Source organism: Chryseobacterium manosquense (genome assembly GCF_014623485.1).
In the GTDB taxonomy this organism is placed as follows: domain Bacteria; phylum Bacteroidota; class Bacteroidia; order Flavobacteriales; family Weeksellaceae; genus Kaistella; species Kaistella haifensis.
The window spans coordinates 787,144-902,486 of the sequence record NZ_CP060203.1; the positions used below are offsets into that span (position 1 = coordinate 787,144).

Sequence of the window (115,343 nt, forward strand, 5' to 3'; positions counted from 1 at the left end):
GACTTCGTAGCGCAACGGGCAACCTCAATCATTTAGGAATAAAAACTGCACCTTCCAAATCTTCCATCAGTTACCAAAATGGGAAAAGAGATGCAGACTTGTTCAAAGATTTGTATTTCATATTATTAGAACATTTAGGACAGCACACCAAACAAAAACGAGTAAAGCTGAAAATAAAAGTTCCCGTTTATCTATTAGATTCCACTCTTATTTCCCTGTGTCTTTCTTTATTTGATTGGGCAACGTATCGCACTAAGAAAGGAGCTGTAAAGATGCATACCTTGCTTGAATACGATGGGAAACTTCCGGTTTATGTGAATATTACCAAAGGAAGCGTTGCGGATAATAAAGGGGCTGAAAACATTCCCTTAGAGAAAGGTGCGGTGATTGTAGCCGACCGTTTTTACAACGATTTTCCGATGCTTTCTATTTGGGACAGCAAAGGTGTTTTTTTTGTAATCAGGCATAAGGAAAACCTAAAATTTGAAACTTTACAGGAACGAGAACTTCCACCAAAAGGAGCGCAAAACATTTTGAAAGACGAAGACATAATCCTTTCAAACCCTATTTCAAAAGAAAAATACCCTAAAAAATTAAGAAGAGTGGCGGTTTGGGACGATGAAAACAAGCAAACTATCGAAATTATCACCAATAATTTCACTTGGGCAGCTTCCACCATTGCAGAACTGTACAAACAAAGGTGGCAGATTGAGATTTTTTTCAGAGACATCAAGCAATTGCTTCATATCAAAACATTTATCGGAACATCTGAAAATGCAGTTAAAATACAAATTTGGACGGCTCTAATTACCATTCTTATCCTAAAATACCTAAAATCAATCGCAAAATATCCTTGGCAATTATCAAATCTAGTAGCATTTATCCGACTGAATATTTTTGTGAAAATTAATCTCCAGTATTGGCTCGACAAACCTTTTGACCAACCACCTGAATCTCAAAAAACATATTATCAAGGGGTTCTTTTTGAAAATCTATAGAAAATTCCGCTTAAAGCCTATCTATATGTGCATAAAATATATCTGTTTTTTTATTTAGGACAGTATTGATCTTATTTATGGTGATTAAATGGAAAGAATTAGGAAGCCAAATTCATTATTTTATTATCGCGATGTTGTTCGTTTTTCTCTCCGAGTCTTTGTCTTTACTCGGAACTATTTTGTACGGTGATAGCTTCAAAGGAAATAAAATCAACGTTGTAGGGATTATTATTTTATTTTTTCTGGCGGTATTTGTTTATTTTTATAAAACTTTGGAAAACAAACGGTTAAAAACAATACAGCTTGGGATTATTGTTGCACATATTTTAAATATTATTATTTCTCTCATCTTTATCGAAGATTTTTTCATTTATCTGCCGTATCCGACTTATTTTGTAACAATTGTTTTATTATTAGCGAGCGTTGCTTTGTTTTTCTTTGAGACCTTCAACTCCGAGAAAGTGCTTAATATCATGGATTACTATCCATTTTGGATTGCAATTAGCCTCATAGTTTTATATGTTGGTATGCTTCCGTTGATGATTATTAGCAAAAATGCCATGGAATTATCAATTTCACGAAATATTTTCTTAATTTTACTTTATACTGTTAACTTTACTGGTTACACGATCATGCTTGGCGGGATTTTTTTTAGTAAAAAAACAAACCTAAATGAAGATAATCATTGAAAACAAATGAAATTGATATTTTAATTATTTTTTCTACCATTATCATTTTGTTCGTAGTATTGATGATGGTGGCGATTTACGGCATTTTCGTGAAAAAAAAATCTCAACTCCTGCTTAGCCAACAACGCAAAGAAGCGATTTTTGAACACGAATTGGCCAAATCTCAAGTTGAAATCCAGGAACAAACGCTAAATTATATCGGTCAAGAGCTGCATGATGATCTAGGGCAAAAACTATCAGTCGCACGGTTGATGACCAATAAAATTTCATTTTCAGATGATAAGGTCCGAGTTGAAATCGCGGAAGAAATAAATTTGCTTTTGGGAGAATGTATTCAGGATATCAGGAATCTTTCGAAAGTTTTCATCACCAAACAGGTCAAACAATTTGGCTTGATCGAGTCGCTCGAGCGGGAAATTTTTAGGATCAAAAGGCTAGATTTATTGAATGTCGATTATCAAAACAATAATCAGGAATTGAAAATAAACTCCAATCATGCGCTCATTTTGTTTAGAATCGTTCAGGAATGTATCAATAACGTAATTAAACACTCCCAATCAAAAGATTTGCAATTGTTGGTAATAGATTCTCCGGAAAATCTTAACATTGAAATCAATGATAATGGAGTAGGATTTAATTCTGATTTAGAAAATGACGGAAGCGGAATTAAAAATATGGGAAGCCGGGCAAAACTCATCAATGCTGAATTGTTGATCAATTCTTTAGAAAATATCGGTACAAAAGTATGTGTTTCTTATAAAAAATAATTCTTATGGATAAAATATAAATTGCCATTGTGGATGATCATAAGTTAGTTTCCAAAGCTTTGGAAAATATGATTTCCTTCAATCCAAATTTTCAGGTCATTATGAATTGTTTCAACGGGCAAGAGTTTTTGGAAGAATTGAGAAACAATAAAAGACATCCCGAAGTGGTGCTAATGGACATCAATATGCCCGTAAAAAACGGAATCGAAACTACGATGCAACTTACCAAGGAATTTCCAAATCTAAAAGTAATTGCCCTCACGATGGAAGACAATGAAACTACGATAATCAGAATGCTAAAAGCCGGAGCCAAAGGTTATTTGCTGAAAGATATGTCTCCTGAAATCCTATTTAATGCCATCAATATCGTACATGAAAAAGGAATTTTCTATACCGATTTGCTTACCCAAAGCCTATTAAAAATTAAAACTGAAGAAAAATTCCTTCATGAAATGGATGAAAGATTAAAAGACAGGGAACTAGAATTTATTCGAATGGCCTGCTCTGAACCTACTTACAAAGAAATTAGTGAACAAATGTGTGTAAGTCACAGGACAATAGATGGTTATAGGGATTCTGTTTTCCTAAAGTTAAATGTAAAAACCAGAGTAGGAATCGTATTGTTTGCGATAAAACACAACTTAATGTAAAAAAGGGTGTTTTCACCCTTACTTTGTAAACTTTGTTGTTGTAATTTTGTCTCACTGAATTACAGAAAAACACACAAACACAGATGTTAAAAAGAAGACCGGTTTCTAAAACCGGTTTTTTTAAGCAAAAAAAGGGTGTTTTCACTAATTTCCGATCGAAAATTTTAGTTTAATTTTGAAGCTACAAAAGAAGCAATTCTTTTTTTATATTTATTTTTTTTTAAAGCAATTGGAGAGGCTGTCCTTTGGGGCAGTCTCTTTTTTTATTTATTAATGCTGTATTTTGTGCGATTTCGAGATAATCATCCATAAATTTGCAATATTAAACCCAAATTCCGCAATAGAAAAAAAAGAGTATTTTAGTATTCTAATATCCAACTGCGTAGCAGTAGAAAAAAATAAGCGATGAAATTCGAGCTATCCTTTACCAATAAAGAGATTACGCCTTGGGGAGGCATGGTGTTTTTAAAGCAAATGTTGGACAAAATCGGCTTTAGAGAGCAAATTGAAAAATGCGAATCTTTACCTGTGTCACTTTCCAATAATTCTTATAAAAAAGAAGTTTTGCTTGAATCTTTTATTACGAGTATTTGGTGTGGCGCCAATCGTTTTTTGCACACAGAAATTACCCGTGCAGATAAGGCTCTTGGGGAAATATTTGACTGGCGAAAGACCCCTGCTCAGGACGCATATAAACGCTATTTTGGCAAGTTTACACAACACATCAACCAGCAAGTTGGGCATCATTTTTTCAGTTGGTTTTTTCAGAATTTGAACCTCAATTATTTTACGTTAGACATTGATTCATCTGTAATTACTCGATACGGAGAGCAAGAGGGAGCAAAAAAAGGCTACAATCCTAAGAAAAAAGGAAGAAACAGCCATCATCCTATCATTGCATTTGTGAACGATGTAAAGATGGTTGCTAATTTTTGGCTCAGGAGCGGTGATGCTTCTTCGGCAAATAATTTTGTAGGATTTTTAGAAGAAACACTCTTAAATTTTGGGGATAAAAAAGTAGGATTAGTTCGTTTGGATAGTGGTTTTTTCCAGAAAGACATTATGGATTATCTTGAATTAAAAACACTCCAATACATCATCGCTGCAAAATTTACTCACCCCATTCAACACTTGATAGACCAGCAAGATTTTTGGATAAAAGTTGATGAGGGCATCGAAATTTGCGACAAATATTATCAAGCAAAAAACTGGGAAAAGCCAAGAAGGATAGTCATTGTAAGGCAAAAAATAGCACAACGGCCGAATGCGGCAGGCCGAATATTAAGCCTGTTTCCGGAAGATGAAATCCATAGAAATTATCGCTATTCAGCCTATATTACCAACCAAGAACAATCGGCAACAGATGTTTGGAGAACGTACCGAAACAGAGGCGATGCAGAGAATCGAATCAAGGAATTAAAGGCAGATTTTGGAGCCGAAAGTTTTAACCTTAAAGGCTTTTTCCCTACAGAAGCTGCACTTATATTTTCGATGATTGCTTATAATCTGATGTCAATTTTCAGACTGTTTGTTCTTCAGGAAAAAACGCAGAAAACATTATCTACACTACGATATAGAACCTTTGCTATTGGAGCTTATTTTGAAAAAGTAGGTGACACACTCAAACTGAAGATTGCACTCACCAAAAAACGCAGAAAATGGTTCGTCGGAATTTGGGATTACCCCATAGACTTATCTCAAAAAATTTCAACTGCGTGATTTGGGTTAAAAATCGAAAATGCAGTCACAAGAAAACTTTATTCTAAGAAAAGCAACCCCAGCTGATCAAGCAGTGATTTGGGAAATAGTACAACAAGCAATTTTAAGAAGAAAAAACGATGGCAGTTCGCAGTGGCAAGATGGATATCCCAATCCCGATACTATTCGTGAAGATATAGAAAACGGTTTTGGTTATATTTTTGAAATCGATGGTGAAACTGCAGCTTATTCAGCATTAATTTTTAATAATGAACCTGCTTATGAAAACATTGACGGAAAATGGCTGAGTGACAATGATTTTTTGGTGATACATCGAGTAGCCGTTTCAGATGGGTTTCTAGGAAAAGGAATTGCCTCAAAATTATTCTTGGAAATTGAAAATTTTGCCAAACAGCAACAAGTCTTCAGCATAAAATTAGATACCAATTTCGATAATCTTGCGATGCTTAAAATTCTAGAGAAACTGAATTACACCTATTGCGGAGAAGTTTATTTCAGGGGTTCTGCAAGAAAAGCATTCGAAAAATTGCTTCGCTGATTAAGTCAAAAAAAATGTCAATTAAAAGAATTATTGGTCAAAATTTACTAAATTTGTACTCATTAAAAATAAAAAGAAATGTCAAAAAAAGCCCTTTTAGCGATACTTGACGGATGGGGAATTGGGCTCGATCCGGAAGTTTCTGCCATTGCGCAGGCAAACACGCCATTTATAGATTCTTGTTATCAAAAATTTCCGAATACCACGTTGGAAGCGAGTGGAACTGCAGTAGGATTGCCTTTCGGGCAGATGGGGAATTCAGAAGTTGGGCACATGAATCTCGGTGCAGGTAGAGTGGTTTATCAAAATTTGGTAAAACTCAATATGGCTGTGGAAAATGCAACTTTAGGCAAAGAAAATACTATAACACAAGCATTTGAGTACGCCGCGAAAAACAATAAAAAAGTTCATTTCATAGGATTGGTTTCGGATGGAGGAGTGCATTCCCATATCAACCATTTGAAAGGTTTGCTTACTGCAGCACACGAGTATGGCTTAAATGATAATGTTTATGTACACGCTTTTACAGATGGTCGCGATTGTGATCCGCATTCCGGGAAAGAATTTATCGCAGATTTACTCCAGCACATGCAACAAACGACTGGGAAATTAGCAAGTGTAATAGGTCGTTACTATGCGATGGACCGCGATAAAAGATGGGAAAGAGTGAAGTTGGCCTACGATGTAATGGTAAACGGCATAGGAATCGAAACCACTGATGTTATTTCATTAATAGAAAAGTTTTATGCAGAAGGTATTTCCGATGAATTTTTAAAGCCTATTGTATGTCTTAAAGATGGGCATCTTCCGGTAGCAACAATTGATGAGGAAGACGTAGTATTCTGTTTTAATTTCCGTACAGATCGTGGAAGAGAAATTACGGAAGTGCTTTCACAGCAGGATTTCCCGGATTTTGGCATGCATCACCTCAATCTTTATTATGTGACGATGACCAATTATGATAAAGATTTCAAAAATGTGAAAGTGGTTTTCGATGAAAACGTTTTGGAAGGAACATTGGGAGAGATTCTTGAAAGAAATGGAAAAACTCAAATCAGAGTTGCCGAAACTGAAAAATATCCTCACGTAACCTTTTTCTTTTCAGGTGGTCGCGAAGCTGAATTTTTGGGAGAAAGAAGATTGCTTTGCCCAAGTCCGAAAGATGTACCAACCTACGATTTCAAACCAGAAATGTCAGCCTACGACATCACAGAAAAAATACTACCGGAAATTGAAAACGAAACGGCAGATTTTATTTGTTTAAATTTTGCTAATACCGATATGGTAGGACATACCGGAGTTTTCGAGGCGGCAGTAAAAGCTGCGGAAACCGTAGATAAATGTATCGAAAAAGTAGCAACTGCGGCTTATGAACACGGTTATGCCGTATTTATTCTTGCGGATCACGGTAATTCCGATGTGATGAAAAATCCGGATGGAAGCCCTAATACGCAGCATACTACCAATTTGGTTCCATTGATCGTGATGGATAAAGATAAAAATTGGAACTTAAAACCTGGAAAATTGGGAGATATTGCTCCTTCAATCTTGAATGTAATGGGAATAGAAATCCCGGAAATCATGACCGGAGATGTTTTGGTGAGCTAAAAACAGATTCTATATAAATTAATGATAAAATGCCGCCTCAAATGCTGAGACGGCTTTTTTGTAAAAACTTGTTATTAGAACTATGTTAACATTGAAATTCCTTCATTAGAATGATGATGTTTGCTAGTAGGTATTCTTGGAATTTCGGATTTGGCATGAAGACCAATCAATTTCCTAATAAATTCCCTGGATTTTGTTTCGCTTTTAGACATGTTTTCGAATGAAAAAACTTTGATTGCACCCGCATTTTTTAAGATAGCAGTTGCGTTTTCTATTTTTGTGATATTATTAGTAGAAATCCCTGCAACAAGGTTTTCAGAGTAGTTTTCAATTAACATTTTTCGTTCAAAACCGATAATATTTATGAGGGAATCTCAATACTGTCCTAAATAAAAAAACAGATATATTTTATGCACATATAGATAGGCTTTAAGCGGAATTTTCTATAGATTTTCAAAAAGAACCCCTTGATAATATGTTTTTTGAGATTCAGGTGGTTGGTCAAAAGGTTTGTCGAGCCAATACTGGAGATTAATTTTCACAAAAATATTCAGTCGGATAAATGCTACTAGATTTGATAATTGCCAAGGATATTTTGCGATTGATTTTAGGTATTTTAGGATAAGAATGGTAATTAGAGCCGTCCAAATTTGTATTTTAACTGCATTTTCAGATGTTCCGATAAATGTTTTGATATGAAGCAATTGCTTGATGTCTCTGAAAAAAATCTCAATCTGCCACCTTTGTTTGTACAGTTCTGCAATGGTGGAAGCTGCCCAAGTGAAATTATTGGTGATAATTTCGATAGTTTGTTTTTTTTCATCGTCCCAAACCGCCACTCTTCTTAATTTTTTAGGGTATTTTTCTTTTGAAATAGGGTTTGAAAGGATTATGTCTTCGTCTTTCAAAATGTTTTGCGCTCCTTTTGGTGGAAGTTCTCGTTCCTGTAAAGTTTCAAATTTTAGGTTTTCCTTATGCCTGATTACAAAAAAAACACCTTTGCTGTCCCAAATAGAAAGCATCGGAAAATCGTTGTAAAAACGGTCGGCTACAATCACCGCACCTTTCTCTAAGGGAATGTTTTCAGCCCCTTTATTATCCGCAACGCTTCCTTTGGTAATATTCACATAAACCGGAAGTTTCCCATCGTATTCAAGCAAGGTATGCATCTTTACAGCTCCTTTCTTAGTGCGATACGTTGCCCAATCAAATAAAGAAAGACACAGGGAAATAAGAGTGGAATCTAATAGATAAACGGGAACTTTTATTTTCAGCTTTACTCGTTTTTGTTTGGTGTGCTGTCCTAAATGTTCTAATAATATGAAATACAAATCTTTGAACAAGTCTGCATCTCTTTTCCCATTTTGGTAACTGATGGAAGATTTGGAAGGTGCAGTTTTTATTCCTAAATGATTGAGGTTGCCCGTTGCGCTACGAAGTCCATTGGAAATATCCCGTACCGAGGTGCTTTTCGCAAAATGACAGAAAAGCATAGAAACTAAATGGGTCCAACTATCGAATCCTTTATTTCGGTAATCGGTCTTTTTTTCTTTGACTATTTTTTTGAAAATTACTCGGTCTATTTTTGAAATAATCTGAGAAAATAATGTTAATTTTGAGTCCATAAGAAGGTTTTTTTGTTGTGCAACCTCAAAGGTACTTTGAGTTACTCTAATTCCTTCTTATTTTTTTTATTTAGGACGCTATTGAGGGAATCTAAATATCTTTGAAAATGGTTTTTTCTTTTTGCGGAAAAGTCTTTACAGCTTAGTTTAATAATTTTAAATCCAGTATTCTTCAAAATATTTGCTGCGCTCAGAGCTTGTTCACAATTCGAAAATAAACCTACAATTGTTGTTTTCATTGTAATTTATTTTTATTGTTAAAAATTTTTCCTCTGGCAAATGTAGGAAAATACAAAGTTTTGAGGTAGGGTGAAATAACCCTTTTTTATGTTAGATTTTGATTAATAGCAAACGCAATTAGTACTGTTAAAATTAATAAAAAAACGCGAAACCTTTAATAATAAAAATTTCGCGTTGTTTTTTATAAAGTATATTGGAATTTAATTAAATTCTTTCGTTTTTAATTTCATCCACCACTTCGGGATTTAAAAGGGTAGAAGTATCCCCAAAATTCGCAAAATCACCTTCCGCAATTTTCCTTAGGATTCTTCGCATGATTTTTCCGGAACGCGTTTTGGGTAGTCCCGAAACAAATTGAATTTTATCGAGTTTTGCGATTGGACCCACCGTATCACTTATTAATTGATTAATCTCTTTTCTCAAGTTTTCGCGATCTCTGCTTTCCCCTGAATCTTTTAGAATGACATAGCCGTAAAGTGCACTTCCTTTGATATCATGCGGATAACCGACAATCGCAGATTCTGCAACCGCCGGATGTTGGTTGATGCTGTCTTCAATTGGTGCTGTTCCCAGATTATGCCCGGAAACGATAATCACGTCATCGACTCTACCCGTGATTCTGTAGTAGCCTGTTTCGTCGCGTAAAGCTCCATCTCCGGTAAAATATTTTCCTGGAAATGCAGTAAAGTAAGTTTCTTTATACCGTTGATGATCGCCCCAAATGGTGCGTGCAATTCCCGGCCAAGGGAAACGGATGCAAAGATTTCCATCCACCTGATTTCCAGTAATCTCGTTGCGCTTATCATCCATCAAAACGGGCTGAATTCCCGGCAACGGTAAAGTAGCGTAAGTAGGTTTAGTAGGCGTAACGAAAGGAATTGGCGAAATCATAATGCCACCCGTTTCGGTTTGCCACCACGTATCTACTATCGGACATTTTTTCTTTCCAACGTGATCATTATACCAATGCCAAGCTTCATCGTTGATGGGTTCACCAACAGATCCTATGACTCTTAAACTTGATAAATCATGTTTTTCAACCCATTCGGATGATTCTTTCGCCAAAGATCGAATTGCGGTAGGAGCGGTATAGAATTGCGTAACTTTGTGTTTTTCAATAACTTGCCAAAAACGGTCTGGCTCCGGATAAGTAGGAACCCCTTCAAAGATAACGGTGGTCGCTCCATTGGCAAGCGGGCCATACAAAATATAGGAATGTCCGGTAATCCAACCGATATCTGCAGTACACCAATAAATATCGTTTTCTTTATAATTGAATACATTTTTGAAGGTATAAGCGGTGTAAACCATGTATCCAGCGCAAGTGTGCAACATCCCTTTTGGTTTTCCGGTTGAACCAGAAGTGTAAAGAATGAACAATGGATCTTCGGCATCCATAATTACTGAAATAAAATCTGTGGGGGCTTTTTCGTATAAAGGTTCGAGCCAGAAATCTCTGTCTTCTTTCATTTTTACTTCGCTGCCGGTTCTTTTTACCACCAAAACTTTCTCTACTGATGGGCATTTTTCTATCGCTTCATCGATGATTCCCTTAAGATCGATGGCTTTATTGGCACGATAGCTTCCATCCGAACAAATCACCATTTTTGCACCGCAATCATTAACTCTTGATGCAACTGCAGATGCGGAAAATCCTGCAAAAATGACGGAATGTACGGCACCCAATCTTGCACAAGCCAACATGGTTACGGCCAGTTCCGGAATCATCGGAAGGTAGATGCACACGCGGTCGCCTTTTTCTATTCCCATGTCACGTAATACATTTGCCATTTTGCAAACCCTATCGCGTAATTCATTATAGGAAATATGTTGTGCTTCTTCATTTGGATTATTCGGCTCCCAAATTATCGCGGTTTTTTCTCCACGAATGTTTAAGTGTCGGTCGATACAGTTTTTGGTGATGTTGAGTTTTGCGTTTTTAAACCATTTTATTTTGGCTTCCTGCATGTCATAATCTACCACTTTGCTCCATCTTTGGTACCAAACGAAATTTTCGTCGGCGATTTTGTCCCAGAATTTTTTCGGGTTTTTGATGGATTTTTTATATTGTTTAAAATAATCGGGTAGGTCATCAATGAAATAATTCTTCATGTCTATTATTTTTTTTAATTTGAAGTTGATCGTATTTTTCAGTTTAATTTTTCGTTCTAGAAAATAGTCAGACTTCGGTTGAAAATTGAGTTTAAATTTAAAATAAATTGCTTGGTTTTAAAAATATTTAGGCCTATTTTTTTTCATTTTTGTACGCATCAATCCTTTGTTGTAATTCTTTTACAATGCTTTCATCATCAATGGTTGATGGGATTTGATAATCTTTTCCGTCGAGCATTGTTCGAATTAGTTTTCTAAGGATTTTTCCGGAACGTGTTTTCGGTAGTCTGTTCACCACCATGGCGTTTCTTAAACAAGCAACCGCCCCAATTTTTTCTCTCACCAGTGCGACGATTTCTTTCTCTAAATCTTCCTCATTGGTTTTGGAGCCCGATTTCAAAACAGCTATTGCAAAAGGAACTTGCCCACGAAGATCATCATCAATTCCTACAACGCAACATTCTGCAACTTCTTTGTGAGCAGAAACAACCTCTTCCATTTCGGCAGTAGAAAGGCGGTGTCCTGCGACATTGATGACATCATCAACTCTTCCGGTGACGAAGATGTAGCCATCTTCATCCTGTATCGCTCCGTCTCCAGAGAAATAATATCCTGGAAATCTCGATAAATAACCAAATTTAAAACGTTCAGGGTCGTTCCAAATTCCTGATAATGCGCCCGGTCCCAGCGGAAGTTTAATCACCAAATACCCTTCTTTATGTGCATCGAGTTCGTAACCTTCTTCGCTAAATATTTTGATATCGTAACCTGGAATTGGTTTTCCTGCTGAAGCTCGTTTTATTTTTACTTCTTCTACACCCGGCATTAATCCCAGCATTGGCCAACCGGATTCCGTTTGCCACCAATGGTCGATTGCGGGAACTCCCACGTGTTCATCGTACCAATCGAGTGTCGCAACATCGCATCTTTCGCCTGCCAAAAACTGTGTTCTTAGGGAAGACAAGTCGTATTTTTTTACAAATTCTCCATCTGGATCTTCTTTTTTAATAGCTCTAATTGCTGTAGGCGCGGTAAACATTACTGCAACTTTATGATCACTAATTACTCGCCAATAGGTACCTGCATCCGGTGTTCCGATTGGTTTTCCTTCGAAAATTACGGTCGCATTTCTGTTAATCAATGCACCATAAACTGATAAACTATGACCAACTGCCCAACCAATATCGGATGCAGCCCAGAAAGTTTCATCTTGTTTTGCACCATAAATATTGCTCATCGCAAATTTCAGCGCAACTGCGTGACCACCGTTATCGCGAACCACACCTTTTGGTTTTCCGGTCGTTCCAGAAGTGTATAAAATGTATAATGGATGGGTAGATTCTACCGAAACACAATCTGCAGGATCGGATTCTGCGATAAGTTTTTCGAAATCGATAAGGTTTTTTTCGTTTTCGAAATCGATGGTATTTCCCAAAAGTTTTCTGTCGAAAGCAACGATATGTTCCGGTTGATGATCGGCAATTTCGATGGCTTCTCGCACGAAAGGCAGATATGGAATTCTGCGCGCAACTTCCATTCCGGAGCTCGCGGTGATGATGGCTTTTGGGTTGCAATCATCAATTCTTATGGCGAGTTCTGTAGGTGCAAAACCTCCAAAAACTACCGAATGCGTCACTCCTAATCTCGCGCAAGCGAGCATGGCAAATAAGGATTCCGGAATCATGGGCATATAAATAATCGCAGTATCGCCTTTTTGTAAACCTAATTTCTGTAATCCTCCTGCTAATTTTGCGACCTTTTCACGCGCTTCACTGAAGGTGAATTTTTGAATTCGATTGGTTACCGGGGAATCATAAATGATGGCTGTATCATCCCCAAAACCGTCATTAATATGTTTATCAAGCGCCAAATAGCAAGTGTTTAATTCACCATCAGAAAACCAAGTAGGGTAATTTTCCCCATCATCGGTGAGGATGGTTTTTGGTTTTTTGAACCATTCGATTTTTTCGGCTTGTGATGCCCAAAATTCTTCCTTGTTTTCCACGCTTTCGCGGAACATTTCATTCGCATTCATTTTATTAGTTATTTAATGTTTTAGTAAAAATTAAAAACAAATTTATTTTAAAAGTTCTTCAACTTTTTCGGTGAGTTTTTTAATGGAATAGGGCTTTGTCATGTATGCATCCGCACCTAAATCCAAACCTTTTTTGATGTCGTTTTCTCCGGTTTTGGCTGAAAGAAATATGATTTTAATGTTATTTAAATTTTCGTTTTTTTTAATTTCAGAAAGGGTGGTGTATCCATCCAAATTGGGCATCATCACATCAAGCAAAATGGCATCCGGAATTTGTTCTTTTAAGATTTCCAAAACTTCAGATCCGTCTCTTGCGATGAAAACTTCGTAGCCAGCTTTCCGGAAGGCGTATTCCAAAGTCATCACAATCTTATGTTCATCATCAGCAATTAATATTTTCTTCATGTTCTATCAGTTTGATTGGGCAAGAATATTTCAAATGTTACTCCTATTTCTTTGTTTTTTGCGGCAATAGTTCCGCCGTGTGCGGTGATTATTTTTTTGCAAATCGCTAATCCTAGTCCACTTCCGAGAGGTTTTCGAATGTTTTGGTTTTTGCTTTGATAAAATTTTTCAAAAATGAATTCCAGATCTTCTTCCGGGATTTTTTTTCCGGTAATGAACATTGAAATTTTTAACATTCCTTCCTTTTCCTGGAATTTTGTTTGCACCATTCCTTGTTCGTTGGCAAATTTCAGAGAGTTTTCGAGGATATTCTGAAATAATTGTATCATCTTCATTTCATCAAAATAAAAAAATTCATTTTTCAAAAGATTAACTTCCGAATGATGAAGATTTTTCTGATCAAATAATTGATGCAACGGTTTTAGCGCTTTATTATACGCTTCTGTAATATTTTTATGTTCAATGTTTAAGGGCGTAGTTCCAGCTTCTAATTTGTCGAGATACAGAATATCGTTGATGATTTCAGCGAGGCCGTCGCTTTCGGAAATAATGTTTCCTAGAAAATCTTTTTTTATTTCTAAAGGCATTTCTTCATCGTCCAAAAGCAGTTCGCTTTTTCATCCAGTGGAAAAAGATTCAAATTATATTCTCTGGAGTATGCAGATTGCCGACTGTCGAAGTTTTATTCGGTTCTTACCCAACCTTATAAAGAAACGTCCCAATCTTTTGTTTTGTTTTTTTCGGCTTCCAATGCTTCAATTCTTTTTAGAAGATCTTCTGTGTAAGGATTCTCTTGCGCTAAGAAAGATGTTTGGAAGATTATCGATGAAATAATTCCTAATAAAACTGTTGATTTCTTCATTGATTAATAATTTTTAGTTTGTTTTTTTGTGATAACTAAAGTGAAACTAAAAAATCGCTTGAAGAAATTTAATATATATATATGCTAATAGTATAGGTTAATGAATTTTTGAAAGTAAAACTAACAGATTCTGCACTATTTTTTAAATCTTTCCCACCTGATCATCATGTATTTATCTCCAAACTCTGTGATGATGAGGCCGGAGCCTTTTATGTTTTCTTCGTTTTGAACAAAGGTAATGAGCTCGCTTTGCTTAAAAACTTTATAGCTTGTGTGGAATTCAGAATGTGGTGGTCTTTTGATGTTATATTTTTTGATCCATGAACTTATGGTAACGTGAGAAACACCGATAATTCTTTCAATTTCGCGAAAAGATAAACCTTCGAGATATAGTTGGAGTGCTTTTGTAACGTAATAATCATCAATTTGTTTACCTAATTTTTTAACCGTGAAATAATAGTTGCAATCTCTGCATAGAAAGCGTTGTCGCTCTTTTACGATTCCACTTTTTACAATATTACTTTGTTGGCATTTCGGGCAAGAATTGGACATAACTATACTTTTTTAGCAAATATATATTAATTTAGCATTAAAATGAACAAAAATTTATGGGTAGGTAAATTTAAAAGGTGAAAAAATAGTTTATAGCGATTGATCTCCGGATAAAAATTACTTTTGTAAATAATACGTTGCAAAAAATCATCTTTGTTGTTCAAAATAAATTTCTATCTTTGCACCTAATGAAAAGATTATTTCCATTAGAAGATTTACAGACAGGCAATTTTGCCGATATCAACAATATTTGTTTTTTATAACGAAGCTTTTTTGGCTTCGTTTTTTTTTGACCTAAACCGAAAAAATTATGCTTACAACCGCCGATTTAACTGTAGAAAAAATTAATTCATTATTAATTGCAGCTGACGAATTTTCAAAAGGAAAAGTTTTGAAACCCACAAAAGAAATTTTTGTTTCCAACCTCTTTTTTGAAGACAGCACGCGTACCAAAACCAGTTTTGATATCGCTGAACGAAAGTTGGGACTCCAAGTTGTACCGTTTGATGTGACGTCGAGCTCAGTGAATAAAGGCGAATCACTTTATGATACCGTGAAGACCCTGCAAAGTTTGGGGGTAAATCTGTTGGTAATTCGTCATAAGCAAGATCAGTTTTATAAAGAATTAAAAGAAATCGACCTTCCGATTATCAATGGGGGCGACGGAACAGGAAATCATCCATCGCAAACATTATTGGATTTGATGACTATTCATCAAGAATTTGGGAAATTTAAAGGTTTAAAAATCGGAATCGTGGGCGATGTAAAACACAGTAGGGTAGCAAATTCCAATGCAGTTGCACTTAGAAAACTGGGAGCGAAAGTTTATTTTTCCGGCCCAGAAAAATGGTTTGATGAGGGTGCGATTATCAATGGAACTTATCTCTCCATCGATGATTTGATAAAAGAAGTTGATGTGCTGATGTTGCTTAGAATTCAGCATGAAAGACATGATGAGAAAATGAAAATCTCACTCAATAATTATCATAAAAAATTTGGGTTGACACTGGAAAGAGAAAAAACAATGAAAGAAAATGCAATCATTATGCATCCAGCACCGATTAACAGAGGAGTGGAGATCCATGATGATTTGGTAGAATCTCCGCGTTCCAGAATCTTTCAACAAATGAAAAATGGAGTTTTCGCGAGAATGGCGATCCTGAAGGATGCGCTGGAAAGCAAAGGTTTTGAGTTTTTGTAAAAGAAATAAAATGCTAATAAAAGGTGCGAAATAAATAAAATGAAAAAGAAATTAATATTAGAATCCGGTGAAGTTTTTCACGGAGAAGGTTTTGGTGCACAGCTCGAAACTGAGGGCGAAGTGGTTTTCAATACCGGAATGACGGGCTATCAGGAACTGATTTCCGATCCGTCCTATTGTGGCCAAATGGTTTGTATGACTTATCCGTTGATCGGAAACTACGGCATCAACCGTGACGATTACGAATCCATAGAACCTGCTATTAAAGGTTTGATCGTGAAGGAACTTTGCGATTTTCCTTCCAATTTTCGTCATCAAATTTCTTTAGACGAACTTTTTAAAAAGAAAAAATTATCTGGAATTTCGGGAATTGATACCCGAAAATTAACCCGAGTTTTACGAAGCAAAGGCGTTGTAAAAGGCAGAATTGTAGATGAAAATGCCGATGAAAATGAAGCAATACAATCCCTGAAATCTACTGAATTTCCGACCAATCAAGTAGAAATGGTTTCTACAAAAACGCCTTATGCGAATCCAGGTAGAGGTTTGAACGTGGTTTTAGTGGATTTCGGTTCGAAATTGGGAATTCTGCGCGAACTTACCCAAAGAGACTGCGATGTGAAAGTGGTTTCCCAAAATGTCACCGCCGAAGAAATCTTGTTGATGAATCCCGATGGAATTATGCTTTCCAACGGTCCCGGCGATCCGGAAGATGTGAAAGGAGCTTCCGAACTAATCAATGGATTGCTCGGGAAAGTGCCTATTTTCGGAATTTGTTTGGGACATCAATTGATTGCATTGGCTTGTGGAGCCAAAACTTTTAAGTTAAAATTTGGTCACCGAGGTGGAAATCATCCGGTTTTGGATCTAGCCAAAAATAAAGTGGCGATTACTTCCCAAAATCATGGGTATGCAGTAGATCAAGAAAGTTTGAAAAATACCGATTTAGAAGAAACACACATCGCTTTGAACGACCGTACCAACGAAGGTTTAAGGCACAAAATCCATCCATGTTTCAGCGTACAATATCACCCTGAAGCAAGTCCGGGTCCGGAAGATGCAAATTATCTTTTTGATGAGTTTATTGAATTAATGGAGGATTTTAAGAAGTAATTTTGATTTCAGATATTAGACATCAGATAACAGACTTTACTATGCATAATTTTGAGAAATTAATTTTTTGGCAGAAATCAATTGAGCTTTCGAAAGAGGTTTATATTGTTTGTGCAGATTTACCAAAAGATGAAAAATTTGGCTTAATTTCTCAAATTAAAAGATCGGTCATTTCGATTCCATCTAATATTTCAGAAGGAGCTGGAAGAAACAATAATAATGAATTTTTTCATTTTCTTGGAATTGCAAATGCTTCTTCTTTTGAATTGCAGACACAATTAATTCTGACAAGAGAATTAAATTTATTAGATGCAGAAAAAGCCAACAGTTTAATATCAAAACTGAATGAAATTCAAAGAATGATCTATACATTCAAATCTAATTTAAAAAAGTAAAATAATATAACAAAAGTATAGAATCTGACATCTGATATCTAATATCTTTTGTCTAATAAAATAAAAATGAAAAGAAACGACATAAAAACAATTTTAGTAATCGGTTCCGGACCAATCATAATCGGTCAAGCTGCGGAATTTGATTACGCTGGAACTCAGGCTTGCTTGGCTTTGAGAGAAGAAGGTTACAAAGTAATTTTGATCAACTCAAATCCGGCAACCATCATGACCGATGTGGAAATCGCCGATAAAGTTTATATCGAACCGATTTCTCTGCAATTTGTGTCCCACATTATCCGCAAGGAAAGACCGGATGCACTTTTGCCGACTTTGGGTGGACAAACCGGGCTGAATATGGCGGTAGAACTGGAGAAATCCGGCATTCTGGAAGAATGTAAAGTGGAAGTTTTAGGAACCAAACTTTCCGCGATTAATCAGGCGGAAGACAGAGATTTGTTCAGAGAATTAATGAAGGAACTCAACGAACCTGTACCCGAATCCGACATCGTAAACACCGTTCAAGGTGCCCTGGAATTTGCACAAAATATTGGCTATCCGGTAATTGTTCGTCCTGCCTTCACAATGGGAGGCACCGGTGGAGGAATTGCGCATAACGAAGATGAATTAAAGGAAATTACAAGCTTTGGACTGAAATATTCACCCGTAACTCAATGTTTGATCGAGAAATCCATCGCCGGCTTCAAAGAAATCGAATACGAAGTAATGCGCGACAAAAACGACAATGCTATTGTTGTTTGTAATATGGAAAATATCGATCCAGTTGGCATTCATACCGGAGATTCTATCGTGGTGGCTCCTTCGCAAACGCTTTCCGATCGTGAGTATCAAATGCTTCGAAATTCTTCATTGAAAATTATTCGTGCATTAGGGATTGAAGGTGGATGTAACGTGCAGTTGGCTTTGGATCCGAATTCTTTCGATTATTATATTATTGAAGTAAACCCACGGGTTTCGCGTTCATCAGCATTGGCGAGTAAAGCGACCGGTTATCCGATTGCAAAAATTGCTGCAAAAATTGCTGTGGGATTGACTTTAGATGAAATCATGAATCCGGTTACAGGAACCTCTTACGCTTGTTTCGAACCAGCTTTGGATTATGTGGTAACCAAGTTTCCAAGATTTCCTTTCGATAAATTTGAAACCGCTGACCGCCGACTTTCAACCCAAATGAAAGCGACGGGAGAAGTGATGGCAATCGGTAGAAATTTCGAGGAATCTTTGCAAAAAGCAATCCGTTCTTTGGAGACCGGTTTAAGACATATCGGACTTAAAACAAAACAAGCAGAAGCTTTAACCGACGCAGAAATCGAAAGAAGAATCCGCGTTTGTGATGATGAGCGATTGTTCATTATTGGCGATGCTTTACGAAGAGGCTACGATTGGGAAAAAATCGTGGAATGGAGTAAAATCGATAAATTTTTCATCTGGAAAATCAAAAAGTTAATCGATTTTGAAAAAATAATTTCAGAAAATAAATTCGATAAAGAAACATTACTTCAAGCAAAAAAACTTGGATTTTCGGATCTTCATATCGCTCATTTATGGAATTCTAACCAAAAAGAAATTTTTGAATTCAGAAGAAACAATGGCGTAATGCCGGTTTACAAAATGGTAGATACTTGCGCCGCCGAATTCGAAAGTGAAACTCCTTATTTCTATGGAACTTACGAAGAAGAAAACGAAAGCATTCCTTCAAATAAAGAAAAAATCATCGTTCTCGGTTCCGGACCGATCAGAATCGGGCAAGGTGTAGAGTTTGATTACGCCACAGTTCACTCGGTTTGGGCGATTAAAGAATTAGGGTATGAAGCGATTATCATTAATAATAATCCGGAAACCGTTTCCACCGATTTCTCTATTTCCGATAAATTGTATTTCGAACCTTTGACGGAAGAAGATGTCATGAACATCATCGAACTCGAAAAGCCAAAAGGCGTCGTAGTACAGTTTGGCGGACAGACCGCGATTAATTTAGCCGATAAATTAGCAGCGCACGGAGTTCAAATTTTGGGAACTTCGCTGGAAGATTTAGACCGTGCCGAAAACAGAAATAAATTTGAAGCAGCTTTGCAAGAACTTGGAATTCCGCAACCTTTGGGAAAAACTTGTTTTACTAAAGAAGAAGCCTTGGTCATTGCCAATGAAATCGGTTTCCCGGTTTTGGTTCGTCCGAGTTATGTTTTGGGTGGAAGAGCCATGGAAATCGTGTACGACGAGAATGATTTGAACCACTACATGACCAATGCGGTGAAAGAAAACTCTGAACATCCAATTTTGATCGACCGTTATTTAACCGGAAAAGAAGTCGAAGTTGATGCAATTTCTGATGGAGAAACTGTTGTGATACCGGGAATTATGGAGCATATCGAAAGAGCGGGAGTTCACTCCGGAGATTCCATCGCGGTATATCCGCCACAGAATATTTCGCAAAAACAAATCGATACTTTGGTAGATTATACCAAACGTTTGGCGAAAGGACTCAATGTGGTTGGGTTAATGAACATTCAATACGTTTTATATGAAAATGAAGTATTTGTGATAGAAGTTAATCCTCGTTCATCGAGAACGGTACCGTTTTTAAGTAAAATCACCGAAATTCCGATGGCAAATTTGGCAACCAAAGTAATTCTTGGTCAAAAATTAAAAGATTTAGGATTCGAAGACGGTTTAGTTCCGAACAAAGAGGGAATTTTCGTGAAAGTTCCGGTGTTCTCTTTCTCCAAATTAACCAAAGTTGATATTTCTCTCGGCCCTGAAATGAAATCCACCGGAGAAGTGATGGGCAAAGATACCACCCTAGAAAAAGCGCTTTACAAAGGACTCATCGGCGCGGGACGAAAAGTTCCGCTTCATGGAGCTATTTTATTCACCGTTGCCGATAAACATAAGGAAGAAGCTTGCGAAATCGCCCGACGTTTTCAAGAAATAGGTTTCAGAATTTGGGCAACAGAAGGTACAGCAAAATTCTTCGAAGAGAAAGGAGTAATGACCAAAATTGGTTACAAAATCGAAGAAAATCCGGAAATCAATTTGATAGATCTCATTCAAAAGGGAAAAGTTCAGTACATTGTAAATACCATGACTAAAGGAAAACAATCCGAACGTGATGGGTTCCAAATTCGCAGAACGTCCGTTGAAAACGGAGTTCCTTGCCTCACTTCAATGGATACCGTAGAAGCCATCTTGAAAGTCATTGAAAGCATGAGTTTTAAAATGGAGAAAATGTGATTTTGTAAGATGTAAAAATGATAAAAAAGCCGTCTCACAATTGGTGAAAACGGCTTTTTTTTGTTTTATCCCGACCTCTGGATGGAGAGAGATTTTTCGTTTAGACCATACTCAGCTTACCTCATTTGGTTTTGGGAAAATTTTTTTAATCTATTTTTCGAATTGTTTAGGCGCTGGTACCATATTTTTTACAGGTTTTATCGACTTCAAATAAGCAAAAATGCCCCGCACATCTTCATCTTTCATTTCGGAATAATTGAACCACGGCATGGGCGGTAGCAGCGGCCTGCCGTTCTCCATTCCTTTGTATTTTCCTTGGGTAATCGCAGTTTTGAACTGTTCAAAAGTCCAGCTTCCAATTCCGGTTTCATCGGGTGTGAGGTTCGCGGCAAAGGAAATTCCCCATGGTCCGGCAGCGGCGGTCATATCAGGACTCATTTGTGCAAAACCCCTTTTCGCGATTTCCAAATCAAATTCGGGGACGGCATTTTTGCCCTGATAGCCGGAGAGCAGCAGTTCGGTGATTAATTCCGGGCCTTTCGGTCCCATTCTTTTCGGTGTATGGCAATCGTTGCAGCCGGTGATGGTGACGAGGTATTTGCCTTTTTCAACCAGTGAGGCAGAATCCTGTTTTGCAAATGGTTTTTGATCAATATCCGGCTTTTCGGTTTTTTGGCAGGAAGTGGCTGAAAATAAGCCTGCTAGAAGTATATATAGGTGTGGCTTTTTCATAATAATAGGTTTTTAATCAAACAAATCCCGGCTACAATTCCGGGATTTGTTCCTGAAAAATTATAATTGTATGAACTATGATAAATTAAAAATTAAATTGTTTGCTCCAGTTTGCTCCATCTGTTGCAAGATTTATAGTCTCATTTACCTCTTCTTTTCCGTTTTTTTCAATCTTGTAAGATCCCGTGATAGCACCACCGTAGTTGATGATCTGTCCTCCTGCTGCTAAAGCAATTACTTTAAAATTAGTTTCCAGAACGTAGGTTTTGGTACTTCCTGTAAAATTGGTTTCGTTTAGGCCTACACCAATCTGCCCATTTTGTGTTACGCCGTTGATCTTCCAGACCGAGGTACTGGCTGCAGCATCAGACGCTGCTGCGGCTAAACTGACAAAATCATTAGCATCAACACCGTTGAGCGTTATGGTAATTTTATACATATTTCCATCATTGCCGGAACCGTCACCATCATCATCTCTGCTGCACGACGAAATTCCAAACACAAGGCCTAAAGCAATTAGAAGCATCATGCTTCTCAGTACGATTTTTTTGTACATTGTTTTCATAAAATTTTTTATTTAATTGTTATTTTTTTTCTATACGATTTCACATTAAAGAACATTTTTCTGTGCTTCTAAATAGAATTCACCGTTTGTGATACTAACCGTCTGCCCGGTTTCGTAATTTTTTCCAACGAATTCAAAAGTTCCTCTCACTCTATGATCCTTAAATTCGGTTATAACCATGACGAGAAGCAGAAATTAAGACCAATTACCAAGAATAGAATTACATATCTCATAGCTTCAAGGTTACAAGGTCATCTTCCATTTCAGAAATATTTTGGCTGGTGTATACACCTTTAGCTTTTGCATTTATTTTACGCATTAGGTTTTGGGTATCGCCTTTGTGCATAACTGTAATCGTAGATTTCCCACTGCTGTATTTCATTTTAGTTGATGTTACCCCGTCTGTATTTTCTAAAAGGTCATGCAGTTTCTGAAATTTTTCCATCTCCATGCCGGTTATTGTTATAACCGTTTTGTTCTCTCCATTTGCATCAATGATAGAAGCTGTTGAGTTTTCTTTTTTCTTTCCAAGCATTCCTGCTAGTTTTCCTCCTGTTTTTCCTGCTCTGTCTGCTGCGTTTGCAGCTCTGTCCACCTTGTAGGTGGCATTTTCTACCTTTCCGGCAAGCCTGTCTATTTTATCGAAGATACTTTGTGCCTGTGCAGTAAGGGTAAACGTTACTGCTAAAATTGCTGATAATACAAGTTTCTTTTTCATAATAATTGTTGTTTGAATATTGTTAAAATTAGTTTACCATAGTATGATTAGGCAGATATACCTCGCCATTTTCTATCGTCAACACCTGCCCGGGCTGGTTTCAATTTTTTAAAATTTTACATGTTCAATTTTTTATTTTTTCTGTCATTCAAAGTTTCTGCATTTCGAGACACGCTTCAATCAGGAAAAATCTGTATTTTTTTCTACTTGTTTTTAGGTATTTTTTTATAAGTTTTCAATTAATATTTTTGATTAATTTTATTGGAAAATGACAATGATGAGTTTCAGACTGTTTTTATTCTTTTTCTTCCTGATGTCTTTTGCAGCATCGCAGGAGCGGGACAGTCTGGAAACGCTGATCAGAAAAGAAAAAAATGCTGAGAAGCGGGCAGACCTTATGCTTGAACTCGCCGATTATCTGTCGGATGTGGATACTGTGGAAGCAATAGTATACATTAAAAAGGCACAAAAAATAATACCTAAAAACAATAAGGTCCTGCAAGGAAAAGTTTATTTTACTTTCGGTCAACAGTTTTTTGGTGTTGAGCTTAAAAAAGCGCAGAAATTCTATAAAAGAGCAATTAATCTCTTGGAAAATCAGCAGACGAAAGATTCCTATATTTTAATGGCAAGAGCATGGCACAATTATGCAGCCCAGGAGCAGTATCAAGACAATTCGGACATTTTTATTTCCATTATTTTAAACAAATCAATTCCACTTGCCGCAAAAGGAGGAAGGAAAGATTTAGAAGCACAATATCTGAATGCTATAGGTTCCGAAATGTACAACCGCAAACTTTATGAAAAATCCATTTCTTATTTTGATCAGTCGCTTAAAACTATAGAAAAAGAACCGGAAAATTATAATGTTTTAGAGCGTAAAATTGAATTTAATGTGAACGCTGCACAGTCTTATCTCTACCTGAACAACAGTGCAAAAGCAAAAAAATACCTACAAAGTGCAGAAGCGATTATTAGACGCTATCCCCAAAATCCTCTTGCAGTTTCCTTTTATCTTGTAAATGCCAAGTATTTTCAGTTGAACGGGGATTTTGAGAACTCTCTGCGGAACCTCAACAAAGGTTTGGCCGCACCAGCAATTGCACCACAAGATTATTTTGGACTTATTTACCAAAAAGCTTTCAGCCTAAGAAATCTGAACAGGCCCAAAGAAGCACTTGCCGTTTTGCAGACGATGATCAACAGGAAAGACCTTATCTCTACGAAACATGATGCCAGAATCCTGCATAACGAAATGTCCAAAATATATGCAGAATTAAACGATTATAAAAATGCCTATGAGTATCAACTGCAAACCAAATCTTTAAGCGACAGTTTATTGGCTGAGGAAAGAGACTCAAAAGCCTTAATGATGGAAACCAAGTTCCGCACCGCTGAAAAAGAAAAACAGTTGGCGGTGCAGGAGCTTGAAATCAACAAAAAAAACCAATATATGTGGACGTTTATCATCACCACGCTGGTCTTTTTGGGCAGCGGCCTGTATACTTTTTTTTATTACCGCAACAGAAAAAAACTTTCGGAGCAGCGCGAAATCAACCTTCAGCAAAAACTTAAAGAAAAAGAACAGACCGAAGAACTGAAAGTTACAAAAGCCATTCTCGACGGTGAGGAACGCGAGCGCGAGCGCGTAGCCAAAGACCTTCACGACGGGCTTGGCGGGATGCTCGCCGGTGTGAAGATCAACCTCTCAACCTGGAGCAACAACCATCTGGAAGAAAACCAGTACGAAAGCTTCCATAAGATTCTGAACCAGTTGGATTCTTCGGTTTCCGAATTGCGGCGCGTCTCCAGAAACTTGATGCCGGAAAGTTTGCTGAATTTCGGTTTGGAAATCGCACTGAAAGACCTGTGCGAATTTTATATAAAAGACGGACTTTATATTGATTTTCAGCCGATTAATATTCAAAAGGATTTACCGCTGAATCTGCAGGTCAATATTTACAGGATCGTTCAGGAACTTTTAGCCAACGCCGTAAAACACTCCAGCGCTAATAATATTCTGGTGCAGTGTTCGCAAAACGGGAACGAATTTTACATCACCGTCGAAGACAACGGCAAAGGCTTCACTGAAGAGGAAATGAAGAAAGTGAAAAGCCTCGGCCTGAAAAACCTGCAGAACCGGGTAAATTTCCTGAAAGGAAAAATCGAAATACAAACCGCACAAAACCAGGGGACATCAGTTAATATAGAAATCAGTACAAATGTCGCATAACATCAATATCGTTATTGTAGACGATCATCCCATCGTGATTCAAGGTCTGAAAATGATGCTCGAAAATCAAAAATTTTTCCATATTTCCGCTACTTTTAATGATGGTGCCGGAATTCGGAATTTTATTGCGACAAACGAAGCAGATATTGTTTTGCTGGATATTACTTTGCCCGACACCAACGGAATTGAACTCTGCGCAGAAATTAAACGTGCAGCTCCCAAAACATCTGTCATTATGCTGAGCAACCGCTCCGAAAGAAGTATTATCATGCAGTGCATTCAGAACGGAGCAAGCGGTTACCTGCTGAAAAATGCTACCATTGAGGAACTTCATGGCTGCATACGTGGCGCGCTTTCGGGCAACATAGTTTTCTGCAACGAAGTGAAAGAAATCATCAGCAAACCGTGTCAACGTGAGCTTTCGGGTATTCCCCGCCTTACCAAACGGGAAAAGGAGATCCTGAAACTTTTAACCGAAGGAAAAACCAGTATTGCAATAGCTGAAGAACTATTTTTAAGCCCGCTCACCGTTGATACCCACCGCAAAAACATCATCCACAAATTTCAGGTGAAAAATGTCGCCGAGCTCATCAGTGTGGCGAAACAGAATAATATGGTTTGAATTTTTTGGGTTTTTCAAATGCGAATTTTGAATTATCTTTAGCAAAAATAATTTTATGAAAAAACTCCTTATTACAGCCTTGCTCGCCATTTCAGTTTCCGCTTATTCCCAATTTACACTTCCGGCGGCTAGTCCGAGACAGAAAGTTGAGCAACAATTCTCAATGTCGAAAATCACTGTAGATTACGGAAGACCAGGTGTAAAAGGTAGAAAAATCTTTGGAGACCTCGTTCCTTTCGGGAAGGTTTGGCGCGCAGGAGCGAATTCATCAACAAAAATTACCTTTGAACAATCGGTGAATTTTGGTGGAAAAACCGTTTCAGCAGGAACTTACGGATTGTTTGTCATTCCAACTGAAAAAGAATGGAAAGTGATTCTCAATAAAGATTCTCAGCAATGGGGCGCTTACACATTTGACGAAAAACTTAATGTGGTTGATGTAACTGTTCCGGTTCAAAAACTTGCAGAAAAACAAGAGTGGTTCGTTATCGAGCTCAATCCTGTTGATGAAAATGCAGTGAATTTAGTAATGAAATGGGATTTCACCAAAGTGGAACTTCCATTGAAAACGGGGAAGCCAGAAACCGTTTCGAAAATTGTTGAAAAACTAAAAGAAATAAAGCAAATCGAACGCGATGCAGCGAAAAACTAAATTGGAGCGAACTACGGTTCGCTTTTTTTAGGATATTTTTCAGGGTTTTGCGAAGTGTGGAAAAGTCGAGAAATTACAATGGTATTTTTCTCTGCATCAATAAAATAAAAAATGATAAAAGGAAATTTTTTTAAGGGAAATCCACGAAAATCATCAAACCAGATTCGAAAATACGGGTTTTTGGCGATAGAATTTTTAGTGGTTTCAAAGGATTTGAAAAATTGGTAAGCGACTTTTTTATTCGCAAATTCTCTGTAATAAAGATAATGTTCTTCTAAATCATGTTGAGCCTCAGTTGAAATTACAATCTTAAATTCCATATTTGGATTTCATTTCACTTACAAAATTTTCCACGTCGGTGTGCTCTTCTAAAGGACGGTTTTTTATTTTGTGAAGACTATTTTTTTGTTCTTCTGTCAACTCAAAATCCGTTTTTTTTGAATTTTTGTCTTCTAAAATATCTTCCAAATACGCCAAAACACGATCCAAGATTTCCTGCGGCTCGTTTTCTAGCTTTTTATTAATGATATTTAAAGTTGATGAATTCATCGCTGATATTTTTATCAAAATTAATTAAAATTTTCTTAGAAAAATTAATCATCAAAAATACTTGTCAATTTTTCGGTTGCAAAGTTTTCTTTCCGAACCTAAATTTGCTTTAAATTTACAAAATGGAACTTTCTCCCGAAATCATGTACCAAGCTTCACTCAACAAAAACCCCGATTTCGAAGGCGTTTTTTGGATGGGTGTAAAAACCACCGGAATTTTTTGCCGTCCGATTTGTCGCGCCAGAAAACCAAAACCGGAAAATGTAGAGTTTTTTTCCTCTACAAAAGCGGCTATTTTAAAAGGTTACAGACCTTGCAAAGTATGTAAACCGCTCGAAAATCCGGATGAAACTCCGCAATATATTCAGGAGGTTTTAGAAGAATTAAGAGAAAATCCGGCGCAGAAATTTAAAGATTACGATTTGGTAAAACGTGGAATTGAACCGGCAACAATGCGAAGATGGTTTCAGAAAAATCATGGAATGACTTTTCAAGCTTTTCAACGGATGTTTCGATTGAATACAGCTTTTAAAAAATTGCAACAAGGTGAAAATATTATGGAAACAGCTTATGACAGTGGTTTTGAAAGTTTAAGCGGTTTCAGTGAAAGTTTTAAAAATATCTTTGGAGTTTCACCAAAAAATTCAAAAGAACAGAGAATTATCGACCTGAAAAGAATCGAAACGCCGATTGGAACGATGTACGCTGCTGCGGTGGAAGAGGGAATTTGTATGTTGGAATTCACCGACAGAAAATTGCTCGAAACGGAATTCAAAGATCTAGCAAAATCGCTGAATGCGACCATTGTTTTAGGCGAAAATCCACATTTCAAACTTTTAGAGAAAGAATTGAAATTGTATTTTGAAGGCAAGCTCAAAGAGTTTTCTGTTCCGCTAAGTCCTGTTGGAACGGAATTTCAGAAAAGTGTTTGGAAAATTCTGCAACAAATTCCATATGGTGAAACTTGGAATTACCGGAAACAATCCCAAGCGCTGGGCGACGCGAAAAAAGTTCGTGCAGTAGCAAACGCAAATGGGATGAACAAAATTTCCATTCTAATTCCATGTCATCGGGTAATCGGTACTGACGGAACTTTGACTGGTTACGGTGGCGGAATTTGGCGAAAACAAAAGTTGCTGGAACTGGAGAAGGCGATTCTTTTTTAATGAAGTTTAAAGATTTTTATTTAATATTTAATTTTAATTTTGAAAAAAAAATGTCCATGAATTTCTCGATCCAACTGATTTTAGAAAACGAAAATTTCAAATTAATTCCATTAAAAGAAAACGATTTTGAAAGATTATTTGAAGTAGCTTCCGACCCGAAAGTTTGGGAGCAACATCCGAATAAAGACCGCTACAAAAGGGAAGTTTTCGAAAATTTCTTTAAAGGTGCCCTCGAAAGTAAAGGCGCTTTTCTGATTATTGATAAGCAATCGAATGAAGTTTTGGGTTCGACGAGATTTTATGATTTTAATGAAGAAAAAAACTCGATTTTAATTGGTTATACTTTTTACGGAACCAAATCTTGGGGAAAAAACATCAATCCGCAGGTGAAAAAACTGATGTTGGATTATATTTTTCAATTTGTAGAATCGGCGATTTTCCATGTCGGAAAAAACAATATTCGTTCGCAAAAAGCAATGGAGAAACTGGGTGCCAAAAAAATTAGCGAAGAAGAAATTGCCTATTACGGCGAATTACCGAAAATTAATGTGATTTACGAAATCCGAAAATCCGATTGGTAAATTATTTACCGGAGCAATCCTGAAACATTTCAGCACCGAAATAAAAAACGAAAAGCCACGCAATTCCTTTTACCGTAAAGAAGATCAAACCACCAATTCCCACTCGCTTGAACCAAGTTTTAAACTTAGAATTATTGTTGTTTTCAGGTTGCTGATTTTCCATTTTTCTGTTCTTGTTTCAAAAATACTTAAATATTCTTAATCTACAATTGGTTTAAGAAGAATCATTGTGTTCATAATAGGTACAAAATCTTTTATGAAATCGTTGTTTTTTAGATTTTAATGCAAATGATTGGCGGAAATTTTCAGATATGAGCAAAATTCTTATCTTTAAACACAACTCAAATTTAAATTTATGTCCCAAAATAACGATAATTTCGGAATTGAAAAAACACTTAAAAATTTAGGAATATCAACAGAAAATAATGGAGTCTCCACCGGCGGAAATTACTTTTCTAACGGAGATTTTATAGAAAGTCATTCACCAACCGACGGTCAATTGATCGCAAAAGTGAAAACTGCCAACGCTCAGGATTATCAAAAAGTAGTGGAAACTGCAAAAGCGGCTTTTAAGGAATTTCGCATGATTCCAGCGCCGAAAAGGGGAGAATTAGTTCGCCAATTTGGATTGAAACTTCGGGAATATAAAGATGATTTAGGGAAATTGGTTTCTTATGAAATGGGGAAATCTTTGCAGGAAGGCTTGGGTGAAGTTCAGGAAATGATTGATATCTGCGATTTTGCCGTAGGTTTATCGCGACAGCTTCACGGTTTCACGATGCATTCCGAAAGACCTGGACATCGCATGTACGAGCAATATCATCCGCTAGGAATTGTGGGAATTATTTCCGCGTTCAATTTTCCGGTTGCGGTTTGGTCGTGGAACACTGCATTGTCATGGATTTGCGGCAATGTTACCATCTGGAAACCTTCAGAAAAAACACCACTTTGCGGAATCGCTTGTCAGAATATCATCAGCGAAGTTTTAAAAGAAAACAACCTTCCGGTAGGAATTTCTTCAATGATAGTAGGCGATCACGAAATCGGAGATCACTTGGTAAAAGATAAAAATGTAGCATTGGTTTCTTTCACCGGTTCGACAAAAGTTGGAAGAATCGTTGGGAAAAATGTAGCCGAAAGATTCGGGAAATCAATTCTTGAACTGGGCGGTAACAACGCCATCATCATTACCGAAAATGCAGATTTAGACATGTCGGTGATCGGCGCGGTTTTCGGTGCAGTGGGAACTGCCGGACAAAGGTGTACTTCCACGAGACGTTTGATTATCCATGAATCTGTTTATGATGAAGTGAAGAATCGTTTGGTAAAAGCTTACGGACAATTAAAAATCGGAAATCCTTTAGATGAAAACAATCACGTTGGTCCCCTCATCGATCAAGATGCAGTAAATCAATATTTGAATTCCATTGAAAAATGCAAAGCCGAAGGTGGAAAATTTGTTGTTGAAGGCGGAGTTTTAGAAGGAAAAAATTACAAATCAGGATGTTACGTGAGACCGTGCATCGCCGAAGTTGAGAATTCTTATGAAATTGTACAGCACGAAACTTTTGCACCAATTCTTTATTTAATGAAATACAACAATTTGGACGACGCTATCGCAATGCAGAACGACGTTCCACAAGGTTTGAGTTCCGCAATTATGACGCAGAATCTTCGCGAAGCTGAACTTTTCCTTTCTCAATCAGGCTCAGATTGTGGAATTGCTAATGTCAATATCGGAACATCTGGCGCGGAAATCGGTGGTGCCTTCGGTGGTGAAAAAGAAACCGGTGGCGGAAGGGAATCTGGTTCGGATGTATGGAAATATTACATGAGGAGACAAACCAATACGATTAATTATACCACCAATCTTCCTTTAGCACAAGGAATTAAATTTGATTTGTAAGATATTATAAATCACCAATTTAAATAAAATATTAACAGCTTTTTTTCTTTACAATTAAGATAAAGCATTAAATAAAGAAATAAAAATGAACGATACAATTTCTTCTCAACCGCAAACGACCAATAAAGTCAAAGAAATTCTCGGGAAACACCTTTTAGCTGATGGATTCGATTTCGTGATGGACATCGAGAAATCCCACGGAAGCTGGATTCACGATCGAAATACCGGGAAAGAATTCCTAGATATGTTTTCCATGTTCGGCTCGGCTTCGATTGGTTACAACCATCCATATTTAGTAGAAAAATCAGCGTGGCTAGGTAAAATGGCAGTCAACAAACCAACATTGGCCGATGTTTATTCTCAGGAATTTGCAGATTTCATGGAGGTTTTCTCTAGAGTTGTGATTCCGGAAGAATTGCAATATACTTTCTTCATCGAAGGTGGAACAATGGGCGTGGAAAATGCCATGAAAGCTTGCTTCGACTGGAAAACCCGTAAAAATTTCGAAAAAGACATTGATCATGAAGCCGGAATTTGCATCCATTTCAAACAGGCTTTTCATGGAAGAAGTGGTTATACATTGAGTTTAACGAATACTTCTGATCCACGAAAATATCAATATTTTCCTAAATTCGATTGGCCAAGAATTATCAATCCACACTTGAGTTTCCCTATTACAGAGGAAAACTTACAGGAAACCATTAAAAATGAACAACTGGCTTTGCTCAATATTCAGGAAGCGATTTTGGCAAATCCGAATCAGGTAGCATGCATCATCATCGAACCGATTCAGGCAGAAGGTGGCGACCACCATTTCCGCGATGAATTCTTTGTTGGGTTAAGAAATATTTGTGATGAAAATGAAGTACTTTTAATCTTTGACGAAGTACAAACAGGAATCGGAATTACTGGTAAAATGTGGGCTTTCCAACATTTTACAGCGAAACCTGATATTATTTCTTTTGGTAAAAAAACACAAGTTTGTGGCGTTTTGGCAAATAAAGAAAAGTTTGATGAAATTCCGCAAAATGTGTTCAGAGAAAGCTCCAGAATCAATTCAACTTTCGGGGGCAATTTTATTGATATGTTGCGTTTTCAGTTGGTTTTAGAAGTAATTGAACAGGAAAATTTGGTAGAAAATGCCAGACTTGTCGGCGATTATCTTTTGGAAGAACTTCAAAAATTGCAACAACAATTTCCGGATAAAGTTTCGAACGCAAGAGGAAGAGGTTTGATGTGTGCAATTGATTTGACCAACGGTGCTGCTCGCGACAAAATTAGAGAATTATTGTACGAAGATGGTTTAATCATCCTTGCTTGCGGCGATCAGTCGATTCGTTTCCGTCCACATTTGAATGTTTCGAGAGAAGAAATTCAAATTGCAGTCGATAAAATTGCAGCGGCAGTTCAGAAGATTTAGAGCGCTTTTTTCATAAGAATAATCACTTTTTTTTAAATTTAAGAAAAGTTAACATTTAGTTTATTAAATATTTTGTATTTTTAAAATTCAAAATTGAAATGAATAATGATTATGGAAAGAGAAACGAGAGTAAGTGTATTTGAAAGCGAAAATCCTACGGAAATCCAGTTGATAAAATCAAAACTAACTGTGGGAAATGTTACAAGTTTTTTGAACGATAAATATATGTCATTTACTACTACTCCTACAGCGAAAACCATCAGATTAATGGTGAATTTGCAAGATGAGCAAAAAGCATTTGAAATCATTGATGCTTATTTGAAAGAAACGGATTTAGACCTTAATATTAATTTTAAAAACTAAGTTCATATTTTAAATTTTACGTTTTACAGAAATCGGAGTCAAGTTTTTTTGGCTCCGATTTTTTTTATCATTTTCCAACTTTTAATTCTTTTTTGCTTTAGAAATTTGTTCAAATAGAGGCACTTTTTTGAATTGAAGATCGGCCCGGTAAGCAAAATAGAGCGGGTTTTGGTGAATTTTATTTTCCATTGCAAGCAAGAATTACCGTTTTTTTTGAAATGTTGTACTGCAAATTCTGGCTCATTAATCGGTTCATTAGCGCATGGATAAAGATTTCTTAAGGTTGGTCATCAACTAATCTGGAAGGTTCTCTCAAATTTATTTATATTTGTGAAAATTCAGATATTTATGGAGGCCACTTATATAGAAACGCAACAGATTTCTTTTCAGGATTTTAAGAAAAATGTTTTAGAAGATTATAAACTCGGAAGAATTTCTCGCGAAATGTCTTATCTCGGAAGAAGAGAAGTTTTAACTGGAAAAGCAAAATTTGGGATTTTCGGAGACGGAAAAGAGTTGCCACAATTGGCGATGGCAAAAGTTTTCAAAAACGGAGATTTTCGTTCGGGATATTACCGGGATCAGACTTTTTCTTTGGTAATTGGCGCAGTTACGGTAGAAAGCTTTTTCGCACAATTATACGCAGATACGAGTGTTGAACGCGAACCTGCTTCAGCGGGGCGACAAATGAATGGTCATTATGCAACACGAAGTTTAAATGAAGATGGAACATGGAAGAATTTAATGCAACAAAAAAATATTTCATCGGATATTTCGCCTACAGCAGGACAAATGCCAAGATTATTGGGACTTGCACAAGCTTCGAATATATACAAATCGGTGAAATTTGAAGGCTCTGAAAAGTTCTCAGACAACGGAAACGAAATTGCTTTTGGAACCATCGGTGATGCATCCACTGCGGAAGGTCATTTCTGGGAAACTTTGAATGCTGCCTGTGCGCTTCAAGTTCCGATGATTGTTTCTATTTGGGATGATGGTTACGGGATTTCCGTTCCGACTCAAAATCAAAGAGCAAAAGCGGATATTTCCGAAATGCTTTCAGGTTTTCAAAGAAAAGAAGGCGAAAACCAAGGTTGCGAAATTATTCAGGTAAAAGCATGGGATTATGCAGCGCTTCTGGATGCGTATGCAAAGGCGGAACATTTTGCCAGAACTGAAAGTGTTCCTGTAGTTGTACACGTTGTGGAAGTTACTCAGCCTCAAGGACATTCCACTTCCGGATCGCACGAAAGATATAAAAATAAAGAACGTTTGAAATGGGAATCCGAATTCGATGGGCTGGTTCAGTTTAAAGAATGGATTTTAAATTATTCTATCGAAATTGAAGGAAACGAGCAGCCGTTGGCTACAGCAGAAGATTTGGAAATGATAGATTCGGAAGCAAAAAAATTCGTAAAAGACGGTCAGAAGAAAGCGTGGGAAAATTATCAGACCACCATTCAGAACTTGAAGAATGCTGTTTTTCCATTAATTGAAAATTTAAAAACTCAAAATACTGAAATCGAAAATGAGATTGAGAAATTCAAGAAAATCATTTCGGCTTCAAAGAAAGATATTTTTCATTTGGTAAGAAAAACTTTATTGCTAACCAGAGGAAATAATAGCGTTGAAAGAGCAAATCTCCAGGCGAAATACAATGAAATTTATGCCGTAGAAAAAGATAATTATTCGTCTCATCTTTATTCGCAATCTCAGTGGAAAGCAACCAATGTTAAGGAAGTTGCGCCGATTTATTCGGAAAATTCTGAAACCGTAGATGGTAGAGTAGTGGTGAGAAATAATTTCGATAAAATTTTTAGCAAATATCCTGAATCTTTGGTTTTTGGTGAAGATGCCGGAAATATTGGTGACGTGAACCAAGGTTTGGAAGGACTTCAGGAAAAATACGGTGAGGTAAGAATTGCAGATACCGGAATTCGCGAAGCAACCATTTTGGGACAAGGAATCGGGATGGCGATGCGCGGTCTGAGACCGATTGCAGAAATTCAGTATCTTGATTATATTTTGTATTGTTTACAAGGAATGAGCGATGATTTAGCAACGGTTCAGTACCGAACAAAAGGTGGCCAAAAAGCGCCGGTAATCATTAGAACTCGTGGTCACCGTTTGGAAGGAATTTGGCATTCCGGATCGCCAATGGCAGGAATTATCAACCTATCGAAAGGGATTTTGGTTTTGGTTCCAAGAAATTTAACCAAAGCTGCAGGTTTTTATAACACAATGCTTCAAAGCGACGATCCAGCCGTAATTGTGGAGTGTTTAAATGGCTATCGTTTAAAAGAAAAACAACCGGATAATTTAGGAGAATTTACTGTTCCTGTCGGAAAAATTGAAGTAACTAAAGAAGGAAAAGATGTTACCTTGGTGACTTACGGATCTACTTGGAGATTGGTGATGGAAGCAGCAGAAGAGTTGGAGAAAATTGGGATTTCAGCCGAAGTGATTGATGTTCAATCTTTAATTCCTTTCGATTTGGAACATGAAATTGCTGAAAGCGTGAAGAAAACCAACCGATTGGTAGTGATCGATGAAGATGTGGAAGGCGGAACATCAGCATTTATTCTTCAGCAAGTCCTTGAAAAGCAAAAAGCATTCAAGTATTTGGATTCCGAACCCGTAACCATTTCTGCGGAAAACCACCGTCCGCCTTATGCAAGTGATGGCGATTATTTCAGCAAACCAAGTGTGGATGATATGGTAGAAAAAGTATATGGAATGTTCCATGAGAGCAACCCTGCAAAATTTCCTAAAATCTAATTTTACTATTTTCAAATAAACTAAAGCGGGCTTTTGGGCTCGCTTTTTTTGTTTTAATTCCAAAAAAACTTAACGATTTTCTTTTCAATACTTTTTTTTCTGGCTTTTAAGAATGATAATTTCAATGAAACTCTTGCATTCTTAAAAAAGGAAGATAACTCCATCGAAAAATTTCCGTAAATTCGCATAAAATTTTTAAACAATGAACTACGATATTATTGTCATCGGAAGTGGACCCGGTGGTTACGTTACCGCAATCAGAGCGGCACAATTGGGTTTTAAAACTGCCATTATCGAAAAAGAAAACTTGGGTGGGATTTGCTTGAATTGGGGATGTATTCCCACGAAAGCATTGTTGAAATCTGCACACGTTTTCAATTATTTGAAACATGCCGAACAATATGGTTTAAACGCTGTTGAAAGTCCAGGTTTCGATTTTTCTAAAGTCATCGAAAGAAGTAGAGGAGTTGCTAATAAAATGAGTGGTGGAATTTCTTTTTTGATGAAGAAAAACAAGATCGATGTGATCATGGGAACTGCTAAAGTTCAAAAAGGAAAAAAAGTAAGTGTGACCGATAACGACGGGAAAGCAACTGAATATTCTGCGGAACATATTATCATCGCAACCGGAGCAAGATCCAGAGAATTGCCAAATATTCCACAAGATGGGGTAAAAGTAATCGGATACAGACAAGCGCTTTCGCTTCCGCAGCAACCGAAATCAATGATTGTAGTAGGTTCAGGAGCTATCGGAGTAGAATTTGCTGATTTCTATAACACGATGGGAACCAAAGTAACCGTTGTCGAATTTATGCCAAATATTGTTCCTGTTGAGGACGAAGAAGTTTCAAAACATGTTGAAAAATCTTTGAAAAAATCAGGAATTGAAATTATGACCAACGCTTCCGTAGAATCTATCGATACCAGTGGAAACGGAGTGAAAGCAATTGTGAAAACTGCTAGTGGAAATGTTACCCTGGAAGCTGATATGTTATTATCTGCAGTAGGAATTTCTGCAAATATTGAAGGACAAGGATTTGAAGAAGTAGGAATCCAAACCGATAAAGGAAGAGTTTTGGTAAACGAATGGTACGAAACTTCAGTTCCGGGATATTACGCGATTGGAGACATTCTTCCAACTCAAGCTTTGGCACACGTTGCATCTGCGGAAGGAATTACTTGTGTAGAAAAAATCAAAGGTCTTCATGTAGAAAAGATCGATTATGGCAATATTCCTGGTTGTACTTACTGTCATCCGGAAATCGCTTCTGTAGGCTTAACTGAAAAACAAGCGAAAGAAAAAGGTTACGAAATCAAAGTAGGAAAATTCCCTTTCTCAGCATCCGGAAAAGCAACAGCAAACGGCGATACTGATGGTTTCATCAAAGTAATTTTTGATGCGAAATATGGCGAATGGCTAGGTTGTCACATGGTAGGCGATGGCGTTACTGATATGATTGCTGAAGCAGTAGTGGCGCGTAAATTGGAAACTACCGGACACGAAATTTTAAAATCTATTCACCCGCATCCAACAATTTCTGAAGCGGTAATGGAAGCCGTTGCAGCAGCGTATGGCGAAGTGATTCATATCTAATAATTAGCAGAATTTTAATAAAAACCACGTCTTTTGGATGTGGTTTTATTATTTTTAAATTAAAATTTTTATCGTGAAAGAACATCAACTAGGATTGGTACTTTCCGGAGGCGGAACCAAAGGAATTGCTCATGCTGGAGTTTTAAAATTTTTAATAGAGAAAAACATCCAGCCAGATATTTTAGCTTGTTGCAGCGCGGGTTCTATCGTTGGAAGTCTTCATGCAATTGGGAAATCTCCCGAAGAAATACTGGATTTTTTCAAGTCGGTTTATTTCTTTCATTGGAAACATTTTACATTTAATAAACCGGGGTTGGTATCATCGACAATCTTTTCTACTTATCTGAATCCTATTTTTAAACAAATGACCATAGGAGATCTAGAAATTGAACTTAAAATTATCGCAACAGAACTGGTATCCGGTGATCAGAAAATATTCAACAGTACAGACAAAATAGTGGATGCAGTAATTGCTTCTTGCTCTATTCCCGGGATTACAACTCCTTATATTGTTGGAAACGAAATGTTCAGCGATGGAGGTGTTTTGAATAATTTCCCTGCGGATATTATCCAAAATGACTGTAAAAAATTAATCGGTGTTTATGTTTCTTTACCTCAGGATGTGGAAGTTGCGAATCTGAATTCTATAAAAGCTGTTACTACACGGGCTTACGAATTGCTGTCACATCGGACGGAAATTCATAAATTTTCATATTGTGATTGGATCATTAGTTCTAAAAAACTTTCACAGTATGGAACTTTCGAGAAAAAAACGCATCGTTTGGAAGAGATTTTTCAAATTGGTTATGATGCGGCTAAAGATTCTTTCGAGAATGTACATTTCTAGAAAAAATACTTCCAATAAATCAAAATTCCCACAAATACCGAAGCGATTGCCATTAATAAAACAGTTCCTGCAGCGCTATCTTTGATGATTTTTATTCTATCATCAAATCCTGGTTGAATGATGTCGCAAACTTTTTCGATGCATGTATTGATGATTTCTAAACTTAAAACCGCAAAACAAACTATTAAAATAAGCGCCGTATCGATGGCTGACAAGCGAAGATAAACAATCAGGAAAAGGTTGACCAACAGCGCGAAAATTTCAATTTGGAAATTTCTTTCTGATTTCAGCATCCAAATCACGCCTTTTACCGAGTTCCACAAACTTTTATGAAATGCAGGTTTTCTCATTACCAATTTTTATCGATCATGTAAATTAATTGTCCCATTACTACTGCTCCCAAATGCAGTTCACGATGATTTACCTTGTCAAAAGTGTCTTCTTCGGAATGGTGAATTTCAAAATATCGCTGGGAATCCGTAACCAGTTCAGGGGATCCGCTCAATCGATGACCAATATTTTTTGTTAAATCTCTCAGATTTTCGTAGGCAAGTCCATTGGTTAAAATTTCGTCGGAAATATTTTTGAATTGAATAGAATCCGCTTGGTGCTGAGAAAATAAAATTCCGCCCAAAAAGAGCGGAAGTATGGTGATTAATTTGGCTGTCATAGATTGCTAATTTGAAACCAAATTTAAACAAATTTATTGAGAAAAAAATTACTGTTTCATGTCGTACATTAGCAAAGCAGTAACGAGTTTTGGTTCAATATAAGTGCATTTTGGAGGCATTTTGATGTTTTTGTCCGAAACTTTCAGCAAATCGTTGAAGCTTACCGGATAAATTCCAAATCCGACCTTATATTTTCCGGAGTCTACTTTTTCTTTAATTAAATTAATTCCTTCAATGCTCGAATTTCCTTTGCTGTAAGTGATTTTATCGGTGGTTTTCGGGTTTTCAATTCCCAAAATATCTTTTAGGATATATTCTTCCAAAAGGAAATGATCCAAATCATTGAAATCGCTTTGTTGCTTTCTCAACTCATGTTTTACGTGAAGAGAATAAAATTTACCACCCAAATACATTGAAATATGGAATTTCTGCGAAGGATAGTACGGAGTTGCCCCTTTTTCATGAATAAGGAAGTTTTCTTCAATTTTCTTTAAAAATTCGGTTTCCGATAAGCCATTCAAATCTTCTAAAAGTCTGTTGTAATCATGAATTTTAATGGATTGATTGGAAACTAAAAAACTGAAAACATAGTTGTAATGCTCGGTTCCGTTGTGTTTTTTGTTTTTCTTCTGTTGGTTCTGAGCATTCAAAGCAGTAGATCCAATTCGGTGATGTCCATCGGCTATATAAAAAGAATCGATTTGTTCCAAAACTTCCTTGTACTGCATCATTTTCAATCGGTTATCGATTCGCCAAACTTTATGGCGAGTTCCGTTATCCGAGACATAATTGATAATTGGAACATTTTTTTCCTCATGGTTCATGAGCAATTCAATTTTCGGATTAGCCAAATAGGTCAAAAGAACCGGCTCTGCCTGTAGATTAACTTTTTCTAAATAATAGGCGAGTTTTTCTTTTCTTTGGGTGATGGTGGATTCATGTTTTTTGATTTTACCATTTCGGAAATCTTCTACACTTACCAAACCCATAAGTCCACGAAATATCGATTTATTGGGCAAAACCTGCTCATAAAGATAATAGGAAGAATTGTCTTGAACAAGTTTCTTATCATCGAGCAATTCCTCGAAATTCGTTCGTATTTTCCGCAAATTTCGGTCGATATCTTTGGATTTACTTACGACATAAGGCTTAATCATTTGTATATAGGAGGAATCTTCCTGCGCCTTTTTGTTAATTTCCTCTTGCGTGAAACTATCTAAAGGGTGAGTAGGGAATTTGTCAACATAATCTTCGCTTGGTCTTATTCCCCGAAATGGCTTGAATATAGGCATTTTTATCTATAATTTCGTTTTAATATCTATGATTTGCATGGCAAGTTCAGCACCGATTTTTTCCTGGGCATCCAGTGTATTTCCACCTAAATGTGGGGAAAGTGAAAGGTTAGGATTCATCAGCAACTGCAATTCCGGTGTTGGTTCGTTTTCGAAAACATCCAGTGCGGCACCTGCAACTTTTCCGGATTCTATATAATCGAGTAGGGCAACCTCATTGATTACGCCACCTCTTGCAGTATTTACAATAAATACGCCATCTTTCATTTTCTCGAATTGAGGCGTGTCGATGATGTATTCGTTGGTTTTTGGAGTGTTGATGCTGATAAAATCGGTGTCTTTTAAAAATTCATCAAAATTATTGGTAGATGTAATTTCAAAGTTCAGTTTTTGACCATCAAAAAATTCTAAAGAAATGGTTTCGGTTTTAGGTTTTCTGGTGAGAACTTTCACTTTCATTCCTAAAGAAATCCCCATTTTCACTACTTCTTTACCAATTCCACCAAAACCGATGACACCTAAAGTTTTCCCTTCTAATTCAATCGCTTTGGAGAACGATTTTTTCATCGCATTAAAGTGCGTATCTCCTTCTAATGGCATCAATCTGTTGGATTCGTGGAGAAATCTTGCTAATGAAAAGAAATGCGCAAATACAATTTCGGCAACGGATCTTGAAGAAGCGTTTGGGGTGTTGATGACGAATAAACCTTTTTCAATCGCATATTCCACATCGATATTATCCATTCCTACACCGCCTCTTCCGATGATTTTTAGGGAAGGACAATCATCGATTAATTCCTGTGGAACTTGGGTAGCGCTTCTTACTAAAAGAACATCTATTTGGTTTTCGTTGATGAAATTAGCGAGGTGTTCTTGGGAAACTTTGGCTTCCACAAACTCAATACCGGCGCTAGTTAAAGCGTTAATTCCGGATTCTGACAGACCATCGTTGGCTAATACTTTCATAAAAGTTTTATAAGTAAATTAATGATGATAATTGGTAATTGATTAAAAGTTTTTCATGACATCCACCAAAACCTGAACGCTTTCGAGAGGCAATGCATTGTATAAACTTGCGCGGTATCCACCGATGCTTCTGTGTCCGTTCAAACCACTGATTCCTGCAGCTTTCCAAGCATTATCGAAGGCTTCTTTTTTGGATTCATCCAACAATCTGAAAGAAACATTCATCAAAGAACGATCTTCTTTTTTGCAGAAAGTTTCGAAAAGCGGATTGCGGTCGATTTCTTCATACAGGAGTTTTGCTTTGGCTTGGTTTCTAGCTTCTGCTGCTGCAATTCCGCCATTGTTTTCTAAATGTTGCAAGGTGAGAAGTGAGGCATAAACCGGGAATACAGGAGGTGTATTGTACATGGATTCCTTAGCGATATGCTGAGAATAATCGAGGATTGAAGGGATATCGCGACCTGATTTGCCTAAAATTTCTTTCTTCACTACTACTAAAGTAACTCCCGCGGGACCCATATTTTTCTGAGCTCCGGCATAGATTAAATCAAATTGAGAAAAATCCAATTCGCGGGAAAAAATATCAGAACTCATATCACAAACCATCAAAGTATCAACTTTAGGAAAAGATTTCATCTGGGTTCCGTAAATGGTATTATTGGATGTGCAGTGGAAATAATCGTATTCGCTTCCAACCGTGTAATCTTTCGGAACATAGCTGTAATTATCTTCTTTTGATGAACCCACAACATCTACTGAACCGAATTTTTTCGCCTCCTTAATAGCTCCTGCAGCCCAAACTCCGGTATCGAGATAAGCGGCTTTTCCGTTTTCGGACTTCATCAAATTGAAAGGAACCATCACAAATTGCAAACTCGCTCCTCCACCCAAATATAGCACTTCATAATCATCATTCAAATTCATTAACCGCTTTACGATGGCTCTGGCTTCATCCATTACTGCTACAAAATCTTTACTTCTGTGGGAAATTTCGAGAAGAGAAAGGCCGATTCCGTTGAAATCCAAAATGGCTTGAGCAGATTTTTCGAAAACGTCTTGCGGAAGAATACATGGACCTGCGCTGAAATTGTGTTTTTTATTCATTTTTACTTTTTATTTTAAGAGATTTGAAAAGATTGCAGCAAACTGCAGAGATGATTTTTGAGAGAAATATCTAAAAAAAAAGCCCACAAAAAGTGAGCGGAAACGTTTTATTCCCCATGCAGGAATGCTTTTTTCTGAAGTAAGCTTTCTTCGGATTCTACATGTTCATCATCGGGAACACAGCAGTCTACAGGACAAACTGCAGCACATTGTGGCTCTTCGTGGAAGCCTTTACATTCAGTACATTTATCTGGAACGATGTAGTACACATCATCGCTTAAGGGTTCTTGAGGAGCGTCTGCATCGATGATTAAACCAGATTTCAAAACAACTCTTCCTTTGAGGGAGGTTCCGTCGGAAGCTTTCCAATCTACAGCGCCTTCGTAGATCGCATTATTAGGACATTCCGGTTCACAAGCTCCACAATTGATACATTCATCTGTTATTTTGATAGCCATTGCTATTTTATATTTTAAATTTCCACAAAGATAAAAAATTTTCTCTGTATTGTCCCGATTTTGGTTCAATAAGTGATGGCAGGGAACTAATTTTTTTTCTTACTTAAACTAAAGTCTTTAAACAAAATGTGATGAAGAGTTTTTTGATTTATTTTAGCTACGAGTCGCTGGAAAATAGCGCAATCATTGCAGTTCTTTTGGAAAAAATTAATTCTCCGATCAATCATTTTAGTTTTTCGTTTTCTAATATTCGCATTACAGCTTTTTCCTCTGATATTAATCCCGAAATTCCATCATTGATCTCTATTTGGTCTAGTTCTTCTAAATATTTTTTGATGGAATTGTTTTCGTACACATTTACGATCAGCGGGTGAACATAATATTTTCTGCAAACAGTTGCTGTATTTCCCAAGTGGGAAGCAACATTTTCTAATGCTGTTTTTACTTTTGATTTTACTTCTTTCTCATTTTCAGCCAGACCTATTTCTTTAAAAGCGATAAAAGCATTAACCGTACCGCTCCACGTTCGGAAGTCTTTTGCGGTAAAATCTTCGCCACTTATTTCCTTTATGTATTCATTTACCATTCCACTGTCAATGGTATATCGTTGTTTGTTCTCATCATAATACTGGAAAAGTTCTTTGCCGGGAATGTCTCTGCATGCTAAAACTGTGTTGGCAAGTTTCTTAATCCGCAAACTGATGTCATGATACACTCCTTTTTTCCCTTTAAATGAAAAACTGATTTTTTCGCCTTTGATATCGACATGTTTATCTTTTAGGGTTGTCAATCCAAAAGAGCCATATAATTTTTCGTAAACATTATTTCCGATTCGGATATTTGTCCTTTCCATTAAACTTACGATTAGTGCTAAAACTTTTCTCTTTTCTAAAGTTCGCAATGCTAAATCTTTTTCTAACTGCAGCCTAATTTTTGGTAAGGCGTTACCAAACTGCAACATCCTATAAAACTTTGTGTGATTGCGCAATGCATTCCAAAGCGGATGATATCGATATTGCTTCCGTTTCTTTCCATCTACACCGGTAGCTTGTAGATGACCATTTTCCAATGCGCAAATCCAAACATTTTCCCAGGCAGATTTTCCATAAGGCATACCTACTCCAAATCTTTCGTTTCGTTCAAATACAAAAATCTTTTTGAGTTGAACTTTATTTTCATAAATATGTTTCAGCATAAAAAGTGCTGCAGGTCCGCCACCAATCAATGATATGGTTGAACTTTGGATAGAATTATTTTCCAATGAGTAATTTTAAAATTATTATTGAAAGATATATATAGACAAATAAATAAAAAACATATCCTCAAATTATAATTTTACCAAAAGAGGTTTCAATTTATATTTAAGGATATGGTTAAAATGATAACATTACCAGTAAGTTAAAAATTTAATATTTATTATTTTACCTTCGGTTCTCGATCCCAATTTCTGTGTTGTTTTAAAGTATTTATAAATTTTTTAACATCACTAGTCAGGATAAATGCTTTATCGTCTTTGCCTGCCTTTGCAAAAAGTGGCGCCTTAGAATAAAACATTTCAGAACCATTACAGCCGCCAATCACTTTGCAATGTTTGATGGCATCATTTGCAAATTCCACCGCATTGGAAATTTCTGATACCGCCTTGAAATTTTGCTCACCGCCCACAATATATACTGCGTCAAAAAGGACAGAAGCTGTATTAAAGTAAGTGTCCTTTACCTCAAATTCCTTTCCTTCGCTATCTTTCACTTTTCCTAATTTTGGAGCAATAGGGCAAGCTTCAGCTCCTTCCTTCTCTAATTCATTATTAAGTTCGGCAAAAGAACCAGCATCAAAACCATCCGTAACAAAAACCGCTATTTTTCTAGATTTTATACTATCTTTTTTAGTATTCGCCATACTTAAAGCGTCCGATTTTTTGGTAGCTGGCTCTTTGATTACTGATGACACATCTGCCGGACTTTGGTCTGCATTGTGTACATGGTTATCTACTGGTACTGCTTCTTTCGGTGCCTCTAAGCCTAATTTCTCTGCCACATACGATGAAAGATCTAAACTGATATTGCTAAGTTGCTGAACGACTCTTTCGCGAATTGCCGGGGATTTTACTTTTGAAAGTTCAAATGAAAATGCGTCTTTTATATGATTTTTTTCGTACGTGGATTGTGAGTTAAAGAACATTTTTGCTTGACTGTAATGGTCCCGGAAACTGTCGCTTCTACCTCGTATGATATGTGCATCAATTTTTTCACCATGAGAAATGAAACCGCCTTCTGTTGCTTTGGCTAAGAAAGGACAGCCACCTGCAACAGAGTTTGGAGTGTAATGCGATTTTTCTTTATAGATTCTATGCTGTGCAAAACCATCCCGAAGGGTATTATGAGCATCGTTTAATGGTCTGTTGATTGGAAGTTGAGTGAAATTAGCTCCGCCTAATCGATGCATTTGTGTATCGTGATAAGAAAAGATTCTTCCCTGCAATAAGGGATCATTACTGAAATCAATCCCAGGAACAATATTTCCCGGAGAGAAAGCGGACTGCTCGTTTTCCGCGAAGAAATTGTCAGGATTTCTATTTAAAGTCATCTTCCCAATAATTTCTACAGGAACTAATTCTTCAGGAATCAATTTGGTGGGGTCTAGAATATCAAAATCAAATTTAAACTCATCTTCTTCAGGAATAATCTGTACGCCAAATTCCCATTCTGGGAAATTGCCTTTTTCAATGTTTTCCCATAAATCTTCACGATGGAAATCTGAATTTTTTCCGGAAATCTTTTGCGCTTCATCCCAACAAACGGAATGTACACCCAAAACCGGCTTCCAGTGGAATTTTACAAAATGCGCTTTCCCTTTTTTATTTACTAATTTGAAAGTATGCACTCCAAAACCTTCCATCATTCTTAAGCTTCTCGGGATCGCTCTGTCGCTCATCGTCCACATGATCATGTGCGAGGCTTCCGGAGATAGAGAAACAAAATCCCAGAAGGTATCGTGAGCGGATGCGGCTTGTGGCATTTCGTTATCAGGTTCCGGTTTTACAGCATGCACAACATCCGGAAATTTCATTGCATCCTGAATGAAAAATACCGGTATATTATTTCCAACGAGGTCGAAATTACCCTGGTTGGTATAAAATTTTACTGCAAATCCTCTTACATCTCGCGCCAAATCTGTCGAACCTTTAAATCCGGCTACAGTGGAAAGCCTCACAAACACTGGGGTTTCTTTTCCAACGCCATTGAGAAAATCGGCGGAAGTGTATTCGCTCATATCTTTTTGAAGGATGAAAACCCCATGCGCCGCCGCAGCTCTCGCGTGCACAACTCTTTCCGGGATTCTTTCCCTGTCGAAATGTGCTAGTTTTTCTCTCAAAAGAAAATCTTCTAAAAGCGAAGGTCCTCTTTCTCCTGCTTTCAAAGAATTGTGAGAATCATGTACAGGAATGCCGTGTTCTGATACGAAAGTTTTTCCGTCGTTCGAGATGAAGTTTTTAGAAAGGTCATCAATTTTTGCGCTGTGATTTGGTTTTTCTTTTTTCATAATATAATATTTATTTGCTTTGATTTTTTTTATCTTTTTCGAGTACCTCACTACAATTGCATGTACTACGCCGTTGCTTTAAAGTAAATAACCAGCAATCCTTTTAATGTTAAAGGAAAATTTAATTTAAAATCCATCTCATACGGGCTATGTTAATCAATTTTAATCAAAACTAATGCTGTGCTCTGAAAAGTCCTATGTAGCCTACTAAAATTCACTCATAATAGAATGGATCATTTCTACATTTTGCTAACAATCCTCAATGTAATCTCCAAAAGATTTTACCGCATAGAATCATATTTTGATTAACCATGAAAGGTGTATCGTTTAACTTTTTAACGGTGGCAAATCATAAGCCATATTTAAATTTTATTGAATTATTTATTTGTAAAATTTTCGTGCGAATAATAAATAGTACAACAGATTGATCATTCTCATCTATTTTAAAACTCATTTGAACTTAATAGTTCATCAATGCGATTGATTTCATTAAGTTTTTTTCCATTGTTTAAGATCGAAATTCAATATACAACAATTTCCAATCCTTCATTTTTACAAGGAAACAAGATTAGTTTGATAGTCAAGTTGGTATAAAAAAGAAAAGCATTTTTTTTGTCTCTAAAAATTAATTTTAAAATCATAATTTAAAACTTTTAAATTTTATTTAAAGTTAATAATAAAGTTGTATGAAAATTAATTTATTTGACAGAAAGTTTACATATTATTAAATATGATTATTGCATGCATTTTCCTAGCATAGAAAATTGTGCTATAGAGTGTTCGCTTTATGGAACAGTAGAGTAGAAGACGAAATTTTTTGTAGCTATTGCGAAAATTGCTAAATCCATTACCTCAAACCTTCTAAGGATAAGGGTATTTTATAACGTATATGCGTAAACAAAATGCTTCCAACAATTACCGTTGCACCAATTTGCACTCCGTTCGACAATTAAGTATCTTTGCCAACGAAAATGATGCACGATCATTCAAGTTTTCATGCGCTGTTGAAATGCCGTATCTAAATGAGAAAGCTACAGATACTTCTTTTTCAGATGATTTTAAATGATTTATCGGACCTGCGCAAAATGATCAACAATCAGCCAATATTTCCATACCATGAATAAAGAAAAACAAATTTCAGGGCTTTGCCAACTTAGTGCATTTCTGTTGAATTTTTTAGATAGAACCCCTGAAAATTATAATGAAAATGATGAAGAATTGTTGTTATTGTTAAGAAAATCAGAAATTGAAAATTCATGGTTTACCTTGGAAAATCAAAAATTTGCTTTAAGACAATGGGCGAATTTATTAACTGAAGAAAAATTAAATCAATGGCTTTCCAATTATAAAACGCCGGTCCATTCTAAAAAGGTAGGATTAATTCTTGCCGGAAATCTCCCTATGGTCGGATTTCATGATGTGATTTCGGTAGTTTTGAGCAATCATATTCCAATGATCAAATTATCTTCCAAAGACCGACAATTACTGCCTTTTCTACTGCGAAAATGGAATGAATTCTCTGAAGGAACGGTTCCATTTCAGTTGGTTGAAAAACTTGAGGATTTCGATGCGGTAATTGCTACCGGAAGCAACAATACAGCGAGATATCTTGAATATTATTTTAAAAATCACTTGAGCATTATCCGCAAAAACAGAACTTCGATTGCGGTTCTGAAAGGCGACGAAACCGAAGCGGAATTGCAGCTTTTAGCTGAAGATATCTTCAGGTATTATGGTTTGGGATGCAGAAATGTGACTCGACTTTTTATCCCTGAAGAGATGAAAGTTGATATTCTTTTTGAGAATTTTTTAAATTTCAAAGAGGTTATCAACCACCATAAATACGCTAATAACTACGAATACAACCGGGCGGTTTACCTGCTTAATCAAGTAAAATTCTGGGATAATAATTTCGTGATGCTGAAGGAAGACAGCGATTTGTTTTCCCCGCTATCGGTGATTAATTTTTCAAGATATTCCTCGATCGAAGAAGTAGAGCAATTTATTCGTGAAAATGAGGAAAATATTCAAGCGGTCGTTGCAAAACCGGAATTAGGATTGGATTCAATTGCTCTAGGAGAAGCGCAAAATCCTGGATTGGAAGTGTATGCGGACAATGTCGATACCATGAGGTTTTTAGAGGTTATTTAAAGTAAAATTCAATGGAAAACATCATTATTAAGAATGAATTTCTGAAAGCAGAAATCAGCCCAAAAGGAGCGGAATTGGTCTCGGTTTATAAAGGTCAAGAAAATTTTCTCTGGGAAATCAATCGTGATTTTTGGGACAAAACTTCTCCGGTTTTGTTTCCGATTATTGGTGGTTTGAAAGATAATTCTTATGAATTTGACGGCCAAAAATATTCATTGCCACGACATGGTTTTGCCCGAGAATGTGAATTTGAAATCACAGAAAAAACGGAGGATTCTGCAATTTTTACCTTGAAATATTCTAAGGAAACTCTCGAGGTTTATCCATTCGAATTCACTTTAAGTATAAAATATTATATCCTTGAAAGTAAATTATTTATTCAATATATCGTAACCAATACTTCAAGCATCAATATGTATTATTCAATTGGTGCGCATCCAGCTTTTTCGATTGTTGGAAGTTTCGTGGATTATAGTTTGGAATTTGATCGAGCAGATAATTTAACTACTTATAAATTATCGAACAATTTATTTTCCGGCGACACGAATGAAATTGTTTTGGAGGACAATGTTCTTCCGTTGAATTATTCGTTATTCGAGCAAGATGCAATCGTTTTAAAAAACGCTACCACTTCTCATTTAACTCTGCTTAAAAATAAGGTTCCAAAATTTAAAGTGAGTTTTCCTGATTTTCCATTTCTAGGAATTTGGACCAAGAAAAAAGCCCCTTTTATCTGCATCGAACCATGGCTTGGACTCGCAGATATTCATCACACATCTGGTAAACTCGAAGAAAAGGAAGGGATTCTTTCTTTGGCTCCAGGATCCACTCAATCGCATCAGTGGAATGTAGAATTTTATTAATTGAAATTTATTTCTGTTTTGGATTCAGCAAGGTGGCAAACACCATTACTTCGTCTCCGAACTGGTCTTCGATTCTTTCGGTGATATTTTTCAGCTCAATATCAATGAATTCTTGGCGTTTCTCCGTGTTATCAAACATTAGTAAAAGATTGGTGTTTTTACCCTCGTTAATCATGTCGCTTTCTACATCGGAAAGGATGTAATTTTCCACATCCATCAGGTTTTCGATCATTTCGAAGAGCGTGTTTTCCGTGTAGCGATCCCATGATGAACTGATGTTGCTGGTAGAATGAAATGTAAGACTTAAAACGCTCATTTTTTTTAACTTTTTTTAAGATTTATTGTCGATAATTCTAGCACAAAAATCGGTAAAATTTTCGTAAATTAGCCCGTTCTTAAATGTAGAAAATAAGAATAATTAGGCATTTTTATAAATGTTTGATTTTCAATTCATTAAAATAGATTATGCAAAAAGAAGGAGAAAGGTTAATACCTATCAACATTGTTGATGAAATGAAATCCTCTTATATCGATTATTCGATGTCGGTAATTGTTTCCAGAGCATTACCCGATGTAAGAGATGGCTTAAAGCCCGTTCACAGAAGAGTTTTATATGGTATGTACGGATTGGGGGTATTTTCGAATAGGAAATATTTGAAATCGGCAAGAATCGTGGGGGATGTTTTAGGTAAGTACCATCCACATGGGGATTCCTCGGTATATGATGCAATGGTACGTATGGCACAACCGTGGAGTTTGCGTTATCCACAAGTTGATGGACAGGGGAACTTTGGTTCCATGGATGGGGATCCGCCTGCAGCAATGCGTTACACGGAAGCAAGATTGAAAAAGATTTCCGACGAAATTCTAGCGGATTTGGATAAAGAAACCGTTGATTTCCAAAATAACTTCGACGACTCGCTTACAGAGCCAACCGTAATGCCTACAAAAATCCCAAATCTTTTGGTGAATGGTACTTCGGGTATCGCGGTAGGTATGGCGACCAATATGGCACCTCATAATCTTTCAGAATGTATCGATGCGATTGTTGCCTATATCGATAATAACGAAATCACCATCGACGAGCTGATGAAACACATCATCGCTCCGGATTTCCCAACTGGTGGTATTATTTACGGTTACGATGGGGTTCGCGATGCTTTTCATACCGGAAGAGGGCGTATTATTCTTCGTGCTAAAGTAAACTTCGAAGAGGTTGGCAACAGAAATGCCATTATCATTACGGAAATCCCTTATCAGGTGAATAAAGCCGAAATGATTGCCAGAACAGCAGAACTGGTGAAAGACGATAAAATTCCGGGAATTTATGAAATCCGGGATGAGTCTGACCGAAGTGGTTTAAGAATCGTGTACGAACTGAAGAACGATGCAATCCCGAATGTTGTTCTCAATATGCTATACAAATACACTTCATTGCAAACTTCTTTCAGTGTGAATAATATCGCATTGGTAAAAGGAAGACCTGAGCAGTTGAATTTGAAAGACATCATTCATCATTTCGTTGATCACCGCCACGAAATCATCGTCCGAAGAACCGAATACGAACTTAGAAAAGCCAAAGAAAGAGCGCATATCCTCGAAGGCTTCATGAAGGTCATCGGAACTCAGGATGATTTGGATAAAGCTATTGCCATCATTCGTCACAGTTCGAATCCAGCTGAAGCGAAAGATGGATTAATGAAGGAATTTGATCTTTCCGAAATTCAGGCGCAAGCGGTATTGGATTTAAGATTGGCGAGGTTGACCGGAATGGAGCTCGACAAAATCCGTGCGGAATATGAAGAAATTATGAATTTAATTAGAGATTATGAAGATATCTTATCCAACGAACCTCGACGTTACCAAATTATTAAAACCGAATTATTAGAGGTTAAAGAAAAATACGGCGACGAGAGACGTTCCGAAATCGATTATTCAGGAGGCGAAATGTCGATTGAAGATCTTATTCCGGATGAAAAAGTAGTTCTTACAATTTCTCACGCTGGTTATATCAAAAGAACGTCTCTTTCCGAATATAAAATTCAAAGTAGAGGCGGCGTAGGAAACCGTGCTGCAACAACCAGAGACGAAGATTTCTTAGAATACATCGTGGCGGCGACCAATCACCAATACATGTTGTTCTTTACGGAAAAAGGAAAATGTTTCTGGCTAAGAGTATTTGAAATTCCTGAAGGTTCCAAAACAGCAAAAGGAAGAGCGGTACAAAATTTAATCAACATTGAACCGGATGATAAAATTAAAGCGTATATCCGAACCAATGATTTGAAAGATGTCGATTACATCAACCAAATGAATGTAGTGATGATTACAAAGAATGGTACCATCAAGAAAACTTCTTTGGAAGCGTATTCCAGACCAAGAACCAACGGTGTAAATGCCATTGAAATCCGGGATAATGACCAATTATTAGGAGCAAGATTAACCAATGGAAATTCCGAAATCATGATTGCTACCAAAAACGGAAAATGTATCCGTTTTCCAGAAGAAAAGGCAAGAGCGGTCGGTAGAGGATCGATCGGAGTTCGCGGAATTTCTTTGGAAGACAATGATGAAGTTATTGGAATGATTGTTGTGAACGATGTGCAGAATGAAACCGTTTTGGTAGTTTCCGAAAAAGGTTATGGTAAACGTACCGCAGTGGAAGATTACCGCGTTACCAACCGTGGCGGAAAAGGGGTAATTACCTTAAATATTACTGAAAAAACAGGTAATTTGATTGCAATACAAAACGTAACTGATGAAGATGGATTAATGATCATCAATAAATCCGGTGTTGCCATAAGAATGGGAATGAACGAAATCCGCGTGATGGGTAGAAATACACAAGGTGTAAAGATGATTAACCTTAAAAACAATGATTCCATCGCGGCAATTGCCAAAGTGGAAATGGATAAAGATGTAGAAGAAGTCGAAGAAACAGAAAATCCGGAAGCTGAACTTCCAGGTGCTGTAGATTCGGTCCTTCCTGAATTTAAAGATGCTCCTCAAACCGGTGATAACGCGATAAGCAATATGGGCGACGCCGAATATCTGAAGAAAATCGAAGAACAGGAAGCAGAAGAAAATAAAAAAATAGAAAATGAAAATGATTCCGAGGAATCAGAATAGGACCAAACGTTTTTTTTAATTTAAATATCATGAAAAAAATATTTTTAAGCATTGCTCTAGTTTCAGCAACCATAGCATTTGCACAAAAGAAAGAAATCGCAGCAGCTGTGAAAGCAATTGATGCGGGAGATGTTGCTACTGCCAATGCGCAGATCTCAGCAGCTGAATCGGTAATGGCAGGCAAAACCCACTTGTTGGAGCCTTCTGTTCAGGAGCAATATTATTATGCAAAAGGGTTAGCGCTGTTGAAATCTGGCAAAAACGCCGATGGTGCAACTTACCTTGCGAAAATGAGCGACTTGGGTAAAGAAAAAATTTACAGCGGAAAAGATGCTTCTAAAAACAAGGTGTATTTCGTTGGAAAAGCTGCAGCTGACCAATCCGGAATCCAAGGTTTGAAAGAAGAATCCTATACCACTACTTTAACAGGAAAAATTGGGAATACCATCAATCCACTGATCGATGCTGCCAACAAATCAGCAATGGACGCGTATAATGCTAAAAACTACGCTGCCGCTGCACCTAAATTTAAAGAAGTGTACGACTTGTTGAAAGCTGGTGGACAAGATAATAAACAATACCTTTATTATTCAGGATTAAATTATGCTTTGGCTGAAAAAAAACCTGAAGCAATCGCTGTTTACAATGATTTGATCAATTCTGGATACACTGGAGAAAATACTTCTTATGTTGCCAAAAACAAAAAATCAGGTGCGGTAGAATCTTTGGATAAAACGTCTTGGGATTTGTACAAAAAAATGGGTGCAACTTCCGATTATACCGATTTCAAGACCGAAACTACTCCAAGCATCGAGAAAGAATTGTACGAAACCAATGCAGCTTTGTTGATCGAAGCGGGTAGAACGGATGAAGCTTTAGCATTAATCGAAAAAGGATTGAAAAAATTCCCTTCAAGTGCGAAACTTTCTGAACTTCAAGGAACAGCTTACTATAAATCGGGGAAAATGGATGCTTTCGTGGCAAACTTAAAAGCTCAAACCGAGAAAAATCCTACTGATGCTAACAACTGGTACAACCTTGGAGTGCTTCAAAGCAAAGATCCTGCAACAGTGAATGATGCCATCGCTTCTTATAAAAAAGCAGTGGAGTTGAAACCAAATTTCGCACAAGCTTGGCAAAATCTTACTTATGTAACAATGGGCGACGATGCTAAGGCGATTGATGAATACAACGCAGCAAAAAAAGCCGGTAAAACTGAAACAGCCAACAAAATCATCGAAGCTAGAAGAGCTAGATTGGCTACTGCTTTACCATACGCTGAAAAATGGTACGAAAACGATCCGGAAAATATCGATGCGGTGACTTTGTTGAAAGGTCTTTATTTATCCAATAAAAAGGAAGCTAAATTCCAGGAATTTAAAGCAAAAGAAGCTTCAATGAAAGCTGCCGGAAAATAATCCGTAACAGTTTTTTATAACTTTATTATCAAGTGTACTGAACTCAGTTTCAGTGCACTTTTTTTTGTTTTAATAGCTAATGATTTTATGATGGATGCTTTATTTTAGGAAAAATTTAAGTCTTAAAACCATCTTGAATTCTCATTTTCTTCGTAAATTCACGCAAAATTTAACGATTATGAATTCCGTAGAGAAAATATCGGCATTGCGCCAAAAAATGACAGAAAACCACATCGATGCCTTCATCGTATATTCCGCAGATCCGCACATGAGCGAATATTTGCCCAAAGAATGGCAAGAGCGCAGCTGGATTTCCGGATTTACGGGTTCGGCGGGTTTTGTAGTTTTCACCAAGGATAAAGCAGGTTTGTGGACGGATGGTAGATATTTTGTTCAAGCTGCTGCAGAACTTAAAGATTCCGGAATCGAACTGATGAAAATGGGTGAAGAAAACACTCCGGATTATATCGATTGGATGATTTCGCAACTTCCAAATGGCGGAAAAGTCGCTGTAAATGCAGTAGCAACATCACATGCCAACTGGGAAGATCTTCACCAAAAACTATCTCGAAAAAATATAGAACTGCTCGATTTACCTTTGTTAAAAGACGTTTGGACCAACCGTAATACGGACGCTCAGAAAAATCCGGTGTTCGTTCATCCGGTGGAAAGAGCCGGAAAATCTGTTGCCCAAAAACTCTTGGATATCCGTCAGAAAATGGAAGATCTTGATGCTTCTGTTCATGTGATTTCAAGTTTAGATGATGTGGCGTGGACTTTAAACTTAAGAGGAAGCGATGTGCAATCAAATCCTGTATTTTTAGGATATGTTCTGCTCACCAAAAACGAAGCAAAACTCTTTGTAGATTTAGAAAAATTGGATACTGATGCCAGAAAACAAATGGAGGATTCGCAGGTGAAAATGTTGCCTTATGAAGATTTTTATACAGAACTTCAAGCCATCCAAAATGAAAAAATATTGGTTTCTCCGAACAGCAACCAATCGATTTTCGAAGCTTTAAAAGAGAAAAATACTTTGATCATAGCACCTGTTCCTGGAAATTTAATGAAAGCCATTAAAAACGAAACTGAATTACAAGGATTCCGCACAGTGATGCAGCGTGATGGAGTAGCGATGGTAAAATTCCTCTACTGGCTCACTCACCAAGCCGGAAAAGAACCGATGACCGAATATTCAATTGGTGAAAAATTGTATGGTTTCAGAAAAGAAGGTAAGAATTTCGTGGGCGAAAGTTTCGGAAGCATCATTGGATATAAAGAAAATGGAGCGATTATGCACTATTCTGCACCCAAAGAAGGCAGTAAATCTGTGACCAATGATTCCTCAATTTTAGTAGATTCCGGAGGTCAGTATTTGGAAGGAACTACCGACATTACCAGAACTTTGGCTTTAGGAGCGGTTTCAGATGAGTTCAAACGCAATTCAACTTTAGCTTTGAAAGGATTAATTCAACTATCTATGGTGAAATTTCCTAAAGGAACTCGAGGCGTTCAGTTGGATGCTTTCGCGAGACTTGCGCTTTGGAAAGAAGGAAAAGACTATAACCACGGCACCGGACACGGTGTTGGAAGTTTCATGAATGTTCATGAAGGTCCCCAAAATATCCGCAAAGACATGAATTTCCAAGAACTGATTCCGGGAATGGTCGTTTCCAATGAGCCTGGTTTCTACCTCGAAAATCACTACGGAATCCGTCACGAAAACCTAATTGCCGTAAAAGAAGTGGAACAAACCGAATTCGGAACTTTTTATGAATTCGAAACCCTCACCATTTGTCCATTTGACCGCAATGTGATCGATGTTTCTTTACTTACAGAACCGGAAATCAACTGGCTCAATGCTTACCACGATTGGTGTAAAGAGAAATTAGCCGACGATTTGGAAGGTGAAGTGAAAGAATGGTTTTTAGAACTGGTAAAACCTCTTTAAATAGAATTTAAAACCCTTTGAAAGTGCAGCATTTGTTGCACTTTTTTTATTTTTAATGATCATTATTAAAGATAAATTTCATTTAAAATGGAAAGAAATAGGTCGAGAAGTTTTGCTTAAATTTGCAACATGAACAAAGACACCATCTGTGCATTGGCGACTGCCAACGGAATAGGAGCGCTCGGAATCATCCGTCTTTCCGGGGATGACGCGGTAAGTATTGCCCAAAAATCTTTCAAAGGTAAAAACCTCGAAAAACAGAAAAGTCATACCGTACATTACGGCTACATCGTGGATGGCGAAGAAATCATCGATGAAATTATGGTTGCGGTTTTTTTGGCTCCAAAAACGTTCACTACAGAAAATGTGGTGGAAATTTCCTTTCACGGTTCGCCTTTCATTGGGAAAAGAATTCTTGAAGTTTTAATTAAAAACGGAGCGAGAATGGCGAAAGCCGGCGAATTTACCATGCGTGCGTTCATGAATGGAAGAATTGATCTTTCTCAGGCAGAAGCGATTGCAGATATAATTGCCAGCGAAAATGAAGCGTCCAGAAAAGTGGCGATTAATCAGCTGAAAGGTGGAATTACCAATGAAATTTCGATTCTAAGAACCGATTTGCTCAATTTTGTATCGTTAATAGAACTCGAATTGGATTTTGCAGAAGAGGATGTAGAATTTGCTGACAGAACAGCACTTACCGGTCTTTTAAAAAGAATTGAAGACAAATTAAAATCACTTATCGAAAGTTTCCAGTACGGGAATGCGGTGAAAAATGGAGTAGCAGTGGCGATTTTAGGAAAACCCAACGCTGGAAAATCAACGCTGCTAAATGCCCTGCTGAAAGAGGAACGAGCGATTGTAAGCAATATCGCAGGAACTACCCGCGACACTATTGAAGAATTGCTGCACATTAAAGGAAATGCTTTCCGGTTGATTGATACCGCAGGTTTACGGGAAACTACCGATGAAATCGAGAAAATCGGTGTTAAAAAAGCCATTGAAAAAGTGGAGCAGGCGGAAATCCTGATTTACCTCATCGATTCTGCAACCAATGATTTTACCGAAGATCTATTGATGATTAAGCCCTTGCTTCGTGACGATTTAAAACTCATCATTTGCGCGACCAAAATTGATGAAGTGTTACCCGCACAGCATGAAAAAATGGAAGCTTTGCTAAGACAAGAAATCGCACAGGAATTTGATTTTATCAAAATATCAGCACTTGAAAACCAAAACCTTCAGGATCTGAAAAACGAGCTTTCTTCCTATGTTGAAGAGCTTAAAACACAGGAAAACAATGTCGTAATCACCAACCAGCGACACTTTCAGGCATTACAAAATTCCCTGGAATCCGTTCAGAAAGTAGAAGAGGCGGTACACACCAAAATCTCCACCGAACTCTTGGCCTACGAACTTCGCCACGCCCTGGAATACCTCGGCGAAATTTCCGGAGAATTCACGAATGATGAAGTATTGGGAAATATTTTTTCTAAGTTTTGTATCGGAAAGTAATCTATCAAAACTTTTGCATAAAAATATTTCTTTTAAAATTTACTTTATATTAGTTATTTTTATTGAAGGCTTTTCTTAAATTCAAATTATATGCTTTTACATATATCTGTTATTTAATACAAATTATTGTATTTATTTGCATATAATTTTATACATTTGCTTTATATTCGTTGTAAAAGCATATAGTTATGTATCCTAATCTTTCAAATTTTGTAAAGCAAAAGCGTAAAGAAGCTCGTTTAACCCAAGAAGAATTTGCTGAACGCGCAGGTGTTGCACTTACTGTTGTTCGAAAAATAGAACAGGGAAAAGAAAATTTGAGTCTGGCAAAAGTGAATCAGGTTCTTTTGATGTTTGGTAGTAAATTAAACCCTATGAACACTAAAGAAGTAGAAGAATGAGACAGGGAAGGGTTTTTTATAATTCCATTTTTGCGGGGATTATTACCGAAACAGGCGATGGTGAATATACATTTTCCTACGATTCTACTTATATTCAAAAATATCCCAATCAGTTGATTACATTTTCAATGCCTGTTTCTAGTAAAGTCTATAAAGAAAAAAGATTATTCCCATTCTTTGAAGGATTAATTCCCGAAGGATGGCTTTTAGATATTGCTTCCGATAACTGGAAAATTAATAAGAATGATCGCATGGGATTATTATTAGCTTGTTGTAAGAATTGTATTGGATCAGTAAGCGTTGAACCAACTGAATTATCTGAAAATGAGTAAATGTCTGTTTTGTTATCAAGCTTTGAAAGACGATGAAATTGATTTTCATTCAAAATGCAGTAAAAAAATCTTTGATACTGTGGAAGCTCCATTGCTTAATTATACTTTAGACGAGATGGAAACTTTAGCAAAGGAGATTATCGAAACTTCCATTTCAGTTCCTGGTGTTCAACCTAAATTATCTTTAGGTTTTATAAAAGAAAAGTTAGCAGATGGAACAAAAGGAAGATTAACGGTATTAGAAACTTTAGGAGGTCAATTTATTTTGAAACCTCAAAATAAAACGTTTCCCGAAATGCCAGAAAATGAACACCTAACAATGAAGTTAGCAGAATTGCTAAGAATACAGACCGTTGTATCTTCATTAATACGATTAAAATCGGGAGAGCTTTCTTACATCACCAAAAGAATAGACAGAACAACAAAAGGTGAAAAAATTCACATGTTGGATATGTTTCAAATTACTGAAGCATTTGATAAATATAGAAGTTCTGTTGAAAAGGTAGGGAAAGCGGTTATTGACCATTCGTCCAATACCTTACTTGATGTTTTAAGACTTTATGAGGTCATTATTTTTAGTTATATTATAGGGAATAATGATATGCATCTTAAGAATTTTTCATTGATTTTAAAGGATGAAAAATGGGCGCTTGCTCCTGCTTATGATTTATTGAATGTTCAACTGCATTTACCGGAGGATAAAGAAGAAACCGCTTTAACAATCGGAGGTAAAAAAAGTCGCTTAACAAAATCTGATTTTGTTATTTTGGGAACTAAACTTGGGCTATCGGAAAAACAAATTGAAAACGTATTCAAAAGATTTCTCAAAGCTGAGAAGAAAATGCTATTATTGATTGAGCAATCATTTTTGAGCGATGCCAAAAAAATTAACTATAAAGATTTATTCATTGAAAGAATTAAGTTGTTTAGTGGTCTAAACTAGGACATTGTCATAAATTTATTCAAAATAGTGTATCTGAGTTTGTGCCGTTGCAGTTTTACGAATATTGAATCATCTGTTTAAAAAATAAAATATTGAAAACCACGGAAAACATAGTGAACGATCAGGAATCAGAACTTCAGACGATAACGGTTTATACGGAAAAAGAGGTTTATGAACATATTCCTGTGGGGCATCCCTATCGACCGAAAAAATCAGCTATTCTATTTCTTAAAAAAGGAAAAATTATACTGAAAGAACAGATCAGTGTGGTAGAAATCCATGAAAATTCGGTGGTGCTTATCAATATGAAATCGGTTTATGAGCTATTGGAAATCAGCAAGGATATAGAAATCCGCTCTATTGCCTACAATCGGTCGTTTATCGAAAAAGTATCACTGAAATTAAACAGACTCAATTTATACAACAACCTTAAAAAACAACTGAGCAGAAATTTCCCTCTTAAACCGGAAGAGTTTTCCATTTTGTGGGATAACACAGGACTTCTGAGCCAAACCCTCAAATCCCAAGATAAAATAGAGTTTTCTCAGGAAATTGGGGTGAATTATTTGTCGATCATCATCTATTTTTTAATGAGTTTTGCCCCTTTTAGCGGTTACGAGCAACAGGGCAAGATGAGCCGTTCGCAACAGATTGTTTATGATTTTATTATGCTGGTTTCGGAGCACTATCTTACCCATAAATCCGTACAGTTTTATGCTCAAAAGTTGGGCATATCAATGAGGCATCTAAGCAGTGTTCTGAAACAGGAAAACGGAAAAACAGCCAACGAAATCATTTCTGAGTTTATTCTCAATGAGGCAAAAGCGCAATTATCCGGAACCTCAAAATCCATTAATACAATAGCTGATAATTTACAGATCAGCGACTCTTATTCCTTCTCTCATTTCTTTAAAAAACATCAAAAAATTAGCCCAATACAGTATAGAAAGCAATTTTTGTGATAAAATATCGTTTTTGAACATCTTTTACTGAAATTCAATCATTTGTTTGAATTTTGAACTGCCGTAATTTTGTCCCATAAAATCAATGGAACAAATGAAAAGTTCAAAGAGCATTCAGTTTTTAACGGTATTTTCTATTTTTCTCTCGTGCGGGTCCGTATTTGGCCAGGCTCAGAAAGAATTAAATATCTCTCAGGCAATCAATCTTGCACTAGAAAATCATCAGCAATTAAAGATTTCTTCTGTAAGCAAAGAAATTGCAGAACAACAGACCAGGGTGGCAAAACTGCAGCAGCTGCCCAATGCCGCCGCTTCCGCCACTGCGGGGTACATCGGTGATGTGCTTATTCTGGACAAAGACTTCACAAAGGTGACCACCAAAGATATGCCGCATTTTGGAAATTCTTATGCTGTGCAGGCATCACAATTACTTTATAAAGGCGGACTCGTAAAAAAATCAATAGAACTGATGGGAATCCGCGAGCAGCTTGCGGAACTGGATGAGGTGAAGGACCAACAGTCCATCAAATTCCTTGTCATCTCAAACTATCTGGATCTTTGCAAATTGATTAATCAGGAAAAAGTTTATCAGAACAACAGAAAACTGGCCCAGATTCGCCTGGAGAATGTAAGAAAGTATTACAAGCAAGGAATGATTACCCGAAATGAGGTCATTCGTGGTGAACTGGCTCTGCAGAATATAGATCAGGCAATCCTTGTGGTAAAAAACAATATTGCCATTCTAGATTATAATCTTTCCATTGCATTGGGACTTCCTGATGATACCTCCATCATCCCCACAGAAAGCATTACGGAAAAATTACTGGAAGGGGACAAAAATTATTATTTTGATCTTGCTTACCAGAGCCATCCCCAGCTAACTTCCATGAAGAAGAATGTAGAGCTGGCCGATAAAAACATAGAGATCATCAATACCGATAAATACCCTGCACTTTCAGCAATCGGTGGCTACAATATGCAGCGACCGATAACCAACGTGAGCCCGGTTTTGGATATGTATTCCAATTCGTGGCAAGTAGGTCTTTCATTAAATTATAATATAGACAATCTCTACAAAACCAAAGAAAAATTAAAACTCGGCAATTTGCAAAAAACGCAGTTGATAGAGACCACGGTTTTAATGAAACAAAACATTCAAATGGGGGTAAATGCTGCCTATGTCAAATATCAGGAAGCTGTACAAAATGCCAATATCTTGATGGAAAGCCAACGCCTTGCCCAGGAAAACTATAGGATCGTGGAGGCTAAATATTTGAATCAACTGGCCATTCAGGCTGAAATGACCGATGCCACCAATGCCAAGCTGGAAGCAGAACTGCAATATGCCAATGCAGAGATCAATGTCTTATACCAATATTATAATCTCATAAAAACAACAGGAACTCTATAACATGGAAAATACAGAAAATAAAGAAATGCCGAAAGATAAAAAAGCAAAAGATTCCGGAATCGAAATCAATCCAAAACAAGCGGTCACTAAAAAAGGGATAAAAAAGGCCGTTATCGTCAATGTATTAACATTTGTGGTGATCGCCCTTTGTTTTTACTGGCTGATTGCCAAATATTTTCATATTGGCGACAAGGACTATACGGAATCTGCACAGGTAGAGGAATTTATCAATCCCATCAATACCAGAGTGTCTGCCTACATCAAAGAAATCAAATTTATAGAGCACCAACAGGTAAAAAAAGGGGACACGCTGGTTATTTTGGACAACAGGGAAATCCTTACCCAAGTAGGGCAGGCCGAGGCAGCATATATGGCAGCAGCCGCTTCAAGAAATATGACATCGTCTTCCGTGAATACCGTTTCCAATAACGTAGCGGTGATGAATGCCAATATTGAAGGAGCAAAAGCAAGGCTGTGGAATGTGGAGCAAAATTTAAGACGTTATAAAAATCTACTGCAAGCAGAGGCCGTTACCCAGCAGCAATATGATCAGGTAAAAACGGAATATGACGCGACAAAAGCAGCTTATGAATCCTTATTAGGACAGAAGAATACCACCAAACTTTCCGTTTCGGAAGTACAGACAAGATTGGGGTTGAATGACGCAGACATCCAACGAACCAAGTCGGCTTTGGACATGGCAAGGCTCAATCTTTCCTATACCGTTATTACCGCACCTTACGATGGGGTGATGGGTAGAAGACTCATCAATGAAGGCCAGCTTCTGCAACCCGGGCAACAGGTAGCGACTATCGTACTGAACGATCAAAAATGGGTAACCGCCAATTTCCTGGAATCCCAGATGCCTAAAATAAAACTAGGCTCAAAAATAAAAATGAAGGCAGACGCCTTGGGCGGACAGGAATTTGAAGGAGTTGTTACAGCTGTTTCAGCAGCAACAGGAGCGAAATATTCTAGCGTTCCTGTTGATAATTCCACCGGAAATTTCGTGAAAGTACAGCAGCGTATTCCTGTAAGAATTGAATTTACCGAAGCCAACAAGAAAGAAAATGTTGAAAAGCTGAAAGCAGGGATGAATATGAACATCCAGCTGAAAGATTAATGTTAAAAAAAAGAAAATACAATGAGCCAATATAATCAGGGATTATTTCACAGCTGGGTTCCCAAGCCCATCATGCTTTTGCTTATAATGGTGATATCCATTGTACTTTTCGGAGTAACGGCGGTTTATACATCCAATATACCCTTTTTGGTTGGTGCAACTGGTGCGCTTACAGAAGATTATATGTGGGCCTATTACGCAGGCGTTATCGGGATGGGATTGGCCATGCCACTGGTGATACGGCTGAAAGCCCGTTTCCGAACCAAAGAAATCATGGTAACTACGCTTACGGGAATGGCATTTTTGTTTGTGGTAATGGGGAATACGGACCAACCGGAAATCATTATTGGAGCCTCTTTTCTGATCAGTTTTTTAAGAATGGTAGGAATGATGGAGGTAATCCTGCCCCTAATGTTTATTTTGAGTGCAGACGGCAACCGCGGAAGGTTTTATGCGGTGTTTTATACAGTAGTTCTTGGGATCACCCAGGTTTCCTCTTATTATGTAGCTTCTTTGTCGATGGAGTACAGCTGGCAGTACGCTTACCTGCTTATTGCTGCAGTTTGCCTTGCAACAGCATTGATATGTGTGGTTTTTCAGCATAATCAGCGGTTTATGAAAAAAGTACCGTTACATTACATCGATTGGCTTGGTATGCTGCTCTTTGTCATCAGTTTTATGTTTCTGGGCTATATTTTTTCATTCGGGAAACAACAGGCTTGGTTTGCATCAGACAAAATAAAGTGGGCTACCGTTGCCTTTTCCGTCACCTTTTTATTATTTATTCTGAGAATGCAAATTATAAAAAGACCATTTATATCCCTTAAGGCATTTTCCAAAAGCAATGTACGCCATGGGATGCTGATGCTCCTTTTTCTTGGGATGTATTTAGGAACCACCACGCTCCAGAATATCTTTGCTGTCGGCGTTTTGGGCTATAATCATTTGTCGAATGCTTCGTTAAACCTCATGATATTTCCGGGACTGTTGATCGGCGCGGTGGTTTCTGCAAAGTGGTTCAACCAATCAATGCATATCAGAATGCTGATGTTTACAGGTTTTGCAGCATATTTAATGTACGTTATCGTGATGTACTTTTCTATGGTTCCGGAATTTAACTACGCAAGTTGGCTGCTGCCTATGTTTTTCAAAGGCTACGGAATGGGAGTACTGTTTATCGTGATCTGGTATTATACTTTTGATAAGCTGGGAATGACGGAACTGCTCTCGGCAATCGGCATTATTGTAGTGTGGCGTACCTTTATTACCGTTGGGATATTTTCGGCACTGTTTTCCTGGATGCAGTATCAGCTGCAGCTTCAGAGCCTCGGTAATCTGGCGGTGTATCTGGACGATGTTACCTTGCTCAGTCCCGGTAGCGGAGTTAACCTGAGAAGCATTCAGATTAATGCTGTTCTTGCTGCCAATAAAACGCTTTACGGCTATATTATTTTGGCGGGAATGGGCGTGTTGGTTTACGTGCTGTTCCATCATTTTGGTAAAATAAGATATAGGCTTTTACGAATCCGAATAGACAGGGCCGGCAAACTATGGATGAGTAGAAAAAACAGAAGACGTATGCAAAAAGAATTGGAAACAGGAGAAATCTAGCAAAGCATCAACTTAAATGATAAGATATGAAATATTCAGGTACTGATAATACGGAAAAAAGAATAGAAACCGCGGCAATGCAGTTATTTTTCACCCGCGGAGTTGATGCTGTTTCTATCCGGGACATTGCCAAAGCTGCAGAATGCAACAGCTCAATGATCCACTATTATTTCAGGACAAAAGAGAAATTGCTATACTTCATTGTTGAACGTACTACTGCTGATACCGTCTCCATTGTGGACGAGGAAATTAAACAAAAAAAATCTTCTGAACAGCTCAATGCTTTTATCGATAAGTTTTTTAACTGGGCTCTTTTGAACCGATATGGATTTGATGTATTGTTTATAAATGGCATCTCTGAATATAAAGAATCCCTGTCGGATCTGATAAGGGAAAGAAGGGAGGTGGTATTCTCACAATATAAGAAAATGATAAAGCCATTATTTGCGATAAATGATCAGGAGCTGCTTTTTTCATTTTATACTTTTTTAGGTACGATTAAGATGTACTTGCTTCTCGCCCCGGAAGGGGAAAAGAATCACTTGGAACAAATAAATGGGTTCAGGAAATATTTGCATAAGGTAATGGATAATATACTTGTAATTTAATAGCATAAATATTAATTATTAAATCAAAGTATTATGACAATTAAAAATGTAACAGTCGCAGGTAGCGGCGTTTTAGGCTACCAGATCGCTTTTCAAGCTGCTTTTCACCACTATAAAGTAACCGTTTATGACATCAGTGATGAGGTATTGGAAAAAGCAAAAGCAAAATTCAACTCTCTAAGCGAAGCGCTTAAAAATGAAATGAATGCAACAGATGAGCAGTTGGCATTAACTTTTAATAATTTATACTATTCATCAGACTTAGCAGAAGCGGTAAAAGATGCCGATTTGTTGATAGAATCAGTGCCAGAAAACCCACAGATAAAACAGGAATTTTACGAAAAACTTGCAGCGGTAGCGCCAGAAAAAACCATTTTTGCAACCAATACTTCCACCTTGTTGCCTAGCGCTTTGGCACCATACACGGGACGCCCTAATCAATTTATTGCCCTTCATTTTGCTAATGACATCCGGAAATATAATACTGCAGAGATTATGGGGCATTCAGGCACAGATCAGGCCGTTTTTGATCTGTTGGTTAGCTTTGCCAAATCCATTGGGATGGTTGCTCTGCCTATATACAAAGAACAACCGGCGTATATCCTGAACAGTTTGCTCGTGCCCTTTTTGGATGCAGCATTAGAACTTTGGGGGAAAGGCGTGGCAGATCCACAAATCATTGATAAAACCTGGATGGTGGCTACCGGAGCTCCGCTTGGGCCATTTGGATTTATTGATGTTATAGGAATCAATACCGCTTTTAATATTCGAAAAATGAAAGCTGATGCTACACAAGACCCGGTAAAGATATTAACGGTGAAGAGGCTCAAAGAAGAATTCCTAGATTTGGGTAAGTTGGGTACATCCTCTGGCGAAGGTTTTTATCAATATCCCAATCCGGCGTATAAGGACAAAGATTTTCTAAAATAAAGGAATATTTGCAAATTTTTAAATAGAAAACCATTTTTAAATCCATCAATTTTTCTAAATTTATCGATCTTAGAACAATCTTAAAATTTAAAAACAATGAACAACGTCAATACCGAGAATTACAAATTTGCTATGCCGCTAAGCATCAGGTGGAATGATCTGGATCCGCTTGCCCATGTAAACAATGTGTATTATTTTGAATATTTCCAAATCGGACGCGGCCATTATATGCACGCCGTAAGCCAACAGTGGGACTGGCAGAAATACATGTTTGTGATTGCCCATATAGAATGTGATTATTTAAAGGAACTGTCTTTGTCGGCAACAAATCCTACCATCAAAATGCGGACTTCCTCTTTGGGAAATAAAAGTTTCGAAATCGAATACCTGATAACGAGTACCGCCAAAGATGGCTCAGAAATCCTGCACGCCAAAGGCAAAAGTGTCCAAGTAATGATAGACATCGCATTGAAGAAACCTATTGAACTTCCCGAATGGTTGCGAAAAGATATCACTGCTTACGAGCCTGCACTCGATTAATTCATCAGCAAATGTATTTGAAATGCAGCGAATTTTAAATTAATTCGGAGAAGCCAGTGAAACACCGTTTTTAACTTTCAAAAAGAACTAGGGTCGACGTGCCTTTATCCTGGGCTTTGACTGGGCTTTGCCTGCCTTCATCCTAGGCTTTGAATTTCTTCAAAGATGGCCTTTATTTTTTAAGTAAAAAAGCACAAGTTTCTCCAAATACTCAAACAGATCATCGGGCATTTCGATGATCTGTTTTTTTTGAAGAATTGTTTTAATGGGTTCAAAAAATAGGGATCGTATCAAATCATACGCTCAACAATCCGTCCACCCAATACCATATCAGATATAATGATAGTGTAAGTGGCTTCTACTTCTGAAAAGAAAATAGAATTTTTTTAAACGTTTACCGGAAATGAGATACTGCCTCCTTCCATTTGCTAGGTTTAGGGAGCGAAATCCTTTCAGCAATCTAGCAATTCTGAATGTTTCTTAAGGTGAAAACAGATGCATAAAAATCATGAAAAAAACAGCATCTGAATTGATCTTCTTATGCCTTCGAAATTGTTGATTAGAACAATGTTATCGAGGTTATTAGGAATTTATTTTTTAAGAAAAAACCCTATAACAGATTGTTTTTTTAGAGTGTTTAAATTTAATTAATTAATAATCAGTAATTTAAACATTAATGTTTAACGGGTTTTAGTGGTTTTAGTGGTTTTTTTATATGTTATGCCAAAAAAACTTAGTTGCATTGCAAGGTCTGTGTGAATGTGGAAAACTTTTTCTTCAAAAACGCTGTATTCATCGTGGTTGGCTATGAAAAACTATATGAAATTCATATATTTGTGTATAAACCAAACAGAAACCATTGATAAATAGGCGATTAGTGACCTATAGAAAAGAGTTTCTTTTGACAGATTTTTAATATGAACAGACGGAAAAAAAATGAACAAAGGCCATCTTATCGAATACCGGATTTCGAGGACAAAACTAAAAGGCAAGCTGTAGAAAAGTTGTATTATGATACTGCTGATATGGCGACTCTTTTTAATGTTTGCGCTCGAACTCTACAACGGTGGCGGAATGAGGGTGTTTTTCCATTTAAGAGAATTCGAGGTAAAATCTACTACCTCAAAAGCAAGATCGATGAATACATGGAAAGAGAAGAAGGAGCTGACGAAGATCAGGAGTAATGTAAATGGTGAATACCAAAAATCAAAACCGCAGGAATGATACATTCCCGCGGTTTTTTTAGAGGTCAATTGGATTGATACCATTATAGCAAATCCACCTTGCCCAAGTACATGCTGTTGCACGCCTTGTCTTGTGTTTCATTCTGAAAAAATGCATACACATGAACCGATTTTCCACTCCAGGTTGCAGGCAATGCTACGCTGGATGCTTGAGTGTCACGCTGATCCGGACCTTCCTGTACATTGAACACTCCCGATTCTTCCTCGAAAATGGCGGTACAGAAAATATCGGTAGACTTCGCCAGCGTTTCATTGCTGTTGTCGTCCCACTCGAAATTCAGGATTTCGCCTGCTGCTGCAGTAACACTCAGATTCTGAAAACCAGTAACTTCCCCTTTGGTAACGATTACTTTGCTCATTACCAGTACGGCTTGCCCGTTTTCTTCCGCTACCACTTCACGAAGCAGATAGCTTGCTGCTAGATTCACCCGCGATTTCACTCCGGAATTTTCCCCATAGAGCCTGCTTTGCATAGCCCGAAGGGAGTTCTGAAATTTCATCGCCAGCGAAAACTTTTCCCGCTGCATCAGTTGTGCCACCGTAGGGTTGCTTCCTGATGATTTCGGACGGCTTCTAATCACGTCCATTCCGCGCCAATTTGCGCCTACTACCGTTCCCACGGTTCCACTGAATCCACCTAGGATTCCTTTTTTAATTGTTCCCATAATAGAAAAATTTAAATTAGTATGTCAAAAGTAAAACATTAAATTGCACAATGCAAGTATTTAATAATCAGTGACTTAAACTTACATATTCTGACGTAGTTTGACTTTTGTTTTCGGTATTTTTCTTAGCAATTCCTTCCGTTTCCCCAATAGTTCATCATTGACTTTCCGAGTCCCAAACTGGCTATCGAATTCTTTCATTGGAAGTACATTTCCACTAACATCTGTTCCTATCTCAGATCATCCTCTTTTTTCGGTGAGTGTCTTTGTTTGAGCCGGAAAATCATTTTGTTTCCGCCAAATTCATGGTTGGTCTTTTAAAGTCATTGCATTTCTGCGGTCGTCATGTATTGTTGCGGTATTTCATGAAATGTCATCCGATGTCTATCCTTGTCACTTCCTGTCACTTATTTACTGCCGTATTTCGGGCTTTGTTGCGGAATTGTTCGGGAATCCTTGCGGTTTGTTTCCGAAATAATGCTTTTTTGGGAAGGAATCCGCAAGGAGGGTGCAAGAAATCTGCAAGAAAATGAAGAAAATGAGGGAAGAATAATTGAATTAATTTCTTAATTTTATCACCAAATGTTAATTAATATATTGGGAGATTACTTCAGATTAATTTTTATCATGTAAATTGCAACATTAATCATGTAAGCTAAAAAAGTATGTTGATAAAAGAGAAAATAAGCATTGAGGAATTTGATAACAAAAGTTACCAGATTAAGCTTGTTGAACCTTTAGAGGATGAGAAAGCCGTACTTACACATTATCTTCATAATTTACATAATGGTGTTTCAAATTATTATAAAGATGAAGCCCTAACTATTTTGAAAAATTATGTAGAATAAAGAGATGAAAAATAAGGGAAATAAGCACGAAAACTATGAAATCTTAAATCTTTTAGGATATGGTTTAGCCAAATTTGATAATGAATTTATCAAACAATTTGGTTTTGAAACCAAGAATTCTTTTTTTGATTATTTTGTTGAAATTGGAATTGTTGAAACCGGAAGTGTAGTAAAAAACCGAATGGATTTATTCGATCCATTTTTTGAAAACAGTAGAAAAGGTTGGTGGCAAAAAGGTGATGCTTATATTCATAGAAAACTATTAATTGATAGCTTATTCGGAAACGAAAATGTAATTGGATATGCAAATATTGTAAAGCTATTTTTGAAAGATAATTTTAAAATCGAAAATATTCTTGTCGAGGTAAAACCAATTGTAAAATCAAGATTTAAAAAATTACAAGAAACAGGATTGGAAGCCGAATTGTATTTTATGAATAATTACAATTCGATTGATATTTTTAAAAATGGTAACATTGAAGATGCTCGTTTGTATGGCGATGGATATGATTTTCAAATTAATGTAAATGAAAATTCCTTTTTAGCAGAAGTTAAAGGAATAAGAGCAAAAAAAGGTAAATTCAGACTAACCGAAAATGAATATTTCAAAGCAAGAGAATATCAAAACGATTATTTCATTGTTGTTGTAATGAATTTAAATGATTTACCAACTTTTTTACCAATTGAAAATCCTCTTAAAAACTTAAAATTCGAAGAAAGAATTATCAAATCCAAAGAAACTAAAGAATATCATTTAACATCAGATTTATGGTAGAAGAGCTCACAATAGAAGTAAAATCTGTAAATATTCCACCGATTAGTCTTGCAATGTGTGATTCAATAAATTGTCCAATTTGTGATACAGATCTTTCAGTGGAAAATGGAATTGATTTAGATCATTTTGAAGTTGATGATGATACAGTTATTTATTGTGAAGGATGTGATATAAATCTTAAATTTAAAATTGTCCAATTATAGAGAGAATATCTTTGAAAATCGTCGTGAGAGTTTCAAAGGCGACAAAGAAGACAAACCAGAAGTTCGCTTTTATTTGCAACTTCCAAATGGTAAGAGAATTCCTTCATTGGTTACCCAAAGTAATATGAAAGGGTTGCAGTCGGGAAGCAATACCGAATATGATGAAAATGGAAAACGTTTCGGGCAATCCGCTTTAGGACAATGGCTTTTGGTTGATGTATTGGGTTTAAAGGAAAGGAAATTAGTAACTCGCGAATGGCTACAAATGAAAGGAACTGATTCTGTTCGTTTGTGGAGAAAGAAAAATGATTATTCAACAATTTATATAGATTTTGCTCCAATTGGTTCTTTTGAAGCGTTTATGAATGGAGAACCAATACCAGAAGAAGATGAATATCTTGAAAGGAAATAAGAAAAATCATCTAATTTCGTTAATTAATGCAAATAGAATAATTCCAATTATTTGTTTTTATCGAAGCAAGTAAATACTTTTCAGTATGAAACTTTTGCTTTATTCCCGATGATTCAAACCTTAAATTCAAGGAAATAATATCCGATTTCATGCCGATCAATTTAGTTTAATGACCATATCTTATTTACAAGATATTTGAGCCGTTCTACACCCAAAACTTCATTTTTGGAATTGATGCGGTTACCTGAACCTTAAACACTACTGCTGTATTTGGTAAGATTATAATTGCTTGTGCAGAAATCGCATTATTTTGCTTAGATCATGAATAGTTGTTCAACATATTTCTATTGCCGAAAGCATTTCTTCAACTTTTTTTTCTGAAAAAATATCAACTATGAAGCTTTTATTTTACCTTTGATATAACTACTGAAAAAAACCATCATTAATATTACAGAATTATACTATGAAAATTGAGAAAATACAGGTTTTAAGAGGCCCGAATATCTGGAGCATCAGACGAAAGAAATTAATTCAAATGAGGCTCGATCTGGAAGAAATGGAGCATTTGCCGACCAATAAAATTGATGGCTTCCGTGAAAGAATTGAGCAACTCCTTCCTTCTTTGTTTACCCACCGCTGTTCGGAAGGGGTAGAAGGTGGTTTTTTTCATAGAATCGAAATGGGAACATGGATGGGGCATGTGATAGAACATATCGCCTTAGAAATTCAGACTTTAGCAGGAATGGATACTGGTTTCGGAAGAACCCGAGAAACAAAAACTCCTGGTGTTTATAATGTGGTATTCAGTTATTTGGAAGAGAATTCTGGCGTGTATGCAGCCGAACAATCAGTAGAAATCGCAAAATGTTTAATAGAAGATCGCCCTTATGATATTCACGAATGCATTCAGCAATTAAAGGTGATTCGCGAAAGAGAACGATTGGGTCCCTCTACCGGAAGCATTGTGGAAGAGGCGGTTGCAAGAAATATCCCATGGATTCGATTGGGAAGAAACTCTTTGGTACAATTGGGTTACGGGGTGAACCAACAACGTTTTCAAGCGACCATTACCGGTAAAACAAGTTCTATCGCAGTGGATATTGCTTGTAATAAAGAATTGACCAAAAAAATGCTCGAAGAAGCAGCGATTCCTGTTCCCTCAGGAGATTTGATCACCGAGGCAGAAGAATTGGAAAGGGTAATCCGAAAAATTGGCTATCCGATTGTGTTGAAACCCCTCGACGGAAATCATGGGAAAGGCTCCTCCATCAATGTAAATGATATGGAAGCTGCCATCGTAGGTCTTCAGCATGCGCAGAACTATTCAAGAAAAGTGATTGTTGAAAAATACATTACCGGTTACGATTTCCGAGTTTTGGTGATCAATCATAAAATGGTAGCCGCGGCCAGAAGAGTTCCTGCACACATCGTAGGAGATGGCGAAATGACGATTCAGCAACTCATCGATAAAGAAAATACAGATCCGAGAAGAGGGTACGGCCATGAAAATGTCCTCACCGAAATTCTGGTGGATAAAGACACCAATGAACTTCTAGAAAAACTTAGTTATACTTTAGAAACCGTTCCTCAAAAAGGGGAAATTGTTTATCTAAAATCCACAGCAAACCTTTCCACCGGCGGAACTTCCATCGATGTTACCGATATGGTACACCCGGAAAATGTGACGATGTGTGAAAGGATTTCCAAAATCATCGGTCTCGATGTATGCGGAATCGATATCATGGCAGAAAACCTTAGCCAACCGTTGAAGGAAAGCGGTGGAGCGATTCTGGAAGTGAATGCCGCACCAGGATTCAGAATGCACTTAGCGCCAAGCGAAGGATTGCCGAGAAACGTTGCTGCTCCGGTAGTCGATATGCTCTATCCACAAGGTAAACCTTTCCGAATTCCAATTATCGCGGTGACGGGTACCAACGGTAAAACCACCACAACCCGCTTGATTGCCCATATCGTGAAAAACAATGGTTATCGCGTAGGATTCACCACTTCCGACGGAATTTATATTCAAAATACCATGTTGACCAAAGGTGATACCACAGGACCTATTTCTGCAGAATTTATTCTGAAAGATCCCACTGTAGAATTTGCCATTCTGGAAACAGCACGCGGCGGAATTCTCCGTTCTGGATTAGGGTTTAGCAGTTGCGATATCGGGGTTTTAACCAATATTAAAGAAGATCATTTGGGCTTAAGTGATATTCATAATTTGAAAGACTTAACCCGAGTAAAAAGAGTAGTGCTCGATTCCGTAAAAAAAGACGGTTGGAGCGTTCTGAATGCAGATGACGATTATTCCATGAGGTTAATGCCTGATTTACATTCGAAAGTAGCCATTTTCAGTCTGGATGAAAACAATCCTCATATTAAAAAATTTGCTAAAGAAGGTAAAATTACTTGTGTTTGCGAGGATGGTTTCATCACGATCAAAAAAGGCGACTGGAAAATCCGAATCGTAAAAGCCCAAAACGTTCCCATCACAATGGAAGGGAAGGCCAAATTTATGATTTCTAATGTTCTGGCAGCAAGTTTGGCGGCTTATCTTCAAGGTTTTGAGATTGAAGATATTGCGAATTCGCTTCGTACCTTTATTCCGAGTCCTGCGCTTACTCCGGGCAGACTGAATATTTTTAAATTTAAAAAATTCAAAGTTTTAATAGACTTCGCGCATAATCCTGCGGGCTATGAAGCGATTGAAGATTACCTGAAAAATGTTGAATCACCGAAGAAAATAGGCATTATCTCCGGGGTTGGCGATCGGCGAGATGAGGATATCCAGGAATGTGGAAAAATTGCCGGACGGATGTTCGACCACATCATCATCCGAAACGAAAAACATCTTCGCGGGAGAACCGAAGAAGAAATCAATGGGCTTTTAATTGACGGAATTCATCAATCCGGTAGAGATATCAGCTATGAAATTATTCCGAAAGAAATCGACGCCCTGAAGCACGCGATGAGTCTTGCGGAAGAAAATACCTTCATCACCGCATTGAGCGATGTAATTTCCAATGCCATCGATCTGGTTCAGGAATATCAGAACAAAGAAATCCTAGAAGACGGACTATCTTAATCTTAGGTTTTAACTAAAAAAAATCCCTTCTCGTAAGGGATTTTTCCGTTTTTTTAATTGTAACATTTTTTTTAATAGGACAATGTTTTGCCTCTTATTTTAACGTTACATCGGTTCTGGATTGTACTTTCTTATAAGTATAAGCACTCATCATAATACTGAATTCGTACAATAAAAGCAGCGGGAAAGCAGCCATCATCATGCTCAAAACATCAGCCGGCGTAATTACGGCAGCAACCACCATGATGAGCACGATGGCATGTCGGCGGTAAGTTTTCATAAATTTTGGAGTTAAAATTCCGATCGAAGTGAGGAAATAAACAATCACTGGGAAAAGGAAAACAATGCCCATTCCCAAAACTACCTGCATAAACAAAGTCGTATAATCACTGAGATCAAAGAGTTGGGTGATGGAATCGGAGATTTTGAAGAGCAACCCGAAGTTGATCGCAAATGGTAAAATGAGGAAATACCCACAAAGAATTCCCACCATGAAAAGAATCCAAACAAAGTTGATTAAAAACACCGAATTTTTCCTTTCGTTGGGATGAAGAGCGGGAGAAATAAACCGCCAAAGTTCCCAAACAATATAAGGAAAAGCCGCTACCATTCCGCCAAATATCGATACCGACATCATTACATTGAACTGTTGGAAGAGTTTCTTTTGCTGCACCGCAAAATGATCGGGCAACACAATGCTGTCGTGGCCAATCAGTTCGCGAGAAAAATGATTCACCACCCGAAACGTAAGGAAATCATTGCGTGTAGGACCGAAAAAAATATGATCCATAATCCAGTTGACATTAAAGCCCACCAGAATTGCACCCACAATAATCGCGATTAACGAACGGATCAGGTGACCACGCAATTCGCCGATGTGTCCCCAAAACGACATCTCTTTTCCTTCACTCATTATATATATTCAAAGGTTAAAAATTAAGTTTGCGAAATTACTGAATTATTGATGAAAATAGAAACCGAATATTTTCCGGAAAATTAATTGATACCTTCGTCTAAAAGTCTGTGAATATCGATGATTCCAAAATATTTTCCTTGATCGGTAACAATCAGTTGGCCGATGTTCTTATCTTTCAGGATTTGCATGGCTTCTTTTGCCAAAGCATTTTTGTCGATGCTTTTTGGGTTGCTGCTCATAATGTCCTTGGCTGATATTTTCGAGAGATCCTGTTCGCTCATCAGCATTCTTCGCAAATCGCCGTCAGTAATTACGCCGGTAATTCTTTCACCTTCTTCAACCACGGTTATTCCGTGTGTAGATGCGCTGATGGAAATAATGATTTCACGAATATTAGCATCTGCAGAAACCAATGGTTTTTGAGGAGAAAGAAATTGTTCCACTTTTGCGGTAAGGTTTTTACCTAAACTTCCGCCCGGATGAAATTTGGCAAAATCGTTTTCACGGAAGCCGTTGAGTTCCATCAAGCAAACCGCCAAAGCATCTCCCAACGCCATTTGTACCGTGGTAGAACTTGTGGGAGCCAATTTGATTGGGCAAGCCTCTTTTTCTACAGAGGTGTTGAGAACCACTTCCGAAAACTCAGCAAGTTTGGAGTTTAAATTTCCAGTCATTCCAATTAATGAAGAAGAATAATCTTTCAAAAAAGGTAGAAGGTTGACAATTTCCGGGGAATTTCCGGAATTAGAAATACAAAGCACAACATCGGTTTTTTGGATCACACCCAAATCCCCGTGAATAGCTTCGGAAGCATGTAAAAATTGAGATGGCGTTCCGGTAGAATTCAGCGTTGCTACCATTTTATTTCCCACATGAGCCGATTTGCCAATTCCTACAATGATGAGTTTTCCTTTTGCTGAATTGATGATTTCTACAGCTTTCAAGAAATTCTCATCGAGACGGTTTTTAAGGTTTTCGAGCTCAGTGATTTCGATGGAAAGCGCATTTTTGGCGATGTGGAGTAGATCAGGGTGATTCATTTTGATAAATTGGGACAGAAAGATTAATCTTATAATATACGCAAATGTTTTCTAATAATTTAATTAAAATTAATCTTCAATTTTTTTATTTTGATTTTTATTTTCTAACTTTGGTTAATATGCAAATTTAGCAAACAATTTTAGATGAACAGACCGCAAATTGCAATTGAATTAGACAAAAAAAAGGTGCTATGTTCAACTATTGTCATAAAAACTGGAATTACAAATGAAAACAAATACTGCCGATTTATCGAAGGAACTTAAAAAATATTTCGGCTTTTCTACATTTAAAGGCCAACAAGAAGAAATCATTAAAAATCTTTTGGAAGGGAAAGATATCTTCGTATTAATGCCTACAGGTGGTGGTAAATCGCTTTGCTACCAACTTCCGGCGCTAATTTCAGAAGGTACTGCGATTGTTGTATCGCCTTTAATTGCTTTAATGAAAAATCAGGTCGATGCGATCAACGGGCTATCTTCGGACGAAGGTGTCGCTCATGTTTTGAATTCTTCATTAAATAAAACGCAAACCAAGCAGGTCTTCGACGATATCAAAGCCGGAAAAACCAAATTGCTTTATGTGGCTCCCGAATCTCTTATTAAAGAAGATTATTTGGAGTTTTTGAAAGATATTACCATTTCTTTTGTCGCAATTGATGAGGCGCATTGTATTTCGGAGTGGGGACACGATTTCCGTCCCGAATACCGTAATCTAAAGCTTATTATCGACAAAATTGCTGATGTTCCCGTGATTGCACTTACCGCAACCGCGACGCCCAAAGTTCAGGATGATATCCAAAAAACCTTGGGAATGTCGAATGCATTGGTGTTCAAAGAAAGTTTTAACAGGCCGAATCTTTTTTATGAAGTTCGTCCAAAAGTAAATATTGATCGAGAAATCGTAAAATTCATCAACCAACATAAAGGAAAATCCGGAATTGTCTATTGCTTGAGCAGAAGAAAAGTGGAAGAATTTGCCCAGCTTCTTCAGGTGAATGGCATCAATGCGCTTCCTTACCATGCCGGTTTAGACCAAAAAACAAGAGTGGCCAACCAAGATAAATTTCTGATGGAAGAAGCCGATGTCATCGTCGCAACCATAGCATTCGGGATGGGAATCGACAAGCCCGATGTGAGATTTGTAATTCACTACGATATTCCTAAATCATTAGAAAGTTATTACCAAGAAACCGGTAGGGCAGGGCGCGACGGTGGAGAAGGGATTTGCTTAGCGTTTTACGATCCAAAAGATATTGAAAAATTGGAGAAATTTTTGGCGCAGAAACCTGTTTCGGAACGTGAAATTGGTCTGCAGTTGCTGAACGAGGTAGTAGGTTATGCCGAAACTTCCATGAGCCGCAGACAGTACATTCTCTATTATTTCGGCGAGCAATTTGATCCAGTGAACGGTGCAGGTGCGAACATGTGCGATAATTCCGTGAACCCTCCGAAACTGAAAGATGCAACCAAAGAATTGAAACTGGTTTTAACTTTAGTGAAAGAATTGGAAGAAAAATTCCGCACAAAAGATCTTATTACGGTGATTGTTGGCAAAGAAAATCCGGTAACAAAATCTTATAAATTAGAAACCACTAAACATTTTGGTATTGGCAAAAATGAGCCGGAAAACTTTTGGAAATCGGTGATTCGACAAGCTACAGTACAGAATTTTTTACAAAAAGATATTGAATCATACGGTGTTTTAAAATTAACTGAAAAAGGTTTGCAAGTGATTTCCGGAAAAGATAAAAATCCTTTTCTCATCGCAGAAGACCGTGAATATGATTTGGCTCAAACAAAAGCCGATTCGGACCAAGTTCAGGTGCAACAAAATGGCGGTTTGGATGAAGTACTTTTCAGTCAACTGAAAGAACTTCGCAAGAAGGTCGCTAAAAAGCAAGGAATTCCGCCGTACACAGTTTTTATGGATCCAAGTTTGGAAGATATGACTGTCCAATACCCGATCAGTATTGAAGAAATTGCAAAAATTTATGGTGTTGGAGATGGAAAAGCCAAGAAATTTGGGAAAGAATTTGCTGAATTCATTAAGCAATATGTAGAAGAAAACAATATTGAAAGGACTCAAGATATGGTGCTGAAACAAGTGGCCAATAAATCCAGTCACAAGGTGTTCATCATTCAAAGTACCGACAAAAAAATTGACCTTGAAGACATAGCCAAAGCAAAAAATCTCACCATGGATGAATTGCTGAAAGAAATGGAACGAATTGTATATCAAGGAACTAAATTGAATATTGATTATTATGTTGATGAGAATTTTGATGAAGATATCGTGGAGGAATTCATGGAATTTATGGGAGAAAGTGAAAGCGACAGTATGAAAGTGCTTCTTGCAGAATTCGGAGATGATCTTAGCGATGAAGAGGTGAGAATGCTTCGCATTAAATTTATTTCGGATGTAGCCAATTAAGAGAAATGAAGAAATTTGTTGTTGTAATACTGCTCTTATGTTGTGGGATTTTCTCCGCACAAGTAATCGGTACGAAAGGGATCGACGGTCCTAACGAGAATTCAAAATTAAAAAACACAAAAGGTTTGAATGTTTCTCCGGTTGAAAAAGTGGGAGATTTTTGTTTATGCTGCAATAAGGAGGTTAAGAATAAACCTTTAATAATCCTTGATGGACAGCGAATTCCTTACGAAAAGTTCAATCAAATAGATCCAAAAACGATCGAATCTATGGAAGTTGTAAAGAATGAAAAAGCGATCGAATTATATGGCGAAGACGCGAAAAACGGTGTGATTATCATTATAACTAAAAAAAATATTCGAAATAATCTTAAATAAATGGAGTTCGTTTCACTTCCAATATCAATTTCCAATAGAATTTTTTCTGTGAATTTTTTTAAATGAAAAAAATCTCCATCATCTTTATTTTGCCCGATTTGGAAACCGGTGGCGCAGAAAGAATTGTCACCACGCTTGCCAATCATCTTCCGAGAGATCAGTTCGAACCCAAAATTCTTTTGCTCAGGAAAGAAGGTGGTTTCTTGGAAATTTTAAAGGATGATGTCGAAATTATCGATATCAAAACTCCTCGAATCAGGCATTCATTAAAACCTATTTTACTGGAAATTAAGAGGCGTAAACCCGATATTGTTTTCAGCGGTTTCGGGGAAGTGAATGCTTATTTGTCGTTATTTATCAAGTTTTTTCCGAAAACTAAATTTATTGCGCGAGAAACCAACGTTGTTTCGAAACACGTAACTCGCAAAGAAATTCGGTTCTTCTATAAATTTTACAACAATTATCATCGGATTATTTGTCAGAGCGATGATATGAAGAATGATTTGATTGAGTATTTCAATATCAAAAAAGAAAAACTCGTTAAAATAAATAATCCCGTAGATTTCGATTTCATTAATAAAAAATTGGATATTTCCGTAAAAGCGGAGACATTTAATGATGATTACAAAAATGTTGTTGCCATCGGAAATCTCTCTTCCAGAAAAGGTTTCGATAATTTACTGAAAGTTTTTTCTCATTTAAGGAATGAAAAAATAAAGCTTCACCTTATCGGCGACGGAAGGGATAAAGAGTTGTTGCTTCAAATGAAATCTGATCTAAAATTAGACAACGTCATTTTTCATGGTCAACAGAAAAACCCTTATCAATTCCTGAAATTTGCAGATTTGTTTATTCTTTCTTCACGTTATGAAGGTTTCCCTAATGTTCTGTTGGAGGCAGGAGCCTGTGGAGTTTATTCCTTGGCCAATAATTGTCCGGGCGGGATTAATGAAATTATACAAAACAAAATTAATGGTGAAATTTCCGATATTGAACAACACCAGAAATTTGCAGAAAAAGTAAAAGATATTTGTGCTGGAATACACGATAAAAAATTGATTATCAACTCGATAAAAACGAGATTTTCCAAGGACATTATTCTGAAACATTATGAAAATCTGTTGTTAGATTTTTAGCAGAATCTGCAAACGAGTGGCGAAATATTTTGTAAATTTGTAAACTTCAAAAAATCAATAAAAATCATAAAAAAATAAAAATGAGTCAATTCGATGTTACCGTAATCGGTTCCGGTCCTGGTGGTTATGTTGCTGCTATCAGATGCGCACAGTTGGGTTTAAAAACTGCTATTATTGAAAAATATCCTACAATGGGCGGTACATGTCTCAATGTAGGTTGTATTCCTTCCAAAGCGTTGCTCGACAGTTCTGAACATTTCGAAAACGCAAAACACAATTTCGCCAATCACGGCATTATCATCGACAAGCCAAAAGCAGATTTGGCAAGAATGATTGCCCGAAAAGACGAAGTGGTAGATCAAACTACCAAAGGAATCAACTTCCTTATGGACAAAAATAAAGTCACTGTTTTTGAAGGCGTAGGTAGTTTTGAATCTTCTACTCAGGTAAAAGTAACCAAAAACGACGGTTCATCAGAAATCATCGACTCTAAATACATCATCATTGCGACGGGTTCTAAACCAAGTTCGTTGCCTTTCATTACTATAGATAAAGAAAGAATCATTACTTCTACTGAAGCATTAAATCTGAAAGAAATTCCGAAACATTTAGTAGTAATCGGAGGTGGAGTTATCGGGCTGGAATTGGGATCTGTTTACAAAAGATTAGGTTCTGAAGTCACTGTAGTCGAATTTATGGATAGAATTATCCCAACAATGGACGGCGCTTTATCGAAAGAACTCAACAAAGTTTTAAGAAAACAAGGCATGAAATTCTTGCTTTCTACCGCAGTTCAGGCTGTCGAAAGAAACGGCGACACTGTAAAAGTTACCGCAAAAGATAAAAAAGGCGAAGAAGTAGTGGTTGAAGGTGATTATGTTTTGGTTTCCGTAGGTAGAAAACCTTATACAGACGGACTTTCCCTCGAAAAAGCCGGAGTAGATCTGGATGAAAGAGGCAGAGTAAAAACCAATGAGCATTTGCAGACTAACGTTTCAAATATTTATGCGATCGGTGATGTGGTTGCAGGAGCAATGTTGGCGCACAAAGCGTCTGAGGAAGGCGTTTTGGTAGCAGAACAGCTTGCCGGACAAAAACCACATATCAATTATAATTTAATACCTGGAGTGGTTTATACTTGGCCGGAAGTTGCTGCGGTGGGTAAAACAGAAGAGCAATTGAAAGCAGAAGGCGTTGCCATTAAAGTGGGTAATTTCCCGATGAGAGCTTTGGGAAGAAGCCGTGCTTCCGGTGATGTGGATGGTTTCATCAAAATCATTGCAGACGAAAAAACAGATGAGGTTTTGGGCGTTCACATGATTGGCGCGCGAGCTGCCGATATGATTGCCGCTGCTGTAACCGCGATGGAATTCCGCGCCAGTGCTGAAGATATTGCAAGAATGTCGCATGCACACCCAACTTTTGCTGAAGCGATTAAGGAAGCTGCATTAGATGCGACTGGAAAGATCGCGATTCACATGTAAGACTTTAATTAGTTAAGATAATAAAGAGAAGTTTCGGCTTCTCTTTTTTGTTGCTTAATGATAACATTATCACAAAGCCATAATTTTTATGATAATCATTGCTGAGAAAAAAGATTAAGCATTTATTTTGATGATTTAATAATTAAAATATAATTTCATTATCAAAATTTATAGAAAATGATGCATTATTTGAATAATCAGCTACGGAAATCGTTCCGCAATATTGTTTTGTCATTTCTGCAGCGTGCGGAATCATTTCTGCAGGTCGCGGAACCATTTCTGTAAGTTGCGGAACCATTTCTGTAAGTTGCGGAACCATTTCTGCAGGTCGCGAAACCATTTCTGAAGGTTGCGGAAGCATTTCTGAACGTTGCGGAATCATTTCTGATGCCTGCTACTCCGTTTTATGCGGATATGATTTTTTTTTTTTTAAATATCACTCACTTTTTTGTATTTAAAGAAGGGTTTGATGTTTCTGTTCAGATAAACACCTTTTGAAAATACCGCCCGGAAATCATCAAAAACCTCCTCTGGAACTTCGAGATAATTGTAAACCGCTCCAGAGCTATAAACGATCTTCAATATCTGAAGTTCGGGCTTATAATAATATTTTCTGATGACTGATGAAGGCATGACAAAATTCTGCAATTTCTGTTCCTTTAGTTTTCTTACCTTTGCAGTCAATTATATATATCACGCTAACCTATGAATCCCGGCAAAATCCAATTATTAAAAATCGCAGAAAAAAATTATTCAGGTTTATTCCTGGAAGATGAAAACGGAGAAAGAGCGTTTCTTCCTAAAATTTTCGCGTCTGAAGATGCCGAAATTGGTGATGAAATGGAAGTTTTCGTTTATCAAGATGATGATAAACTGAAAGCTACAACAGAAAAACCCAACGCCGAAGTAGGAGAGTTTGCTGTGATGACTTGCGTGCAAAGTTTGCCAAGTGGCGCTTTTATGGATTGGGGAATCATCAAAGATTTATTCGTTCCGTACAAACAGCAGAAACAGAAAATTGTTGAAGGAAAACGGTATTTGGTTCATGTTTATATCGATGAATTTTTAGGATTAATCACCGGTACAACACGATTCAAGAGAAATCCGCAATACGAAGATCTGCCTTTCCGAAAGGGCGATAAGGTGAATCTGATTTTAATGGGTGAAGGCGAACTGGGCTGGAATGTCATTATCAATAAAAAATATATCGGACTGATTTACGCATCCGATGTTTACAAAAAATTATTCCCACTTTCCGAAGAAATTGGTTACATCAAATCCGTGAGAGAAGACGGAAAAATTGACGTTTCCCTACAACCGGAAGGTTATGAAAACAATGATGAGTTTCAGCAGATCATTCTCGATAAATTAAATGCAAACTATGGATTACTCTATCTTTCCGATAAGTCTGAACCAGAAGAAATCAAGCAAGAACTTCAGATGAGTAAAAAGAATTTCAAAAAAGCCATCGGAGGATTGTACCGCGACAAAAAGATTGAAATTTTAGAAGATAAAATCCGTTTGTTGGACGAAAACGAATAATTTTCACCTCAAAAAAAAGAATTCGAAGGAAAAGACAAAGCTGATTTTGATTTTTTATTTCTTGTTTATTTAAGGGAAAATCATTCTTTCCTTACCAATAAAATCCAATCATCTTCCAAAAAGCGATAACCAATTTCATAGAGAAACCGATATTCCGCACCATTTTTATAAATTTTAAAGTTGGTGAAATATTCAAAATCGAAACCTTCTGAAGTCAGTTTGTTGCGGGTAGTTTTCGCTTTTCCATCAACGAATTTTTGTTCACTCAGGATGCGGTGATTTTTGCGCAGTTTATTGTTGATGTTGCGCATCAGGTTGGATGTATCTCGGTTATTTTTGTTATTATAGGCGTTTCTGCAGCCGTCGTTGCAAAATTTCTTATCGCTTCTTCCGATAATTTGATCACCACATTCTAGGCAGTTTTGCATCTCTAAAATTTTGATTATCAAATATAAAGAATTCCATTTGTAATCGGATATTTTTTTTAAATGTTTAATCTGTCGTAAATGAAAATAACCTTATTTACTTAGAGGTAAAAATAGTTGTGAAAAAAATGACGAAAAAAACTATCGAAACGGTTTCAAAAACTCATGAATCAATTCTTCCAGATAGTTGTGGATAAATTCCTCTTCTTCCTGAACATCAACTGCAAGAAGTGTTGCTTCCGTATGTAAATTTAAAATGATCGCCAAATGAGCACTCGCGCTGTAAGCTGCAATTTTGTAATGAGCCAATTTTTGAGCAGTCAAAATCAGTGCAATGTCCCAATTTAAGGGGTCATTAGCAAAAAATTCTAGATGTTTCTGAGCTTCGCTGATCAATGCTGTGAAAGATTCACAATCTTTAGATTCAGGATTTTCTTCTTGTAATTTGAAGATTTTTTCGAGACGTTCCAAGTGATTGAGATGAATCTTGTAATGATTTTGCAAAATATTTTTCAGTTTCCGGGATTGAATTTGATCTTTAATTCTGTTGAAAGATAGCGCAATCGTCTTTTCAGCACAATATAATTCTTTGATGGAATCCATAAAAAAATGGTTAAGCCCTTCTCTGGAATTGCTATTTTCATTTTGGGAATATTTCGGCGATTTTATCATTCTTTTGATTCTTATTTTTCAAGAATTATCTTCAAAAAGCGGTTTTCTTAAATTATATAAACCAATAATGTGCCGAATTTTTCGATCATATCTAGGAAAAATCCCCAATCATCTTCTTTCGTTGATTAATTGGGGATTTCAGAATATTGCTTTTTTTTCTTTATTAAAATTAAAGGGAATTTGAATTTTTAAATAGTGTTTTAATAATATTTTTTCTTCAGCCATAAACTTACCCGAACCAGCAAGATAAGCACCGGAACTTCAACCAAAGGGCCGATAACACCCACAAAAGCTTGGGGCGAATGAATCCCGAAAACAGCGATTGCTACAGCGATTGCAAGCTCGAAATTGTTTCCTGTTGCAGTGAAAGCGATTGATGCATTTTTGTCGTAAGGTAATTTTAAAGCTTTTCCAACAAAGAAACTGATGAAAAAAGTGACAATAAAATAAATCACTAGCGGGACTGCAACTTTCAAGACATCAGAAGGCAATTCAATGATTTTGTCGCCTTTCAAACTAAACATCAAAACGATGGTGAAAAGCAGCGCATACAAAGTAAATGGCGAAATAAAAGGAATGAATTTTCGGTTGTACCATTCGGTTCCTTTGGATTTAATTAAAAAATATCTGCTCAAAAATCCGGCAAGAAAAGGAATTCCAAGATAAATGAAAACACTTTCGGCCACATCGCTCATCGGAACAGAAATTTGGAAACTTCCGAAACCTAATTTTTGCGGCAAAATATTGATGAAAAACCATGCATAAATGCTATAAAATATCAACTGAAAAACACTATTTAAAGCGACCAATAGTGCGGCGTATTCACGGTTTCCTTTTGCCAAATCGTTCCAAACCAGCACCATTGCGATGCATCTTGCGAGTCCAATCAAGATTAATCCCATCATATAATCTGGTTCGTCTCTAAGGAAAACGATCGCTAAAATGAACATCAAAATTGGTCCAATTACCCAGTTCAATAGCAACGAAACCGATATGGCTTTGGTGTCTTTGAAAGCTTTTGGTAAAAGTGAATAATCCACTTTTGCCAGCGGAGGATACATCATCACGATCAATCCGATTGCTAACGGAATATTTGTAGAACCTACCGAAATCATTTGGGTTTTCTCGGCAATACTTGGAAAAAAATAACCAATTCCGATTCCCAAAAGCATCGCTAAAAATATCCAAAGCGTAAGAAATCGATCGAGAAATTTGAGTTTTGGTTGCATTTTTTAGGATTTAATTTGAGAAAAAACAAAGAACATTTCCGAAGCAATTTGCAAACTTCTTTCTGCGTAAACTTCGTTTTGTTGAGGAGTATTATCAGAAACTTTTGGATCTTCAAAAGTGATTGGGAATCGTTTTTCGGCTCCCGCGATGAAAGGGCAACCGCCATCAGCTTGAGAACAAGTCATAATCGCTGCGAAACCATTTTCCGGGTTGAAAGCGTGATCGTATTTTTTTGAAAATCCAATGATTGGTTTGCTATTTTCATCAAATTTAATGGCATAAACAGGATTTGGTTCAGCAGAAATTTTCAACACCTGAAACCCTTGAGTGCTCAATGTTTCTGCAACTTTCGGAAACAACGCGGTTTCTTCAGTTCCGCCGGAATAGCAACTCACATTTGGAACTTTGTAAAAAGCTGCTGCAACTTCTGCCCAAACCTGTGATAGATGGCTTCTTCGGGAATTGTGGGTGCAAATAAATTGAGATTTATAGGCAGATTTTTATCTTTTTTATCTTGAATAAAATCGATAAGTGGTTGTAAAGTTGCTTTTCTTTCGTCCGTGATTTTAAAGTTTTCTACAAGTCCGGAAATTGTTTTTGATAGCGTAGGATTCATGTTTATTTTGATTTTGTTATTAGCAGCAACCAGAATTTGGGGCACATTTTGAAACAGGTTTCAGTTCGGATAGATTTCTTTTCACCTTTTCGCTAGGAATTCCACACGCATCCGGGGCCAAACAAGCTGTCATTTTATTGCGCAAAACAAATGTTTTTCCATTGAATTCCAAATCGTATTTTCCGATGGTTTCGCTTTGATATTCCACTTCGATTTCGTGGTCTTCAATTCCCAATTTTTCTTCGGAAAGATTGATGATGTTTAGTAATTTTCCTGGTTTTAATCGGTGTTCAAGATCGTCGGCATTCCAAAGTTGAAAATTCACCACTTTTTCATTGCGAATTACGCCGCCACAATCGATGAAATTTTTGTTGATCATTCCCACTTCCGTTACATGAAAATGTTCTGGAACGAAAGTCCCGTTTTCCAATTGAAATTCAACATTTTCTAATGTTGGCAAAATCTGTTTTACTTCTGAAAGTTTCATTGTATTTGATTTTATAGTTTTAATGCAATATTGCGATATAGATAATTAAAAAAATGCTTAGCAGCATTTGGATTTGGCAACAGTTTGTACAATAGACGAAAAATAAGCATTGAAAATCTTAATTGTTTCCTCATCAATACAATAGCAGATTGAATTTCCTTCGATATTTCCTTTGATAATTCCTGCGTTTTTAAGTTCTTTTAAATGCTGAGAAACCGTCGGTTGTGCCAACGGAAGTTCATTCACGATATCGCCGCAAATGCATTCATTTACTTTCATTAGATATTCGATAATAGCAATTCGAGCCGGATGTCCCAATGCTTTTGCGATGGTTGCCATTTTATTTTGGTTGTCGGTAAAATGTTCAGTTTTTGTTGCGCCCATTTTTTATATCTATTTAATATTGCAATATTACGATAAATAAGATTTGTACCAAATATTTCATCTATTTATTTTTAAAAACATGATATTTCTAACCTAAAAAGTTTTTGATTTTAGAAGCTGCATCAGCGATGGTTTCTTCTTTTTTGGCAAAACAGAAACGAATCATTCCAGTGTTGGTTTCCTCATGATAGAACGCTGAAAGTGGAATAGTTGCAACTTTTGCTTGTTCGGTTAGCCAAATTGCAAATTCTTTATCTGAAATATTCGATATGTTTTCATAACCCAATACCTGAAAATATCCGGCTTCTGCTTTTTCTTTTAATGAAAACGGAAGATTTTTGAATTCATTAAGGAAAAAATCTCTTTTTTGTTGCATGTTTTTTTGGTTTTCTTCTGCATCAAAAATTTCAAGATATTTTGCTAAAGCATATTGTGAAGGCGAATTCACGCTGAAACTTAAATATTGATGAACACGGCGATAGGCGAGGGTAAGTTCCTCCGAAGCCAAAATATAACCCACTTTCCAACCTGTGATGTGAAACATTTTACCAAAAGAAAATATACTAAAACATCTTTCGCGAAGTTTTGGATGATGAAAAGCGCTATAAAATTCATTCTCATCATAAGTCAGGATATCGTAAACTTCATCGGAAATTACGATGATTTCTGTAGAATCTATGATCGACGCAAGTTGATCCCAATCGTATTTTTTCCAAATTTTCCCGGAAGGATTATGTGGTGAATTGATGATTATCGCCTTTGTTTTTTCTGAAATTGCATTTTTCAGCATATCAAAATCTACTTCAAAGTCGTTTTTTAAACTTACGAAAACCGGCAAACCGCCATTCATTTCAATCGCTGGAACATAGGAATCGTACGAAGGTTCCAAAACGATCACTTCATCACCAAAATTAACAATCGCGGCAAGTGCAGTGTAAATCGCATAAGTTGCTCCCGGAGAAATCGTGATGTTTTCTTTGAATAAGGAAATCGGAATTTTTCTTGTTTGGTTAAAGGTAATTAGATTTTCAACCAATACAGGAAGTCCACTCATTGGTGCGTATTGATTAAAATTTTTCTCGGTTCCTTCAGCGAGAAGTTTTTTCAGTCGGTCATCAACTTCGTAATCGGGGAAACCTTGTGAAAGATTTACCGCGTTGTTTCGTTGTGCAAGCGCCGTCATTTCAGAGAATATCGTAAGGTCTTTGCCTGAATGTTTTCTTTTAATCATATCATCAAATTTAAAAATAAACTTTAAGATTTGTTTTAAAATTTATTTGTTACTTTTAAACTTCAAAAAAATAATTATGAAAAACCTTTTTCTTCCGCTATTTTCGGTGGTGATGCTTAGCAGTTGTGCTTCTGTGAACTATTCTTATGATGGTAAAGTATTTAAACAATCATTAGAAACTATTTCGCAACAGGATTTAAAGAAAAATCTTTATGTGATTGCTTCCGACGAAATGGGAGGTCGCGATACCGGAAGTCCAGGACAGAAAAAAGCCGGCGAATACATGATTAAACAATATGTGGAAATGGGTATTTCTCATCCAGATCGAATGAATTCTTATTACCAAAAAATTCCTGCAGCTAGTTTGAATACAGGAAGAGGGCGTGGTTTGCCAGATTCTGAAAATATTTTGGCTTTTATCAAAGGAACAGAAAAACCCGAAGAAATCATCGTGGTTTCTGCACATTACGATCATGTAGGAACCAAAAATGGTGTGGTTTTCAACGGAGCTGATGACGATGGAAGTGGAACTGTTGCGGTAATGCAAATTGCAAAAGCTTTCCAGAATGCGAAAAAATCGGGACATGGACCGAAAAGATCGATACTCTTTCTTCATGTAACCGGCGAAGAACATGGATTGTTGGGATCAAAATTTTATGCTGAAAACCCGATTTTCCCGATGGCAAATACCGTAGCTAATCTTAATATCGATATGATAGGAAGATGTGATTCCGAGAATTGTGGGAAAAATTATGTGTATGTAATTGGCTCCGAAATGTTGAGTTCAGATTTAAAGAAAATCAATGTGGAAGCCAATAATAAAGTAACCCAAATGGAGCTAAATTATAAATATGACGATCCAAAAGATCCGCAAAGATTGTATTACCGTTCCGATCATTATAATTTTGCCAAAAACGGCGTTCCGGTAGCTTTTTTCTTCGACGGAATTCATGAAGATTACCATCAGCCAACCGATGACGCTGACAAGATTGATTATGAAGCGCTTCAGAAACGTGCTTCGCTTGTTTTCGCAACTGCCTGGGAATTGGCAAATAGAAAAGATAGAATTGTGGTCGATAAAAAAAATCAGTAGAAAATCTCAAGATCCAAAATAATTACTTGGTTGCCTTTGCAGCGGAGTTTTTGTTTTTTGTACATTTGATCGTCGGCTCCATAGTTCAACGGATAGAATAGAAGTTTCCTAAACTTTAGATCCAAGTTCGATTCTTGGTGGAGTCACTTCCGGAAATAAGAGAATCCGCTGTTTAGCAACGGATTCAATAGATAAAAACATCTCATTTTTTAGTTAGACAACAACAAAAAAGAGAAGCCGACGATGCTTCTCTTAAATTTTTATATCAATTTAATGGTATTTCTGTGAATGTTGAAATAGAAAAAAGTCTTCATTCTCTCTTATTTTCATAGTAAATTTAATACAATTTTTAATAAGTAATGTAAACTAAATGTTAAAAAACACTTTTTATTCACATTTTTTTGTGGATAAAGTACCTAAATTGAATGTTAAATCATCATTATTTTACAGTTTTTCCTTTAAATATTTCGCCGTATGTGATTTTTTATCCTTAATTAAATCTTCCGGAGTTCCTGCAAAAACCACCTCACCACCGTGTTTTCCTGCTTCCGGACCGATGTCGATGATGTTATCTGCAGATTTGATGATGTCGGGTTGATGCTCAATAACAATCACCGAATGTCCCAATTCGATCAAAGCTTGAAGGGAAGTCAGTAATTTATTAATGTCGTGAAAATGCAAACCAGTAGAAGGTTCATCGAAAATGAAAAGTGTTTTATCGTTGGAAACACCCTTCACAAGGAAAGAAGCTAGTTTCACCCTTTGAGCTTCACCGCCAGAAAGAGTAGAAGAGCTTTGCCCGAGTTGAAGATATCCCAAACCTACTTCCTGCAGCGGTTTCAGTTTGGTCACAATTTTCTGCTCGTCGTTTTCGCTGAAAAATTCCAATGCTTCATCCACGGTCATGTGGAGGACATCTGAAATGTTTTTTTCATCAAATTTGATTTCAAGAATTTCGTTTTTGAAGCGCGTTCCGTGGCAAGTTTCGCATTCCAATTCGATATCAGCCATAAACTGCATCGAAACGTTGATTACGCCTTCGCCCTTGCATTCATCGCATCTTCCACCATCAACGTTGAACGAAAAATGTTTTGGTTTCAAACCTTGCAATTTCGCGAGTTTTTGTTTGGAAAAAAGATCCCTAATATCGTCGTAGGCCTTCAAATAGGTTACAGGATTGGATCGCGAAGATTTTCCGATGGGATTTTGATCAATCAGTTCTATATTTTTGATGAGTTTTTTAGGAAATTCCACCGAATCGTAATCGGCTTTTTTTCCGCCCATTCCCAATTGAATTTGAATGTCGTTCGTGAGAATTTCCTTCATCAATGTTGATTTTCCACTTCCCGAAACTCCCGAAATCACGACCAAACTTTCCAATGGAATATTGACATCGATGTTTTTCAGATTGTTTTGTCGCGCACCTTTTATTTGAATAAATTCCTTTGCTTTTCGTCGTTTTTCAGGAACCTTAATTTCTAATTTTTCTGTTAAATATTGAGCGGTAAGTGAATCTGAATTTTTCAATTCTTTGAAATCTCCAGCAAAAACTAGCTCACCGCCGAGATAGCCGGCTTCCGGACCAATATCGATGATATAATCAGCAGCTTTCATCACGTCTTCGTCATGTTCTACCACAATCACAGTATTCCCCAAATCCCGAAGATTTTTCAAAACTTCTATTAAATTCTCAGTATCCCTAGAGTGCAATCCAATCGACGGTTCATCCAGAATATAAATGGAACCAACTAAGGAACTTCCCAAAGATGTTGCAAGATTAATCCGTTGACTTTCGCCACCGGAAAGGGTGTTAGAAGTTCGGTTGAGCGTGAGATATCCTAAGCCAACTTTGTCTAAAAATTCGAGTCGAGTCGTGATTTCGTAAAGCAACCGTTTTGCGATTTCCGCGTCGTGCTTGTTCAATTTTAATGATTTCACTAATGGCAACAATTCATCCAACGGAAGCTCGATCATATCCTGAATATTATGTCCATCAATCTTCACGTACTGCGTTTCCTGGCGCAATCTCAATCCTTCGCAAGTCGGGCAAATGGTTTTTCCTCGAAATCGGGAAAGCATCACGCGATATTGAATTTTGTAAAGATTTTCCTCCACCATTTTGAAGAAGTTGTTGATCGAGGGGAAATTTCTGGAGTTATCGCCTTTCCAGAGAAAGTTTCTCTGCTCTTTACTAAGTTGATGATAGGGTTTATGAATAGGAAATTGCGTTCCTGCTTTTTTAATGAATTCTTTCTTCCAATCGCTCATGGATTCACCTTTCCAACTGGCCACTGCGTCCTCATAAACCGATAGGTTCTTGTTGGGAATCACCAAATCTTCATCAATTCCAACGACTTTTCCGTAGCCTTCACATTCCGGACAAGCACCATAAGGATTATTGAAACTAAAAAAATGAACATTGGGTTCCATGAAAGTCATTCCGTCCAACTCAAATTTATTTGAAAATTCGGTGATTTTTCCGGTTTCGATATTTTTCAATGAGCAATAACCATGACCTTCGTAAAACGCCATTTGAATAGAGTCGGCAAGTCTTTGCAAGAAATTTTCATCATCTTCATACCGAAAACGATCAATCACCAGCTGAATTTCCATGTCTTTTTCAGGAACAAATCCGAAACTCTCAAGATCTTCAATTCCGGCAACATTTCCATTGACTTCAATTCTTGTAAAACCTGATAATTTTAGCGTTTTCAGTTGCTCATTAAATTTGGAAAGGTCAAAATTCAATGGGTTTCTCAGTAGAAAAGTTTGGTTTTCATTGTTCTTAATGAAATCGATCACATCAGAAACCGAATCTTTCTTCACTTCCCGACCGGATATTGGCGAAAAAGTTCTTCCAATTCTCGCGAAGAGCAACTTCAGGTAATCGTAAACTTCAGTGGAAGTTCCGACGGTTGAACGCGGATTAGAGGAAATTACCTTTTGCTGAATCGCGATTGAAGGCGCCAAACCTTTGATGTCGTCCACCTTCGGCTTTTCCAATTTTCCAAGAAATTGTCGTGCATAAGAACTTAAACTTTCTACATATCTGCGCTGTCCTTCGGCATAAATGGTGTCGAAAGCCAATGAAGATTTTCCGCTCCCGGAAACGCCCGTAATCACAATTAATTTATTCTTCGGAAGAAGAACATCGATGTGTTTCAGGTTGTTAAGATGTGCGTTCTTAACGAAAATTTCCTTTTTAATATCGATTTCTGGATTTTTAGTCATAGGTAAAATTGAGACCTACAAAAATACGGTTTTTTGCTCAGAAACTTTCATAGACTTTCATTTTAAGTATCAGGAGATTTCCCACCAAAATATTATTTTTCTGCATTAAGAATTAAGTAGTGAAATCATCAATTAATTATCTAATTATTTCATTGCACTATTAATTAAAAAAAGCCAAAATTTTTGGCTTTCAGATATTTACGACATACAGTTTTTTAAGCTGTATTTTATTCGTTTTTAAATGAATTAAATATTACAGAAAAGCTTTTTTGTGACGAGAATAAGTGTTTATATTTGCCACTATTTTTTAGTATAAACATAATTATGCTTGATGTTTTTTTCTAAAGAATATTTATCATTAATTCAAATAAATCTATAAAAATATATCGTAAATGAAAAAACTAGTTTGTTCCGTTCTGTTTTTGGGAGTAATTGGAATGTTTTCGGCGCAGGAAAAGGAAAGTGAGATTAGCGAAATTACGGTGCAAGGAAAATTTCTGAATCTTCCACTGAAAAAGGTGAATGAAAATATCACTGTAATTTCCAAACAAGAATTGGAAAATTCTCCTGCGAAAAGCATCGAAGAAGTTTTGGCACAATTCACCGGAATGGATATTCGAAAAAGAGGAGCAAATGGAGTTCAAGCCGATATTTCTGTTCGTGGAAGCAGTTTCGAGCAGGTTTTGATTTTGGTAAATGGAATTAGAATTAATGATTCGCAAACCGGCCATAATTCTATGAATATTCCCTTTGATTTAGCTTCTGTGGAAAAAATAGAAATCGTGAAAGGTCCTGCTGCACGTCGTTTTGGGCAAAATGCTTATGCAGGAGTTATTAATATTATCACCAAACCTTCTTCCGATGAGAATATCGTTTTTACGGCAAGTGGCGGAGATTTCAAAACCTATTCTTTAGGAGTTGGGGCTAATTTTGGAAATACACGTTCTTCAAATTTTATTCAGGTAAATTCGAGCAGTTCTGATGGTTACCGCTACAATACTGATTACAAAATCAACAATATTTTTTACCAAAACCGATACAAAATCGAAAATGGAAATGTGAACTTTCAGGCCGGAATTCAGGAGAAAAAGTTCGGAGCGAATGGTTTTTATGCAACACCTGCCGCAAAAGATCAGTACGAAGAAACGCAAGCTTCAATTGTGAGTTTAGGAATTGATAAAAATTACGAAAAATGGGGATTAAATTCTGCAGTTTATTGGCGAAGAGGACAAGATATGTACGAATATATCCGCAATAAACCAGAAAATGATCGAAATATGCACATTGGAAACAATTTGGGAGCCGAGCTAAATGGAAGTTACCGATCCGATTTAGGAACGACCGGTTTGGGATTGGAACTTCGCAAAGAATTCCTTGCCAGTAACAATTTGGGACATCGCGAAAGGTTTGTGACACAAGTTTTTTTTGAACATCATTTTTCTTTTCTTGAAAATAAATTGAATATTTCACCCGGAATTTCGTGGGCAAATTATGATACGGAAGGCAATTTCTTTTATCCAGGTTTGGACCTAGGATTTGATTTTAGTGAACATCATAAAATCTATGGAAATATTGCAAAAGTTAACAGAATTCCAACGTTTACCGATTTATATTATGTGAGCAAGACTGAAGCGGGAAATCCCAATTTGAAGCCCGAAAATGCAGTGTCAGCTGAAATTGGATACCGATTTCAAAAGCAGAGTTTTCTGGGAAAAATCAGTGGATTTTTAAGGGATTCAGATAATTCCATCGATTGGTCAAAGCAAAATGCAAACGATATTTGGCGTGCTGAAAACATCGGTAAAATCAAGACTAAAGGTGTAGAAGTGGAATTGGCTCAACATTTTAATTCCTTCCTAAAATCATATTCTGTGGGCTATACTTTTTTAGAAAGTAACTACGAGCAACCAACCGGCTTGTTGTCGCGGTATGTGATGGAAAATTTAAAACATCAGTTTGTGGCTAAATTAGAAGTTTTCTTCTTGAAAAAATTTACAAACCAATTGATTTACCGATATAATGAAAGAGTTTCGACAGGAAGTTATCAAATTCTGGATGAAAAATTGAGTTATGATGCCAAAAATTACAATATTTATATTATGGTAAACAATATTCTAGATACTGAATATACTGAAACATTCGGTGTTCCGATGCCTGGTCGGTGGTTTCATATCGGAGTAAGTTTCAAAACTGGTTTTTAATAAGTTTTGTTTATTTTTACGTTTTTAAAAAGATGAAAAAAATATTATTATTGATGCTCCTTTTAGCGATATTTTCCCCGATTTTCGGTCAGGAGCATATTTCCAGTTTTAACTCCGTAACGATTACCTATAAAATACATCCAAAGTTTTTCATTTATGGTGAAGGACAAATGCGTGGAATTGAAGACTATTCTTATCCGGATTATTACGAAATAAAAGGTGGAATAGGTTATAATTTAACACCAAATCATAAACCTTTTGTAGGAATTGGCCGTTACGGAAACTACAAAAATCATGCGATGGATAAAGAGGAATTCCGAATTTGGTTACAAGATGTGATTGATTTAAAAGTTAATAAATTTAAATTTGAAAACCGAATAAGAGCTGAGAAAAGTTGGTTTTATGAACCAAAGAAAGACCAGCATTCCGATCGAATCCGTTTTCGTTACAGAATGAACGTTTCGGTTCCGCTTAATTCCGAATCTGTAAAACCAGGAACGCTCTTTGTGAACGCTTATGATGAAGTATTTTTTGTAGCAACCGAGAAACCTCTTTTTGCCAGAAATCGTGTTTTTGGAGGCTTTGGTTATCAGATTGATGAGAATTTCGGAATCGCGAGCGGCTACCTCTGGCAAAGAGAATTCGCGAAATCGGGCAACAAAAACCTGCATTTTCTATATCTCGCTCTGAATATCACCATTGATGGTTCCGACGATAAATCTTATAATTTTCCAGGAGCTGATTAATGTTGATAACTTTTGCAGCATTTAGTTTTTTTAATGAAAAAGTTTGACACTTTTTTTGTACCAAATTCATATATTTGTCAAAATAATAAAAAATAAATGAAACTGTATGGAATTAAAAGGGGATTTTACACAATTGCAGTTCCATTTTTACCGATAAAATAACATAACAAATGAAATTTATTGTTGCAAGCGGAGAGTTACAGAAAGCATTGAACACGGTAAGTGGAGTGATTTCAAGTTCTCAGTCAAGACCAATTTTAGAAAATTACCTGTTCGAAGTTGATGGAAATAATTTGAAAATTACCGCGTCCGATGGCGAAACCACTTTGGTAACGACTTTGGAAGTAAAATCTGACGAGACCGGAAAATTTGCCGTTCCTGCAAAGATTTTTCAGGATTTTGTAAAAACTTATGGAGAACAGCCTTTAACATTATCCGTAAAGGATTCTGAAGATGGAAATGGAAGTTTATTAGAAATTCTAGATGAAAAAGACAATTTCGCAGTGGCATTGGATAACGCGGAAGATTACCCAGAATTACCCGAATTCGACGCTGCCCAAAGTGTGAAAATTTCTGCAGGTGTATTAAGTGAAGCACTTACCAATACACTTTTCGCAACAAGTAATGATTCCCTTAGACCGGTGATGACTGGCGTTCTGTTTCAATTTAAAGAAGATGAAACCAACTTTGTTTCCACAGATTCGCACAGATTAGTCGTTTATAAAAGAACCGATTTGATCAATGCTGAACCTATTGAGTTCATCATGCCGAAAAAACCTTTGGCAATTTTCAAAAATATTCTAGCAAATTCTAATGATGAAGTAATCATTGAATTTAATGAAAATATGGCGAAGTTCACTTTTGGAAACAATATTTGGATATGTAGATTAATCGATGGAAAATATCCGAATTATTCTGCGGTAATTCCAAAAGAAAATCCAAACGTGTTGACCATTAACAGAAATTTACTTTTAAGTTCGATCCGAAGAGCTTCCATTATGTCCAACAAATCTACCAACCAAGTGAGATTTAAGTTGTCCGGAAACATTCTTCACCTTCATGCGGAAGATACAGAGTATGCAAACAAGGCGGATATGCAAATTCCTTGTGATTACAATGGGGAAGATATCAATATTGGGTTTAGTTCCAAATTCCTTACAGAAATGCTTTCTGTATTGAGTTCTGATGATATTACCATGAAAATGTCGCAACCGAACAGACCGGGAATTATCGAGCCGGTTGATGGTTTAGAAGCTGAAGAAAATATTTTAATGCTTTCAATGCCGGTAATCGGAATGTAAGATTTAATTAAAAAAAATTATGAATTGAGATTTGAAATTTTTCAGATCTCAATTTTTTTTTAAACTCCAAAAACACGATATTTGCAAAATTATCGGGGTACGACGATATAACATCATTACCCCAAATTTCAAGAAACCGAAAGGCACATTTATCCTCAAAATAAATAGGAAAATCAAATGAAAATCTCAAACAACTGGCTCAAGGATTACATCAAAACCGAATTAAAATCTGATAAAATAGGAGAATATCTTACCGATATTGGTTTGGAAGTAGAAGGAATCGAAAAATATGAATCCGTAAAAGGAAGCCTGGAAGGAATTGTCGTAGGAAAAGTTTTGACTTGCGAACAACACCCTAATGCTGATAAATTAAAGAAAACCACTGTAGATGTAGGAAGCGGAAAAATATTGAATATCGTTTGTGGTGCACCGAACGTTGCAGCCGGACAAACCGTTCCTGTAGCTGTAATCGGAACGAAAATATATGCCAAAGACGGAAGTTCATTTGCGATCAAAGAAGCAAAAATACGTGGAGAAGTTTCTCAAGGAATGATCTGTTCGGAAGATGAGTTAGGGTTGAGCGATGATCACGGCGGAATCATGATTTTGGATGAAAACAAATTCGAAATTGGGAAAAATTTTGCAGATTATTTTGACCTTGCTACTGATGAAGTTTACGAAATTGGTTTGACTCCGAACCGAACTGACGCGATGTCGCATTATGGAGTTGCTAGAGATTTGAATGCATTTTTGGTTTCAAACCAAATGAAATCGCAATTCGAAAAAATCACTTCGAAAACTTTAAATATCGAAGGAGCAACCGATTTTCAGCTGGAAGTAGAGGATTCAGAATTAGCTCCAAGATATATTGGTGCAGTAATCGAAAACGTGCAGGTAGCTGATTCTCCGGATTGGTTGAAACAGCGCTTGAAAGCCATTGGATTAAGCCCAATCAACAATATTGTCGACATTACCAATTATATTTTGCATGGATTAGGACAACCTCTTCATGCTTTTGATGCTGATAAAATTGCAGGAAAGAAAGTAAGAGTTGGGGTAAATGCAGAGGGAACAAAATTCACTACTTTGGATGGTGTTGAAAGAACTTTGAATGGAACAGAAATCATGATTAAAGACGGAAACAACGTGCCTTTGTGCATCGCTGGAGTTTTTGGCGGATTGAATTCGGGAGTTTCCAAAAACACGAAAACCATTTTCCTCGAAAGTGCATATTTCAATCCTGTTGCTGTTCGAAAAGGAGCGAAATATCACGGTTTAAACACCGACGCTTCCTTCCGTTTCGAGCGTGGAGTAGACCCGAATCAAACCAAAATCGCAATCAGTCACGCGATTTCAATGATTCAGGAAATTGCCGGAGGAGCTTTGAAAGGGGAGTTGTTGGAACATTTCCCTCAAAAAATTGAGCACAATTATATTATTTTAAGATTTTCTAAAGTTGAACAAATTTTAGGAACCAAAATTCATAAAGAAAAAATCAAAGAAATTCTGAAATCTCTTGAAATTGAAGTTTTAAACGAAATTCAAAATGGTTTAGAAATTTCAGTTCCACCTTATCGTGCAGATGTTACCAGAGAAATCGATGTAATTGAAGAAATTTTAAGAATCTATGGTTACAACAAGATTGATGTACCAAAAAAAATCTCTTTTACACCAGTGAAATTGAGTTTTGATGATCAAGACGCTCTCGAAAATTCTTGGGCGAGAACTTTACAAAGCAATGGTTTTAACGAGGTGATGAATAATTCCCTTACTTCTGTGAAAGATGAAACCGATGCCGTGAAATTGCTCAATCCGTTGAGTGGCGATTTGGCTTTCATGAGAAAGTCTTTGTTGGAAGGACTTTTGGCAAATGCGGATTATAATATTAAAAGAAAAAATCAGGATATTAAATTTTTCGAGCTCGGAAAAATTTATCATAAAAAAGAAAAATACACGGAAAGAAAGCAACTTGCGATTTTGGTTTCGGGAAGAAATGTCGCGGAAAATTGGATCCAATCGAAATCTGCAACCGATTTTTACTATTTAAAATCTTATGTTAAAGTTCTTTTGGACAAATTGAATTTAAACATTGAAGAAAAAGCACTGGAAGATGAGCGTTTTTCTGATGCTTTGCAATTGATTTCAAAAGGAGAAGTGATCGCAAGATTGGGTAAAGTTTCTCCGGAATTTTTGAAAGATGCAGATATCGATCAGGAGTGTTTCTACGCTGAAATTGAAATTGAAGCTTGTCAAAAACTTCGTTCTCATGGAAATTTAAAATTCGTCGATATTCCAAAATTCAATAAAATCCGAAGAGATCTTGCTTTATTGATTGATAAAAATATCACTTATTCCGAATTGTATCAGGCAGCGAAGAAAAATCCTTCGAAATACTTGAAAAACATCAATCTTTTTGATGTTTACGAAGGCAAGAATCTTGCGGAAGGCAAGAAATCTTACGCATTGAGTTTTGAACTTTTAAACGAAGAAAAAACGTTGGAAGATAAAGAAATTAGCGAAGTGATGAACTCCCTAATCAACATGTTCCAAAAAGAATTTTCTGCAGAACTAAGGTCATAGAAAAGGTTTACGAAACAGAAAGCATCTTCTTTTGAGATGCTTTTTTTTTGTTTTGAGGAGCAAAATTTTTCTATTACGAAGGCTGGGTAAATTATATTACTTAAATTTGAATCAATAAAAATGCGTCGTGATTATTTAAAAATAAATCAGGCGACAGCGAAATATCATCTAATATAAAGATTTATACTTATGAAAAACATTTTTTTATCAATATTTGCAGCCGCAGCTTTAGCATCTTGTTCTTCGCTTTCGAGCACTAAAGTTGGAGGTTCTCAGGCGAATATAGCAGGAACGAAATGGATTTTGGCGGAGCAAGTGAAAGGTAAAACGCCTACATTGAATATAGAAACAGATAAAATCACCGGAAACGGAGGTTGCAACAGTTATTTCGGTGAAGTTCTTTTGGATGCCACAGCGGGCAACTTTTCAGCAAAAAATATTGCTTCCACCAAAATGGCATGCGCTGATATGTCTGCAGAATCTAATTTTTTCAGTATGTTGAGTGAGGCAAATAAATATGTCGTAAACGGCAATACATTAGAGCTGTACAAAGGAAATTTGCTGCTTCTGAAATTCAGTAAACAATAATTTTTCGATTAAAATAATAGCAAAAAAAAGGAACCCGATTGAGTTCCTTTTTTTGTTTCTTTATTATTCGTCGTCTTCTTCGTCATATTTAGCGAGTTCGTCATCGCACCATTTGAAGGCTGCTTCAACCACTTTGGTCGCTTCATCGGCCATAGTTTCCTCGTCATCACCTTCCAAATCATCCAACCATTCAACCTCCTCTTCTTCTACGTTTAGGATAAATCTAGGATATTCCGTGTGAACAACAAATAAATCTTCAGGAAAATCTGAATTGTCGGCTAATAAAAATTTTGGTAATTTCATTTTTTCTAATGTTTAAACTTTTTCAAAGATAAAAAATATTATTGATATTTATTCTTGTCAATTTTAATTTTTCTTAAAACTTTATATTTGGTCAGGGTATTGTTCTGAAGCGTATCTTTTGGTTTGAAAGTTACCTTTACATTAGGGTTTACGGTGCTTATCAATTCGGCAATTTGCATTTTATCTAGTAACTTTTCATCTTCCATAAAGAAATTAATTCTTCCTTCTTCCAAATTTTCAGATTTCAAGAATTTGGTAATTTCTCGTCGGTTTTCAAGATAATTTCCTCGGGAAAGCCAAGTGAATATAATACCGGTCATTAAACTTAAAATGGTAATGCCATAAGTGAATTTTCCAAAAATTTGATACATTTTTCTGAAATAAACCAACCAGATTGGGAACGAAAATGGAGCCATTAAGCGATAATCAATTGGATTTACGGAATAAAAATATTGTATAAAAAACGAACAAATAATCCCAATAATTCCTACGAAAACAAAAAATCGTTCCGTTTCTGAAAGTTTATTTTTAATGAAAATAAAACCGATCAACAGAATATTCAACAAACCAATTCCGTAGATTCCGTAATTGATGATTCCGCCCGCTGGATTTGCAATGTGAATGAACGGGTTGAATGTGGTCGCCATTCCCTGAACCAGCTCTATCAATAATTTTGATGTTGGATGAAGCCCGATTTCTAAAAATTCATCGATATAGTCATCATTAAAATAATCGATGAAAAGAAATTTATACAACACCACATATCCAAAACCTACGAAAGCTGAATAAATAAAGGTTTTACCGTAAGATTTTCGATAATTTAAAACGCCATAAAGAAAGACCGCACCAATCATAAAAAGGGCAGGATAACGGATATTGTAAAGTACAAGTAGTGATAAACTTAGATAGAAAAAAGCCTTAAAACCGGTGAGTTCGCCTATGATGATCTGCCTTCCAGCATAAAGAAAAAGAAAAACAATTGGCAAAATAAGGGATTCGCTCATCGTGTAAGAAAATATTGAAATATAGCTGAAAAGCCCGCCCACAAGAATGGTTTCTTTTAAATAAAATCTTTTTTTCCAAGCAAAATAAACGATGAAAAGATAAGAGAGAATTCCTATGAGTTTACTTGCCCAAAACAAATCCAAACCAAAAATCGTAAAAAATTTTAAGCTCAAAGGATAACCAAGTGGCGTCGTTGTATTATCAATAACCGGGAAAACTTCCGCCGTTCTCATAAATCGGAGCGAGTCGGGATTTACGCGTCCTTTTTCATTAAGCAAAAACCGCAAAATGATCATCACTAAAGTTAGGATGAAGATGGAAATTTGCAAAAATTTTTCTTGAGTTCTATTTCGCATAAAAAATCGCTAATTCAACAAATTTACAGATTATTACTAAAAATCTGCATCAATAGCTGAATTAGCGAAAGAATTTTTGAGGTTCAGAATTATCGTTGGAACATTTTCGCTACTTTCTCTGCTTTTTTAGACTCGGAATAATCGTAGAAACCTTCACCAGATTTCACGCCTAATTTTCCAGCCATAACCATGTTTACCAATAGCGGATTTGGAGCATATTTAGGATTTTTGAAACCATCATACATTACATTTAGAATTGCTAAACAAACGTCTAATCCTATGAAATCTGCCAATTGCAATGGTCCCATTGGATGAGCCATTCCCAATTTCATTACCGTATCAATTTCTTCTACACCTGCAACTCCGTTGTAAAGTGTTTCAATCGCTTCATTAATCATTGGCATTAGAATTCTGTTGGCCACAAAACCTGGATAATCATTCACTTCTACAGGAACTTTTCCTAATGTTTTAGACATTTCAAAAATCGAATCAAAAGTTTCTTTCGAAGTAGTGTAGCCTTTGATGATTTCTACCAATTTCATAATCGGAACCGGATTCATAAAGTGCATTCCGATTACTTTCTCTGGGCGTTTTGTAGCTGCTGCAATTTTCGTGATAGAAATTGATGAAGTATTGGTAGCCAAAATGCAGTTTTCCGGCGCTAACTCGTCCATTTGTTTGAAAATTTTCAGCTTCAAATCTTGGTTTTCGGTTGCTGCTTCTACGATTAAATCTGCATTTCCGCAGGCTTCAGAAAGTTGAGTAAACGAGGTAATATTTCCAAGAGTTTCTGCTTTTTGTTCTTCCGTAAGATTTCCTTTGGCGATAATTCTGTCAAGATTTTTAGAAATTGTAGAAATTCCTTTTTGTAGGGCTTCCTCTGAAACATCTACCAAATTTACCTTAAAACCTGTTTGCGCAAAAGTATGGGCAATTCCGTTTCCCATTGTTCCGGCGCCAATTACGACGATGTTTTTCATTAGTGCTATTTTTTTATTTTTAAATACAAGCTTGTTAAATTAACCTTGTCAAGGTTTCGCTGCTTAATTGAGATGACTCCAAACCGTTTTCGAAATATCGGAAATCATTTTGCAATTTACTTCATAAGACTCCCTAGAATCCGAAACGAGAACTGCAATTGCATACTTTTTTCCGTTAGGAAGGGTAATGATCGCGATATCGTTTTCGGCAACTGTTAGTCCGTCAATTTTTCCGGAAGATCCAGTTCTGTGTGCTACAGGTGTTCCTTTTGGGAGTTGTTCCACGATTTTATTGGTTCCGGTTGTAGTTCCGAGCATTATATTCATCAATAAATCTCGTGAAGTTTTTGGGAGAATTTTGGCTTTATCAAATTTTATGAGCGACTTCACCAATGATTCTGTCGTCGACCAATTTTCATACATACTTTTCCAGTCGGCGCTGTTCATTCTTTCCTCATTCACTCGAATTTGAAAATCTTTGATTTTCTTCGAATCAATAAAATTTTGCACGATTTGCGTGCCTCCAATTACGTTCAGTATTTTATCGGTCGCATTATTATCGCTATTTGCCACCATATATTTTAGTAGTTCGGAAAGCGTCATTTCATAATTTCCATTTGGAAATTTTTCTCTGAGCGGACTCCAAGTTTTTTCGTGCAAATCTTCTTTTTTAATAAAGATTTTTTGGTTTAAATTCAATCGTCCCTTATCTACCATATCCAAAGTTGCAAGCGCAATATGAAACTTGAAAACACTCAGTAGTGGTAATTTTTTTCTTGAATTCTCATTATTAAATTCAAACGGGAAGTAGATTCCTTTTACAGAAACAGCAACGGTAGCTTTTTTACCTTCGGTAATTTTAGAAATTTCCTTTTTCAGTTCTGCTTTTTGAGCGAAACTGAAAATTGAAAAGAGTAGAAATAATATGGCGAGTTTTTTCATTTTTAACTAATCAACTTCATAATTTCCAAAGCCACTTTCAAAGCTTCTGTTCCGTCTTCTAAAGAAACTTCTACTTCTCGATTTTCATTAATCGCATCAGCAAAACTTTCTAATTCGTCTAAAATAGCATTGTTCGGTTGAATGTTTGGATATTCAAAAATAATTTGGTTTTTTTCGCCTTCTGCATTTTCAATGATCATGTCGAAATCACTTGGATTTTCAGGCGCTTCTTTCATTCTGATAACTTCTGCTTTTTTCTCCAAGAAATCAACGGAAATGTAAGCATCTTGTTGGAAAAACCTTGATTTTCGCATCGCTTTCATCGAAATTCTAGAAGTGGTCAAATTCGCTACACAACCGTTTTCGAACTCAATTCTGGCGTTACATATATCCGGCGTTTTAGAAACTACGCAAACTCCACTTGCATGAATGTTTTTCACCTTAGATTTTACAATAGAAAGCAATATATCCAAATCGTGAATCATTAAATCCAAAACTACAGAAACATCCGTTCCTCGCGGATTAAATTCCGCCAAACGATGAATTTCAATAAACATTGGATCTTTAATAAAATCCTTCGAACCGATAAACGCAGGATTGTATCTTTCAACATGTCCAACTTGCGCTTTGATGCCGAATTCTCTACATTTATAAAGAATTTCTTCTGCTTGTTCCAAAGTCTGCGTAACCGGTTTTTCAATAAAAAAATGTTTATGATTTTCTATCGCTTTCATCGCATAATCGTAATGATAAACGGTGGGCGTTACGATGTCCAACATGTCGATTTCTTTCAATAATTCATCGAAATCCTCGAAATATCTATATCCGAATTCAGCTTCAATTTTTTTTCCGTTTTCCTGATCTGCGTCGTAAAAACCTACCAATTCATATTTTTCCGACTGATTTAATAATCTTAAATGGACTTTGCCGAGATGTCCCGCACCAACTAAACCTGCTTTTAGCATAGAAAATTAATTTTTCCAAAGATAATAATTAGTTGTCAGTTGAGAGTTGGGAGTATATGCTTTTTTAATTTCCAATGACGTTCGACGCGAAAAAATCAACTAAAATTCCTATTTTTGTGACATGCAGGATACGTTTTTACATAAAGGAAAAAGAAAAATTTTGGTGGAATATCTTCGTGAGAAAATCGGGATTTCCGATGAAAATGTTTTAAGAGCGATGAATGAAGTACCACGACATCTTTTTTTGGAAAGTATTTTTGAGGATTTCGCTTACGAAGATCGCGCATTTCCGATTTTGGCGAAACAAACAATTTCTCATCCTTCGACCGTGGCGGAACAAAGCGAATTGCTACACTTAAAAGAGAAAGATAAAGTATTGGAAATCGGTACAGGTTGCGGTTATCAAACTGCGGTTTTAGTGGCGATGAATGCGTTGGTCTACACCATTGAAAGACAAAAGGAACTGCATGATTTCTCGCAAAAGAAACTGCGTGATTTGCATTTAAGACCGAAATTTCAGAGTTTCGGCGATGGTTTTGCCGGTTTGCCGACTTTCGCTCCTTTTGATAAAATTTTGGTGACTTGCGGTGCGGAAATTTTGCCGACAGAATTGCTTCATCAGTTGAAAGTAGGAGGGATGATGGTAATTCCGTTGGGAAAAACGGAGGAACAAATCCTAACCAGATTTACCAAAAAATCTGAAAAAGAGTTTATAAAGGAAGAGTTCGGAGCGTATAAATTTGTACCAATGCTCAATAATACCAATCAGTAGTTGGTTTCAACGGTTTTTTTTTGAAGTGAAGTTTTTAGAAACTGATAAATAACATCCTTCAAATTCGGTTATTAAGAATAACTAATGTATTTTTGCAACTATTTGAATTTTGATATAATCTGATAGTTTCAAAAAAATGAAAAAAATCCAAGACATCCTTATTTCGACGCGTACCATGGCGGTTTTGTTGCTCGTTTTTGCTATTTCGATGGCGTATGCAACTTTCCTGGAAAACGATTTTGGTACTCCTGCCGCAAAAGCCCTAATTTACGAAGCAAAATGGTTTGAAGCCATCATGTTTCTCCTTATTTTAAATTTCATTGGGAATATTTCCAGATATCGTCTTCTTCGTCGCGAAAAATGGCCGGTTTTGGTGTTTCACCTTTCATTTATTTTGCTTTTCATTGGTGGTGCAATCACGCGATACATAAGCTACGAAGGCATTATGCACATCCGTGAAGGAGAAACTTCAAATGAAGTAATTACCGATAAGAATTATTTTAAAATTCAAATTGAAGAAAAAGGAGATATCTTAAATTATCAAGATGTACCATTTACAATGATTTCCGATGAAGCAAAAAAATCAACATGGATTGCTAAACTCTTTGGTAAGACCTTCAAAGCGGGTTATGATTTCCACGGAAAGCAAATCAATGTAAAGCAATTGCAATATATTCAGAGAAAAAAGGACAGTTTAATAGCTGATAATAATGGAACCGAATATTTACATGTAGTTTCAACGGGAAATACCGGACGCGAGAACTATTACATCAAACCGGGTGAAGCCAAATCGATTAACGGAACGTTGGTAACGTACAACCGAGCGATTGAAGGTGCGGTAGAATTCCGAAATGATAATGGAAAATTAATGATCAAAACACCTGTTGATGCCAATTTCATGACGATGGCAACCCAAGCAACAGGAACTACGAAAAAAGATGAATTTCAACCATTGGCTTTGAGAAGTCTTTACACCGTAAACGAACTGAAACTGGTTGTTCCTGAAGGTTTGAAGAAGGGAAAACTCATCGCTTATGAAGGTGATAGAAAGAAAGATAAAGACGTTCCGGATCAATTGACGGTAGAAGTTCAAGGTCCGAAAACGAAGCAAATCGTGGATCTTTCTGTTGAAAAAGGAAACCCAAATGCTTTCAAGCAAATCGCTATTGATGGGATGAATGTGATGCTTGGTTTCGGCCCGAAAGTTTACAACACGCCTTTCTCTTTGAAATTGGATAAATTCGTGATGGAAACATACCCTGGAAGTTCATCGCCAAGTGCTTATGAAAGCCATGTTCAGATTATCGACGAAGGCAAACAAACGCCTTATAAAATCTATATGAATCACGTTTTAAATCATGGCGGTTACCGATTTTTCCAGGCAAGTTTCGATCCGGATAGGAAAGGAACCGTACTTTCTGTGAACCACGATTTCTGGGGAACTTTGATCTCGTATATCGGATATGCTTTCTTGTTTTTAGGAATGTTCGTAACTTTCTTTTGGAAAGGTACTCACTTCTGGAAACTTAATGAAAATTTGAAATCGGTGAATAAGAAAAGAATTGCTACGGTTTTATTGCTTTTATTAAGTCTACATTTCAGCGCGCAAGAAATCGATACGCACGGAACAGATGGCTCCGGAAAACAAACCCATTCCGCAAACGACGGACACAACCACGGCAATGCAGATGCTCTTTTAATGGAAGAACCTGCACCGAAAAAAACCGCCAATTCTTTTGCTTTGAAATCTCCAAAAATGATTTCAGCGGACGAAATTATTTCGAGAAACCGTATTTCAAAAGAACATGCGGACAAATTCGGGTATCTTTTGGTTCAGAATTACGAAGGTCGGATTGTTCCTATGAATACTCAAGCGCTAGATGTTCTTCGAAAACTTTATAAAAGAGATGAATTCCGAGGCAGCGATGGCAAAAAATTAACAGCAAACCAATGGTTTTTGTCGATCAATACGGATACACCAAGCTGGACCATGGTTCCTTTAATTAAAGTAATTAACGGTGGTGACGAATTGAAAAAGAAAGTAAAAGCCAACGAAGACGGCTATACATCTTTAATGAATATGTTTCCGGCCGACGAAACAGGGCAGTTGCACTATGTTTTGGAAGCAGATTATCAAGCAGCTTTCAGAAAAAAACCGGCGGAACAAAGCAAATATGATTTAGCCGTAATCGATTTGAATGATAGAGTTCAGGCATTCAACGAATTTTTCAGTGGCCAGTTTATGAGAATTGTTCCGGTTCAAAATGATCCGAACAACACTTGGCATTCTTGGCTGGACCAAAATTTCGAACCAGATGAAGCTTCCCAAAAAGTAATGGGACCTTATTTTTCAAGTGTTTTGGAAGCTCAGCAAACCGGAAATTGGTCAAAAGCGGATACGGAACTGAGCAAGCTAAAAGATTATCAGAAAACTTGGGGAAAAAACGTCATTCCTTCGCAATCGAAAGTTGATGTAGAAGTTTTCATGAACCAATTGAATATCTACTTTAAACTCCTTATTTTCTACACCATTATCGGTGGTTTATTGCTTATTTTAGGATTTGTAGATTTATTCAAACCAAGCAAAATTTTGAATATCACTATTAAAGCCATTATTGCAATCGGTTGTATCGGATATTTTGCTCATTTCCTTGGACTTATTGCAAGATGGTACATGTCGGGTCACGCGCCTTGGAGCAACGGTTACGAGGCGATTATTTTCATCTCTTGGGTAGGGATTTCTGCGGGATTATTCCTTTATAGAAATTCAAACGCTTTGATTCCTGCTGCGGGATTTATGGTTGCAGTAATTATGATGGGATTTGCGCACGGTGGTTCCGCTCTCGATCCGCAGATTACTCCGCTCGTTCCGGTACTAAAATCATACTGGTTGATCATTCACGTGGCAATTATTACCTCAAGTTATGGTTTCTTCGCTTTGTCGATGATTATCGCGGTAATTACTTTGCTATTTTACATTATTTCAAGTAAAAATTTATACAAAATTCACCACGATACGACAATTAAAGAATTAACCATCGTTTCAGAAATGTCTTTAACCATCGGACTTTTCGCATTAACCGTTGGAAATTTCTTGGGCGGAATTTGGGCAAATGAATCGTGGGGAAGATATTGGAGCTGGGATCCGAAAGAAACTTGGGCATTCATTTCCATCATGGTTTATGCTTTCGTTTTGCACATGAGATTGGTTCCTGGTTTACGAAGCAGATGGGCATTCCACGTTGCTACGATGTTTGCCTTTTGTTCAATGGTAATGACCTACTTCGGTGTGAATTATTACCTGAGCGGATTGCACTCTTACGCTGCAGGAGACCCGGTTCCGGTTCCGGCTTGGGTCTACATCGGTTTATCAACCATGTTGATTTTAGCAGTCGTTTCTTATTTTAGATTTAAAAAATTAAAGAAATAATAAACTTTAAATTATTATAAAATCCCGAATTTCTTTTCGGGATTTTTTTTCTATTTTTTTAAAACTAATGCTATTGCTTAATTTCAGCAAATATTCATTAGATTTGTATTTGAAATTCAATAACATCTAAACCCACCACCCAACAGTTTGAGTACTTATCTTACCATTCTCGGTTTTAATTCGGCAATTCCTACGGTGAATTCTTCTCCCACGGCTCAGTTCCTAGAAATGGAAGAACGTGCATTTTTAATCGATTGTGGCGAGGGTACACAAGTTCAGTTGCGAAAAGCAAAAGCAAGATTTTCTAAAATCAACCATATCTTTATTTCGCACCTTCATGGTGACCATTGTTTTGGTTTGCCAGGACTCATTGCTTCTTTCAGACTTTTAGGTAGGGAAACTCCGCTTCACGTTTATGGTCCGAAAGGAATTAAGGAAATGCTGGAAACCATTTTCAAAATTACCGAAACACACAAAGGTTTTGAGGTGATATATCACGAGCTCGAAAGTAAAAATTCCGAGAAAATTTACGAAGATAATCGAGTAGAAGTGTACACCATTCCCCTTGATCACAGGATTTATTGCAACGGATATCTCTTCCGCGAGAAGCCCAAAGAACGCCATCTCAATATGCATGAAATTGCAAAATATCCCGAAATTGAAACCTGCGATTATCACAACTTAAAACTCGGGAAAGATTTTATTTTGAGTGATGGTTATGTTCTGAAAAACGAGATTCTCACCACGGAACCCAGCAAATCTGTTTCCTATGCGTTCTGCAGTGATACTCGATATTTGGAAACTATTTTGCCGATAATTGAAAACGTAGATGTTTTATATCACGAATCTACTTTTCTTCACGATTTAAAGGAAATGGCTGATTATACCGGACATACAACCGCTTTGGAAGCAGCCCGAATCGCCAGAAAAGCCAACGTTGGGAAATTGATCTTAGGACATTTCTCCAACCGATATCACGATTTAAATGTTTTCACCGACGAGGCAAGAGAAGTTTTCCCCAATTCGTTTTTGCCAAAAGCATTAGAACCGATTAAAATTTAATTTTTTTTAATTGAAATTTAATCGTCAAACCAATCATTTTCTTAGCAATGAATTTTGATGAATTAAAAATTTTCCTCGACGAAAAAGCCGATTTCTACAACAATCCGGAGTTTATCGAACAGGATCCAATTCAGATTCCGCACGGTTTTTCTTCGAAACAAGACATCGAAATCGCGGGATTTTTGGCGGCAACCATTTCTTGGGGAAACCGAAAATCGATCATCAATGATGCCGAAAAAATGATGAGTTTTATGGATCATTCTCCTTTCGATTTTGTGAAAAATGTTACACGGAAAGATTTGGATCTTCTTGAAGGAAAAAGCATTCACAGAACTTTCACCGGAGAAGATTTTCGGGAATTTATTTTGAATTTGAAGAGAATTTATCAGGAAAATGACAGCTTGGAAAATTTGTTTTTAATGAAAGAAAATGAGCATAATTTTTACCACGCGTTGGAACGATTCAGAAGTCAGTTTCTTGGTGAAACGATTCATAGAAGCCATAAACACGTAAGTTCAACGTATAAAAATTCTTCCGCAAAAAGATTAATGATGTTTCTTCGTTGGATGGTTCGGAAAGATCGAAAAGGTGTTGATTTTGGGACTTGGGAAAACCTGGATCAGAAATATCTTTCCATTCCTTTGGATGTACATACGGGAAATATTTCAAGAAAACTAAATTTACTTCGAAGAAAACAAAATGATTGGAAAGCCGTTGAAGAATTGGACTTGATATTACGGAAACTTAATGCGGAAGATCCCGCAAAATACGACTTTGCGCTGTTTGGTTTAGGTGTTTCGAAAGATTTTTAAGTAATTTTGCATAAATTTAAAAAATATGAGCCGAAAAGAATTAAGAGAAAGGAATATTCTGTTCCTTGAGAAAGTGACAGATAAAATTATGTGGTGGATCGGTTCTGTTCCTTCACTCGTCGCACATACGTTGGTTTTTATCACAGCATTTCTATTGCCGGTTTTTGGGATTGTGAGCGTTGATAAAATGTTGCTCGTTTTAACCACCGTTTTATCTTTGGAAGCTATTTATCTTGCCATTTTCATTCAGATGTCGGTGAACAGAAGTCAGGAACATATCGAAGATATCCGCGAAGATATTGAAGAAATTCAGGATGACATTGAGGAAATCAGCGAAGATATCGAAGAAATCAGCGAGGATATTGATGATATCCAGGAAGATATCGAAGATATTGCCGAAGATGAAGATGAGGACGACCACAGCGAAAAAGCAAGAAATGTGATGCTAAAAAGCAATGTTTCGTCCAACAAAAACGATATCAAAGCACTTCGGGGTGTGATTTCAAATCTGCAAGAACAACTCGAAGATTTGAAAAAAAATGATGAAAATACAGAACAAAAAACGCCTGAAAATTAGGCGTTTTTCCATTCCTGGGTAAATGATATAAAATCTTCAACCGAAAGTTCTTCCGCCCGCTGATCCAAAAAAGGATGATTTTTCAGCGATTCCGGAATTTCTAAAACCTTTAAAGAATTTGAGAGTTTTTTTCGTCTTTGATTAAAACCTGCTTTTACGATTTGCTTGAACAGAATTTCGTTTCCTGCCAATCCGGATTTAGGGTTTCGGGTTAATCGAATAACTCCAGATTTTACTTTTGGAGGCGGATTGAAGACATTTTCGTGAACGGTAAATAAATATTTCACGTCATAAAGCGCCTGTACCAAAACCGATAAAATTCCATAATCTTTTGTTCGCGGAACCGCTGCAGTTCTTTCCGCAACTTCTTTCTGAAACATTCCGACCATTTCCGGTACATTTTCGTAGAAGTCGATGATTTTAAATAAAATTTGAGACGAAATATTGTAAGGAAAATTCCCAATAACCGCAACCTGATCACCAAAGGTTTCCGCAATGTTGATCTTCAGGAAATCGCCAGTGAAATGGTTTTCCTGCAATTTTGGATAGTGGTTTTTCAAATAATCGACAGATTCCGCATCGATTTCTGCCACGAAAACTTCAGCATCTTTCTCCAAAAGATATTTGGTGAGAACACCCATTCCCGGACCAACTTCCAGAATTTTCTTATAATTTTCCAAACTCAATCCTTCTACGATTTTCTGTGCAATATTTTCGTCTGTGAGAAAATGTTGACCGAGATGTTTTTTTGCTCTAACGCTCATAAATTCAATATTCAATTAATGTAAATGCGGTGTGCGGAAGATTTCCTTTATGTTTTTTTTAACACCGATTTTCTAGGATTCTCCGCAAATTACGGAAGTTTTTTTCTATTTTAGCAGAAATTTTTTATTTAATGGCAAAGACAGTTGAAGATTTTAACAAGAGACGGCTTCGCTCAAGCAATATTACGGTAGTGATTAGTATTGCGCTGGTATTATTTTTATTAGGATTAATGGGGCTAATCCTCATCAATGCTCAAAAATATTCCGATTATATCAAGGAACAATTGGTAGTGAATGCTTATTTTGATGAAAATTATGATGCTAAAGATTCAGTAAAAATTGTAAAAAGAGAAGCTGAAGCTTTCAAGAAAATTCAAGGTTTAACTCCCGTGAAACGTGCAACTTACATCAGCCGCGAAATGGCTGCCCAAGAAGCTAAAAAAAGTATGGGAATTGAAAGCAGCGCACTTTTCGAAGAGAATATTTTCCCGTCATCAGTGGAAATCGCATTGAGACCTGAATATGTAGATCCTGTAAAAATCGATGAAGCCATTAAACAAATCAAAGCTACACCAGGAATTGTAGATGTGAAAAACAACAGCACTTTAATGGTCGAAGTTTATAATAATCTCAATAATATTTTGAAGTGGATTTTAGGATTTTCGATCTTGTTTTTGATTTTGGCAGTGGTCCTTATCAACAATTCAATCAGGCTGAAAATATTCTCTAAACGATTTATTATCAAGACGATGCAGTTGGTTGGAGCCAAACGCAGATTTATCTTAAAGCCGTTTATCAAAGAAGCTGTAATATTAGGAATCATCGGTGCAGTCCTTGGTTTGGCAGTCCTTTTCGGAGCTTGGTATTATTTCATCACCGAAATCGGAACTCCATTTGCCCAAGACAATAATCAGTTGATTATTTTGGTGGTCGGCATTTTCCTTCTAGGTGTTCTTATTACCGTAATCAGTACAATTTTCGCAACTTGGAGATTCTTAAGATCGAATGTTGATGACTTATATTATTCTTAAAAATGGCAAAAAAATATAAAAATTTCTCCGCTGATCATATCGGACAAAAAGAAGTAGAAGTTTCTCAGGAAAATAGTTTCTATTTCGGCAAAGAAAACTATAAATGGATGCTGATTGGTTTGGCGCTAATTATTGTAGGTTTTCTATTGATGATGGGAGCTGATGCCAATACCGTAGATGGGAAATACGATCCCAATTCCTGGAACGAAGACATTTTCTCCATTCGCAGAATCCGTATTGCACCGCTTTTGGTAATCGCTGGTTTTGCGGTAGAAGTTTATGCGATTTTGAAAAGAAACAAATAAATTTAATCTCTTATAAACAAACTTTGTCAAAGCAATATTTACTTAAGGTGCGCTTTGACAAATTTTTTTTAATAAAACAACTCCCTTAAAATGGATTTAATTAAAGCAATTATCATTGCCATTATCGAAGGTTTAACCGAATATCTTCCCGTTTCTTCCACTGCACACATGATTTTCACCAGTTCGCTCTTCGGAATTCAGGAAGACGAATTTGTGAAAATGTTTCAGGTTTCCATTCAGTTTGGAGCGATTCTGGCGGTAGTTTTTTTATACTGGAAAAAGTTTTTCGACTTCAAAAACATTAATTTTTATTTAAAATTGGCGGTTGCCGTAGTTCCGGCTTTGGTTTTAGGAAAACTATTTGATGACAAAATTGAAGCTGTTCTCGGCGATCCCGTTCCCATCGCGATTGTACTCATTTTGGGTGGAGTAGTTTTGCTCTTTATCGATAAATTATTCAAAACGCCAATCGTTGATGATGAGAAAGATATTTCCTACAAAAGTGCCATTATCATTGGCTTTTGGCAATGTCTTGCGATGATGCCCGGAACCAGCAGAAGTGCCGCTTCCATCATCGGGGGAATGCAGCAAAAACTCACCCGAAAAGCAGCCGCAGAATTTTCATTTTTCCTCGCGGTTCCTACCATGTTGGCGGTAACCACTTATTCGATTTTCCTGAAAGATTGGAACCACAATGGATTAGAACAAAAAGGCTACGAAATGCTGATGCAAGGAGATAATCTAATGTTATTTTTAGTCGGAAACGTCGTAGCATTCGTGGTTGCGGTGATCGCAATCAAGTTTTTCATAGGAGTTTTAACAAAATATGGTTTCAAACCGTGGGGTTGGTACCGAATCATCGTTGGAATCGTTTTGTTGATTTATTTTACACAATTTGCATAATTTTTTGGGCAGCTTTATCCGCCCTCCGTTCCCGCTTTTTCGCCTTCACTTCGTTGCGGCGAAAAGAGCTCCACTCAGGTCGGGCTGCGGTTTCGGGATTTTTTTCAACAATAGTTTATCAAAATGACCAATCAGGATTTCTTAGACGGACAAATCATTTTACTCGACAAACCTCTGGACTGGACGAGTTTTCAGGCCGTGAATAAACTCAAATATAAACTCAAAAACGAATTCAATCTTCCGAAGAAATTCAAAATTGGTCACGCAGGAACTTTGGATCCTCGCGCAACAGGACTTTTAATCGTTTGTACCGGAAAATTCACCAAGAAAATCCCGGAAATTCAGGATGCACCAAAAGAATATTTAACTGAAATTAAAATCGGTGTGCAAACTGAATCTTACGACACTGAAAAGCCAGAAATTCTGTATCGAGATTTTTCCCACATTTCCGAAGATTTTATCAAAGAAACTTTAGAAAAATTCCTTGGAGAAATCGACCAGAAACCTCCGGTTTTTTCCGCCATCAAAATCGACGGAAACCGTGCCTATGATTTGGCAAGAAAAGGCCAGGAAGTAGAAATGAAATCCCGTAAAACAACGATTCATTACCTCAATAATATCGAAATTGATTTACCATTTGTACGCTTTACCGTTGGTTGTTCGAAAGGTACTTATATCCGAAGTCTAGCGCACGATATTGGTCAGGAATTGGGTGTTGGAGCATATCTCACCAATTTACGACGAACAAAAATCGGAGATTACTCCATAGAAAATGCTTCAGCACAGTATTTGGAAAATAATTTCAGATTTTCCGATGGTCTTTAATAATATTTCTCATCATGGAAAAAACACGTATCAATAAATATCTTTCGGAAGTTGGATTCTGTTCGCGTCGGGAAGCCGACCGAATGTTGGAGCAGGGAAGAATCACGGTCAATGGCGCAGAACCAGAACTGGGAACCAAAGTTTCCGATGAAGATGAAATCTTGGTCGATGGTATCTCGATCCGAAAAACCGAAGAAGAACACGTCTATATTGCCCTGAACAAGCCGGTTGGAATCGTATGTACCACCGATACTAAACGCGAAAAAAACAATATTGTCGAGTTCGTGAACCATCCTAAAAGAATTTTCCCGGTAGGAAGATTGGATAAACCCAGTGAAGGCCTTATTTTATTGACTTCCGATGGTGATATTGTAAATAAAATCCTTCGCGCCAGAAACAACCACGAAAAAGAGTATATCGTTCGTGTTGATAAACCAATCACGCCGCAATTCCTTCATAAAATGCGAAGCGGAGTTCCTATTTTGGGAATTATTACGAATAAATGTGAAGTGGAGCAGATCGATACTTTATCGTTCAGAATTATTTTAACCCAAGGGCTGAACCGACAAATTCGCAGAATGTGCGAATATTTAGGATATGAAGTGAAGAAGCTGAAACGAATCAGAATCATGAACATCAAACTCGATTTGCCCATCGGTAAATGGCGTGATTTAACCAAATCCGAAATGACCGAACTGAACGATTTACTCGGCGATTCCGAGAAAATTGCTGATTAATATTTTTCTTTTAAATACAGATAGGCCATTAAATATTTGTTCAATCTTTTGGCATCTTTTTCCGTTAATGGTTTTGTAAATCTCGTCAAATCCATATTGTCTCTTAAATCATTGAGTTTCACCGAAACTGCTAAGGCGGAACGCTCGGTTTGTTTGATGAATTCAGTGTAATCTTGATCTGAAGGTTTCTTTGTAAGACATTCAATCGCGAATACGATATCATTGGGAAAACCTTGTTCTAAAAGAAAATCGTAAGTGATTTCCGGGCAATCTTCAATCACATCATGCAGTACGCCCACAATTTTCTCGTCGTACGTTTTTCCATAGTTCATCACCCGAATCACATGGCCAATATAAGGAGTTCCAAATTTGTCGGTTTGTCCTTTATGCGCTCGATCAGCTAATTTTATTGCTTTATTCAGGAGTTCTTCTTTGGTCATTTTTTTTAAATTTCAATATTAAGTTTTTATGAATATCCGTAATTTATCATAACTTTTGTATATTTGTAGTAATCAAACAATTAGATATGAATTTATTCAGTTTTTCAGCACATTTTGGGACAGAAGATGATTGTATAAATCATTTTAAATCTGAGAGAGATAAAATAGGACTCACGTGCAAATGTGGAAGCACAGAACATTTTTGGATAAAGAGCAGATTAAGTTATGAATGCAAAAAATGCAGAAGTCGAACTTCTTTGAAAAGCGGAACCATCATGGAAAATTCGAATTTGTCTTTTCTCATTTGGTACAAAACCATGTTTTTGATGAGTGTTACCAAGAAAGGATTTTCAGCCAAAGAAATCCAAAAACAATTGGGATTAAAGAGATATGAACCAGTTTGGGCAATGGTTCATAAGTTGAGAAAAGCCATGGGAAATCGAGATGCAAAATACACTTTGGAAGGGATGATAGAATTTGACGAAGCCTATTTTACAGTAGAATCTAGCGAAATAGAGCAGAAAAAAGGAATTCGTGGAAAAGGTTCAGTTGGGAAACAAAATGTAGCGATGATAGCAGAATCAACACCGTTAGAAGATATTGATACTGGAAAAAAAGAAAAACAAGTTCGGTTCTTTAAAGCAAAGGTTTTAGATGGACACAGTGGAGAAGAAATCAACGAAGCCATTAAAGAATCTATAGATAATCAGAGTATTGTTTTTACAGATAAAAGCACTTCTTATGTGGATATTTCAGATTTTGTAGAGCTTCATATTATG

109 protein-coding genes, 1 tRNA gene and 1 pseudogene (2 of these 111 only partly in view) are annotated in these 115,343 nt (G+C 36.8%); 67 read left to right on the plus strand and 44 right to left on the minus strand.

Annotated elements, in window-relative coordinates; translation table 11 throughout:
* The 7 genes from H0S70_RS03610 to gpmI form a co-directional block, all read left to right on the plus strand.
* Positions 1-998 carry the 3' portion of an IS4 family transposase gene (locus H0S70_RS03610; RefSeq protein WP_188321076.1) on the plus strand. It extends 184 nt beyond the left edge of the window, so only the last 998 of its 1,182 coding nucleotides appear in the window; its start codon lies off the left edge, out of view; it ends in the stop codon at positions 996-998.
* A gap of 158 nt (positions 999-1,156) precedes the next feature.
* A complete protein-coding gene (locus H0S70_RS03615; protein WP_188321735.1) occupies positions 1,157-1,687 on the plus strand; it encodes a hypothetical protein in 531 nt (176 codons plus the stop codon).
* The gene (locus tag H0S70_RS03620; RefSeq protein WP_188321736.1) at positions 1,684-2,454 is read left to right on the plus strand and encodes a sensor histidine kinase; all 771 of its coding nucleotides are present in this window, start codon (positions 1,684-1,686) and stop codon (positions 2,452-2,454) included. The genes H0S70_RS03615 and H0S70_RS03620 overlap by 4 nt, the downstream gene beginning before the upstream one ends.
* Before the next feature lie 29 nt (positions 2,455-2,483).
* Positions 2,484-3,104 (plus strand): response regulator transcription factor, encoded by a 621-nt coding sequence (locus H0S70_RS03625; protein WP_228453779.1) that lies wholly within the window; start codon positions 2,484-2,486, stop codon positions 3,102-3,104.
* A gap of 405 nt (positions 3,105-3,509) precedes the next feature.
* Entirely contained in the window at positions 3,510-4,823 is a 1,314-nt protein-coding gene (locus tag H0S70_RS03630; protein WP_123247981.1) for an IS1380 family transposase, read from the plus strand.
* Between the two features lie 19 nt (positions 4,824-4,842).
* Entirely contained in the window at positions 4,843-5,361 is a 519-nt protein-coding gene (locus tag H0S70_RS03635; RefSeq protein WP_123904768.1) for a GNAT family N-acetyltransferase, read from the plus strand.
* Between the two features lie 78 nt (positions 5,362-5,439).
* Positions 5,440-6,969: a 2,3-bisphosphoglycerate-independent phosphoglycerate mutase gene (gene gpmI, locus H0S70_RS03640; protein ID WP_188321737.1), complete on the plus strand. Its 1,530-nt coding sequence runs from the start codon at positions 5,440-5,442 to the stop codon at positions 6,967-6,969.
* Between the two features lie 80 nt (positions 6,970-7,049).
* Here gpmI and H0S70_RS03645 read toward each other — a convergent pair whose 3' ends face one another.
* From H0S70_RS03645 to H0S70_RS03685, 9 genes are all read right to left on the minus strand, one after another.
* Positions 7,050-7,307 carry a hypothetical protein gene (locus H0S70_RS03645; protein WP_188321738.1) on the minus strand — a complete coding sequence of 86 codons (258 nt, stop codon included), beginning with the start codon at positions 7,305-7,307 and terminating at the stop codon, positions 7,050-7,052.
* 105 nt (positions 7,308-7,412) lie between these two features.
* Positions 7,413-8,594 (minus strand): IS4 family transposase, encoded by a 1,182-nt coding sequence (locus tag H0S70_RS03650; RefSeq protein WP_188321739.1) that lies wholly within the window; start codon positions 8,592-8,594, stop codon positions 7,413-7,415.
* Between the two features lie 41 nt (positions 8,595-8,635).
* A complete protein-coding gene (locus H0S70_RS03655) occupies positions 8,636-8,833 on the minus strand; it encodes a hypothetical protein (protein ID WP_188321740.1) in 198 nt (65 codons plus the stop codon).
* 205 nt (positions 8,834-9,038) lie between these two features.
* Complete coding sequence (gene acs / locus H0S70_RS03660; protein WP_262891140.1) at positions 9,039-10,952, minus strand: acetate--CoA ligase; 1,914 nt, start codon at positions 10,950-10,952, stop codon at positions 9,039-9,041.
* 127 nt (positions 10,953-11,079) lie between these two features.
* Positions 11,080-12,981, minus strand: a complete 1,902-nt coding sequence (locus H0S70_RS03665) for an AMP-binding protein (RefSeq protein ID WP_188321742.1) — start codon at positions 12,979-12,981, stop codon at positions 11,080-11,082.
* 42 nt (positions 12,982-13,023) lie between these two features.
* On the minus strand, positions 13,024-13,386 hold the full coding sequence (locus tag H0S70_RS03670) for a response regulator transcription factor (protein WP_188321743.1): 363 nt from the start codon (positions 13,384-13,386) through the stop codon (positions 13,024-13,026).
* Positions 13,383-13,988 (minus strand): sensor histidine kinase, encoded by a 606-nt coding sequence (locus H0S70_RS03675; protein WP_228453780.1) that lies wholly within the window; start codon positions 13,986-13,988, stop codon positions 13,383-13,385. The genes H0S70_RS03670 and H0S70_RS03675 overlap by 4 nt, the downstream gene beginning before the upstream one ends.
* 101 nt (positions 13,989-14,089) lie before the next feature.
* Positions 14,090-14,248 carry a hypothetical protein gene (locus H0S70_RS03680; RefSeq protein ID WP_158212082.1) on the minus strand — a complete coding sequence of 53 codons (159 nt, stop codon included), beginning with the start codon at positions 14,246-14,248 and terminating at the stop codon, positions 14,090-14,092.
* A 135-nt stretch (positions 14,249-14,383) separates the two neighbouring features.
* Positions 14,384-14,800 (minus strand): IS1/IS1595 family N-terminal zinc-binding domain-containing protein, encoded by a 417-nt coding sequence (locus tag H0S70_RS03685; protein WP_055042971.1) that lies wholly within the window; start codon positions 14,798-14,800, stop codon positions 14,384-14,386.
* A 310-nt stretch (positions 14,801-15,110) separates the two neighbouring features.
* Between H0S70_RS03685 and H0S70_RS03690 the strand changes: the two genes are divergently transcribed.
* From H0S70_RS03690 to carB, 4 genes are all read left to right on the plus strand, one after another.
* Positions 15,111-16,001 carry an aspartate carbamoyltransferase catalytic subunit gene (locus H0S70_RS03690; RefSeq protein WP_188321744.1) on the plus strand — a complete coding sequence of 297 codons (891 nt, stop codon included), beginning with the start codon at positions 15,111-15,113 and terminating at the stop codon, positions 15,999-16,001.
* 39 nt (positions 16,002-16,040) lie between these two features.
* Entirely contained in the window at positions 16,041-17,114 is a 1,074-nt protein-coding gene (carA, locus tag H0S70_RS03695; protein ID WP_031504651.1) for a glutamine-hydrolyzing carbamoyl-phosphate synthase small subunit, read from the plus strand.
* A 41-nt stretch (positions 17,115-17,155) separates the two neighbouring features.
* Positions 17,156-17,509 carry a four helix bundle protein gene (locus H0S70_RS03700; protein WP_188322188.1) on the plus strand — a complete coding sequence of 118 codons (354 nt, stop codon included), beginning with the start codon at positions 17,156-17,158 and terminating at the stop codon, positions 17,507-17,509.
* 66 nt (positions 17,510-17,575) lie between these two features.
* Positions 17,576-20,758 (plus strand): carbamoyl-phosphate synthase large subunit, encoded by a 3,183-nt coding sequence (gene carB / locus H0S70_RS03705; protein ID WP_188321745.1) that lies wholly within the window; start codon positions 17,576-17,578, stop codon positions 20,756-20,758.
* A gap of 150 nt (positions 20,759-20,908) precedes the next feature.
* Here the strand turns inward: carB and H0S70_RS03710 are convergent, their stop codons facing one another.
* The 3 genes from H0S70_RS03710 to H0S70_RS03720 form a co-directional block, all read right to left on the minus strand.
* The gene (locus H0S70_RS03710; protein WP_188321746.1) at positions 20,909-21,490 is read right to left on the minus strand and encodes a c-type cytochrome; all 582 of its coding nucleotides are present in this window, start codon (positions 21,488-21,490) and stop codon (positions 20,909-20,911) included.
* Positions 21,491-21,575: 85 nt separating this feature from the next.
* On the minus strand, positions 21,576-22,055 hold the full coding sequence (locus H0S70_RS03715) for a hypothetical protein (protein WP_188321747.1): 480 nt from the start codon (positions 22,053-22,055) through the stop codon (positions 21,576-21,578).
* A 229-nt stretch (positions 22,056-22,284) separates the two neighbouring features.
* Positions 22,285-22,773 carry a hypothetical protein gene (locus H0S70_RS03720; protein WP_188321748.1) on the minus strand — a complete coding sequence of 163 codons (489 nt, stop codon included), beginning with the start codon at positions 22,771-22,773 and terminating at the stop codon, positions 22,285-22,287.
* Between the two features lie 274 nt (positions 22,774-23,047).
* Here H0S70_RS03720 and H0S70_RS03725 point away from each other — a divergent pair, with 274 nt between their 5' ends.
* The 3 genes from H0S70_RS03725 to H0S70_RS03735 are packed head-to-tail and all read left to right on the plus strand — an operon-like array spanning position 23,048 to position 26,280.
* A complete protein-coding gene (locus tag H0S70_RS03725; protein WP_188321749.1) occupies positions 23,048-25,006 on the plus strand; it encodes a tetratricopeptide repeat-containing sensor histidine kinase in 1,959 nt (652 codons plus the stop codon).
* Positions 24,996-25,628, plus strand: coding sequence for a response regulator (locus H0S70_RS03730; protein ID WP_188321750.1), 633 nt, complete (start codon positions 24,996-24,998; stop codon positions 25,626-25,628). Before H0S70_RS03725 ends, H0S70_RS03730 begins: the two co-directional genes overlap by 11 nt.
* Positions 25,629-25,683: 55 nt before the next feature.
* Entirely contained in the window at positions 25,684-26,280 is a 597-nt protein-coding gene (locus tag H0S70_RS03735; protein WP_188321751.1) for a DUF2911 domain-containing protein, read from the plus strand.
* Positions 26,281-26,291: 11 nt separating this feature from the next.
* Here the strand turns inward: H0S70_RS03735 and H0S70_RS03740 are convergent, their stop codons facing one another.
* Positions 26,292-26,600 carry a type II toxin-antitoxin system RelE/ParE family toxin gene (locus H0S70_RS03740; RefSeq protein WP_188321752.1) on the minus strand — a complete coding sequence of 103 codons (309 nt, stop codon included), beginning with the start codon at positions 26,598-26,600 and terminating at the stop codon, positions 26,292-26,294.
* Positions 26,590-26,829, minus strand: coding sequence for a hypothetical protein (locus H0S70_RS03745; protein ID WP_088264876.1), 240 nt, complete (start codon positions 26,827-26,829; stop codon positions 26,590-26,592). The genes H0S70_RS03740 and H0S70_RS03745 overlap by 11 nt, the downstream gene beginning before the upstream one ends.
* 122 nt (positions 26,830-26,951) lie before the next feature.
* Here H0S70_RS03745 and H0S70_RS14575 point away from each other — a divergent pair, with 122 nt between their 5' ends.
* Together H0S70_RS14575 and H0S70_RS03755 are read left to right on the plus strand one after the other, a co-directional pair.
* The gene (locus H0S70_RS14575; RefSeq protein ID WP_188321753.1) at positions 26,952-27,995 is read left to right on the plus strand and encodes a bifunctional transcriptional activator/DNA repair enzyme AdaA; all 1,044 of its coding nucleotides are present in this window, start codon (positions 26,952-26,954) and stop codon (positions 27,993-27,995) included.
* Positions 27,996-28,051: 56 nt separating this feature from the next.
* Complete coding sequence (locus H0S70_RS03755) at positions 28,052-28,576, plus strand: GNAT family N-acetyltransferase (RefSeq protein WP_188321754.1); 525 nt, start codon at positions 28,052-28,054, stop codon at positions 28,574-28,576.
* A gap of 1 nt (position 28,577) precedes the next feature.
* Here H0S70_RS03755 and H0S70_RS03760 read toward each other — a convergent pair whose 3' ends face one another.
* A complete protein-coding gene (locus tag H0S70_RS03760; RefSeq protein WP_169711629.1) occupies positions 28,578-28,739 on the minus strand; it encodes a hypothetical protein in 162 nt (53 codons plus the stop codon).
* Between the two features lie 192 nt (positions 28,740-28,931).
* On the opposite strand from H0S70_RS03760, the gene amaB reads away from it, so the two are divergent.
* From amaB to H0S70_RS03790, 6 genes are all read left to right on the plus strand, one after another.
* Positions 28,932-30,482: an L-piperidine-6-carboxylate dehydrogenase gene (gene amaB / locus H0S70_RS03765; protein ID WP_188321755.1), complete on the plus strand. Its 1,551-nt coding sequence runs from the start codon at positions 28,932-28,934 to the stop codon at positions 30,480-30,482.
* An 85-nt stretch (positions 30,483-30,567) separates the two neighbouring features.
* Positions 30,568-31,902, plus strand: a complete 1,335-nt coding sequence (lat, locus tag H0S70_RS03770) for an L-lysine 6-transaminase (RefSeq protein ID WP_188321756.1) — start codon at positions 30,568-30,570, stop codon at positions 31,900-31,902.
* 111 nt (positions 31,903-32,013) lie between these two features.
* On the plus strand, positions 32,014-32,265 hold the full coding sequence (locus H0S70_RS03775) for a putative signal transducing protein (protein ID WP_123247611.1): 252 nt from the start codon (positions 32,014-32,016) through the stop codon (positions 32,263-32,265).
* A 348-nt stretch (positions 32,266-32,613) separates the two neighbouring features.
* Complete coding sequence (locus tag H0S70_RS03780; RefSeq protein WP_188321757.1) at positions 32,614-35,043, plus strand: alpha-ketoacid dehydrogenase subunit alpha/beta; 2,430 nt, start codon at positions 32,614-32,616, stop codon at positions 35,041-35,043.
* A gap of 202 nt (positions 35,044-35,245) precedes the next feature.
* Complete coding sequence (gene lpdA / locus H0S70_RS03785) at positions 35,246-36,637, plus strand: dihydrolipoyl dehydrogenase (RefSeq protein ID WP_188321758.1); 1,392 nt, start codon at positions 35,246-35,248, stop codon at positions 36,635-36,637.
* Positions 36,638-36,710: 73 nt separating this feature from the next.
* Positions 36,711-37,484, plus strand: a complete 774-nt coding sequence (locus H0S70_RS03790; protein ID WP_084186043.1) for a patatin-like phospholipase family protein — start codon at positions 36,711-36,713, stop codon at positions 37,482-37,484.
* Here the strand turns inward: H0S70_RS03790 and H0S70_RS03795 are convergent.
* The 8 genes from H0S70_RS03795 to H0S70_RS03830 all read right to left on the minus strand — a co-directional run bounded on the left by H0S70_RS03795 (position 37,481) and on the right by H0S70_RS03830 (position 45,518).
* Positions 37,481-37,834 (minus strand): diacylglycerol kinase family protein, encoded by a 354-nt coding sequence (locus H0S70_RS03795; protein WP_188321759.1) that lies wholly within the window; start codon positions 37,832-37,834, stop codon positions 37,481-37,483. The genes H0S70_RS03790 and H0S70_RS03795 overlap by 4 nt on opposite strands.
* Positions 37,834-38,154 carry a hypothetical protein gene (locus H0S70_RS14600; protein ID WP_394367307.1) on the minus strand — a complete coding sequence of 107 codons (321 nt, stop codon included), beginning with the start codon at positions 38,152-38,154 and terminating at the stop codon, positions 37,834-37,836. The genes H0S70_RS03795 and H0S70_RS14600 overlap by 1 nt, the downstream gene beginning before the upstream one ends.
* Positions 38,155-38,202: 48 nt before the next feature.
* On the minus strand, positions 38,203-39,447 hold the full coding sequence (locus H0S70_RS03805; RefSeq protein ID WP_188321760.1) for a DUF1015 domain-containing protein: 1,245 nt from the start codon (positions 39,445-39,447) through the stop codon (positions 38,203-38,205).
* A gap of 6 nt (positions 39,448-39,453) precedes the next feature.
* Complete coding sequence (locus tag H0S70_RS03810; RefSeq protein WP_188321761.1) at positions 39,454-40,413, minus strand: D-2-hydroxyacid dehydrogenase; 960 nt, start codon at positions 40,411-40,413, stop codon at positions 39,454-39,456.
* A 42-nt stretch (positions 40,414-40,455) separates the two neighbouring features.
* Positions 40,456-41,517 (minus strand): 3-phosphoserine/phosphohydroxythreonine transaminase, encoded by a 1,062-nt coding sequence (gene serC, locus H0S70_RS03815; RefSeq protein WP_188321762.1) that lies wholly within the window; start codon positions 41,515-41,517, stop codon positions 40,456-40,458.
* Positions 41,518-41,624: 107 nt separating this feature from the next.
* Positions 41,625-41,975, minus strand: a complete 351-nt coding sequence (locus H0S70_RS03820) for a 4Fe-4S dicluster domain-containing protein (protein WP_123904793.1) — start codon at positions 41,973-41,975, stop codon at positions 41,625-41,627.
* A gap of 223 nt (positions 41,976-42,198) precedes the next feature.
* Entirely contained in the window at positions 42,199-43,236 is a 1,038-nt protein-coding gene (locus H0S70_RS03825) for a DNA topoisomerase IB (RefSeq protein WP_228453781.1), read from the minus strand.
* A 155-nt stretch (positions 43,237-43,391) separates the two neighbouring features.
* Positions 43,392-45,518, minus strand: coding sequence for a catalase (locus H0S70_RS03830; protein ID WP_188321763.1), 2,127 nt, complete (start codon positions 45,516-45,518; stop codon positions 43,392-43,394).
* 1,116 nt (positions 45,519-46,634) lie between these two features.
* Between H0S70_RS03830 and H0S70_RS03835 the strand changes: the two genes are divergently transcribed.
* Both H0S70_RS03835 and H0S70_RS03840 read left to right on the plus strand, forming a co-directional pair.
* On the plus strand, positions 46,635-47,669 hold the full coding sequence (locus tag H0S70_RS03835; RefSeq protein WP_188321764.1) for an acyl-CoA reductase: 1,035 nt from the start codon (positions 46,635-46,637) through the stop codon (positions 47,667-47,669).
* Between the two features lie 11 nt (positions 47,670-47,680).
* Positions 47,681-48,532: an aldose 1-epimerase family protein gene (locus tag H0S70_RS03840; protein ID WP_188321765.1), complete on the plus strand. Its 852-nt coding sequence runs from the start codon at positions 47,681-47,683 to the stop codon at positions 48,530-48,532.
* Positions 48,533-48,539: 7 nt separating this feature from the next.
* On the opposite strand, the gene H0S70_RS03845 is transcribed toward H0S70_RS03840, so the two are convergent.
* Entirely contained in the window at positions 48,540-48,848 is a 309-nt protein-coding gene (locus H0S70_RS03845; protein ID WP_031503294.1) for a DUF4286 family protein, read from the minus strand.
* 149 nt (positions 48,849-48,997) lie between these two features.
* Between H0S70_RS03845 and gyrA the strand changes: the two genes are divergently transcribed.
* The 15 genes from gyrA (at position 48,998) to H0S70_RS14100 (ending at position 66,590) form a co-directional block, all read left to right on the plus strand.
* A complete protein-coding gene (gene gyrA, locus H0S70_RS03850) occupies positions 48,998-51,661 on the plus strand; it encodes a DNA gyrase subunit A (protein WP_188321766.1) in 2,664 nt (887 codons plus the stop codon).
* A gap of 29 nt (positions 51,662-51,690) precedes the next feature.
* Positions 51,691-53,079: a tetratricopeptide repeat protein gene (locus H0S70_RS03855; protein ID WP_188321767.1), complete on the plus strand. Its 1,389-nt coding sequence runs from the start codon at positions 51,691-51,693 to the stop codon at positions 53,077-53,079.
* Between the two features lie 178 nt (positions 53,080-53,257).
* Positions 53,258-55,030: an aminopeptidase P family protein gene (locus H0S70_RS03860; protein WP_188321768.1), complete on the plus strand. Its 1,773-nt coding sequence runs from the start codon at positions 53,258-53,260 to the stop codon at positions 55,028-55,030.
* 129 nt (positions 55,031-55,159) lie between these two features.
* Complete coding sequence (gene mnmE / locus H0S70_RS03865) at positions 55,160-56,545, plus strand: tRNA uridine-5-carboxymethylaminomethyl(34) synthesis GTPase MnmE (protein WP_188321769.1); 1,386 nt, start codon at positions 55,160-55,162, stop codon at positions 56,543-56,545.
* 188 nt (positions 56,546-56,733) lie between these two features.
* Positions 56,734-56,946, plus strand: a complete 213-nt coding sequence (locus H0S70_RS03870; RefSeq protein ID WP_123247598.1) for a helix-turn-helix domain-containing protein — start codon at positions 56,734-56,736, stop codon at positions 56,944-56,946.
* Positions 56,943-57,278 (plus strand): HipA N-terminal domain-containing protein, encoded by a 336-nt coding sequence (locus H0S70_RS03875; protein ID WP_123247599.1) that lies wholly within the window; start codon positions 56,943-56,945, stop codon positions 57,276-57,278. The genes H0S70_RS03870 and H0S70_RS03875 overlap by 4 nt, the downstream gene beginning before the upstream one ends.
* A 22-nt stretch (positions 57,279-57,300) precedes the next feature.
* Entirely contained in the window at positions 57,301-58,221 is a 921-nt protein-coding gene (locus H0S70_RS03880; RefSeq protein WP_228453782.1) for a HipA domain-containing protein, read from the plus strand.
* Between the two features lie 92 nt (positions 58,222-58,313).
* Positions 58,314-59,183, plus strand: a complete 870-nt coding sequence (locus H0S70_RS03885) for a helix-turn-helix domain-containing protein (protein WP_228453783.1) — start codon at positions 58,314-58,316, stop codon at positions 59,181-59,183.
* 94 nt (positions 59,184-59,277) lie between these two features.
* A complete protein-coding gene (locus H0S70_RS03890; RefSeq protein WP_123904807.1) occupies positions 59,278-60,594 on the plus strand; it encodes a TolC family protein in 1,317 nt (438 codons plus the stop codon).
* A 1-nt stretch (position 60,595) separates the two neighbouring features.
* Complete coding sequence (locus H0S70_RS03895; protein WP_123247601.1) at positions 60,596-61,717, plus strand: HlyD family secretion protein; 1,122 nt, start codon at positions 60,596-60,598, stop codon at positions 61,715-61,717.
* A gap of 21 nt (positions 61,718-61,738) precedes the next feature.
* Complete coding sequence (locus H0S70_RS03900; RefSeq protein WP_188321771.1) at positions 61,739-63,328, plus strand: MFS transporter; 1,590 nt, start codon at positions 61,739-61,741, stop codon at positions 63,326-63,328.
* A gap of 26 nt (positions 63,329-63,354) precedes the next feature.
* Positions 63,355-63,936, plus strand: a complete 582-nt coding sequence (locus H0S70_RS03905) for a TetR/AcrR family transcriptional regulator (RefSeq protein ID WP_123247603.1) — start codon at positions 63,355-63,357, stop codon at positions 63,934-63,936.
* A 33-nt stretch (positions 63,937-63,969) separates the two neighbouring features.
* The gene (locus H0S70_RS03910) at positions 63,970-64,866 is read left to right on the plus strand and encodes a 3-hydroxyacyl-CoA dehydrogenase (RefSeq protein WP_188321772.1); all 897 of its coding nucleotides are present in this window, start codon (positions 63,970-63,972) and stop codon (positions 64,864-64,866) included.
* A 96-nt stretch (positions 64,867-64,962) separates the two neighbouring features.
* Positions 64,963-65,406, plus strand: a complete 444-nt coding sequence (locus tag H0S70_RS03915) for an acyl-CoA thioesterase (protein WP_228406645.1) — start codon at positions 64,963-64,965, stop codon at positions 65,404-65,406.
* 1,025 nt (positions 65,407-66,431) lie between these two features.
* Positions 66,432-66,590 (plus strand): helix-turn-helix domain-containing protein, encoded by a 159-nt coding sequence (locus H0S70_RS14100; RefSeq protein WP_394335372.1) that lies wholly within the window; start codon positions 66,432-66,434, stop codon positions 66,588-66,590.
* An 83-nt stretch (positions 66,591-66,673) separates the two neighbouring features.
* On the opposite strand, the gene H0S70_RS03925 is transcribed toward H0S70_RS14100, so the two are convergent.
* Complete coding sequence (locus H0S70_RS03925) at positions 66,674-67,315, minus strand: DUF6266 family protein (RefSeq protein ID WP_148041143.1); 642 nt, start codon at positions 67,313-67,315, stop codon at positions 66,674-66,676.
* A gap of 665 nt (positions 67,316-67,980) precedes the next feature.
* Here H0S70_RS03925 and H0S70_RS03930 point away from each other — a divergent pair.
* From H0S70_RS03930 to cphA, 5 genes are all read left to right on the plus strand, one after another.
* Complete coding sequence (locus tag H0S70_RS03930) at positions 67,981-68,163, plus strand: hypothetical protein (protein WP_188321773.1); 183 nt, start codon at positions 67,981-67,983, stop codon at positions 68,161-68,163.
* A 4-nt stretch (positions 68,164-68,167) separates the two neighbouring features.
* Entirely contained in the window at positions 68,168-68,938 is a 771-nt protein-coding gene (locus tag H0S70_RS03935; RefSeq protein WP_188321774.1) for a DUF3883 domain-containing protein, read from the plus strand.
* Complete coding sequence (locus H0S70_RS03940; protein WP_188321775.1) at positions 68,932-69,141, plus strand: hypothetical protein; 210 nt, start codon at positions 68,932-68,934, stop codon at positions 69,139-69,141. The genes H0S70_RS03935 and H0S70_RS03940 overlap by 7 nt, the downstream gene beginning before the upstream one ends.
* Positions 69,128-69,553, plus strand: a complete 426-nt coding sequence (locus H0S70_RS03945; RefSeq protein ID WP_228453785.1) for a hypothetical protein — start codon at positions 69,128-69,130, stop codon at positions 69,551-69,553. The genes H0S70_RS03940 and H0S70_RS03945 overlap by 14 nt, the downstream gene beginning before the upstream one ends.
* Before the next feature lie 463 nt (positions 69,554-70,016).
* Positions 70,017-72,644: a cyanophycin synthetase gene (gene cphA, locus H0S70_RS03950; RefSeq protein WP_188321776.1), complete on the plus strand. Its 2,628-nt coding sequence runs from the start codon at positions 70,017-70,019 to the stop codon at positions 72,642-72,644.
* Positions 72,645-72,738: 94 nt separating this feature from the next.
* Here the strand turns inward: cphA and tatC are convergent, their stop codons facing one another.
* Both tatC and H0S70_RS03960 read right to left on the minus strand, forming a co-directional pair.
* On the minus strand, positions 72,739-73,557 hold the full coding sequence (tatC, locus tag H0S70_RS03955; RefSeq protein WP_188321777.1) for a twin-arginine translocase subunit TatC: 819 nt from the start codon (positions 73,555-73,557) through the stop codon (positions 72,739-72,741).
* Between the two features lie 83 nt (positions 73,558-73,640).
* Positions 73,641-74,600 carry a KpsF/GutQ family sugar-phosphate isomerase gene (locus H0S70_RS03960; RefSeq protein WP_188321778.1) on the minus strand — a complete coding sequence of 320 codons (960 nt, stop codon included), beginning with the start codon at positions 74,598-74,600 and terminating at the stop codon, positions 73,641-73,643.
* Positions 74,601-74,826: 226 nt separating this feature from the next.
* Between H0S70_RS03960 and recQ the strand changes: the two genes are divergently transcribed.
* The 4 genes from recQ to lpdA (H0S70_RS03980) all read left to right on the plus strand — a co-directional run bounded on the left by recQ (position 74,827) and on the right by lpdA (H0S70_RS03980) (position 80,028).
* Positions 74,827-77,031: a DNA helicase RecQ gene (gene recQ, locus H0S70_RS03965; RefSeq protein WP_188321779.1), complete on the plus strand. Its 2,205-nt coding sequence runs from the start codon at positions 74,827-74,829 to the stop codon at positions 77,029-77,031.
* A 5-nt stretch (positions 77,032-77,036) separates the two neighbouring features.
* Positions 77,037-77,408, plus strand: a complete 372-nt coding sequence (locus tag H0S70_RS03970; protein WP_188321780.1) for a TonB-dependent receptor plug domain-containing protein — start codon at positions 77,037-77,039, stop codon at positions 77,406-77,408.
* Between the two features lie 62 nt (positions 77,409-77,470).
* Positions 77,471-78,544, plus strand: a complete 1,074-nt coding sequence (locus H0S70_RS03975) for a glycosyltransferase (RefSeq protein ID WP_188321781.1) — start codon at positions 77,471-77,473, stop codon at positions 78,542-78,544.
* Positions 78,545-78,624: 80 nt separating this feature from the next.
* Positions 78,625-80,028, plus strand: coding sequence for a dihydrolipoyl dehydrogenase (lpdA, locus tag H0S70_RS03980; RefSeq protein ID WP_188321782.1), 1,404 nt, complete (start codon positions 78,625-78,627; stop codon positions 80,026-80,028).
* 142 nt (positions 80,029-80,170) lie between these two features.
* Here lpdA (H0S70_RS03980) and H0S70_RS03985 read toward each other — a convergent pair whose 3' ends face one another.
* Entirely contained in the window at positions 80,171-80,410 is a 240-nt protein-coding gene (locus tag H0S70_RS03985) for a hypothetical protein (protein WP_188321783.1), read from the minus strand.
* A gap of 47 nt (positions 80,411-80,457) precedes the next feature.
* Positions 80,458-80,676 (minus strand): KTSC domain-containing protein, encoded by a 219-nt coding sequence (locus H0S70_RS03990; protein WP_188321784.1) that lies wholly within the window; start codon positions 80,674-80,676, stop codon positions 80,458-80,460.
* 57 nt (positions 80,677-80,733) lie between these two features.
* On the opposite strand from H0S70_RS03990, the gene H0S70_RS03995 reads away from it, so the two are divergent.
* Complete coding sequence (locus H0S70_RS03995; protein ID WP_188321785.1) at positions 80,734-81,570, plus strand: CvfB family protein; 837 nt, start codon at positions 80,734-80,736, stop codon at positions 81,568-81,570.
* Between the two features lie 80 nt (positions 81,571-81,650).
* Here H0S70_RS03995 and H0S70_RS04000 read toward each other — a convergent pair whose 3' ends face one another.
* The 7 genes and pseudogenes from H0S70_RS04000 to H0S70_RS04030 all read right to left on the minus strand — a co-directional run bounded on the left by H0S70_RS04000 (position 81,651) and on the right by H0S70_RS04030 (position 86,615).
* Entirely contained in the window at positions 81,651-81,998 is a 348-nt protein-coding gene (locus H0S70_RS04000; protein ID WP_031501617.1) for a hypothetical protein, read from the minus strand.
* A 138-nt stretch (positions 81,999-82,136) separates the two neighbouring features.
* Positions 82,137-82,667, minus strand: a complete 531-nt coding sequence (locus tag H0S70_RS04005; RefSeq protein ID WP_188321786.1) for a YciE/YciF ferroxidase family protein — start codon at positions 82,665-82,667, stop codon at positions 82,137-82,139.
* 200 nt (positions 82,668-82,867) lie between these two features.
* Complete coding sequence (gene arsB, locus H0S70_RS04010) at positions 82,868-83,896, minus strand: ACR3 family arsenite efflux transporter (protein ID WP_188321787.1); 1,029 nt, start codon at positions 83,894-83,896, stop codon at positions 82,868-82,870.
* A gap of 3 nt (positions 83,897-83,899) precedes the next feature.
* Positions 83,900-84,513 (minus strand): annotated as a pseudogene (locus H0S70_RS04015) (protein-tyrosine-phosphatase).
* A 19-nt stretch (positions 84,514-84,532) separates the two neighbouring features.
* On the minus strand, positions 84,533-85,000 hold the full coding sequence (locus tag H0S70_RS04020; protein WP_188321788.1) for a DUF6428 family protein: 468 nt from the start codon (positions 84,998-85,000) through the stop codon (positions 84,533-84,535).
* Positions 85,001-85,057: 57 nt separating this feature from the next.
* On the minus strand, positions 85,058-85,384 hold the full coding sequence (locus tag H0S70_RS04025; protein ID WP_123247534.1) for an ArsR/SmtB family transcription factor: 327 nt from the start codon (positions 85,382-85,384) through the stop codon (positions 85,058-85,060).
* An 88-nt stretch (positions 85,385-85,472) separates the two neighbouring features.
* The gene (locus tag H0S70_RS04030; protein ID WP_188321789.1) at positions 85,473-86,615 is read right to left on the minus strand and encodes a methionine aminotransferase; all 1,143 of its coding nucleotides are present in this window, start codon (positions 86,613-86,615) and stop codon (positions 85,473-85,475) included.
* A gap of 76 nt (positions 86,616-86,691) precedes the next feature.
* On the opposite strand from H0S70_RS04030, the gene H0S70_RS04035 reads away from it, so the two are divergent.
* Positions 86,692-87,708 (plus strand): M28 family metallopeptidase, encoded by a 1,017-nt coding sequence (locus H0S70_RS04035; protein WP_188321790.1) that lies wholly within the window; start codon positions 86,692-86,694, stop codon positions 87,706-87,708.
* Between the two features lie 74 nt (positions 87,709-87,782).
* A tRNA-Arg gene (locus tag H0S70_RS04040) sits at positions 87,783-87,854 on the plus strand.
* 298 nt (positions 87,855-88,152) lie between these two features.
* Here the strand turns inward: H0S70_RS04040 and uvrA are convergent.
* Positions 88,153-90,939, minus strand: a complete 2,787-nt coding sequence (gene uvrA, locus H0S70_RS04045) for an excinuclease ABC subunit UvrA (protein WP_188321791.1) — start codon at positions 90,937-90,939, stop codon at positions 88,153-88,155.
* A 392-nt stretch (positions 90,940-91,331) separates the two neighbouring features.
* On the opposite strand from uvrA, the gene H0S70_RS04050 reads away from it, so the two are divergent.
* The 5 genes from H0S70_RS04050 to H0S70_RS04070 all read left to right on the plus strand — a co-directional run bounded on the left by H0S70_RS04050 (position 91,332) and on the right by H0S70_RS04070 (position 98,355).
* Positions 91,332-93,140, plus strand: coding sequence for a TonB-dependent receptor (locus tag H0S70_RS04050; protein ID WP_188321792.1), 1,809 nt, complete (start codon positions 91,332-91,334; stop codon positions 93,138-93,140).
* Positions 93,141-93,172: 32 nt separating this feature from the next.
* Positions 93,173-93,886, plus strand: coding sequence for a DUF2490 domain-containing protein (locus tag H0S70_RS04055; RefSeq protein WP_123247529.1), 714 nt, complete (start codon positions 93,173-93,175; stop codon positions 93,884-93,886).
* Positions 93,887-94,056: 170 nt separating this feature from the next.
* The gene (gene dnaN / locus H0S70_RS04060; RefSeq protein WP_031503636.1) at positions 94,057-95,187 is read left to right on the plus strand and encodes a DNA polymerase III subunit beta; all 1,131 of its coding nucleotides are present in this window, start codon (positions 94,057-94,059) and stop codon (positions 95,185-95,187) included.
* A gap of 177 nt (positions 95,188-95,364) precedes the next feature.
* Positions 95,365-97,767, plus strand: coding sequence for a phenylalanine--tRNA ligase subunit beta (gene pheT, locus H0S70_RS04065; RefSeq protein ID WP_188321793.1), 2,403 nt, complete (start codon positions 95,365-95,367; stop codon positions 97,765-97,767).
* Positions 97,768-97,956: 189 nt separating this feature from the next.
* Positions 97,957-98,355: an META domain-containing protein gene (locus H0S70_RS04070; RefSeq protein WP_188321794.1), complete on the plus strand. Its 399-nt coding sequence runs from the start codon at positions 97,957-97,959 to the stop codon at positions 98,353-98,355.
* A 63-nt stretch (positions 98,356-98,418) separates the two neighbouring features.
* Here H0S70_RS04070 and H0S70_RS04075 read toward each other — a convergent pair whose 3' ends face one another.
* The 5 genes from H0S70_RS04075 to H0S70_RS04095 form a co-directional block, all read right to left on the minus strand.
* Complete coding sequence (locus tag H0S70_RS04075) at positions 98,419-98,658, minus strand: hypothetical protein (protein WP_031503638.1); 240 nt, start codon at positions 98,656-98,658, stop codon at positions 98,419-98,421.
* Positions 98,659-98,696: 38 nt separating this feature from the next.
* Complete coding sequence (locus tag H0S70_RS04080; RefSeq protein ID WP_188321795.1) at positions 98,697-100,019, minus strand: hypothetical protein; 1,323 nt, start codon at positions 100,017-100,019, stop codon at positions 98,697-98,699.
* 89 nt (positions 100,020-100,108) lie between these two features.
* A complete protein-coding gene (locus H0S70_RS04085) occupies positions 100,109-100,999 on the minus strand; it encodes a 3-hydroxybutyryl-CoA dehydrogenase (RefSeq protein ID WP_188321796.1) in 891 nt (296 codons plus the stop codon).
* 63 nt (positions 101,000-101,062) lie between these two features.
* Complete coding sequence (gene bla / locus H0S70_RS04090; RefSeq protein ID WP_188321797.1) at positions 101,063-101,941, minus strand: class A beta-lactamase, subclass A2; 879 nt, start codon at positions 101,939-101,941, stop codon at positions 101,063-101,065.
* 2 nt (positions 101,942-101,943) lie between these two features.
* Positions 101,944-102,906, minus strand: a complete 963-nt coding sequence (locus tag H0S70_RS04095; RefSeq protein ID WP_188321798.1) for a Gfo/Idh/MocA family protein — start codon at positions 102,904-102,906, stop codon at positions 101,944-101,946.
* A 121-nt stretch (positions 102,907-103,027) separates the two neighbouring features.
* Here H0S70_RS04095 and H0S70_RS04100 point away from each other — a divergent pair, with 121 nt between their 5' ends.
* From H0S70_RS04100 to H0S70_RS04120, 5 genes are all read left to right on the plus strand, one after another.
* On the plus strand, positions 103,028-103,678 hold the full coding sequence (locus tag H0S70_RS04100) for a protein-L-isoaspartate(D-aspartate) O-methyltransferase (protein WP_123247714.1): 651 nt from the start codon (positions 103,028-103,030) through the stop codon (positions 103,676-103,678).
* 136 nt (positions 103,679-103,814) lie between these two features.
* The gene (gene ccsA, locus H0S70_RS04105; protein WP_188321799.1) at positions 103,815-107,108 is read left to right on the plus strand and encodes a cytochrome c biogenesis protein CcsA; all 3,294 of its coding nucleotides are present in this window, start codon (positions 103,815-103,817) and stop codon (positions 107,106-107,108) included.
* Between the two features lie 147 nt (positions 107,109-107,255).
* The gene (locus H0S70_RS04110) at positions 107,256-108,170 is read left to right on the plus strand and encodes a ribonuclease Z (RefSeq protein WP_123904843.1); all 915 of its coding nucleotides are present in this window, start codon (positions 107,256-107,258) and stop codon (positions 108,168-108,170) included.
* Positions 108,171-108,217: 47 nt separating this feature from the next.
* Positions 108,218-108,982: a TIGR02757 family protein gene (locus tag H0S70_RS04115; RefSeq protein ID WP_188321800.1), complete on the plus strand. Its 765-nt coding sequence runs from the start codon at positions 108,218-108,220 to the stop codon at positions 108,980-108,982.
* Positions 108,983-109,007: 25 nt separating this feature from the next.
* A complete protein-coding gene (locus H0S70_RS04120; protein WP_123247710.1) occupies positions 109,008-109,559 on the plus strand; it encodes a DUF1003 domain-containing protein in 552 nt (183 codons plus the stop codon).
* Here the strand turns inward: H0S70_RS04120 and rsmA are convergent.
* Positions 109,556-110,323, minus strand: coding sequence for a 16S rRNA (adenine(1518)-N(6)/adenine(1519)-N(6))-dimethyltransferase RsmA (gene rsmA / locus H0S70_RS04125; RefSeq protein WP_188321801.1), 768 nt, complete (start codon positions 110,321-110,323; stop codon positions 109,556-109,558). The two genes, H0S70_RS04120 and rsmA, sit on opposite strands and share 4 nt — an antisense overlap.
* Before the next feature lie 131 nt (positions 110,324-110,454).
* Between rsmA and H0S70_RS04130 the strand changes: the two genes are divergently transcribed.
* The 5 genes from H0S70_RS04130 (at position 110,455) to rluF (ending at position 114,124) form a co-directional block, all read left to right on the plus strand.
* A complete protein-coding gene (locus H0S70_RS04130; RefSeq protein ID WP_088263692.1) occupies positions 110,455-111,354 on the plus strand; it encodes a cell division protein FtsX in 900 nt (299 codons plus the stop codon).
* A 2-nt stretch (positions 111,355-111,356) separates the two neighbouring features.
* Complete coding sequence (locus tag H0S70_RS04135; RefSeq protein WP_031504297.1) at positions 111,357-111,659, plus strand: DUF3098 domain-containing protein; 303 nt, start codon at positions 111,357-111,359, stop codon at positions 111,657-111,659.
* Between the two features lie 90 nt (positions 111,660-111,749).
* Entirely contained in the window at positions 111,750-112,562 is an 813-nt protein-coding gene (locus H0S70_RS04140) for an undecaprenyl-diphosphate phosphatase (RefSeq protein ID WP_088263693.1), read from the plus strand.
* A gap of 123 nt (positions 112,563-112,685) precedes the next feature.
* Positions 112,686-113,387: a tRNA pseudouridine(55) synthase TruB gene (gene truB / locus H0S70_RS04145; protein WP_188321802.1), complete on the plus strand. Its 702-nt coding sequence runs from the start codon at positions 112,686-112,688 to the stop codon at positions 113,385-113,387.
* A 14-nt stretch (positions 113,388-113,401) separates the two neighbouring features.
* Entirely contained in the window at positions 113,402-114,124 is a 723-nt protein-coding gene (gene rluF, locus H0S70_RS04150; protein ID WP_188321803.1) for a 23S rRNA pseudouridine(2604) synthase RluF, read from the plus strand.
* Here the strand turns inward: rluF and H0S70_RS04155 are convergent.
* Positions 114,121-114,564: a phosphohydrolase gene (locus H0S70_RS04155; protein WP_188321804.1), complete on the minus strand. Its 444-nt coding sequence runs from the start codon at positions 114,562-114,564 to the stop codon at positions 114,121-114,123. The genes rluF and H0S70_RS04155 overlap by 4 nt on opposite strands.
* Before the next feature lie 86 nt (positions 114,565-114,650).
* Between H0S70_RS04155 and H0S70_RS04160 the strand changes: the two genes are divergently transcribed.
* A protein-coding gene (locus H0S70_RS04160; protein WP_188321805.1) for an IS1595 family transposase crosses the window boundary here: on the plus strand, positions 114,651-115,343 show its 5' portion. The gene runs 213 nt beyond the window's last position; 693 of the gene's 906 nt are visible here — the first part of the coding sequence; its start codon is at positions 114,651-114,653; the stop codon falls past the right edge of the window.

Coding starts and splice junctions, on each gene's coding strand:
- truB (WP_188321802.1), top strand. CDS start 112,686: ATGACCAATCAGGATTTCTTAGACGGACAAATCATTTTACTCGACAAA.
- H0S70_RS14100 (WP_394335372.1), top strand. CDS start 66,432: ATGGCGACTCTTTTTAATGTTTGCGCTCGAACTCTACAACGGTGGCGG.
- H0S70_RS03755 (WP_188321754.1), top strand. CDS start 28,052: ATGAATTTCTCGATCCAACTGATTTTAGAAAACGAAAATTTCAAATTA.
- H0S70_RS03995 (WP_188321785.1), top strand. CDS start 80,734: ATGAATCCCGGCAAAATCCAATTATTAAAAATCGCAGAAAAAAATTAT.
- cphA (WP_188321776.1), top strand. CDS start 70,017: ATGAAAATTGAGAAAATACAGGTTTTAAGAGGCCCGAATATCTGGAGC.
- H0S70_RS03970 (WP_188321780.1), top strand. CDS start 77,037: ATGAAGAAATTTGTTGTTGTAATACTGCTCTTATGTTGTGGGATTTTC.
- H0S70_RS03835 (WP_188321764.1), top strand. CDS start 46,635: ATGAATAAAGAAAAACAAATTTCAGGGCTTTGCCAACTTAGTGCATTT.
- lpdA (WP_188321758.1), top strand. CDS start 35,246: ATGAACTACGATATTATTGTCATCGGAAGTGGACCCGGTGGTTACGTT.
- H0S70_RS03875 (WP_123247599.1), top strand. CDS start 56,943: ATGAGACAGGGAAGGGTTTTTTATAATTCCATTTTTGCGGGGATTATT.
- bla (WP_188321797.1), bottom strand. CDS start 101,941: ATGAAAAAACTCGCCATATTATTTCTACTCTTTTCAATTTTCAGTTTC.
- H0S70_RS03780 (WP_188321757.1), top strand. CDS start 32,614: ATGGAGGCCACTTATATAGAAACGCAACAGATTTCTTTTCAGGATTTT.
- H0S70_RS03895 (WP_123247601.1), top strand. CDS start 60,596: ATGGAAAATACAGAAAATAAAGAAATGCCGAAAGATAAAAAAGCAAAA.
- H0S70_RS04050 (WP_188321792.1), top strand. CDS start 91,332: ATGAAAAAACTAGTTTGTTCCGTTCTGTTTTTGGGAGTAATTGGAATG.
- H0S70_RS04095 (WP_188321798.1), bottom strand. CDS start 102,906: ATGCTAAAAGCAGGTTTAGTTGGTGCGGGACATCTCGGCAAAGTCCAT.
- gyrA (WP_188321766.1), top strand. CDS start 48,998: ATGCAAAAAGAAGGAGAAAGGTTAATACCTATCAACATTGTTGATGAA.
- rluF (WP_188321803.1), top strand. CDS start 113,402: ATGGAAAAAACACGTATCAATAAATATCTTTCGGAAGTTGGATTCTGT.
- H0S70_RS14575 (WP_188321753.1), top strand. CDS start 26,952: ATGGAACTTTCTCCCGAAATCATGTACCAAGCTTCACTCAACAAAAAC.
- H0S70_RS03905 (WP_123247603.1), top strand. CDS start 63,355: ATGAAATATTCAGGTACTGATAATACGGAAAAAAGAATAGAAACCGCG.
- H0S70_RS04130 (WP_088263692.1), top strand. CDS start 110,455: ATGGCAAAGACAGTTGAAGATTTTAACAAGAGACGGCTTCGCTCAAGC.
- H0S70_RS03740 (WP_188321752.1), bottom strand. CDS start 26,600: ATGGAATTTAAGATTGTAATTTCAACTGAGGCTCAACATGATTTAGAA.
- H0S70_RS03710 (WP_188321746.1), bottom strand. CDS start 21,490: ATGAAAAAGCCACACCTATATATACTTCTAGCAGGCTTATTTTCAGCC.
- H0S70_RS03830 (WP_188321763.1), bottom strand. CDS start 45,518: ATGAAAAAAGAAAAACCAAATCACAGCGCAAAAATTGATGACCTTTCT.
- H0S70_RS03845 (WP_031503294.1), bottom strand. CDS start 48,848: ATGAGCGTTTTAAGTCTTACATTTCATTCTACCAGCAACATCAGTTCA.
- H0S70_RS03915 (WP_228406645.1), top strand. CDS start 64,963: ATGAACAACGTCAATACCGAGAATTACAAATTTGCTATGCCGCTAAGC.
- arsB (WP_188321787.1), bottom strand. CDS start 83,896: ATGCAACCAAAACTCAAATTTCTCGATCGATTTCTTACGCTTTGGATA.
- H0S70_RS04085 (WP_188321796.1), bottom strand. CDS start 100,999: ATGAAAAACATCGTCGTAATTGGCGCCGGAACAATGGGAAACGGAATT.
- H0S70_RS03935 (WP_188321774.1), top strand. CDS start 68,168: ATGAAAAATAAGGGAAATAAGCACGAAAACTATGAAATCTTAAATCTT.
- lat (WP_188321756.1), top strand. CDS start 30,568: ATGAACGATACAATTTCTTCTCAACCGCAAACGACCAATAAAGTCAAA.
- H0S70_RS04005 (WP_188321786.1), bottom strand. CDS start 82,667: ATGATAAAATCGCCGAAATATTCCCAAAATGAAAATAGCAATTCCAGA.
- H0S70_RS04140 (WP_088263693.1), top strand. CDS start 111,750: ATGGATTTAATTAAAGCAATTATCATTGCCATTATCGAAGGTTTAACC.
- pheT (WP_188321793.1), top strand. CDS start 95,365: ATGAAAATCTCAAACAACTGGCTCAAGGATTACATCAAAACCGAATTA.
- amaB (WP_188321755.1), top strand. CDS start 28,932: ATGTCCCAAAATAACGATAATTTCGGAATTGAAAAAACACTTAAAAAT.
- H0S70_RS04025 (WP_123247534.1), bottom strand. CDS start 85,384: ATGGGCGCAACAAAAACTGAACATTTTACCGACAACCAAAATAAAATG.
- H0S70_RS03855 (WP_188321767.1), top strand. CDS start 51,691: ATGAAAAAAATATTTTTAAGCATTGCTCTAGTTTCAGCAACCATAGCA.
- H0S70_RS03680 (WP_158212082.1), bottom strand. CDS start 14,248: ATGAAGAAATCAACAGTTTTATTAGGAATTATTTCATCGATAATCTTC.
- H0S70_RS03730 (WP_188321750.1), top strand. CDS start 24,996: ATGTCGCATAACATCAATATCGTTATTGTAGACGATCATCCCATCGTG.
- H0S70_RS04075 (WP_031503638.1), bottom strand. CDS start 98,658: ATGAAATTACCAAAATTTTTATTAGCCGACAATTCAGATTTTCCTGAA.
- H0S70_RS03940 (WP_188321775.1), top strand. CDS start 68,932: ATGGTAGAAGAGCTCACAATAGAAGTAAAATCTGTAAATATTCCACCG.
- H0S70_RS14600 (WP_394367307.1), bottom strand. CDS start 38,154: ATGACAGCCAAATTAATCACCATACTTCCGCTCTTTTTGGGCGGAATT.
- H0S70_RS04030 (WP_188321789.1), bottom strand. CDS start 86,615: ATGATTAAAAGAAAACATTCAGGCAAAGACCTTACGATATTCTCTGAA.
- H0S70_RS03925 (WP_148041143.1), bottom strand. CDS start 67,315: ATGGGAACAATTAAAAAAGGAATCCTAGGTGGATTCAGTGGAACCGTG.
- H0S70_RS03820 (WP_123904793.1), bottom strand. CDS start 41,975: ATGGCTATCAAAATAACAGATGAATGTATCAATTGTGGAGCTTGTGAA.
- H0S70_RS03720 (WP_188321748.1), bottom strand. CDS start 22,773: ATGAAAAAGAAACTTGTATTATCAGCAATTTTAGCAGTAACGTTTACC.
- H0S70_RS04135 (WP_031504297.1), top strand. CDS start 111,357: ATGGCAAAAAAATATAAAAATTTCTCCGCTGATCATATCGGACAAAAA.
- H0S70_RS03670 (WP_188321743.1), bottom strand. CDS start 13,386: ATGAAGAAAATATTAATTGCTGATGATGAACATAAGATTGTGATGACT.
- H0S70_RS03985 (WP_188321783.1), bottom strand. CDS start 80,410: ATGATTCCGCAACGTTCAGAAATGCTTCCGCAACCTTCAGAAATGGTT.
- H0S70_RS04055 (WP_123247529.1), top strand. CDS start 93,173: ATGAAAAAAATATTATTATTGATGCTCCTTTTAGCGATATTTTCCCCG.
- H0S70_RS03930 (WP_188321773.1), top strand. CDS start 67,981: ATGTTGATAAAAGAGAAAATAAGCATTGAGGAATTTGATAACAAAAGT.
- tatC (WP_188321777.1), bottom strand. CDS start 73,557: ATGAGTGAAGGAAAAGAGATGTCGTTTTGGGGACACATCGGCGAATTG.
- H0S70_RS03745 (WP_088264876.1), bottom strand. CDS start 26,829: ATGAATTCATCAACTTTAAATATCATTAATAAAAAGCTAGAAAACGAG.
- H0S70_RS03735 (WP_188321751.1), top strand. CDS start 25,684: ATGAAAAAACTCCTTATTACAGCCTTGCTCGCCATTTCAGTTTCCGCT.
- H0S70_RS04070 (WP_188321794.1), top strand. CDS start 97,957: ATGAAAAACATTTTTTTATCAATATTTGCAGCCGCAGCTTTAGCATCT.
- H0S70_RS04020 (WP_188321788.1), bottom strand. CDS start 85,000: ATGAAACTTTCAGAAGTAAAACAGATTTTGCCAACATTAGAAAATGTT.
- lpdA (WP_188321782.1), top strand. CDS start 78,625: ATGAGTCAATTCGATGTTACCGTAATCGGTTCCGGTCCTGGTGGTTAT.
- H0S70_RS03810 (WP_188321761.1), bottom strand. CDS start 40,413: ATGAAAGTATTAGCCAACGATGGTCTGTCAGAATCCGGAATTAACGCT.
- uvrA (WP_188321791.1), bottom strand. CDS start 90,939: ATGACTAAAAATCCAGAAATCGATATTAAAAAGGAAATTTTCGTTAAG.
- H0S70_RS03630 (WP_123247981.1), top strand. CDS start 3,510: ATGAAATTCGAGCTATCCTTTACCAATAAAGAGATTACGCCTTGGGGA.
- H0S70_RS03690 (WP_188321744.1), top strand. CDS start 15,111: ATGCTTACAACCGCCGATTTAACTGTAGAAAAAATTAATTCATTATTA.
- dnaN (WP_031503636.1), top strand. CDS start 94,057: ATGAAATTTATTGTTGCAAGCGGAGAGTTACAGAAAGCATTGAACACG.
- H0S70_RS03840 (WP_188321765.1), top strand. CDS start 47,681: ATGGAAAACATCATTATTAAGAATGAATTTCTGAAAGCAGAAATCAGC.
- H0S70_RS03890 (WP_123904807.1), top strand. CDS start 59,278: ATGAAAAGTTCAAAGAGCATTCAGTTTTTAACGGTATTTTCTATTTTT.
- H0S70_RS03665 (WP_188321742.1), bottom strand. CDS start 12,981: ATGAATGCGAATGAAATGTTCCGCGAAAGCGTGGAAAACAAGGAAGAA.
- H0S70_RS03795 (WP_188321759.1), bottom strand. CDS start 37,834: ATGAGAAAACCTGCATTTCATAAAAGTTTGTGGAACTCGGTAAAAGGC.
- H0S70_RS04115 (WP_188321800.1), top strand. CDS start 108,218: ATGAATTTTGATGAATTAAAAATTTTCCTCGACGAAAAAGCCGATTTC.
- H0S70_RS03960 (WP_188321778.1), bottom strand. CDS start 74,600: ATGAATCACCCTGATCTACTCCACATCGCCAAAAATGCGCTTTCCATC.
- H0S70_RS03760 (WP_169711629.1), bottom strand. CDS start 28,739: ATGGAAAATCAGCAACCTGAAAACAACAATAATTCTAAGTTTAAAACT.
- serC (WP_188321762.1), bottom strand. CDS start 41,517: ATGAATAAAAAACACAATTTCAGCGCAGGTCCATGTATTCTTCCGCAA.
- H0S70_RS03870 (WP_123247598.1), top strand. CDS start 56,734: ATGTATCCTAATCTTTCAAATTTTGTAAAGCAAAAGCGTAAAGAAGCT.
- carB (WP_188321745.1), top strand. CDS start 17,576: ATGAAAAGAAACGACATAAAAACAATTTTAGTAATCGGTTCCGGACCA.
- ccsA (WP_188321799.1), top strand. CDS start 103,815: ATGAAAAAAATCCAAGACATCCTTATTTCGACGCGTACCATGGCGGTT.
- H0S70_RS04080 (WP_188321795.1), bottom strand. CDS start 100,019: ATGCGAAATAGAACTCAAGAAAAATTTTTGCAAATTTCCATCTTCATC.
- gpmI (WP_188321737.1), top strand. CDS start 5,440: ATGTCAAAAAAAGCCCTTTTAGCGATACTTGACGGATGGGGAATTGGG.
- H0S70_RS03860 (WP_188321768.1), top strand. CDS start 53,258: ATGAATTCCGTAGAGAAAATATCGGCATTGCGCCAAAAAATGACAGAA.
- H0S70_RS03635 (WP_123904768.1), top strand. CDS start 4,843: ATGCAGTCACAAGAAAACTTTATTCTAAGAAAAGCAACCCCAGCTGAT.
- rsmA (WP_188321801.1), bottom strand. CDS start 110,323: ATGAGCGTTAGAGCAAAAAAACATCTCGGTCAACATTTTCTCACAGAC.
- H0S70_RS03900 (WP_188321771.1), top strand. CDS start 61,739: ATGAGCCAATATAATCAGGGATTATTTCACAGCTGGGTTCCCAAGCCC.
- H0S70_RS03650 (WP_188321739.1), bottom strand. CDS start 8,594: ATGGACTCAAAATTAACATTATTTTCTCAGATTATTTCAAAAATAGAC.
- H0S70_RS03725 (WP_188321749.1), top strand. CDS start 23,048: ATGATGAGTTTCAGACTGTTTTTATTCTTTTTCTTCCTGATGTCTTTT.
- H0S70_RS04035 (WP_188321790.1), top strand. CDS start 86,692: ATGAAAAACCTTTTTCTTCCGCTATTTTCGGTGGTGATGCTTAGCAGT.
- H0S70_RS03805 (WP_188321760.1), bottom strand. CDS start 39,447: ATGCCTATATTCAAGCCATTTCGGGGAATAAGACCAAGCGAAGATTAT.
- H0S70_RS03910 (WP_188321772.1), top strand. CDS start 63,970: ATGACAATTAAAAATGTAACAGTCGCAGGTAGCGGCGTTTTAGGCTAC.
- H0S70_RS03975 (WP_188321781.1), top strand. CDS start 77,471: ATGAAAAAAATCTCCATCATCTTTATTTTGCCCGATTTGGAAACCGGT.
- H0S70_RS04120 (WP_123247710.1), top strand. CDS start 109,008: ATGAGCCGAAAAGAATTAAGAGAAAGGAATATTCTGTTCCTTGAGAAA.
- H0S70_RS04100 (WP_123247714.1), top strand. CDS start 103,028: ATGCAGGATACGTTTTTACATAAAGGAAAAAGAAAAATTTTGGTGGAA.
- H0S70_RS03655 (WP_188321740.1), bottom strand. CDS start 8,833: ATGAAAACAACAATTGTAGGTTTATTTTCGAATTGTGAACAAGCTCTG.
- carA (WP_031504651.1), top strand. CDS start 16,041: ATGAAAAAGAAATTAATATTAGAATCCGGTGAAGTTTTTCACGGAGAA.
- H0S70_RS03645 (WP_188321738.1), bottom strand. CDS start 7,307: ATGTTAATTGAAAACTACTCTGAAAACCTTGTTGCAGGGATTTCTACT.
- H0S70_RS04155 (WP_188321804.1), bottom strand. CDS start 114,564: ATGACCAAAGAAGAACTCCTGAATAAAGCAATAAAATTAGCTGATCGA.
- H0S70_RS04000 (WP_031501617.1), bottom strand. CDS start 81,998: ATGCAAAACTGCCTAGAATGTGGTGATCAAATTATCGGAAGAAGCGAT.
- H0S70_RS03775 (WP_123247611.1), top strand. CDS start 32,014: ATGGAAAGAGAAACGAGAGTAAGTGTATTTGAAAGCGAAAATCCTACG.
- H0S70_RS03685 (WP_055042971.1), bottom strand. CDS start 14,800: ATGTCCAATTCTTGCCCGAAATGCCAACAAAGTAATATTGTAAAAAGT.
- H0S70_RS03715 (WP_188321747.1), bottom strand. CDS start 22,055: ATGAAAACAATGTACAAAAAAATCGTACTGAGAAGCATGATGCTTCTA.
- H0S70_RS03700 (WP_188322188.1), top strand. CDS start 17,156: ATGCATAATTTTGAGAAATTAATTTTTTGGCAGAAATCAATTGAGCTT.
- recQ (WP_188321779.1), top strand. CDS start 74,827: ATGAAAACAAATACTGCCGATTTATCGAAGGAACTTAAAAAATATTTC.
- mnmE (WP_188321769.1), top strand. CDS start 55,160: ATGAACAAAGACACCATCTGTGCATTGGCGACTGCCAACGGAATAGGA.